The sequence below is a fragment of the Flavobacterium frigidum genome, from assembly GCF_048286795.2.
Window position 1 is genome coordinate 115343 of the sequence record NZ_JBLVPT020000002.1, and the last position, 115343, is coordinate 230685.

The 115343-nt window shown below is 32.8% G+C and carries 91 protein-coding genes and 1 pseudogene (2 of these 92 running past the window's edge); 60 read left to right on the forward strand and 32 right to left on the reverse strand.

Annotation, left to right across the window (positions count from 1 at the left end):
- The 6 genes from ACNQGB_RS04100 to ACNQGB_RS04125 form a co-directional block, all read right to left on the reverse strand.
- A protein-coding gene (locus ACNQGB_RS04100) for a DUF4134 domain-containing protein (RefSeq protein WP_417943624.1) crosses the window boundary here: on the reverse strand, nucleotides 1–133 show its 5' end (the start). It extends 206 nt beyond the left edge of the window; only the first 133 of its 339 coding nucleotides appear in the window; the start codon lies at nucleotides 131–133; the stop codon falls past the left edge of the window.
- 131 nt (nucleotides 134–264) lie between these two features.
- Nucleotides 265–753 (reverse strand): hypothetical protein, encoded by a 489-nt coding sequence (locus ACNQGB_RS04105; RefSeq protein WP_417943626.1) that lies wholly within the window; start codon nucleotides 751–753, stop codon nucleotides 265–267.
- A gap of 272 nt (nucleotides 754–1025) precedes the next feature.
- Nucleotides 1026–1574 carry a hypothetical protein gene (locus tag ACNQGB_RS04110; protein ID WP_417943627.1) on the reverse strand — a complete coding sequence of 183 codons (549 nt, stop codon included), beginning with the start codon at nucleotides 1572–1574 and terminating at the stop codon, nucleotides 1026–1028.
- A 28-nt stretch (nucleotides 1575–1602) separates the two neighbouring features.
- Entirely contained in the window at nucleotides 1603–2283 is a 681-nt protein-coding gene (locus ACNQGB_RS04115) for a hypothetical protein (RefSeq protein WP_417943628.1), read from the reverse strand.
- Nucleotides 2284–2393: 110 nt separating this feature from the next.
- Entirely contained in the window at nucleotides 2394–3254 is an 861-nt protein-coding gene (locus ACNQGB_RS04120; RefSeq protein ID WP_417943629.1) for a helix-turn-helix domain-containing protein, read from the reverse strand.
- Nucleotides 3255–3579: 325 nt separating this feature from the next.
- Nucleotides 3580–4185, reverse strand: a complete 606-nt coding sequence (locus ACNQGB_RS04125) for a P-loop NTPase family protein (RefSeq protein WP_472777074.1) — start codon at nucleotides 4183–4185, stop codon at nucleotides 3580–3582.
- Between the two features lie 485 nt (nucleotides 4186–4670).
- On the opposite strand from ACNQGB_RS04125, the gene ACNQGB_RS04130 reads away from it, so the two are divergent.
- Nucleotides 4671–6338: an AraC family transcriptional regulator gene (locus ACNQGB_RS04130; RefSeq protein ID WP_417943631.1), complete on the forward strand. Its 1668-nt coding sequence runs from the start codon at nucleotides 4671–4673 to the stop codon at nucleotides 6336–6338.
- A 54-nt stretch (nucleotides 6339–6392) separates the two neighbouring features.
- Here the strand turns inward: ACNQGB_RS04130 and ACNQGB_RS04135 are convergent, their stop codons facing one another.
- The 4 genes from ACNQGB_RS04135 to ACNQGB_RS04150 all read right to left on the reverse strand — a co-directional run bounded on the left by ACNQGB_RS04135 (nucleotide 6393) and on the right by ACNQGB_RS04150 (nucleotide 10803).
- On the reverse strand, nucleotides 6393–7259 hold the full coding sequence (locus ACNQGB_RS04135; RefSeq protein WP_417943632.1) for a hypothetical protein: 867 nt from the start codon (nucleotides 7257–7259) through the stop codon (nucleotides 6393–6395).
- Between the two features lie 82 nt (nucleotides 7260–7341).
- The gene (locus ACNQGB_RS04140) at nucleotides 7342–8154 is read right to left on the reverse strand and encodes a hypothetical protein (protein ID WP_417943633.1); all 813 of its coding nucleotides are present in this window, start codon (nucleotides 8152–8154) and stop codon (nucleotides 7342–7344) included.
- Between the two features lie 159 nt (nucleotides 8155–8313).
- Nucleotides 8314–9948: a GIY-YIG nuclease family protein gene (locus ACNQGB_RS04145; RefSeq protein ID WP_417943634.1), complete on the reverse strand. Its 1635-nt coding sequence runs from the start codon at nucleotides 9946–9948 to the stop codon at nucleotides 8314–8316.
- Nucleotides 9949–10068: 120 nt separating this feature from the next.
- Complete coding sequence (locus ACNQGB_RS04150; RefSeq protein WP_417943635.1) at nucleotides 10069–10803, reverse strand: hypothetical protein; 735 nt, start codon at nucleotides 10801–10803, stop codon at nucleotides 10069–10071.
- A gap of 218 nt (nucleotides 10804–11021) precedes the next feature.
- Here ACNQGB_RS04150 and ACNQGB_RS04155 point away from each other — a divergent pair, with 218 nt between their 5' ends.
- The gene (locus ACNQGB_RS04155; RefSeq protein ID WP_417943636.1) at nucleotides 11022–11366 is read left to right on the forward strand and encodes a transposase; all 345 of its coding nucleotides are present in this window, start codon (nucleotides 11022–11024) and stop codon (nucleotides 11364–11366) included.
- Between the two features lie 295 nt (nucleotides 11367–11661).
- Here ACNQGB_RS04155 and ACNQGB_RS04160 read toward each other — a convergent pair whose 3' ends face one another.
- Nucleotides 11662–12672 (reverse strand): hypothetical protein, encoded by a 1011-nt coding sequence (locus ACNQGB_RS04160; protein WP_417943637.1) that lies wholly within the window; start codon nucleotides 12670–12672, stop codon nucleotides 11662–11664.
- Between the two features lie 65 nt (nucleotides 12673–12737).
- Nucleotides 12738–14303 carry an IS1182 family transposase gene (locus tag ACNQGB_RS04165; RefSeq protein ID WP_417943638.1) on the reverse strand — a complete coding sequence of 522 codons (1566 nt, stop codon included), beginning with the start codon at nucleotides 14301–14303 and terminating at the stop codon, nucleotides 12738–12740.
- A gap of 295 nt (nucleotides 14304–14598) precedes the next feature.
- Here ACNQGB_RS04165 and ACNQGB_RS04170 point away from each other — a divergent pair, with 295 nt between their 5' ends.
- Nucleotides 14599–15114 carry a hypothetical protein gene (locus ACNQGB_RS04170; RefSeq protein WP_417943639.1) on the forward strand — a complete coding sequence of 172 codons (516 nt, stop codon included), beginning with the start codon at nucleotides 14599–14601 and terminating at the stop codon, nucleotides 15112–15114.
- Nucleotides 15115–15667: 553 nt separating this feature from the next.
- Here ACNQGB_RS04170 and ACNQGB_RS04175 read toward each other — a convergent pair.
- Nucleotides 15668–15910: a helix-turn-helix domain-containing protein gene (locus ACNQGB_RS04175; RefSeq protein WP_417943640.1), complete on the reverse strand. Its 243-nt coding sequence runs from the start codon at nucleotides 15908–15910 to the stop codon at nucleotides 15668–15670.
- A gap of 889 nt (nucleotides 15911–16799) precedes the next feature.
- Between ACNQGB_RS04175 and ACNQGB_RS04180 the strand changes: the two genes are divergently transcribed.
- The 3 genes from ACNQGB_RS04180 (at nucleotide 16800) to ACNQGB_RS04190 (ending at nucleotide 23906) form a co-directional block, all read left to right on the forward strand.
- The gene (locus ACNQGB_RS04180) at nucleotides 16800–19832 is read left to right on the forward strand and encodes a SusC/RagA family TonB-linked outer membrane protein (protein ID WP_417943641.1); all 3033 of its coding nucleotides are present in this window, start codon (nucleotides 16800–16802) and stop codon (nucleotides 19830–19832) included.
- A gap of 94 nt (nucleotides 19833–19926) precedes the next feature.
- A complete protein-coding gene (locus ACNQGB_RS04185; RefSeq protein WP_417943642.1) occupies nucleotides 19927–21279 on the forward strand; it encodes a RagB/SusD family nutrient uptake outer membrane protein in 1353 nt (450 codons plus the stop codon).
- Complete coding sequence (locus ACNQGB_RS04190; RefSeq protein ID WP_417943643.1) at nucleotides 21279–23906, forward strand: S9 family peptidase; 2628 nt, start codon at nucleotides 21279–21281, stop codon at nucleotides 23904–23906. The genes ACNQGB_RS04185 and ACNQGB_RS04190 overlap by 1 nt, the downstream gene beginning before the upstream one ends.
- Nucleotides 23907–23985: 79 nt before the next feature.
- On the opposite strand, the gene ACNQGB_RS04195 is transcribed toward ACNQGB_RS04190, so the two are convergent.
- The 4 genes from ACNQGB_RS04195 to ACNQGB_RS04210 all read right to left on the reverse strand — a co-directional run bounded on the left by ACNQGB_RS04195 (nucleotide 23986) and on the right by ACNQGB_RS04210 (nucleotide 26520).
- The gene (locus tag ACNQGB_RS04195; RefSeq protein WP_472777075.1) at nucleotides 23986–24234 is read right to left on the reverse strand and encodes a hypothetical protein; all 249 of its coding nucleotides are present in this window, start codon (nucleotides 24232–24234) and stop codon (nucleotides 23986–23988) included.
- A 109-nt stretch (nucleotides 24235–24343) separates the two neighbouring features.
- The gene (locus ACNQGB_RS04200; RefSeq protein WP_417943644.1) at nucleotides 24344–25426 is read right to left on the reverse strand and encodes a hypothetical protein; all 1083 of its coding nucleotides are present in this window, start codon (nucleotides 25424–25426) and stop codon (nucleotides 24344–24346) included.
- Entirely contained in the window at nucleotides 25423–25878 is a 456-nt protein-coding gene (locus tag ACNQGB_RS04205; protein WP_417943645.1) for a MauE/DoxX family redox-associated membrane protein, read from the reverse strand. The genes ACNQGB_RS04200 and ACNQGB_RS04205 overlap by 4 nt, the downstream gene beginning before the upstream one ends.
- A 351-nt stretch (nucleotides 25879–26229) precedes the next feature.
- Complete coding sequence (locus tag ACNQGB_RS04210; RefSeq protein WP_317039363.1) at nucleotides 26230–26520, reverse strand: hypothetical protein; 291 nt, start codon at nucleotides 26518–26520, stop codon at nucleotides 26230–26232.
- Nucleotides 26521–27435: 915 nt separating this feature from the next.
- On the opposite strand from ACNQGB_RS04210, the gene ACNQGB_RS04215 reads away from it, so the two are divergent.
- From ACNQGB_RS04215 to ACNQGB_RS04275, 13 genes and pseudogenes are all read left to right on the forward strand, one after another.
- On the forward strand, nucleotides 27436–27828 hold the full coding sequence (locus ACNQGB_RS04215; RefSeq protein WP_417943646.1) for a plasmid mobilization protein: 393 nt from the start codon (nucleotides 27436–27438) through the stop codon (nucleotides 27826–27828).
- Nucleotides 27813–29117, forward strand: coding sequence for a relaxase/mobilization nuclease domain-containing protein (locus ACNQGB_RS04220; RefSeq protein WP_417943647.1), 1305 nt, complete (start codon nucleotides 27813–27815; stop codon nucleotides 29115–29117). The genes ACNQGB_RS04215 and ACNQGB_RS04220 overlap by 16 nt, the downstream gene beginning before the upstream one ends.
- A 16-nt stretch (nucleotides 29118–29133) precedes the next feature.
- On the forward strand, nucleotides 29134–31116 hold the full coding sequence (gene mobC / locus ACNQGB_RS04225; protein WP_417943714.1) for a conjugal transfer protein MobC: 1983 nt from the start codon (nucleotides 29134–29136) through the stop codon (nucleotides 31114–31116).
- Nucleotides 31117–31196: 80 nt separating this feature from the next.
- Complete coding sequence (locus ACNQGB_RS04230) at nucleotides 31197–31355, forward strand: DUF1016 N-terminal domain-containing protein (RefSeq protein ID WP_417943648.1); 159 nt, start codon at nucleotides 31197–31199, stop codon at nucleotides 31353–31355.
- A 77-nt stretch (nucleotides 31356–31432) separates the two neighbouring features.
- Nucleotides 31433–31558: a DUF1016 N-terminal domain-containing protein gene (locus ACNQGB_RS04235; RefSeq protein WP_417943649.1), complete on the forward strand. Its 126-nt coding sequence runs from the start codon at nucleotides 31433–31435 to the stop codon at nucleotides 31556–31558.
- Nucleotides 31559–31781: 223 nt separating this feature from the next.
- Nucleotides 31782–32142 (forward strand): annotated as a pseudogene (locus ACNQGB_RS04240) (PDDEXK nuclease domain-containing protein).
- 566 nt (nucleotides 32143–32708) lie between these two features.
- Nucleotides 32709–33065: a hypothetical protein gene (locus ACNQGB_RS04245; RefSeq protein ID WP_472777076.1), complete on the forward strand. Its 357-nt coding sequence runs from the start codon at nucleotides 32709–32711 to the stop codon at nucleotides 33063–33065.
- A gap of 26 nt (nucleotides 33066–33091) precedes the next feature.
- On the forward strand, nucleotides 33092–33832 hold the full coding sequence (locus ACNQGB_RS04250) for an N-formylglutamate amidohydrolase (protein WP_417943651.1): 741 nt from the start codon (nucleotides 33092–33094) through the stop codon (nucleotides 33830–33832).
- Nucleotides 33833–34063: 231 nt separating this feature from the next.
- Nucleotides 34064–34477 carry a hypothetical protein gene (locus tag ACNQGB_RS04255; protein WP_417943652.1) on the forward strand — a complete coding sequence of 138 codons (414 nt, stop codon included), beginning with the start codon at nucleotides 34064–34066 and terminating at the stop codon, nucleotides 34475–34477.
- A gap of 53 nt (nucleotides 34478–34530) precedes the next feature.
- Nucleotides 34531–35943 (forward strand): phospholipase D-like domain-containing protein, encoded by a 1413-nt coding sequence (locus ACNQGB_RS04260; protein WP_417943653.1) that lies wholly within the window; start codon nucleotides 34531–34533, stop codon nucleotides 35941–35943.
- Between the two features lie 9 nt (nucleotides 35944–35952).
- The gene (locus ACNQGB_RS04265) at nucleotides 35953–37290 is read left to right on the forward strand and encodes a tetratricopeptide repeat protein (protein WP_417943654.1); all 1338 of its coding nucleotides are present in this window, start codon (nucleotides 35953–35955) and stop codon (nucleotides 37288–37290) included.
- Between the two features lie 13 nt (nucleotides 37291–37303).
- The gene (locus ACNQGB_RS04270) at nucleotides 37304–38077 is read left to right on the forward strand and encodes an abortive infection system antitoxin AbiGi family protein (protein ID WP_417943655.1); all 774 of its coding nucleotides are present in this window, start codon (nucleotides 37304–37306) and stop codon (nucleotides 38075–38077) included.
- A gap of 134 nt (nucleotides 38078–38211) precedes the next feature.
- Complete coding sequence (locus ACNQGB_RS04275) at nucleotides 38212–39006, forward strand: hypothetical protein (protein ID WP_417943656.1); 795 nt, start codon at nucleotides 38212–38214, stop codon at nucleotides 39004–39006.
- A gap of 445 nt (nucleotides 39007–39451) precedes the next feature.
- Here the strand turns inward: ACNQGB_RS04275 and ACNQGB_RS04280 are convergent, their stop codons facing one another.
- Complete coding sequence (locus ACNQGB_RS04280; protein ID WP_417943657.1) at nucleotides 39452–40405, reverse strand: CHAT domain-containing protein; 954 nt, start codon at nucleotides 40403–40405, stop codon at nucleotides 39452–39454.
- Nucleotides 40406–40466: 61 nt separating this feature from the next.
- On the opposite strand from ACNQGB_RS04280, the gene ACNQGB_RS04285 reads away from it, so the two are divergent.
- Both ACNQGB_RS04285 and ACNQGB_RS04290 read left to right on the forward strand, forming a co-directional pair.
- The gene (locus ACNQGB_RS04285; RefSeq protein ID WP_417943658.1) at nucleotides 40467–40745 is read left to right on the forward strand and encodes a transposase; all 279 of its coding nucleotides are present in this window, start codon (nucleotides 40467–40469) and stop codon (nucleotides 40743–40745) included.
- Nucleotides 40746–40768: 23 nt separating this feature from the next.
- Nucleotides 40769–41584 carry an IS3 family transposase gene (locus tag ACNQGB_RS04290; RefSeq protein ID WP_417943659.1) on the forward strand — a complete coding sequence of 272 codons (816 nt, stop codon included), beginning with the start codon at nucleotides 40769–40771 and terminating at the stop codon, nucleotides 41582–41584.
- A gap of 91 nt (nucleotides 41585–41675) precedes the next feature.
- On the opposite strand, the gene ACNQGB_RS04295 is transcribed toward ACNQGB_RS04290, so the two are convergent.
- From ACNQGB_RS04295 to ACNQGB_RS04325, 7 genes are all read right to left on the reverse strand, one after another.
- Entirely contained in the window at nucleotides 41676–43835 is a 2160-nt protein-coding gene (locus tag ACNQGB_RS04295) for a tetratricopeptide repeat protein (RefSeq protein WP_417943660.1), read from the reverse strand.
- A gap of 2 nt (nucleotides 43836–43837) precedes the next feature.
- Complete coding sequence (locus ACNQGB_RS04300) at nucleotides 43838–44983, reverse strand: tetratricopeptide repeat protein (protein WP_417943661.1); 1146 nt, start codon at nucleotides 44981–44983, stop codon at nucleotides 43838–43840.
- 2 nt (nucleotides 44984–44985) lie between these two features.
- Nucleotides 44986–45615 (reverse strand): sigma-70 family RNA polymerase sigma factor, encoded by a 630-nt coding sequence (locus ACNQGB_RS04305; RefSeq protein WP_417943662.1) that lies wholly within the window; start codon nucleotides 45613–45615, stop codon nucleotides 44986–44988.
- Between the two features lie 155 nt (nucleotides 45616–45770).
- The gene (locus ACNQGB_RS04310; RefSeq protein WP_417943663.1) at nucleotides 45771–46175 is read right to left on the reverse strand and encodes a hypothetical protein; all 405 of its coding nucleotides are present in this window, start codon (nucleotides 46173–46175) and stop codon (nucleotides 45771–45773) included.
- Between the two features lie 91 nt (nucleotides 46176–46266).
- On the reverse strand, nucleotides 46267–46701 hold the full coding sequence (locus ACNQGB_RS04315) for a hypothetical protein (protein ID WP_417943664.1): 435 nt from the start codon (nucleotides 46699–46701) through the stop codon (nucleotides 46267–46269).
- Between the two features lie 265 nt (nucleotides 46702–46966).
- On the reverse strand, nucleotides 46967–47821 hold the full coding sequence (locus tag ACNQGB_RS04320) for a hypothetical protein (RefSeq protein ID WP_417943665.1): 855 nt from the start codon (nucleotides 47819–47821) through the stop codon (nucleotides 46967–46969).
- Between the two features lie 28 nt (nucleotides 47822–47849).
- Nucleotides 47850–49103 (reverse strand): hypothetical protein, encoded by a 1254-nt coding sequence (locus ACNQGB_RS04325; protein WP_417943666.1) that lies wholly within the window; start codon nucleotides 49101–49103, stop codon nucleotides 47850–47852.
- A gap of 1061 nt (nucleotides 49104–50164) precedes the next feature.
- Between ACNQGB_RS04325 and ACNQGB_RS04330 the strand changes: the two genes are divergently transcribed.
- From ACNQGB_RS04330 to ACNQGB_RS04440, 23 genes are all read left to right on the forward strand, one after another.
- Nucleotides 50165–52867: a class I SAM-dependent DNA methyltransferase gene (locus tag ACNQGB_RS04330; protein ID WP_417943667.1), complete on the forward strand. Its 2703-nt coding sequence runs from the start codon at nucleotides 50165–50167 to the stop codon at nucleotides 52865–52867.
- The gene (locus tag ACNQGB_RS04335) at nucleotides 52864–53937 is read left to right on the forward strand and encodes a PDDEXK nuclease domain-containing protein (RefSeq protein WP_417943668.1); all 1074 of its coding nucleotides are present in this window, start codon (nucleotides 52864–52866) and stop codon (nucleotides 53935–53937) included. Before ACNQGB_RS04330 ends, ACNQGB_RS04335 begins: the two co-directional genes overlap by 4 nt.
- Before the next feature lie 154 nt (nucleotides 53938–54091).
- The gene (locus tag ACNQGB_RS04340; protein WP_417943669.1) at nucleotides 54092–55015 is read left to right on the forward strand and encodes a hypothetical protein; all 924 of its coding nucleotides are present in this window, start codon (nucleotides 54092–54094) and stop codon (nucleotides 55013–55015) included.
- A gap of 126 nt (nucleotides 55016–55141) precedes the next feature.
- The gene (locus ACNQGB_RS04345; protein WP_417943670.1) at nucleotides 55142–55993 is read left to right on the forward strand and encodes a hypothetical protein; all 852 of its coding nucleotides are present in this window, start codon (nucleotides 55142–55144) and stop codon (nucleotides 55991–55993) included.
- 27 nt (nucleotides 55994–56020) lie between these two features.
- The gene (locus ACNQGB_RS04350) at nucleotides 56021–57685 is read left to right on the forward strand and encodes an RNA-binding domain-containing protein (RefSeq protein WP_417943671.1); all 1665 of its coding nucleotides are present in this window, start codon (nucleotides 56021–56023) and stop codon (nucleotides 57683–57685) included.
- A gap of 68 nt (nucleotides 57686–57753) precedes the next feature.
- Nucleotides 57754–59694 (forward strand): DEAD/DEAH box helicase, encoded by a 1941-nt coding sequence (locus ACNQGB_RS04355; protein ID WP_417943672.1) that lies wholly within the window; start codon nucleotides 57754–57756, stop codon nucleotides 59692–59694.
- On the forward strand, nucleotides 59687–60880 hold the full coding sequence (locus tag ACNQGB_RS04360) for a GIY-YIG nuclease family protein (protein ID WP_417943673.1): 1194 nt from the start codon (nucleotides 59687–59689) through the stop codon (nucleotides 60878–60880). Before ACNQGB_RS04355 ends, ACNQGB_RS04360 begins: the two co-directional genes overlap by 8 nt.
- Nucleotides 60881–60968: 88 nt before the next feature.
- Nucleotides 60969–65126 (forward strand): NACHT domain-containing protein, encoded by a 4158-nt coding sequence (locus ACNQGB_RS04365; RefSeq protein WP_417943674.1) that lies wholly within the window; start codon nucleotides 60969–60971, stop codon nucleotides 65124–65126.
- A 706-nt stretch (nucleotides 65127–65832) separates the two neighbouring features.
- Nucleotides 65833–66228, forward strand: coding sequence for a single-stranded DNA-binding protein (locus ACNQGB_RS04370; RefSeq protein ID WP_417943675.1), 396 nt, complete (start codon nucleotides 65833–65835; stop codon nucleotides 66226–66228).
- Between the two features lie 37 nt (nucleotides 66229–66265).
- Complete coding sequence (locus ACNQGB_RS04375; RefSeq protein ID WP_417943676.1) at nucleotides 66266–67327, forward strand: DUF932 domain-containing protein; 1062 nt, start codon at nucleotides 66266–66268, stop codon at nucleotides 67325–67327.
- A gap of 409 nt (nucleotides 67328–67736) precedes the next feature.
- Nucleotides 67737–67964, forward strand: a complete 228-nt coding sequence (locus ACNQGB_RS04380; protein WP_417943677.1) for a ubiquitin-activating E1 family protein — start codon at nucleotides 67737–67739, stop codon at nucleotides 67962–67964.
- A gap of 383 nt (nucleotides 67965–68347) precedes the next feature.
- Nucleotides 68348–68638: a hypothetical protein gene (locus ACNQGB_RS04385; protein ID WP_417943678.1), complete on the forward strand. Its 291-nt coding sequence runs from the start codon at nucleotides 68348–68350 to the stop codon at nucleotides 68636–68638.
- A 270-nt stretch (nucleotides 68639–68908) separates the two neighbouring features.
- Nucleotides 68909–70144: an exonuclease SbcCD subunit D gene (locus ACNQGB_RS04390; RefSeq protein WP_417943679.1), complete on the forward strand. Its 1236-nt coding sequence runs from the start codon at nucleotides 68909–68911 to the stop codon at nucleotides 70142–70144.
- A gap of 1 nt (nucleotide 70145) precedes the next feature.
- Nucleotides 70146–73880: an AAA family ATPase gene (locus ACNQGB_RS04395; RefSeq protein WP_417943680.1), complete on the forward strand. Its 3735-nt coding sequence runs from the start codon at nucleotides 70146–70148 to the stop codon at nucleotides 73878–73880.
- Nucleotides 73881–73905: 25 nt separating this feature from the next.
- Nucleotides 73906–74985 (forward strand): ComEC/Rec2 family competence protein, encoded by a 1080-nt coding sequence (locus tag ACNQGB_RS04400; RefSeq protein ID WP_417943681.1) that lies wholly within the window; start codon nucleotides 73906–73908, stop codon nucleotides 74983–74985.
- The gene (locus tag ACNQGB_RS04405) at nucleotides 74967–76349 is read left to right on the forward strand and encodes an ABC-three component system protein (RefSeq protein ID WP_417943682.1); all 1383 of its coding nucleotides are present in this window, start codon (nucleotides 74967–74969) and stop codon (nucleotides 76347–76349) included. Before ACNQGB_RS04400 ends, ACNQGB_RS04405 begins: the two co-directional genes overlap by 19 nt.
- The gene (locus ACNQGB_RS04410) at nucleotides 76327–76872 is read left to right on the forward strand and encodes an ABC-three component system middle component 1 (protein WP_417943683.1); all 546 of its coding nucleotides are present in this window, start codon (nucleotides 76327–76329) and stop codon (nucleotides 76870–76872) included. The genes ACNQGB_RS04405 and ACNQGB_RS04410 overlap by 23 nt, the downstream gene beginning before the upstream one ends.
- On the forward strand, nucleotides 76869–80000 hold the full coding sequence (locus tag ACNQGB_RS04415; RefSeq protein ID WP_417943684.1) for a hypothetical protein: 3132 nt from the start codon (nucleotides 76869–76871) through the stop codon (nucleotides 79998–80000). The genes ACNQGB_RS04410 and ACNQGB_RS04415 overlap by 4 nt, the downstream gene beginning before the upstream one ends.
- 32 nt (nucleotides 80001–80032) lie before the next feature.
- Nucleotides 80033–80392, forward strand: coding sequence for a hypothetical protein (locus tag ACNQGB_RS04420; protein WP_417943685.1), 360 nt, complete (start codon nucleotides 80033–80035; stop codon nucleotides 80390–80392).
- Nucleotides 80393–80798: 406 nt separating this feature from the next.
- Nucleotides 80799–83060, forward strand: a complete 2262-nt coding sequence (locus ACNQGB_RS04425) for an nSTAND3 domain-containing NTPase (RefSeq protein ID WP_417943686.1) — start codon at nucleotides 80799–80801, stop codon at nucleotides 83058–83060.
- Between the two features lie 206 nt (nucleotides 83061–83266).
- Nucleotides 83267–83734, forward strand: a complete 468-nt coding sequence (locus ACNQGB_RS04430) for a hypothetical protein (RefSeq protein ID WP_417943687.1) — start codon at nucleotides 83267–83269, stop codon at nucleotides 83732–83734.
- A 289-nt stretch (nucleotides 83735–84023) separates the two neighbouring features.
- Nucleotides 84024–84731, forward strand: a complete 708-nt coding sequence (locus ACNQGB_RS04435; RefSeq protein ID WP_417943688.1) for a phage integrase SAM-like domain-containing protein — start codon at nucleotides 84024–84026, stop codon at nucleotides 84729–84731.
- 229 nt (nucleotides 84732–84960) lie between these two features.
- Nucleotides 84961–85149 carry a tyrosine-type recombinase/integrase gene (locus tag ACNQGB_RS04440; protein ID WP_417943715.1) on the forward strand — a complete coding sequence of 63 codons (189 nt, stop codon included), beginning with the start codon at nucleotides 84961–84963 and terminating at the stop codon, nucleotides 85147–85149.
- A gap of 105 nt (nucleotides 85150–85254) precedes the next feature.
- Here ACNQGB_RS04440 and ACNQGB_RS04445 read toward each other — a convergent pair whose 3' ends face one another.
- From ACNQGB_RS04445 to ACNQGB_RS04475, 7 genes are all read right to left on the reverse strand, one after another.
- Nucleotides 85255–85686 (reverse strand): hypothetical protein, encoded by a 432-nt coding sequence (locus ACNQGB_RS04445; protein WP_417943689.1) that lies wholly within the window; start codon nucleotides 85684–85686, stop codon nucleotides 85255–85257.
- Nucleotides 85687–85951: 265 nt separating this feature from the next.
- Entirely contained in the window at nucleotides 85952–86470 is a 519-nt protein-coding gene (locus ACNQGB_RS04450; protein ID WP_417943690.1) for a hypothetical protein, read from the reverse strand.
- A gap of 1 nt (nucleotide 86471) precedes the next feature.
- Nucleotides 86472–87671 carry a hypothetical protein gene (locus ACNQGB_RS04455; protein WP_417943691.1) on the reverse strand — a complete coding sequence of 400 codons (1200 nt, stop codon included), beginning with the start codon at nucleotides 87669–87671 and terminating at the stop codon, nucleotides 86472–86474.
- Nucleotides 87671–89806: a type II secretion system protein GspD gene (locus ACNQGB_RS04460; RefSeq protein ID WP_417943692.1), complete on the reverse strand. Its 2136-nt coding sequence runs from the start codon at nucleotides 89804–89806 to the stop codon at nucleotides 87671–87673. The genes ACNQGB_RS04455 and ACNQGB_RS04460 overlap by 1 nt, the downstream gene beginning before the upstream one ends.
- Before the next feature lie 37 nt (nucleotides 89807–89843).
- Nucleotides 89844–91247, reverse strand: coding sequence for a GspE/PulE family protein (locus ACNQGB_RS04465; RefSeq protein WP_417943693.1), 1404 nt, complete (start codon nucleotides 91245–91247; stop codon nucleotides 89844–89846).
- Nucleotides 91248–91249: 2 nt separating this feature from the next.
- Nucleotides 91250–91732, reverse strand: coding sequence for a hypothetical protein (locus ACNQGB_RS04470; RefSeq protein ID WP_417943694.1), 483 nt, complete (start codon nucleotides 91730–91732; stop codon nucleotides 91250–91252).
- Complete coding sequence (locus ACNQGB_RS04475; protein WP_417943695.1) at nucleotides 91732–92142, reverse strand: prepilin-type N-terminal cleavage/methylation domain-containing protein; 411 nt, start codon at nucleotides 92140–92142, stop codon at nucleotides 91732–91734. The genes ACNQGB_RS04470 and ACNQGB_RS04475 overlap by 1 nt, the downstream gene beginning before the upstream one ends.
- A gap of 123 nt (nucleotides 92143–92265) precedes the next feature.
- Here ACNQGB_RS04475 and ACNQGB_RS04480 point away from each other — a divergent pair, with 123 nt between their 5' ends.
- The 16 genes from ACNQGB_RS04480 to ACNQGB_RS04555 form a co-directional block, all read left to right on the forward strand.
- A complete protein-coding gene (locus tag ACNQGB_RS04480; protein ID WP_417943696.1) occupies nucleotides 92266–92799 on the forward strand; it encodes an OmpH/Skp family outer membrane protein in 534 nt (177 codons plus the stop codon).
- A complete protein-coding gene (locus ACNQGB_RS04485; RefSeq protein ID WP_417943697.1) occupies nucleotides 92786–93388 on the forward strand; it encodes a hypothetical protein in 603 nt (200 codons plus the stop codon). The genes ACNQGB_RS04480 and ACNQGB_RS04485 overlap by 14 nt, the downstream gene beginning before the upstream one ends.
- Nucleotides 93389–93412: 24 nt before the next feature.
- Complete coding sequence (locus ACNQGB_RS04490) at nucleotides 93413–98860, forward strand: RHS repeat domain-containing protein (RefSeq protein WP_417943698.1); 5448 nt, start codon at nucleotides 93413–93415, stop codon at nucleotides 98858–98860.
- An 11-nt stretch (nucleotides 98861–98871) separates the two neighbouring features.
- Nucleotides 98872–103014, forward strand: coding sequence for an RHS repeat-associated core domain-containing protein (locus tag ACNQGB_RS04495; RefSeq protein ID WP_417943699.1), 4143 nt, complete (start codon nucleotides 98872–98874; stop codon nucleotides 103012–103014).
- 10 nt (nucleotides 103015–103024) lie between these two features.
- Entirely contained in the window at nucleotides 103025–103621 is a 597-nt protein-coding gene (locus tag ACNQGB_RS04500) for an SMI1/KNR4 family protein (protein WP_417943700.1), read from the forward strand.
- Nucleotides 103622–103937: 316 nt separating this feature from the next.
- Nucleotides 103938–104075 carry a hypothetical protein gene (locus ACNQGB_RS04505; protein WP_417943701.1) on the forward strand — a complete coding sequence of 46 codons (138 nt, stop codon included), beginning with the start codon at nucleotides 103938–103940 and terminating at the stop codon, nucleotides 104073–104075.
- Between the two features lie 603 nt (nucleotides 104076–104678).
- Nucleotides 104679–105410, forward strand: a complete 732-nt coding sequence (locus ACNQGB_RS04510) for a hypothetical protein (RefSeq protein WP_417943702.1) — start codon at nucleotides 104679–104681, stop codon at nucleotides 105408–105410.
- Between the two features lie 38 nt (nucleotides 105411–105448).
- The gene (locus ACNQGB_RS04515) at nucleotides 105449–106378 is read left to right on the forward strand and encodes a hypothetical protein (RefSeq protein WP_417943703.1); all 930 of its coding nucleotides are present in this window, start codon (nucleotides 105449–105451) and stop codon (nucleotides 106376–106378) included.
- Nucleotides 106379–106385: 7 nt separating this feature from the next.
- Nucleotides 106386–106868: a hypothetical protein gene (locus ACNQGB_RS04520; protein WP_417943704.1), complete on the forward strand. Its 483-nt coding sequence runs from the start codon at nucleotides 106386–106388 to the stop codon at nucleotides 106866–106868.
- Nucleotides 106869–106870: 2 nt separating this feature from the next.
- Nucleotides 106871–108145, forward strand: a complete 1275-nt coding sequence (locus ACNQGB_RS04525; RefSeq protein ID WP_417943705.1) for a hypothetical protein — start codon at nucleotides 106871–106873, stop codon at nucleotides 108143–108145.
- Nucleotides 108133–108489, forward strand: coding sequence for a hypothetical protein (locus ACNQGB_RS04530; RefSeq protein WP_417943706.1), 357 nt, complete (start codon nucleotides 108133–108135; stop codon nucleotides 108487–108489). Before ACNQGB_RS04525 ends, ACNQGB_RS04530 begins: the two co-directional genes overlap by 13 nt.
- A 5-nt stretch (nucleotides 108490–108494) precedes the next feature.
- Nucleotides 108495–108965 carry a PulJ/GspJ family protein gene (locus tag ACNQGB_RS04535; protein WP_417943707.1) on the forward strand — a complete coding sequence of 157 codons (471 nt, stop codon included), beginning with the start codon at nucleotides 108495–108497 and terminating at the stop codon, nucleotides 108963–108965.
- A gap of 1 nt (nucleotide 108966) precedes the next feature.
- Nucleotides 108967–110100, forward strand: coding sequence for a type II secretion system F family protein (locus ACNQGB_RS04540; RefSeq protein ID WP_417943708.1), 1134 nt, complete (start codon nucleotides 108967–108969; stop codon nucleotides 110098–110100).
- Between the two features lie 324 nt (nucleotides 110101–110424).
- Nucleotides 110425–111342: a hypothetical protein gene (locus tag ACNQGB_RS04545; protein WP_417943709.1), complete on the forward strand. Its 918-nt coding sequence runs from the start codon at nucleotides 110425–110427 to the stop codon at nucleotides 111340–111342.
- 20 nt (nucleotides 111343–111362) lie between these two features.
- Nucleotides 111363–113450, forward strand: coding sequence for a hypothetical protein (locus ACNQGB_RS04550; RefSeq protein ID WP_417943710.1), 2088 nt, complete (start codon nucleotides 111363–111365; stop codon nucleotides 113448–113450).
- A gap of 6 nt (nucleotides 113451–113456) precedes the next feature.
- Nucleotides 113457–115343, forward strand: partial view of a DUF6443 domain-containing protein gene (locus ACNQGB_RS04555; RefSeq protein ID WP_417943711.1) — the beginning only. The gene runs 2007 nt beyond the window's last position; the window shows 1887 of its 3894 coding nt (coding positions 1–1887); it begins with the start codon at nucleotides 113457–113459; the stop codon falls past the right edge of the window.

A 115343-nucleotide genomic window follows, 5' to 3' on the forward strand; every position in this document is an offset into this window, starting at 1 on the left:
TGGCCTCATTAATTCCTGCTAGTCCGTCTTGGGCGTAGGTCTGATAATTAAATGCCAGTAATAGAAGGATGATAATAATGATAGCGATCTTATGTCGGGTAAATATTTTAAAATTCCAGTTGCACTTTTTCATGACACATTATTTTAAAGTTCAAATAATTAGATAAAAAAACGAAGGGGTTGCCACTGTCGCAATTCCACTTTTCTGTTACATAAGCCATACCGCGTAGGGACGGACAGGGGCATTTCCTTCGCTATATTGTTTTAGTCTTTTTCGTCCCACAATTCTTCCGCCTCTGTCTGAGTTAAAGTGATGGATTCGAGTTTGTCACATTCTGAGACAATCAGCTCGCTTACTGAGGAGCGAAATGGAGAATCTTTTACAGATGGATACTCCCAAAGAATTGATTTGATGTAGTCCAGAAATTCCTGTTTATGAAATTTTCTTTTGGCAGCATCTGCGACAACGTTTTTCAATCGTTCTACCAGACTATCTACGTCTTGAAAAGTTGTATCAAACTCTCCAAATGAAGATTGGGTTGAAGTCACTTCGGGTAAATTCTGATAGTTTAATTCGGATTGAGGTTCCTCGTAATTCGGGTGCCCTAATCTGCGGAATTGAAGTTTCCGATTTCCTGTCACGATTTCTTTGATGTCATCAAAATAAAATCGCAATCCAACAAATAAATACCAAATGGCCAATAGCAAAACAACTACAACTATGTAATTGCTCCATGAAATGTTTGTAAACATACTTTCTTCATTTTATCGTTCTACATTATTTTTTGCAATCCGTTTAATGGAAAGTTTTCCAAATCCGGATGTTTAACATTACAGGGCAAAGAAACGATAGACAACAAACTGCTACAAGTACAACTTTTTGTTGTTCCCTAGTTGTACCCCGTTGTACCCTCAGTAAAATCAGGGAGAAAAAAAATAAAAAAATGTAAAAAAAATCAAATAGCCTCCACAATGGGAGGCTATTTGATGATGAAATAAATTATTTTAGGATAGTTATTGCTATTTTAAAATGATAAAAATTCAATTTCCGACTTTTTATCCATTAGCTGCCAGCCATCATTGGTCCGTATAAAATACACTTCATGATTCAACGTGTCTTGTAAGCCATTTTTAACAGCAACAGCAAAAACATTCTTTCTTAGAACTGTATTGTAAGTCACAATGGCCTTATTATCAGAACTCATAATCCTGATTGCTGCAATCGCGCTAAACTCTTCATTTGCTATTTTTACACGTTGAATTTTATATCTTTTATCACCTTTGGATGTAGGCAGTAAGTAAGGTTTTGCAGCATCGGTAAAACTCACGAAAGAGGTTGTGTCACCAAATTTCTTGCTTTGAAGCACTTTTACAAGTCCTTTTTCTACCAATCCCGATTTAAAAATGGTGTAAGCGTGTACAGGATCATTACAGAAAATATCATGGTCTACAATAGTAGGATAATGGTTTTTTTCTATGATAAGAGCGGTAGCCAATTTCTCATCTAGTGTTTTAAGTTGGCAGCCTGTGATCAGCAGAATCACCACTGTTAAAATGTAGGATAGCTTTTTCATGTTTTTAAATTTTAAATTATTTATTTAGTTAATATTCTTTAATCTGTTTAATCATGCGTTCCAATGTTTCAATTGCTATTTCCTTATCTCTGTCTTCAGCAACGTATGCTTTGCTCCGCATGGCATTGTATGAAAGATCTACTTTATTTGGAGTGGATAAAAAAGGAACAATTGTTTTAAATAAATGATTCATTGATTTTGAAATAAGAATTTTTAATTCATCGGAAGCCCTAAGTATTAGGGCTGTTTGATCGGTCGAAAGTTTACATAAAACTTTACTGGAAGGGAAATCTATTAGAGAGAGATTATTGGTCTTGCTTTGAATAATTTGAGAGGGAGCACCTAAATAAGCTGCAAATCTTGACTCTACAAAGATTATTAATTCATCCAAACAAGAAATTAAAGTCGTTATAACTTCTTTTAGATTGTCTCTGTGTAAATCGTTTCTACTATTTATTTCTGTGATTTTATTTAAAAGAAAAAGCAATGACGAATAATAATTACCAACTAAAATTTTAATTTGTTTCTCCTTAGTAAGCGAAAAAACTTGTACGGTAAACTGTGACTGAATCAAAAATGTTTGCTCAGCTGCTTTCTCAATAATCGCTCTTGATTGAATTGGAGTAATCAAAGTTAGATCTGTTTTATTGGGGTTAAGGGTTGAAGTCACCGTTAAATCCAACCACTCTAAAAGATAGGTTTGAGTCATGTTTTTTACTTTTACTTAGTAAATCTTTCTCTCGATCGTAGATCGACAGTACTCTAAATCTATGCTTATAGAACATTTCTAACCTGATCAAAACATGTATTGCATAGTATTCAATGGAAATTCAATCTTAAACGATATTCAGAAGGGGACAGAGAGGTATGTCTTTTAAAAAAAGTACTAAAAAAAGAAGAATTGCTGAATTGCAATTCTTCTGTAATATATAAAATGGTTAAATGATTGTTTTGAAGCAAAATTTTTGCTTCCATAATAATGGCCTGCTCAATAAATTGCTTCGCAGTTTTTTCGGTAACTTGTTTGACAGTTTTGCTAAGATGGTCTGTCGTTACCAGTAAAGTATCCGCATAGAATTTTACACTATGTTGTTTTCTGCAATTGATTTCTAAAATGGTAATAAATTGCATGACTAGTTTTTCCTTTTTTGTATGTTTTATTGGTATATGCCAAGAGGATCTGTGATATATTCCTGCTAATTCATACAGTAACAGATTAAAACTAAAAAGGATTGTCTCATTTTTAAAAATATGAATACTAGAACGCAATACTTTACTATTAAGTAGTTTAAACAGATCAATAAGTAATACCACATCTTTGTTCTTGAGAAAGATTTTGGAAGATAATTTGGTAATAAAAAATTCAAAATATCCAATATGAGGTCTCCTAATACTATTCTCAAAAGCAAACTCTGGTGTGAATGATAGCAGGCAAATTTGCAATTGATCGCTCATAATCAAAATTTCACATGAACTTCGCATTGAAATCACTAACAGCTCATTTTCGAAGACAGTAATATCTCTATTATTTAGTCGTATAGATAAAGAACCCGAATTTACGACTAGTATAGAAAAACGATCTATCATAAGTAGCTCACTAAAAGCTATTTTAGATGTAAAGCTTTCAAAAATATAGACTTGCAAACCTAAATGATGATATTTTGAATTTTTACTTACCAAAACAATACTCTTTTATAGAATTATAATTGCAATTATTTAAATAAACTTTACTTTGGTTTAAGTGGCTTGAGAGGATACTTAGATAGTAATCTGGCCATCAATGAGACTGAAACAAAAAGTAAATTAAACATACCACTCACAAAAAATAAGTAGGCGAGATTCCGTGGGTTACTACTTTTTATCTCGCCATTTGTGAGATAGTCAATCATTTCATCGTAGGATAATAGATCTACGATGAAATAAAGACTAACGAGATTGAAGAGAATCAAAAACACACTAAACGTGTATATTATTTCCTTTTCAATGAGTAGGATACGGACCATTATCACTCCGTTACAAGATTATTTATCATAATTCCTGCTACAAGTGACCTGATTACCGCAGTAGATGAATTATCGATGGCGCCACTAAGTCCTCCGACACGATGACCAACAGAGGAGTCCCAATCTTCATCTTTACGAGGCGGACCATAATAGAGTGAATACCGGACTATGGAAGAAGTGGTGAGGATAATTCTCTTATCCTCGTTGTTAAATTCAGGATTAGTCATCACGGATGATTCATATGAAATTATGGATTGATAAATTTCCTCATAGGAGTTGCTTTCCCATAAAAGCACATCGTTCATAAAACTGAAAAGACTACCTTTTGCTGCGGTTGTCATTGTAGAATTTGCAATTGCTTCTTCTAGTTTTGCCTGAGGATTATTTACGATCTCTTGTATTACATCAAGATTAATGGGCAGATTTTTGCCTAAGTTTAAGAGCATTAAATCATTATTCTCAGCTGCAATGGCTTCGACTTGTTGGCTGATTTGTGCTATTGTATTGTACTGATAATTACCTGCCAAATAAATATCAAGGATGTCATTATGTAACTTACCCGCAAGGTCATATATGTTTGCTGGGTTTTCTGGGGTCAAGTTTTGCACTAAACGAGCTGATTTTTCTGATTTCTTGCTGCTAACCTTGCCATTAATACTTTCAGTATTATCAATAGAGTCAGTGGAACAAGAGACGATTAGTAATGATAAAATCACTAATCCTAATGAAATATTTTTCATGATTAAAATGTGTTAAATGTGTCCGACTACTTTTGTAGTCAGTTCATTTCACCCGGGTAAGCAGAACTTTAATTTAGCACGATGCTAAATGTTTTTGCTTTTGAATTCGAGGCAAATCTAGAAGTCGAATTTCAACCTCGCAACACATTGTGTATGGATTTTCATAATTTACGGTATGGATTTTCTGAAAATCCACACCCTGTTTTTTGACAAAAAAATCACACATTATCAATTGTTTATATTGTATTGGATGCAATTTCCAGCAAAATATCCCGTTATATTTTTATCAGCCTATCATTTGCTTTCAAAAATATTTTTGTAAATAAAATAGTACCCCATTTTTAATTTAACCTATGATTAAAAAGTATCTACTAATCTTATCTCTTTGTTTAGGAGATCAAGTTTACGCGCAGGAAATCCATTTTAAAATTCCTGACACGATTCGAAATAAGGATTATGATTATCTCTTTGGACGGATAAAGGAATCAGAAAATGATCCTGTTAAAGAGTCGCTTTACCTTCAATCCTTTTTATCGAAAGCTAAATCAGAAAAAAATTCGCAGGAGATCGTAAATGGCTATAAAAATTATTTACATCGCTCACCAGAAAGTTTAAAACTGGTGTATGCTGACAGTATGATCTATGCAGCGAAGAAATCGATGGACAATGCTTTGATAGGCTCAGCCTATCTGTCAAAGGGAATCGTATACTATGCCCAGAAAAAACATAATTATGCTTTAGATAATTATCTTATCGCAAATAATTTTATTTCTAAAACCAATGACAAGTATTTGATATATAAGACAAAATACAATATTGCACACATTAAATACTATCTTGGATTTTATGATGAGGCGATTTCTTTGTTTAGGGAATGCATCGGCTATTTTAAAAAAAGCGATTCCAGAGGCTATTTAAATTCTCTTCATTCACTTGGTTTGTGTTATAATCGTATTGGCAATTATGGGTTATGTACGGAAACAAACGAGAAGGGCATTGCAGAAGGGCGAAGACTCAATAATGATGAAATGGAGGGGTACTTCAATTACTCGGAAGGAGTTAATCAGTATTTTCGAGGCAATTATGCCGCAGCTATTAAAAAAATAACCTATTCGCTGCCAACCATACTTAAAAACAAGGATTTCGCAAATGAAGCTGTTGGGTATTTTTATATCGGAAAAAGTTATTGGGATCTTAAGAATCCCCAAATGGCGATAGCATATTTCAAAAAAGTAGATGCTATTTTTAATGATAAAGGATACATTCGTCCTGATCTTCGCAATAATTATGAATTATTAATCAGCTACTTTAAATCCAAAAGCAATCCGGATCGTCAACTTTATTATATTGAAAAACTACTTAAAGTGGACAGCATCTTAAACAGCAGATACAGATATGTATCTGGAAGAATCCACAAAGAATACGACACTAAAGAATTGCTGGCACAGAAGAAAAAAGCCGAAAACTTATTAGATAAAAGAAAGTATAACGATTTCATTTTTACAAGTGTAATAGTCTTTTTATTCTTATCTGTATTATTTCTTATCTATAGACATATTAGAAACAAGAGGGTCTATAGGCAAAGATTTGATGAATTGATGAAAAAAAGTGAAGTCGCCACTAAACTTGAATCCAAAAACATAGCCAATGGAATAGAAGACATAAATCAAGACACGGTAGCAGCAGTCTTAAAGCAATTGGAGAAATTTGAAAAGGATAAAAAATTTCTGGAAAAAGATTTGACTCTGACAAAGCTTGCAGTAGCCTTTGATTCAAACACAAGGTATATTTCCAAAATAATATCCCATTACCGAGATAAAAAATTTGTTGATTATCTCAATGACCTAAAAGTAGATTATTTGATTATTTTATTGAAAGAAGATAAGATGATGAGAAATTATACAAATAAAGCACTAGCAGAAGAAGTTGGGTTTAGTAGCACACAACGTTTTGCTACTGCTTTTTTTTCAAGGGCCAAGGTGCCAACATCATACTTTATTGAGGAACTTTTAAAAGAGTAATAAATTGTAATCATAGGGCTTACCCTGTAATTTTTTTCGATTTTATATTCGTCATTACGAAACGATTATTGTGATGATTGTTGCTATTATAGTAAGAATAGTCCCTGTTATTATTCCCCATTTTTGCCAATTAAATGATTTTTTTACCATTTCATCATTACCGTTGGTTTTAATCGTATTCTTTTTACCAATGGAAATTTGACCGCTAGTATTAGTGATGTTACCAGTTTTTATTTTATCTCCCATAAATATTTTGTTTTTTACTTTCGTAGTACTAGTTTGTATTTGTTTTTTTGGATTATCACTAAAAAAAGTTTTTGTAGGAATAGAAAACTTTACATTTCCCTTTCTGTTTTCTTTTAAACCGTTTACAGCCTCTTCCATACTATTAACTTTAATGGCTTTTGTTTCAAAGCTGTCAAATTCATTTTCATTAGTGTCTTTGAAAAAAGCAAAAAGTTCTTTAAAAGTCTCATCTAAACTTTGAAAAACAAATGATAAGCAAAGAAAATCAGTATTTGTTTCTGCTCTAAAGCTCAAATACTTTTGTTTATAATGTATTACTTGTAGAATATCTTCTGATGTGAAACTTCTTTTAAAATCAGAAATTGCAGAAATATTATTATTCCAAATACTTGAATAAGCTTCATCACCAGACCAAATTCCTAATTCTTTAAGTTTGATTGTGACAGGAGTGTATATATTAGATAAAATAGGTGAAAATTTTTCTTCTATTTCATTTTGAATTTTGTCGTATTGTTGTTTGCTAATATAGTTTTCATTAGGATTTAACTCGTTTCTCTGATTATCTAGATTTTTTAATTCATTGCAAAGTGGAATATACTCTTCAATATATACTCTTTTATTTTTTTCTAAATAATTTATGAAGTTAAATAACGCTTGTATTTTTTCCGGTATCATATCTTTAAAGTCATTTTTTGATTGAAAATTGCGTTAAATTCATGATTCTGCAATTGAATTGTATCAAGCGTTAGACACAGTACTATTGACCGAAAATTATGTTTTCAAAATAATTATCTATTATATTATTCGACGAATCGAATGTAAGAAGCAAAGTTTCATCTTTAAGAATCTTATTAAAACAAAATCGTATAATTATATCAATTTCATATGATATATCATCTAAAACTTCAATTTGTTTAATATCCAAAGTGTCGCCATGCGTTAATTTGCTTCTTATATTATATGCTTGTTTAATTAATTTAAATGTATCCAATTTCTTAAAATCATCTTTCCAAAAATATGCTATTCGTTCTGAAAGTTTGTGTGATAATTCTGCACTATCTGTTGAAAAGACAGTTTCTAAAGCGGAGCAATAATTTGAAACTTTGTAAGCAAGATTTCTAGCTTCTCTTGCTTGTTTTACAAATAGTAAGCCTCTACTTATTCGGCTAAAATTTTTACTAAGCATATATTTTAGTGACCCTGAATTTTTTTTGTGAAAATAGCATTCTACACTATCATGGTATTTAGCAAATTCTATAATTTTATTTTTATTTAATCTAATATTTTCAAGTTTTCCTCTTGAAGTATTAAATTGATATAGCAATCTTAAACTAGAAGCTTCATAAATTCCGTCAGATTCGTAAATTAAAAAAGCAGTATCACATGCAACTGCATTATCCTTTAGTAGCCATAGATTTTTCAATAAATCATCAATCCATTGAAGAATATTTTCTAGTATTTCTAAATTAGTTAGGTCATTAAAACTATCTTCAGAATCTTCAAATTCGTAATATAAGATAGCTTCACAATCTTTTATATATTGGGTTTCTATCACACCAATTATACGCATATTCTCTTCAGTTAGAATCTTTTCTGTTATATTTTTACTTTGGAAAATTCTAATTTCTGGTATTAATTCAATAAATTCCTAATCGAAGGGCTCCAATTCTAAAAACTTAATTGTAGTAAAAAATTGTCTCATTAATTATCAGTTTGTGAAGGTATTGTGTTAGGCGTCGTTATTCTGGTTAATTTTATCTATTACTGAATCAATAACGTCATTTGCGATTCTCATATCTAATTGAAAAAACTCTCTCCTTTTATCCAGTCTGTATTTATCCAGTAATTTATGTATTGTCTTTTCTGCACGGAAACAATCTTTAACATCCCATTCTCTCATTATAAAAAATCTATCAGGTACACTTGTTTTAGATAATTGCTGAGCTCTTTCATCAGTTGTTTTAGTCGTTAGACCAATCTTGAAAATATTTTCTCCAAAATTCCCATTTCTCATTATATATATTTTACCTGCATTTTCTGACGTAAAACCCGCATCCTTTTTTCTTTCGATAATTAATTCTTCTTCCTTTGCTATGTAATAACTTTCAGTTTTATTAACCCAAGTTTTTCCAGTAATGGGATTTCCTTTTTTATCAATACCAACTTCATCATCATTTAATTTTTTCCAAAAGCCTGATGTTTCAATTTTAAAATTTTCATCCTTTAGTATTATTCTATCTGATGAAAATTTTTCATTTCTATTTAATATCCAAAGTGTTTTGTTTCGAATTTTAAATTTATTCTCGACGTCTTTGAATTCTCTTTTTCTTGAAGGATTTTTTAAAAGTGATTTTACTTCGGTATCATAATCTTCTTCTTCAATTTCTGCATCGAAAAAGTTAAAGTAATTTGGTAAGAATAAGCACACTTTGGCTAATTCAAAAATTGAGTTATAGTTTTCAACTTTTTTGGCAAGATTTTTATATGTTTCCTCAGAAGAATATTCTCTCCATTCTCCATTGACAATAAATCCAGTCAAATCATCAGTTAATATTGAAAAGTTAGTTCCTTCATCCTTGGCAATATATCTTGCGTCAATTGTGTTAGAGTCTAAGTCAAAGCGACAAGAAATAAGTGTTTTCCATAAATTTGGGTCATCATTTAATTTGACTGCTTCCCGAACTCTATCTTCTGCCACTTCAAGGTTTTCTCTTCCGGGACTTCTATGCCCTTTTTCTAAAGGAATCAACTCTTTGGTTTTTTCGGTGGTGTTTATTATTTGGCCTGTAACAAATAACATTGTTACTTCATTACCTCGTCTCACAATTGAAACACCAGCAATAACAAACTCATTACCATCATCAGTTTTAAAAGTTATTTCCTTTAAATCATAACTGACATTGAAATTGTAAATTAAATCTTCCTTCAAATTTGCTTTTATTTCATTTATATTTTTTTTCAATTCGTTAGAAGTATAAAAATCTAGAAAATCAAAAAAGGATATTGAGTAATCTTCTTCGTCTAATAATCTCCAATAATTTAAGCGCTTATCTAAAATGAAGAAAGCTTCCATCACATTGAACATTAAAGGCATTTTTCGATGACCATAATTCCATGACCTATAATTGAATTCTCCAAGATAATGTCTTATTTCAGGATCCATAAATAATCCTATACCATTAGATTTTTGAAGTTCCCAAGTTTTAACAGCTTCTGTTTTTTTCTTTATTATATCCTGCTTTAAATTTGGATTTACTTTTTCATATTGCTGAAGTCGTTGAATTACATAGTCATATTCTGACGTCCCTTCTTCTGGAAGAGTGTCTTTTGAATATTCAATACGTCTTTTTAAATGTTCTTTCACGATGGTTTATTATAATGACGCATAACTTTGGCAGAGTATTTTTGGCTTAACGTAAAGGTTATTGATTATGGCAATTCCACTAAAACCACAGTAAACACAAACGTGTGATGGCAGTAGTACTTATCTCAAGTTTAAGTTTATTTTCGCAATATAGTTTTCAAGAGTATCTTTTTTTAGGGCGCTTAACGTAAAATATTTAGTGCTTTTTGTTTTTAAGACTATATTTTTAATTTCAGTTATCACAATATTAGGTTTTGTGATTAAACTGAATTTTATTTTCCCTCCATAAAAATCTGTAATAAATTTTGACTGTTTTAAAAACTCAACACTTAATTGAATATTATTAAATAGTAACTTAAAGCTGTCTGTGTTTTTACTGTATTCTCTAACTTCAATATAACTGTCTTCTGATCCATCATCATTTACAGATAGTATAGTTTTATTGCTGTTTTTTCTCAAATTAATTAAAACATTGTTATCTTTAGAGTTAGCCATTCCTATAATGTCAAAGCTTTTTATGTTTTCGTATATCTCTTTATCTAACTTATAGTTCTTTTTAGCTGGTTTACTTTCTTTATAAAGTTTTTCTGCAAAAAAAGTAGATAAAGGAATAGTTTGTAATTCTTTTACACTTCCGTTAGGGACACTGATTCTAGATTTACACTCCGTTAGAATTTTGTCTTTTAATTCCTTGTCAAATTCTGCTTCAACTTCAAAATCAACAAGCGTAAAGTCAGGTATTATATGCGACTGTTTTTGGGCATCACCTTTTGTCCATTCGTCGTTTAGTTTTAAAGAGCCAAAAACAGTTATAAGCGTACCTATCAGAATTATAAAAATCCATACTATAATCATTTTATTTATCTTGTGTTTTAGTAACATAATTATTTTCGTATGTTACAAATATAGATTTTTCTTTTTCAACGCTTCAGTTCTTTTAGTATTAGTGCCAACGTCAGTCTGTGAAAAAACTTCCGTTTTATTATGCTCAAATATACTAAAAAACTTGTATTAAAAGGAGATTTTTCGTATTTTTAAACATGTAACACACCATAGGTATTTCTCGTCAACAAGTGCGTTTTTCAAGTTTAGAAGATACAATAAGTCCCGATAATCAGGTGCGATTTATAGATGCCTTTGTCGAATCTATAGACCTCTCTAAGCTCGGTTTTGCAGTAAAAACGCTCAAGACCGAAGGTCGTCCGAGTTTTAATAGTAAAGTGTTTCTAAAGATCTATTTATATGGGTATCTCAACGGAGTTAGAAGTGGTCGAGATCTAGAAAAGGAATGTTCGAGAAACATGGAAATGCAATGGCTTTTAGAAGCTATTGTTCCAAATTACCATAACATTACAGATATCAGAAAAATAACCTATTCGAATCAAAGAACACTTTCAAACTATTTGTTTCTTTCTTGAAAGATGCTGATTTGATAGGTGACGAAACCAAAGCTATAGATGGTTTGTTGGCGGTAGCCAAAAAACAATTTCCTGTTAAAACTAATTATATGGGTTGGGTAACTTATGTTTAAAAGTGAAGAAAAATACGAAACTAAACCCAAAATACTTCTCTAAAAAAAAAACTAAATCCTCTTGAAATTCTTTCTCAAAACTTTACGATAGCTCCATAGTTCCTGCCAGTGACCGGTTCCGTTGAACCGGAGTTTCATTGTTCGTGCTGCGCACGCAACGAACTCTAGCTGTTGGCAGATGTTTATAATTTAATTTCAATATTTTTCGATATTCCATAAATCCTTGAGAATAAAATAAAGTTATTTAGAAAAGGGAAATCATTAAATATAGCCAGATAACAACCATTTATTTTCATTTTTTGTAATTTATCTAGAGGTAATTCTTTTTTCAGTTCTGTAATTGAAATATTAGGATTTTTTCGATAAATATCAAAAATATCCTTGAAAATAGGATATTTCCCAGTTGATGGACTTTTAATAACATTTTCATTTTGATCTAAATTAATTGCATTTATATCAAACTTATCATCAAATGCGAATCCTTCAATAATAATTATATTATTTGTTGAACCTATTATTTTAATATTTCTATTATTTAAAACAAAAGTTTTTCCATAATCTACTTTACCAATTTTTATTGTTGAATAATCCGTTAGAATTTTAAGATTATAAACTAAACTGCCACTTAAAATTTCTGTCTTATTGTCAATTCCAAATTTGATTTCAATAGTTTTATATGTGTTTTCTTTTTTAATTCCATCGATGTTTTCATAATGTTTTAAAGTTCCAAAATTACTTCTGTTATATTCATTGATATTTACGTTATTTTTACCATTATTTATAAAATTACTTTTTTGAACAGTTACTTGTATGCTTTTTGACGCGTCTTTTTCGTCAATATTTAGTGGAATTTTTGATTTTAAAACAATTAAATTTTGGGACAAATCTTTTTCAAGTGTCAATTTAGCATTTTGTTCAAATAATGTAATACTACTTTCATTAATTGAAGATATCAGTTTACTTTTATAATTTATTATATGTTCTTGTAATAATTCTGTTGAATATTTTTCCTTGTTAACTGAATTATATTGAGAGAACATTTTTAAAATAGCCGAGTAAACATCATTCAAATTTTCACTATTAATTTTTTCGCTTTCACCTTTAATAAATATTGCCATTGACTCGTCAAAGCTAATTTGAGCGCAAAGAAAATCACTATTTAGTAAAATTAAAATTAGTAGTATTTTTTTCATAGTTTTTTTGTTAAATATCTGCCAACGTCAGTTCGTCTAAAAACCTCCAAACAAACTGTATTTTGTTACTCATGGAGTAAATATATGTTATTTAAACTACATTCAAACTTCGTTCTATTAAAACTCGCTTTATGATTATTAAAATAAAACAGTCCGTAAAAAGGGTTAAATATTGCTCTTATAGTGCCAAAATATAACAGCAGTATTCTTAGATACTGTTTGAGTAGCTTGTGATCAATCAGGTTGAAGATTCGGCGCAGGTTGTAGGCGGTAAAAATCAATCCAACATCCGCTACGGCGCGTTTGATGGTTTTCTTGGTCATAATGTAATAAAAGTCCCATTGCCTTTTGATAACGCCATATGGATGCTCTACAATGGCTTGGCGTCTGCGGTAGATTTCATAATTATTTTGGATTCTTACTTTATTTTGATAAATCAAATCGGCGTATTGGGAGCGTTCAATTAGTCTGCCTTTGGCATTTTTAGTGCATTTTTTAAAGAGTGTACAACTCAAACACGCACTAGTTTTATAATGCTTCATCTGACTTATTGACTTGCCGTTTTTTTTGGCGTACCAATTTCCATTGGTCGTAAGGGTTTCATTAGCAGGACACGTATAAGTATCTGTTTCTTTATTGTATCTAAAATGTTCTACATCAAAAGCCAAATCAGGCGCGTGTGCAGAAACGCCAGGAATGGCAACCAATACATCAATTCCAAGACTATTAGCGCAATCAAATTCGCTCCCAGTGTGATAGCCTTTATCATAAATGGCGGTAAAATTATTGTGTCTTAAAATAGTTTTGGCTCGGCGTAACATGCCGCCCATAGCTTTAGAATCGTTTTCATTGGTCACCTTAAAATCAATGGGAATGTTGTGTAGTGCATCTACGGTAGTTTGTACTGTGTAGGCCACTTCCGAGATGTTGTTTCGAGTCATTATTTGACGGCTATCTGGATCCGATGTCGAGATTTGAGTAACGCCAGTAGTATCAATTGTATTTTGATACTCAATGTATTTTTGTTTTTGTATACTGTGTTTTTTTATCTTCTTTGCAATACTTTGTTTTTCGCGAACATCGCCGTCTTCTTTGGCTAAAGCTGCGTTATATTCTTCGAGTCTAGCATCAATGTAAGCAATGTGACGCTCTATTTTGTTTGGATTAAAATTGTTTTTCTTGGAGTTTTGGGCTCTAAGTTTGGTGCTGTCACCAGCGACCAAAGCACCACCAATGAGTTCAAAGTGCGTGGCTAGTTTTACAGTGGCTCGAAAAATACGAGCAATGGCTTTAGAATTGTCTTTTCGGAAATTAGCAATGGTGTTGTGGTCTGGAACCAAACCTTTCAAAAGCCACATAAGTTCAATGTTGCGATTGCATTCTTTCTCCAAAGTTCTGGAGGAACGCATGCGGTTGAGATAACCGTAAATAAAGAGTTTGAGTAAATCCGAAGGATGATAAGCGGGTCTTCCGTTCTCGACAAAATCGAAAATGAATCCAAAATCAGCGAGTTTAAGACTGTCTACAAAAAGGTCAATAAGTCTGATTTCGTTGTCTTGCGCAATGGCATCATCAATCGATGAGGCAAAAAGCGGGAGTTGGTTTCTGTTAGTTCCGTTGATGAATTTCATTCTTAAATATACATAAAACCAACGAGTTATGCAAATTATTTGAACGATTTTTTGTACAAATTATCTAACAGGGGAAAAGGAGGTTATTAGACAGTTTGACGTTCTGCGGCTCTCACGATGTTCAGGGAAAGCCTTCCTGATTTTTTGATTCAAAACTATTTTCGGCAAACACAAAACAGAAATTAAATTAATCACTATTTCCTGAATATCTTGAAGCCGCTGTTAGCAAATCGGCTTTCTTTTCTTCCACAATTTATCAATTATTTTCGTACTTTTGATTTTTAAGCTTCGTCTTATGTCTCAAAATAATTTAATTGCTGAAAACTTACAATTACTTGACAATGCTTTGGATTATTTAATGCAATCTGAAACTTTGAGTTTATACATTGATGATTTAAGAATTAAACTTATAAAAGAAACTGATAAAAAATTAGAACTTATAAATTCTGACAACAATTCCGTTGAAGACCTTTTCGCTGATATTTTTACAAAACAAAGTCAAAAAACTAAAAATTTAGTAATGATAAGTGAAGTTCTATTGCTTTTAGAGTCTGAAAAGCTAATAAGATTAATTGAGCAAAATCATATTCGTATTACTTATCAAGGTATTATTCAACATTCCAAAGGCTATCTTTCTACATATAATTCCGAACAGTATGACCAAAATCGTTTAGACGCTTTCGATATATTTCAGAGAGTTTCCTCGAATCGTATGATGCTAATAAATGGTGCGATTGCTCTTGGAACTCTTGTCGCAATGGTTTATTATTTTCTTGAAATGATTTCAACTCCTTATTGTTTCTGTAAGTAAATATTATTAGGTCAACTATTCCATATAAAATTGCTATACAAGTAAGACTGATAAATATAAAAGCTAATACTATTTTCATTATGTTACTTTATTTAGTAACGCTTTACAAACTGCTATTTTTCCGTTTTTATTTCTTCTGTACGGTTTTTTCAAGCTGTTTGCTAACTTGTATATATGTCTGACAAAATCAGACCTATCACCCCAATATTGGGTGGCTTTGTCTGACAAGAGTCAGTTTTATTTATTTTCAAATGTAGTATATTTTTTTACAAATCATCAAATGGATTTTTCATTTGCTGATATCTTTTCGTATTTACGTGGGTATAAATTTCAGTTGTTTTACTATTATTATGACCCGGTAATTCTTGAATACATGTGCGAACTGACCTTCGATATGAATCTTTTTTGGTTAAATTACTGAAAGTTCATTTTGATACTTTAGATGCAATAACTAACATACAATAACCTTTCTAAAATTCTTTACGGTTTTCCACATAGGCAATAAAAAAAGATGCCTAAGCATCTTTTTTCAGTGGTATTAAGATTAAATTTGTTATTCTTTGTTTAAATCAATTCGATAATCAAGTAATTTTTTTGGATCAATCCCTAAACCCTTTGCCAACTCTAAAAAAGTAGTAAAAGCTAAGTTTCTATTTCCATTCTCAATTTCACTAATATTACTCTTTGTCAAATTACTATTGGTTGCAACAAAATCTTGACTTAAGCCCAATTCTTTTCTAACACTCCTTAAGTGCGCTCCAAATTGAATCAATCTTTTATCTTTTTCTTTACCCATTATACAAAATGACTGAAAATAAATTTTAAAAAAGTTATAAGATCTTATAACAAAATCATTTTATTTGTTATATTTGTATCAGTTTAGTAATCAATTATAAATTGGTTACTTGATAAAATTTAATATTTTTGCGACACTTCAAAAACATTGAAGCATTCGCTTAGAATCTCGTACTAGAAAATTGGCCTTTTCAAATTACCACGAGATGATAAGTATGATGCTCACGTCTATAGGCGTGGGCTCACTTATTTGTGGTAAGGTATGGCCAATACCTCTAGTGCATTAAGCTGAGTTCCATGCCTTTTTTATGCGCAAAAGTTACTCGCTTTTATTCTTAGCAAATCTTCTTTTTTAGAGTATCGTAAATCAATCAATTAATTAAATTAGTTTGTTTGGAAACGCACTGCCTGAGTTGGGCTGCAACTGGCAACGGCAGTGTACTTTCCTAAATAAACAATATAAATTCAAAAGCCTTTGCATCCAAAAAAAGAGCGCTCTCAAGATCTGTGGTAACATCAATAGCGCAAATCGAAATAATAAATTGAAAAACAGTAAACAACAACGAAAACATGAAATACTATAAAACTATAAAAGCTACTTTAATTCTAGCTTTCATTACACTGATAATTTGTTGGCTTTATGGTTCCGATGCTTTTATATAAACAGCAATAACTAAGAAAAATAACTATTTATTTTCAGATCACACAGCTTGCTTCGATGTGACAACACTTAATAAAATACTGATAACGCTTATGACTTAAAAAATAAAAATCTCTGCTTTAGCACTTTCGTGGCTAATCACAAAAAAAAAGGCCCTCTAACTCTTCTTGGCGGATGAATAGAGGACCATCGCTAACAAAACTTACATTAAATTAACTAAATCAATATTATGAATAATTTTTCATTTTACAAGGGGTATTCGGCTTTTTGGTACCTGATTCTTTTCGGATTCTTATTAACCTACACCCCTGTTCCAGCAAAAGCAGTACTGAGGCCAATGTCTTCGTTACGGCAACAAACTCAAATAAGCGGTATCATTACTGATGGCTTAAGCCCTTTACCTGGCGTAACAATTTCCATAAAAGGAAAGGCTACAACTGGAACTATCTCTGACTTTAACGGGCATTATACACTCTCAGCGTCGCCTGATGATACTTTAGTCTTTAGTTTCATAGGATTTAAAAGCATTACAGAGCCCATAAACGGACGAAAAACAATCAACATACAATTGCAGGAAGACATAACTACACTACAAGAAGTACGTATAAATGCTGGTTATTATACCGTCAAGGAAAGCGAACGTACAGGTAGTATCGCAAAAATCACGGCAAAGGATATTGAAAAACAGCCTGTAACAAATGTGCTTGCTGCTATGCAGGGCAGGATGGCTGGTGTGAGTATTACGCAGACTACAGGCATACCCGGAGGGGGATTTGATATCCAGATACGAGGACTGAACAGCGTACGAAGCAATGGCAACAACCCGCTTTATATTATCGACGGAGTGCCATATTCTACCGATCCGATAGGAAGCGGGCAGGCATCACCAGTACTGCCCGGACAACCAAGCCCGCTGAACAGTATTAATCCCGAACAGATTGAGAGCATAGAAGTATTGAAAGATGCCGATGCTACGGCCATATATGGTTCTCGTGGTGCTAATGGTGTTGTATTGATTAGCACCAAGAAAGGCAAGGGGGGAAGGACACAATTTACTGCCAATGTTTCAAAAGGCGTTGGCAGCGTTACGCGATTTATGGATTTGCTGAATACCCCACAGTATCTTGCAATGCGTGAACAAGCCTTTGCAAATGACGGCATCAGTCCTTTACCTAATACTGCCTACGATGTTAACGGCACTTGGGACAGGAACCGCTACACAGACTGGCAGGAAACACTGTTGGGCAATACGAGTGAAATCACTACACTATCTTCTTCGGTGTCGGGAGGTTCAGCAGGCACACAGTATCTTGCTAGCGGAAGCTTTAATAAACAGACGACGGTATTTCCGGGTGATTTCAATTACAAGAAAGCCAATTTTAACCTAAATGTAAACCATGAGTCTGAAAACAAACGATTTCGTTCGATCTTCACAGTAGGCTATACGATACAACATAACCTTCAACCCCGGGACGATCTGATGACCTCGGCATTGTCACTAGCACCCAATGCGCCTGCACTCTACCAAGCAGACGGGAGCCTGAACTGGGAAAATAGTACTTGGGTCAATCCATTGAGCAGTCTTGAAGGGGAATATGAGGCAAAAACTTACGATCTGATTGCTAATTCAGTATTATCGTACCAGATCAGTAAAAATTTTGAAATTAAATCGAATTTTGGTTATACCTCTACGGATAACAATGAAACTGCAGCATTGCCCTCCACACAATATGATCCTGCTTATGGTGTGGGAGCTTCTTATTCGATCTTGAAAGTTGGAACTATGTCCCGTAAATCATGGATTATTGAACCACAGCTTAATTACAAAAAGCAGCTTGGGAAAATGAGTTTAGACATATTGGTTGGAAGCAGCTTTCAATCCCAAGAGGGAAGAATGAGGGATGACCTTGGGCAAGGCTTTTCAAGCAACAGCCTCATCTATAACCTTGCCTCAGCCTCAGTAAAAAGCATCTTGCTAAGCCAAGAGCAGGAGTACCGTTATGCGGCCCTTTTTGGAAGGATAAATCTCAAGTGGGACTCGAAGTATATAATGAACCTGACGGGAAGACGTGACGGTTCCAGCCGATTTGGACCAGGGAATCAGTTTGCCAGTTTTGGTGCTGTAGGCGGAGCTTGGCTTTTTTCGCGTGAAGATGTACTGAAGAATAGTAAAATAGTAAGCTTTGGCAAGATCAGGGCAAGCTATGGTGTGACAGGAAGTGACCAAATAGGGGATTATCAATACCTAGATACTTATGGTTCTACCGGTAGCAACTACGGAGGTGTCATAGGGCTCGAACCTACAAGACTCTTTAACCCATCGTTTGGATGGGAAACCAACCGAAAATTGGAGGCTGCGGTGGAAGCAGGGTTCTTAAACGATCGCATCTTTATAACGGCTGGTTATTACAAGAACCGCTCCTCGAACCAACTGGCAGGAATGCCACTGCCGGGAACAACGGGATTCTCCTCGATACAATCTAATCTGGCTGCTACAGTCGAGAATAAAGGATTTGAAGGAACTTTGAGAACTGTTATTGTACAGACCCAAGATTTCAGTTGGACAAGTAACCTGAATATAACTATTTCGCGTAACAAGCTGGTTGCATTTCTAGACCTTGAATCCTCGACTTACAAAAACATTTATTCTATTGGAGAACCCTTAAATATCAAAAAGGTGTATCAATTCACTGGAGTCGATCCCGTGACGGGACTCTACACCTTTGCGGACAGGGATGGAGATGGAAAAATCACCTTTAACGGCGACCGAACACTGGTGAAGGATTTTAACCCTAAATTTTTTGGAGGCTTTCAAAATAGTTTCCGCTATAAAAAACTGCAACTGGATTTTTTATTCCAGTTCGTGAAGCAGGAGAATTATAACGCTACTGCCTTTTTTGCTCCTACCGGCATGCTATCGCAACAACCGACAACAGTTCTTGACAGCTGGAAACAGCCTGGGGACATCGCATCTCACCAAATGTATACTACGGGAGCGAACGGTGAGGCAGCTAATGCGGCAAGCCGATACGCCAGCAGTGATGCGGCAATCAGTGATGCGTCGTATATACGGTTGAAAAACATTTCATTTTCCTATGATCTTCCTCTCCAATTCATAAAGGATATGCGTTGTAAAGTATTTGTTGAGGGACAAAATCTGTTGACTTTTACCAAGTATGCAGGTGCCGATCCAGAATTCAAATCAGCAGGCTATTTACCACCACTGCGTGTCCTTAGTGCAGGGCTTCAAATCACCTTTTAACTTAAATCTTATCAAAATGAAAAAATATAGTAAGAATATTTGTTCCAGACTTCCAATACATGTCTGCAGAAAAAATCTTTTTTTATCATTATATGTGCTTGTGTTTGGCTTGTTGCTACATGGTTGCGAGTCCTTTGTTGAAGTTGACCTTCCCAATGACCAGCTTATCGCCAATGGAGTCTTTGAGGAAAAGTCGACTGCCAACGCTGCCATGACAGACGTTTATGCCAAAATAAGAGGAACTGGATTATTGACTGGTTCTGCTGATGGTCTTTCGGTAGTATTGGGCAACTATAGTGATGAGCTTGATTTTTATGGTGAATCTTATCTTGGGACCTTATCGTATTACAATAATTCGCTAACCGCTGCAAATGTTGATATAAAAAACTTTTGGGACAGCAGCTACAATCAAATTTACTCTGCGAATGCAATTCTAGAAGGAGTAGAGCAGTCAAGGACACTTCTGCAGGAATCCAAGGATCAGCTAAAGGGAGAAGCGCTTTTTGTGCGAAGCCTGATTCATTTTTACCTTGCGAATGTTTTTGGAGCAGTGCCGTATGTAAGCACAACGGATTATAAAACCAACAGGAATGTTATAAGAACTGCTGTAGCCGACGTTTATGCCAAAGCGAAAGCTGATTTGGAAACAGCCATCCTGTTGTTGCCCGAAAACTATGTTGTTGCAGACCGGACACGTCCCAATAAGTACACTGCACAAGCCCTGCTCGCCCGATTAGCGCTTTATGAAGGATCGTGGGATGAAGCATCAAACGCTGCATCAGCGGTACTGAATAATATGCAACTGTATGCATTTGAAAGCGATCTTTCGAAAATATTTTTGAATGGCAGTAGCACTACAATATGGCAACTAAGTGCAGAAAATGCCGGGGGTAACACCTATGAAGGCGCCAGTTTTATTTTTACAGGCGGAACACCTACGCTTTCGGCTATCAGCATGGGATTGCTGTCGAGTTTTGAGCCGGGCGACCGTCGTAAAGCAGCATGGACCAAAGCAGTGACAAACGGAAGCCAGACTTGGTACCATCCCAATAAATACAAACAAAAGGAAAATACATCCACTTCGATGGAATTTTCTATCATTTTCAGAACCGGTGAACTTTACCTAATCAGAGCAGAAGCTAGGGCTAGGGCAGGCGACCTAATTGGAGCCAAGGAAGATTTGAATATCATCCGTCATATTGCAGGACTTGCTGATACAAATGCCATTTCGCAGGAGGAAATCCTACAAGCTATTTTGCGGGAAAGAAGGGTAGAACTGTTTACTGAATTTGGTCATCGCTTCTTTGACCTGAAACGATTTGGAGTCATTAATCCAATACTTTCGGCTGTAAAGCCTGGTTGGGATAGCAATGACGTCTTGTTTCCAATTCCTGAAACGGAAATAGGTTTAAACCCGAATTTGGAACCTCAAAATCCAGGATACTGATGGTGTCGATTAATAACATTAAAAAATTCATCTTTATTAGTTTAATTAGTTTTCTTTCTGCCTGCCCGCTTTTCGGGCAGGTCAAGAAAGTAAAGCTATTGACAGAGGATGACTATGGTAAGTGGAGCCAAATGATCCGTGAGGGTATCTCTGATAATGGCAATTGGGTGCAGTACCAACTTGTCTATGATTCAGGGAATGATACGTTGTTTGTCAGGAATACGAAAGGCAAAGCGGTTTTGGCTATTGCAAAAGGGTATGATGGCCAGTTTTTTAACCACAACTCGTTTGTTTATATGCTTCCTGATAAAAAAATAGGAATTTCGAATCTAATGAATGCGAAGAAAAAGGAGATTGAAGGTGTTGAAAATTATCAGATTGCCGGCAACGATAGTTTTCTGTTACTTACTTCCAATGAAGAAGGCGGTACAACAACCATAAAGGTATTAAATTCAGATTGCACGGTGATCGAAATGATAAAAAGTGTCAGTAGCTTTATGATTAGTCCAGATCGTAATTCATTGGTATATTGCCATACTGACGGTGGAAATAAGAAAGTAACATTACTGGCTTTTTTGGATCATAAAGTTCAAAAGAAAACAATAGCGTCAGGTAACTATGCCTATTTCAATTCAGTCTGGCAACCGAACAGCAGTGCTGTAGCTTTCTTAGGGACACCAATCCTAAAAACGGGTACATCGGAGCCTGACGTTTTTTTCTATAAGATACCTGAAGATAAAAGTTACAGTTTCAGTATGACAGATAATAGTTCTCTTAAAGGATTTGATTTCAATGGTAATAGGAGTTCTTCCCTTATTGTTTCGGATGATGGGATGCGGGTCTTTTTTACGCTCAAGGATCATGAGGAAAGCAGCAATAAAAAAAGTACATCAGATGTTGAGGTATGGAATGCATCAGATTCAAACGTGTATCCACATCTAAAGCAATCTGGTAGACAGGGTGTTAATAAAATGGGTGTTTGGGAACCTCTCAGCGGCAGGATAATGATTGCAGGTAAAGGGAAACAGGATATTTATATGCTTAATGGAGATCAGCAGTATGCTATCACAAAAGATGTATTTCCTTATTTGCCGAGTGACAAGGAAAGGCCCGAAGCAGACTATTATGTTATTAATCTGCTTAGTGGAGAAGTCTCCCATTTTTTACGTCTGGTACCTTTCGAAAATGCTACTTTGGTATTTTCGCCCAATGGAAAATCAGTTGCTTACTTTAGGGAAAACGAATGGAAAGTATATAATTTTGCCGAAAAAACTCATATCACGATGTCATCTGCAGTACCATTTGCATACGAAGCAGATTATAATGCACCAAGAAGTCCTTACGGTTTTGCAGGCTGGACTACCGATGGCCATAGGTTACTGTTGTATGACCAATTTGATCTCTGGTCGTTTTCAATAGATGGCACCGATAGTAAGCGACTTACAAGGGGAAGGGAAGAGGGAATCATTTTTCGTGTTGCTGACATTGACAATGTTAGGCCAATAGAGGAGCCTTGGTTTGTACAAACAGGAAATGAGATTGATATTGCCAGTGCTATGCTATTGGATGCCCACAGTGAGGACAACGACAAGAGTGGTTATGCCGTTTTATCTCCAAATGGAAAGTTAAACATAAAGACTTTTACGGATAAGAAACTAAGCAGACTTAAAAAGGCCCAAAATAAGGATATCATTATTTACAGACAGGAAGATTATGATTTGCCACCACAAATTGTGGCTGTGTCTGGGAATAAATGGAAAAATGATGTTGTTTTTAAAAGCAATCGGCAACACAGTCAATATCCGTGGGGGCATTCTGAGTTAATTTCCTATCGAAATAGTGCAGGTGAGTTTTTGCAAGGGGTTTTATTCTATCCTTTTGACTATCAGCCTGAAAAAAAATACCCAATGGTGGTGCGCATTTATGAAAAGCAAGTCACCACTGTGCATACCTATATTGCTCCTTCCATGTATAATACAACGGGGTACAATACTTCAAACCTAACAAGCCAAGGATACTTTGTACTGCATCCCGATATCAATTATACCATTGGTAATCCGGGTGTTTCAGCAGCAGATTGTGTGATTGCTGCTACCCATGCTGTTATTTCAAAAGGTTGCATTGATCCTGGAAGAATAGGCCTCATAGGTCAATCGTTTGGAGGTTATGAAACTTTTTTTATTGCGTCGCAAACGAAGTTATTTGCGACTGCTATAGCTGGTGCCGGCATTTCCGACATGAGCAGTTTTTATCTTTCAATGGGATGGAATTACAGCACACCTGATGCATGGCGTTTTGAACACCAGCAGTTTCGCATGGGGAAGACCCTCTTTGAAGATGCGGAAGGCTATAGGAGAAATTCGGCTATTACATTTGCCCGTGATTTTTCAACCCCGATTTTGTCGTGGACTGGAGATTCAGATACGCAAGTCAATCCACAGCAAAGCATGGCCTTTTATATGGCCATGAGAAGATTGAAAAAGAATCATGTTATGCTGAGGTATCCCAAAGAAGGCCATGTTATTTTGGATATGGTTCGTCAGGCTGACCTGAGTTCAAAAATTATGGATTGGTTTAATCATTATCTTAAAGATTGTCCTAAACCAGGCTGGAGTAGTCCGGAATAGAATTCAAGATTTATATTAAACAACGATGCGGTTAATCATTGATTAACCGCATCGTACTTTTTAAATATAACGAAGATCGTTATTGTTTTTTGTAAAGTGTTTGTGGACAAGAGGCATCACTTTCATTTATTTTGCCCTTTAATGTCTGCAACGATGGTGTCTTGCAGATGTCATTTACGATGGTACTACACATAATATCCTGAACACAAGGGTGCAGGGCATCCACAAATAAGTAACCACGCTTATCGCCAGGTGCATCTTTTACAGTACCCATTGACATTGTTGCAAATGCTCCAAGCGATCCCAAAATGATTACTGCCACAGGCATCATCAGTTTTTTAAAATTTGTTCTCATAATAAAAAGTATTAAAGTTTATGATCTACTCTGTTACAGGTTTTCGATCGTACTCCTGATACTGCGCAGTATATTTTCAATATTAATTGTCATTTTTTAGTGTTGCCCTAGTTGTTAAATGGTTCAGTAATTTGTAGCAAACAATTTTATCATCGATTATGGCATACAGTTTTCTATTCACTATAATAAAACTGTTCATACTAGATTTACCTATCTTGTAAATCGGAAAGCTTGATTTATAGGAATGGTCCCTTAAATCATATACATCAATGATACTCGCTTCCTTCCATAATTGATCTCTTTCGTATTGCCCGGATATAGTAGAATTAACATATAGTAAATTATCACTTACCGCACTCATTTTGTTGACTATTAATGGAGGGTTTGAAAAAGTGTTGATGTTCTTGCTTTTCACTTCAGCTACTTTAATTTGTACTTTGTTTATGGTATCGATGGTATTGCCCCTATAGTCCAATTTGAGGTTTTTATGAGCAACTATATACTGATTACGGTAACGGTACACATATACAATGCGATTATTATTGTTGTCGAAATGCAATGATCCATCTACATCAAAAATACCGTCAATTTGTGTTTGGAGAAGTTGTTCGGAATGATTCTCTAAACGATGGCTGAGGCTTGTTGTACCAAGGATACTTTTTCCTGTTTTCTGATCAATAAAGCGGACCGCAACGTTGTCCTTATCAATTGGCTCCAGATGTGAAAAATATTTTCCGGTACTTAAAACCAATTTTGCATTCCAGTCGTGAATATTTCCCTTAAATATATAAGGGACATTTCCCTCAAACATGTAAAAGTTATTCTCAAGTACTTTAATCATAGGAGTGTGAAAGGGCAGTTTTTTGTTGTTTGGAATTATCTTATAGTTTTTTCGGTTTGTTAAAGCTGTATCCAATTCCATTACTTGTAAAGGAGCAGTGCTGTTTCCTAAATAAATTTTTCCATTGCTACTCCCCGCAAAATAGTACGAGTTGTATCCCAAATCTGCCTTATATTTTTCCTGCGCCACATGTTGTGGAAATCTTCTGATAAATGTATTTGCATAATGGATGATATTTTCAGACCTATTAAAAAGTAATATCACTACAGCTGTGCCAACAATTGTGCAAAAAAACATCAATACTATCTTGCTTTTAATTTTCATGATTGTTTTTTATTTGTAATTGTTTTTGTGTTTTGTATCGGTACAAAAATTATCGCTATTCCTATAAGCACAACAAATATGAGGTTAAAAATAAGGTGCTGGTTCCATGTCAATTTTTCAAGTACACCCCCGCATGAACATGGAACGAAAGCACTGTAATTAAGGATTATGTAGATGTAGGCTGTAAACATTACCATTAGTGTAAAGGAACCTAATAATGAAACGAATCGTAGTCTTGGGATAAACAGTCCAAGAGCCAAAGCTATTTCAGCCAATGGAACTGTCACGGAGACCCAGCTTGCAAATGCACTAAGTAATGGTGATTGACCCAATTGAATGCTGAAATTTTCATAATCAAGTCCTTTACTTGTAGCAGCATAAATGAAAAGTAATGCCGTTAGATAGCAAATTGAAATCATCAACGTATTCCTTATGTTTTTAATCTGGTTCATTTTTCTGATTTTCAGTTTGGAAAAATTCTTTAATTATAATTTTATACCTTATTTTCCATTTTTATTACTGCATTTGAGGCAATAAATTTTAGTATCGTATTCAAATTCCATTGAATGAAAAAAAGCGTTTTATTTAAGATTTAATTATTTGGAATTGAATCTGAAACAAAGCTACAATAGTCTGTTTGATAACATGTTACCGAAATCCGGCATTAATTTGTCAAAATCCGCTAGTTTAGTTAAAGTTGTAAAAAAGCATCTCTGAAATACAATTGAGCAATAAAAAAGTGCCAAATAAACATACATTGTTTATTTGACACCCTTTTTATTTTCTACTTTTATAATTTGTTATTACTTCACAGTTTCGCTCAATGTTTTCAATTTTTCATTGAGTTCTATAAGTCCGGCTTTTTGTAAACACTCATCTCCAAACAGTTTTAATTCCTGGAGATTTTCTTCTGGAACACTTGTTATGAGAATTGATGGTTTATCATCGTCTTTAGGTGCTAGTCCACGTTCAATAACATGGTTTAACAACAGCACATTTTTTCGTGAAATTTTCAAATCAATCTTCACTACATCATTCATTCCAGGGATACTGAGTACAGTATCAAAAACCTTGGCTACATCATTTGTTGTCATAATCTTCACGTTTTTAATTAATAATTTATTCTGTAAAGGTATAAAGTCGTTTATGAATTTTGATAGGTAAAATTTACCTATGATAGGTAGAATCCATACCACTTACTTAATTTTGTATCTGATTTAAATGCCGAAAATTAAAATGTACGATAGGATTTTAGATACGCAGAGTTACAGAAATGTGCTTTGAATTTGATATAAAATGGGTCAATTAAAAATGGTTTAAAAAATGATTTTCAAGAGTATAAGATTTGATAGTCATATTTCAAAAGAAGCGGTTTATCAAATGAAGTTCAGGGTAGAAAAAAAGTTATGAAAGATGATTTTATTTAAGTATTTAATGACAATCATTACCCTTTAAAATGAACAGCCAAAACCTTCCTTAAACAAGTCAGGATTTGGTTGTTTTAAAATTGGTTTATTGCTTTGAAAGAGCACGTTCTTTTATGGGAAATTGAGGAGTAAATCCAATTTTATAATTATCCAGTTATAATGGTTTTTAAATTATAGACAGTGTGCACTTTCCTTGACTACCGAAAGTGATGATAAAATGCCCTTTATATAAGTCATCGAGAATTTAATGACTGAATTGATAGTTCCTATGAATGGCTGAAATACCACTACTAGCATATCATGTATTATAAAAAGAGGCTATGAATGAGAAATTTGACTTTTGAGCATTTTTGAAATACTGAAATGTCTGAGGAATATTTAAAGTAGCTGGAAGATTGCAACGTTTCTGCAATCGGCAAGATGTCCTGTTGTTTAACAACAGATTCTTGCTGCTCTATACTCGGGACTCGTTAGCAGTGACACTGAAAGGATAAAAAGAGTTTGATAACAATGAAATGAAGCGCAGCGAATTCACGAATACCAATAAAAAACAATTTGAATTAATGAGTAAAATGAGAGATGATGGAAAGAGAAAATTCAAACAGAACACGCATTGTCGGGTTACGATTTACACCCGAAGAGTATGTGAAAATTGAACGAAAATGGAAAGCAAGTACTTGCCGTAAGCTGAGTGACTACATTCGTAAACACCTATTTAATAAACCGATAAACACCACATACAGGAATCGCACTTTAGATGATATGACCTGTGAAATGATGCTGCTATATAAGCAATTAAATGCCATCGGAAACAACTTTAATCAGGCGGTAAAAAAACTACATACCCTTGACCAAATTCCTGAATTTAGAGTCTGGATTATCAGTTCTGAACAGGATAAAAAAATCCTTTTGAACAAGGTTGAAGAAATCAAGATATGCATCCAAAAAATCTCGGAAAAATGGTTGCAATCATAAAAACAGGACACTCTGTCCACAAGGTTTTCTATTATAATGAAAATAAAGTAAAAGAGGGCGTAGCAGAGTGTGTTGGTGCTGGAAATTATCCAATTGATGTGGATAAAATGAGCGATACTATAAAACTGAATCGTTTTCTAAAACAATTGGAATTAAATGAAAATGTAAAGCGAAACAGTGTGCACATCTCATTGAATTTTCATCGTTCGGAAAATCATTCCAAAGAAAAATTAATGGCTATTGCGGATACTTATATGGAGAAAATAGGTTTTGGAGAACAACCTTATCTGGTATACCAGCATCAAGATTCCGGGCATCCGCATCTCCATCTGGTCTCCATAAATGTAGAGAGGGATGGCAAGCGGATCGACATGCAAAATATCGGTCGAAACCGATCTGAACCAGCGCGAAAAGAAATCGAAGAACTTTTTGGACTTGTTAAAGCTCAAGGACGCATAAATAATCAAGATTTTGAACTCCAACCTATCATCTCAGGAAAAGTTCACTATGGGCGAAACGAATCCAAAAAAGCTATTGCAAATGTATTGGCCCAAGTGCTTTCATCGTATAAATATACCAGCCTTCCGGAGCTGAATGCAGTGTTACAACAATACAATGTTTTGGCAGACAGAGGCAATGAAAATTCAAGAATGTTTAAGACAAAAGGATTAATGTACCGGATACTGGATGAAAATGGTAAACTTATCGGTGTACCCATCAAGGCCAGTCTCTTTTATAACATGCCAACCCTGAAATTTTTAGAAGGAAAATTTGCATCCAATACCATTGGCCAAATTTCCGATATGAGAAGGGTAAAAAACGCCATTGATATGGCGTTTTTAAGAACGGAAATATCACTTACGCAAATGGTGCAACTACTGGAAAAAGATGGAATCATTACTGTTTTTAGAAAAAATGCAGAAGGATTACTTTATGGGATTACTTATGTAGACCATACCACAAAATGTGTTTTTAACGGTAGTAAGCTGGGCAAACAATATAGCGCTAAAGCAATTCAGGAACGTTGTAAATCAATTACCCCAGTAGAACAAAAAATGGGAAGCTCAGATAGTGAAAAATCACAGGGGATTACATTTCAAACGACTCATTCGAAAATCAATACAACTTCGTTTGGTGATGATTTTCAAAATAATAAATCAGTTGGATCCGATTTAGTAATGGGACAATTATTGAATATCCTTACGCAATCCGAACAGGCTGCTAATTACGTTCCGTATCAACTCAAAGGCAAAAAGAAAAAAAGAAGAGGAAAGTCAAATAATCAATAAAATTTAAATTATGGCTATGCAAACTGGAGAAAACGAACAGGCATTGAGGAAGATACTCGACATGACCAGACTAATCAGCATCATTATTTTAGTAATCCATTTTTATTATTACTGCTACGCTGCCTTTCTGGAGTGGCATCTTGTTAGCGGATTCAGTGATAAAATTATGGGCAATATTCACCATACAGGATTGTTCAGTAATTTTCATAAATCCAAACTCTTTGCATTGGGATTTTTACTGATTTCCTTAATAGGTGCTAAAGGACGTAAAGACGAAAAACTAAATTACAAAACAGCTTTTGCTTATATAATTACGGGTACTCTAATTTTCTTCATAAGCTATCTTTCATTATATCTGAAAATAGAAATAGTACAGGCAGCGATAGCTTATATAAGCATTACGGCAGTTGGATTTCTTCTGATACTTTCTGGAGGTACTTTGCTCTCGCGTATTATAAAAAACAGGCTCAGCGATAAAGATATTTTTAATACCGAAAATGAGACCTTTCCTCAAGAAGAAAGGCTTTTAGAGAATGAATATTCCATCAACCTTCCAGCTAGATATCACTTAAAAGATAAGGTGCGAAACAGCTGGATAAACATTATTAATCCCTTTCGTGCTTTGATGGTTCTGGGGACTCCAGGTTCTGGAAAGTCCTACTTTGTAATTCGACATGTTATTACTCAGCACATACGCAAAGGCTTTACGATGTTTATTTATGATTTCAAGTTCGATGATCTTTCCAAAATTACCTATAATACCTGGCTCAAATACAAACATCTTTATCCTAAACCACCACAATTTTATGTTATTAATTTTGATGACCTGACCCGAACACACCGATGCAATCCATTGGAGCCTTCAGCCATGAGTGATATTACCGATGCTTCTGAATCTGCACGCACCATTCTGTTAGGATTAAATCGGGAATGGATCAAACGTCAGGGAGATTTTTTTGTGGAATCACCAATTAATTTTCTCTCAGCCATAATATGGTATTTAAGAAAATACAAAGACGGCGAATTTTGTACGCTTCCCCATGTTATAGAACTCATGCAGGCAGACTATGATAGCTTGTTTACCTTGCTTAGAACTGAAAAAGAAATTGAGGTACTCATCAATCCTTTTGTAAACGCCTACCTCAATAATGTAATGGACCAATTGGAAGGTCAAATCGCTTCGGCAAAAATCGCAATGGCGAGGCTTTCTTCTCCGCAATTGTATTATGTTTTATCAGGCAATGATTTCACATTGGACATCAATAATCCGGAGGAACCAAAAATTGTATGTATGGGGAATAATCCACAGAAAATACAAATTTACGGTGCTGTATTATCACTTTATGTAAGCAGATTGGTTAAGTTGGTCAACCAAAAAGGCAAACAGAAAAGCAGCCTGATATTCGATGAATTTCCGACTATATATTTGAACAATATGGATAGTTTGATTGCTACTGCTAGAAGTAATAAAGTAGCTACTTGTTTGGGTATTCAGGACTTTAGCCAGTTGCGTAAAGATTATGGACGAGAGCAAGCCGATGTGATTATGAACATTACCGGAAATATCGTGAGCGGACAGGTCACAGGGGATACAGCCAAGCAATTATCAGAGCGTTTCGGAAAGATTATGCAGGACAGAGAAAGCCTGTCTATTAATAGTGGAGATACCTCAATTAGCCGCTCAAAACAGTTGGAATCCGCAGTTCCTCCGTCCAAAATTTCCGGACTTAGTTCCGGTGAATTCGTGGGTATGGTAGCCGATGATCCCGATTGTAAAATTGAACTCAAAACATTTCACTGCGAAATTGTAAATGACCATAAAGCATTGAAAAATGAACAGGATGATTATAAAGATATCCCCGTTATTCGGAAAGTCGATAACGCAATGGTACAACGCAACTATTTGCAGATAAAACAGGACATAAAGGACATTATTTATTCTGAAAAAGAAAGACTATTAAATGATTTTGGATTGGCGCATTTGGTCGTAAAGAAATAATTCCCATCGTTTTTACAACTTCGTCTGGGTTGGGAAAATTTACCTGTTCATTTATATAATCAATTAAAAAAAATAAAATTATGGAAATAATACAAAATCAGTTTTTAGACATTGTGCAATTTATAAAAGAGTCACGATTCAAAGCCATTAAAATTATCAATACTGAGCTAATTGAGCTTTATTGGAATATTGGTGAATATATGAGCAAGAAGGCTGAAAGTTCTGAATGGGGACAATAGGACGTTAAGGATTTGGCCGAATATATACAAAGGAACGAATCGGATTTAAAAGGATTTTAGATAAAAACCTTTGGAGAATGAAGCAATTTTATGAATCATACAGTCCTTATCCAAAACTCTCAACAGTGTTGAGAGAAATTAGCTGGTCACATAATCTTGTTATTTTTTCAAGATATAAAACGATAAAAGAAAAAGAGTTCTAACTGAAGTTATCAAAGCAGGAAAACTATAGTTTAGGGAATTGGATCGGCAGGTTTCATCCAGTCTTTATGAACGAACTATCTTGAGTTACGTAAAACTCTCAACAGAGTTGAGAGAAATTCATCCAGAGGCTTTAAATACATTTAAGGATAGCTATGTATTTGATTTTTAAAATCTTTCAGAGCCCCATAATAACGGAGTCTTGCACAAAGGACAGTTAAAGAAATGAAAAATTTTATATTGGAGTTGGGTAAAGATTTTTTATTTGTAAGAGAAGAAAACAAAGTCCAAGTGGGCAATAGTGATTTTTTTATCGACCTGTTGTTCTATCATAGAGGGTTACAATGTTTTGTAGTATTTGAGTTAAAATCTGATAAATTTAAACCTGAGCATTTAGGGCAACTTAATTTATCTGGAAGCACTTGATCGTGCTGTCCGAAAGGAAAATGAAAATCCAAGTATTGGAATATTAATATGTAAAAATCAGGATGATGCGGTCGTAGAACATGCATTAAGTCGAAGTCTTTACCCAACTATGGTTGCTGAATATAAAATTCAGCTCCCAGACAAACATTTACTAAAATAAAAGTTACATGATTTATATTAGTTAGATGCTTATTGACGATTAATTTAATAACTAAGTTTCTAATAAAATGCCTTTCAATCGAAAGCCTTTTTGTTTTCATCCCTTTTCTCAAATAAAAAACACTGAAATTCAAATATTTATAAGAATTAGCTATGGAAAAATAACTACGTTAAAATATCTATTTAGTAGACTTGGAACAATTGTTAAGCGATGAAGATGATTTGATTTATTCTTATGAATCACAATTTAACTTTGATGAAATAGAAAAATAATTAACAGTCACTAGGGTTACCTTTCTCCACATTTTCTATTAATAGGAAAATAAAGTCTCTGCCCAGAGCAAAACAAAGACTAATAACTTATTTTTATAAATCATATCAACAATCAATGTTCAATAATTATAAAATATCAAAATGCAAAACCAACAATATCACCAGCCTTTCTGGAAACATTCTTTCTAATAAATAAAAGCGGCTTCTTTCAAGAAGATATAAAAGTCCAAAACTAATTAATCAGAAACCCTAAATTTAGTATATATGTTATTTGGAGCCCATCGCAACCGCAAAATGAGTCAATCTTTTATGGATGAAATCTTTGGTATTGAAGAAGAAGATAAAGTAAAAGAAGAGTTAACTCCGCAGTCTTCGTACCAAGAAGTTATTAAAGAACTTGAAAAGTTATCAATAGATGTAAAACAATGCACAATAGTCGAAATTCTCCATATTCTCGATGTAAAATTACGAGAAGTATATGCAAAATGTAAATCAGCAGATTCCAATTATCCGTATCGTCGATACGAAATAACACCGCAAAATCAAAAACTGCATCTGATCAGAACTCATATAAGAGAGGTAGCGATATGGATGTATGATGGACAACGACACGATATGCCTGTTGAATTAAGAAAAAAAGTGTTTTTATAAATTAATAACCTTCTAAGCGAAAACCTATGAGACGACTTATTTTACATATTCCGCATGCTGCAACGAATATTCCTATTACCGAAGGCTACTCAGTGTCTGAAACAATTTTAGATCAGGAAATTCTCAAGCTCACCGACTGGTACACCGATGACTTGTTTGAAAACAATACAGATATCAGTATCAAAGCTCCTTTTTCAAGAATATTTTGCGATACTGAACGCTTTTCTGACGATAGTCAAGAAATAATGGCGCAATATGGCATGGGAGTTTTATATGAAAAAACAGATTCTGGAAAACCATTACGAAAAGTCACAACTGACTTGCGCACGGAAATTTTAGACAATTATTATTGGAAACACCACAATCAGTTTACGGATGAAGTGAGAAATCAATTGACAAAAAACAGTACTGTAACTATTGTAGATTGTCACTCCTATCCATCAAATCCAATTATGCGGGATTTAGACCAAAACAAGAATCGTCCAGATTTTAACATTGGCACAGATGGCTTTCATACCCCTCAAAAATTAATAGATGCCTCAATAGCTTTCTTTGAGAAAAAGGGATATTCTTTAGGAGTCGATTGGCCTTACAAGGGCGCCATAGTTCCGTTACAGTATTATAATATAGACAAAAACGTACAATCTATTATGTTAGAAATAAACAGAGGGCTATATTTAAACGAGCCATCCAATGAAAAATCCATTCAATACCTGGAAATAAAACATGTCGTTCAGGAATATCTGAATGTAATTCGAAATCTATAAAAAACAATTTGTAATTATTTCCCATTTAAACCAATTAGATAGAGTACGCAACAACCATGAGGCCGAGGGTTGAATAAATTATGAAATTTTAATCATGGACAGGGCTACCTTTATTTCTTTCTGGTATACATTGTACACTTGACAATTTTAAAAGCAAGTTAGCATTTTGCAAAATTTAAAAACTTTTAATACTCAATTTTTTTAACCATCTTTATAATTCAAATTATTACAATGATAAACCACGCTTTAATTGCTAAACCCAACACATCTTTACTGAATGTAGAATTAACAAAAGCTTTTGTGAATGAAATACTCTATGCCTGCAGGAAGGTAGATAGCAGTCCGGTTTTAAAAGTCATTCATAAATTTAACCTTCAAAATCACAAAGAAATAGAAGAGTTTAATAAAGGCGCATATCGTATTCTAGATTTCTGGAAAAACAAAGAACAAAAAATTATCATCACAAAAATCACAAGACACGACTCTAAATGCATTGCCTGTGCCTACGGCAAGACGGTAAAAGTTTTTAGCATAATTTATCATCAATATAGTCATGGCATCGATGGCCCTAGCATTATTTACAACAAAGAATTTGCTGTTAATCTTGATATTCAAAATGACATGCTGATGGACTTTGTGGTGTAACGCATTCCTGGATAAGGAAGAAGTGGAAAAGTTGAATAAATAAAACGTTGAAGATGAAATCACAAGCTTATTTCGAAAAAATTCATAAGCATATTGAGGAAAATTTACAAACAGCCGATTCAAGTATAAGACTTGCTGTTGCCTGGTTCACAGATACAAAACTATTTGATATTATTTGCGAAAAAGCAAAGTCAGGTATTATTGTGGAATTACTAATTGCCAATCATGAAATTAATTTAGATAGTAGAATTAATTATCAAAAGTTAAGAGATAACGGAGGTGAAATTTATTGGATTGGCAAAGGACGAACCTATGATCCTTTAATGCACAATAAGTTTTGCATTATTGACAATCATATTTTAATTACAGGCTCTTACAATTGGACTCAAAGAGCCAAATCCAACCATGAGAGTATAACATTAATTGAAGATGACCCTAATCTAATTTTAGATTTTAATCAGGAATTTGATAAGATAAAAGACAAATATTACGGCAACGATATTGAAAACATCGATTGGACAAAAGTAATAATCCGATTAGATACATTGCTAAATGTCATTCGTTTAGAGGATGAAGAGGATATAAAATATCAAATCGAAAAGACTAAAAGTTTAATTCCAAAAAACTTCACTGATGAGAGAATAGATAAACTAAAAGTCATTTTAAATTTTTGTAATAATAAAGAGTATAGCAAAACTGTTAATTTATTGCAGGCATTTACAAGTAAATTCAAAAAAATTACAATTTACAATGACCCAGAAATTCCGGCATTGCAATTGGAAATTAGAAGTTTAGAATATCAAATTTCAAGTCTTGAAGATGAGAAAATAGACATTACAAAAAACATTAGGAGTTTTGAGCTCAAATACAATGAAGAATTGGGGCAGATAATCAATGAGATTCTATACTTAAAAAAGATTATTGCAGAAAAATTGGCTGCAGAATTTGAAGACGATGAACAAAAGCAAGAAGAATATCAGGAAGCGAAAACGGATTATGAAGATTTCTCAAAATCATATCACGAAAAATTAAGTGAACCAAAGCCTTTTGAATTAGATTTTGACAAACAAAATGAACTCAAAAAAAATTATCGAAAAGCATCTAAACTATGCCATCCCGATAAAGTTACCGATGAACAAAAGGAACTAGCAACCAAAGTTTTTACGGAACTGAAGAATGCCTATGATCAAAATGATCTTGCTAAAGTAAATGAGATTTTAGCCAGTTTAGAAAAAGGTATTTTTAAATCGCAAGGAGAAACAATAAACGAGAAAGACAAGCTGACAATAATACGAGAAAGCCTGATTCGTAAAAGAAATGAATTGGAAGAAATGCTGCAGCTAATAAAAAACACGGATGCTTTTTCAAAAATAAAAATAATTGATAATTGGGACGAGTATTTTAATACAACAAAAGAAGAATTTGAAAAAATTCTTGAAGAACTTAAAACCGAAACTGCTGTTTAAACCTTTTATATGGAAGACAATAATAAATCACTGATTACCATAAATGCCTCACTGGCAAAAATCGAAAAACAAATTGTTATTGGAGAGAAAATACTTTTTAATGATGTCGCCCTTATTTTTGATGAAGCATTTTACTTAATCAACAGTAAATTTATTAAGCGCAACTCAGAAATGTTTTTTTTCTCAATAAAACATAATACACATTATTTAAATGATAGAGAATTTAAATATCAAGCAAAAGTAAAAGAGAATTATTTCAGTGCAATTGAGTTATTTGACAAAATAATTGTAAAACAACCTTATTTTGAATTTGCTTATTTCCTTAGAGGAATAGCACATAATAAAATATTTGAATACAAAAAAGCAATCTCAGACTTTAGTAGCGCAATATCAATTGATATAAATTTTACAGAAGCCTATGCAAGAAGGGCAAGTATTTATGATGAAATTGATGAAGATAATTTGGCAATTAGAGATTTTGGTATTGCAATTTTACTTGATTGTACCAACTCTGAATATTATCATCAAATAGCAAATGTAAAATTTAAAAGCGATCAGGAAAGTTCCATTAAAGATTATGATAAAGCAATACAACTTGCACCAAATAATATTCGAGCTTATAATAATAGGGGGAGGACTTTAAAATCCCTTGGAAAATCCAAACAAGCAAAAATGGATTTTGAATTAGCAATTGACTTATCAAATAAAGAATTGTTAATAGACCCGAACAATGAAAAATTATATTATTATAGAGGTTGGGCAAAAAACGAACTACATCTTTACAAATATGCCATAATAGATTTTGCTGAGGCTATTGAGATTGATCCAGAATACACAAGCGCTTATTTTTCAAGCGCTTGTGCAAAGGCAAGAATAAACGATTATAGAGGAGCGATAGATGATTTAACTAAGGCTATCGAAATAAATCCTTTAGGCAAAAGTTATTATTTTAACAGAGGTATGTACAATAAAAAAATTAATAAAATAGATGAAGCGATTAATGACTATTCAAAAGTAATTGAAATTTCTCCAACGTACTCAGATGCCTTTTATAATCGTGGAATAGTCAAATACGTGTTGAAAGATTATTTTGGAGCAATCTATGATTATTCTAAAGCAATAGAGTTTAATCCAAATTTTTACAACGCATTTTACAACAGAGCAAATACAAATATGAGCTTAAAGGAATATCAAAACGCAATAGTTGACTATAGTAGATCTATTGAAATTAATCCTACAAGTGGGGCTTATTATTATAGAAGCAAAGCAAGATATAAAATTGAAGATATAGAAGGAGGATTAACTGACTATAAGAAATATCAAGATTTAGTAAAAGAAAAAAAATAATTGTTATCTACCAATGAACAACGAGCAAAAACTAAAAAAAACAAATATTTTATTTCATTCAATCAAAAAACACGAGGATTTAAAAAGAATTATAAATGACAGAGGCTTTAAAGCGAGCTATGCAGATGAAATTGTAGATGGCTATAAAGTCAAAATTTTAATGGTTTCATTTAGCAATGTTGCTTTGCTTGAATCAAAAAGCCAAATAAACTATGGCGATTTCTCAATAGGATTAACTCGAGAATGGGGACAAATAAACAAATTAGAGCCTGTAATTTACACATATGAAAATAGCGAAATTGGAACTTCATTCTTGGAGATAATCACAATCGCAGGGCGGAAGCTGGCAAGTTCGGCTACCGATCTTGATTCTACCGATCCATTATCCACTGTTTTTGATAATTGTATAAATATGACAATGTATCTAAAACCAATTAAAGTCATAAATAATGAAGGCAAAGAATTTACGGCATTTAACGACCGTGAATGGAGATTTGTACATAAACATGGAAGAATAAATCCTTTAATATTCGAAAGGAATTTTATAACTAATGAATTAATAACTGCTTTTAAATCTAAAGATTTAAAAAAAAAGCCTTTTACAAATGAAGTTGTTTTGACTTTTGACTTGTCCGATTTAAAATATATTATTATTAAGGAAAAATCACAAAAAAAAGAAATATTTGAATTATTATCAACTACTTTTAGTTATGAAACAGTTTTAGATGCTATAATAAATGGAGATTTAGAAATTTTATCGAGTGATTCAATATGGCATGATTTGTAAAATAATGGTTTAAAGCTTTGAATTAAATATGAAAAAAAGATAGCTCCTAATATTCCTCTCCTGGCTCTGGCATTCCGATTGGTCGGATATGCTCGTTTTGGCGCATTTAACAAATTTGAACTAAACAAGATACTATGGGTCTACTAAAAAAATCATATAGGCTGATTTCAGCAATATTAATGGCAGTAATTATCATATATTTCAGTACTACAAATCTTGATTTGAAAAGCTTTTCACTAAACTTAGTAACTGAAATTCTGGGAATTTTTATAACAGTTTTTTTGATCGATTATGTAATTCAAGAACGAGAAAAAAAAGAAAAAACGAAAATTTTAAAAAGTGCATTTCACCAATTTAAAAGACCGGTTAATGACATTTTACATCTTTTCGTAGAGATATATAAAGCAACTTGTGAATTTAAACCGCAAAATTTAAATACCAATTATAAAGAAATACTCTCAACAGAAGAGTTTTATGAAACTATTAAGCTTTTTGATTATGTGAAAAACGCTCCAATTTTTCCAACAAGGACATGGGCAAGTTATATTTCATTCAATGTACAATCATTAAAAGACACTTTTGACAAAATAATTGACAAATACGCTTTTGTTCTAGATAGTACAATAATTACAGAAATGGAACTTATAAGTAGTTCCCCCTTTTTACAAATTTTTGCTTCTGGGGAAATTATTTTGCACGCAGATATTTCTATAAATACTAAAAGAACAAGTCTTAATATTCTCGCGACTGAAACCTTAATGGATGACTTGAAGCTGTTTTTGGAGAAAGTTTATTATATAAATGATTATTTCGGCAAACAAGTTCAGGAAGATTTTAGCTTGAAATACGATTTAGGAATTTGGCAAGATAACATGGTCCCAAAAATCGGTACGGCAAGAGTTAACCAAAAATACCAGAAACCTTCATGAGAGCAATAACATACAAAATAGAATTATTATAATCCATGGTGGCGTGGATATAACCTCTGTCCAGCCGTCACGGTCACTTGCATTAAATAATTTTTAAATATGCTTTTATTGTTCAATTATTTTGAAAACAGTTCAAATAAAAAAAAGATACCCCTAATATTCCTCTCCTGACTCTGGTTATCCTTAATCATAATAGCCAGCTTCATCCCCAAACCTCAGTTTTACATCAGACAATATCTCAAAAAACTGTTACGGCTCATGGGGCGTCAGGACATAGATAAAAATATTTATTTTATATTTTTTTTCTTCTCTTCTCGTATTCCTTTTCATATAGGTTATAAAAATATATACTTGTCCGTATTAGCATCTAATCATTTTAGTAGATTAATAAGCTATAACTATTAATACAAGAATGAACAAAAGGTAACCCTTCATTAAAATAACATTACTCTAACAACACAAACCCGGCCCAATTAAATGGTTCCGGATATTTTTTTATAACCTCCATTTGAGCTTTTTTCAAAGCTTCGGTTTTAGGGATTCCATTCAAATAAAAATGATAAAATTGGGCCATTAATTCGGAAGTTTGTTTGTCAGGAACTTGCCATAAGCTAACTATTAACGAATGGACACCAGCTAACTTAAAAGCTCTTTGCAATCCAAAAACACCTTCGCTTCCTAAAACATCCCCTAAACCTGTTTCGCACGCCGATAACACAACCAAATCAACTTTAGATAAATCCATACGAGATATTTCCACAGCAGTTAAAACACCGTCAATATCAGTTTCTCTTATAGAATTAGTTGCTCCGGCAAGCAGAATACCACTTCTGTACATGGAACTTTGATTTATGAACATTTCTCCATCTAAACCCGAAGCGGAAGCATTGTTTAAATTATTAATATTATAATAAAACCCATGTGTAGCTAAATGAATAATGTTGTAAATATTCTTATCCAGTCTTCTAAATTCTTGCTCTGACGCTTCTTTTTTGAGAAAAACCATTGGTTTTTTATTGGAATATTTTTCAAATATTTGCTTTATCGCCTTTACTTCATTTTCTGTATATTTCAAATTGGCAAATTTACCTCTTTTAAAAGTATTTTTTATTTCCTTATCAATGGAACTAAAACTTCTGTTTTTGTTATTAAAATTATAATCAACACCTCCAAACAAAGCAATGTTCAATTTTTTTTGAGAAGATGAATTTAAGTTTAAGACTTGTCTTGTACTGCCCAAAATTTGAATATCCCACTGTTTATCTATCAGTAAAGCAGGAAATGAAATTTTATGCAATAACCGGCTCAGTGATAAATATACTTTTGATGACGAAGCTAAATGTGGCTCTAATGGTTTCCATATAAGATCATATAAAACATCCTTTATGCTGACCCCCAAAATTCGGACAATATATTCCGACTAATTTAGATAGGAATAAAAACCTTAAATTAGCACTAATATGTCAAGAACAAGAAGAACCTTCGGAAAAGACTTCAAAGCCAAAGTTGTTTTGGAAGCCTTAAAAGAGAAAGATACCATCGAGGTATTAGCAAAAAAATACGAGTTGCTGCCCAACCAAATTTCAATGTGGAAGTCCGAAGCCATACGGAATCTTTCTGCGGTTTTTTCTGCAGAAAAAACGGTCGTTGCCAAAGATGAAATTCCAACAGAGAAACTCTATGCTCGAATAGGTCAGCTGACTTTGGAGAATGACTTTTTAAAAAAAAGTCTGGGTTAGTATCGATCCGTGAGCGAGTGAAAATGGTCGATACCCAAAATAAATTGAGCATTGTCAAACAATGTCGATTATTAGAAATTCATCGTGGCGGTCTTTATTATAAAGCAAAACAGGAAGGTTTAGAGAACTTGAAAATAATGCAATTATTAGACCAACAGTATTTTAATACTCCATTTTATGGCTGCAGGAAACTGACGTTTTGGCTCAAGGATTTAGGTTTTAAAGTGAATCGCAAACGGGTAAAACGATTGATGCAAATCATCAATTGGCAAACCATTTATAGAGAACCTAAAACAACAGTGAGTAATAAAGAACATAAGAAATACCCTTATTTACTCAAAGGTTTGAAGATTACCCATAAAAATCAGGTTTGGGCAACAGATATCACCTATATTCCTATGGCAAAAGGATTTATGTATTTGACTGCGATTATTGATTTGCATACAAGATTTGTTTTGAACTGGAGTGTAAGCAATACAATGAGTGCCGATTGGTGTGCCGATATTTTGCAAGAAACTATACAAAAGTATGGTGTGCCTGAAATTTTCAATACAGATCAAGGAAGTCAATACACCAGTGAGGTTCACACCAATGTACTATTAAACAATGAAATAAAAATTTCTATGGACGGTAAAGGAAGAGCTATTGACAACATTTTTATAGAAAGATTATGGAGGACAGTCAAATACGAGAATGTATATTTACAAGCATATACTGATGGAATCAGCCTTTATAGAGGACTCAAAGATTATTTTGAATTTTATAATAAACGGCGAATTCATCAGTCACTAGATTATGGAACGCCTTATAATAATTATTACAAAAAAGAAGTGGCATAAAATCAGAATAACTTTTTTTGGCTTCTTAAAATAGCCAAAAGTTATCTCCGATTTTAACCAAGATAATAGAATATAAAACTAAAAACCTATCTTAAATCGTTGAGATTTCTGTCTGAAAAATGGGTACAGCATACTTATTCTCATAATAAATAGCATTTACCCTTTGTTCTGTTTCTCCTTTTGCATTAAGAATTGTTGTCAAATTACTTTCTTTAAATAAAGGTATTATCTCCGGATATTTAGAATCAGGCTTGATAATCAAAGCATAATATTGAAAATCTTGTTTCTCTAAATAGCTAATTGGAACATTTATAATTTCAATGGCTGTCTCTTTCACTTTTAGTGCTTTCTTAATATCGTTCCATTGAACAAGTCTTGGATTGTAAATTTGAAATAAAGGATTCTTATAAACTTTTGCAATTATTTCTCTTTCTTTTAATTTTAAATTCCACTGTAATTCTTCAGAATTTTCTTTTTTTGATAGAAGGGATAATCTTTCTTTCTCATTTAACAATTTGATATAGTCAGATTTTAAAGAACCATCAGCTTTTGATATAAAATTGCGTAAATTCTGATTGGAATATAAAGCAATGTTTTTTGTTGCCAATATATTATTGTAAAGCCTCTCATTATCCCTGAAAGTATTCTGTTTCAGATAGAAAAGATTAATTGAAGTAATATCCCTTTCAATATTTGAAATGAATTTCTCTTTCTCATCTTCCGTTAAGAATAAATAGTTGGAAGTAATTTTATTGAAAAGTTGAACTTCAATAGTTTCAAAAATATTTTCATCTATTGATTTGCCAGAATCATTTATGACGAGTGAACTTATTAAAAGTTTATTATAATAGTCCTTATAATCATTTTTTAGAGGCTTTAAAATGGTTATCGCTTTTTTAAAGATATTTTGAGCATTAACAAATCGGCCTGTATTAGAATAAAAGACAGCTAATCGATTCAAACTTTCTACATACTGAATATTATAATCCCCTGTTCTTGATTTTGTTTCATCAACTGACTCAATAAAACATTTTTCTGCTTCTGTGATGAATTCCTCTTTTAAACTCTTTCCTTTAGTAAAAAACCCTACAAATTTATTCCACCAACTTTTATAAATTAGTTTTTTATTACCCTGTTGATTTAAGGCAACCTGATAACAATAATTACCCTTTACAAGCAAATATTGTAAATAAATTGATTCATCTGTTTTTTCATCAGCTAAAGATTGCGCTTTAATTAGTAATTCCCCGGCGGATTTATAATGTTGTAAATAAAGTTCACTTGTTGTGGCAAGTAGAAGTAAACTTAAATAATTTGCTGATGTTTTGCTTAACTCACTAATCTCATATAAATGCAAATTTTCAATATTAAGCTCCATTGTTTTTTTTATATCGCCTATTCTTAAAGCCTGATCCGCAAAAAGCATCTTTGAATTAATTAAATAAACCACATCTTCGGGTTGTGATTTTTTATTTAATTTACTTAATTTATTAAAATAATTTTCAGCAACCAGATAATTACCTTTAGATAAATTAATTTCTGCTAATGAAAGAACCGGAAAAATTTGAAGATTTTCTTTTTCTGATTTAAGTAAAAAATTATTAGATATCGAGATAGCATCATTAAATAACTTTTCTGCCTTTCTATCAGAATTCAAATTCTCTTTCAAACAAAACCCATAATTAATTATTGCTGCATATTCAGAAATTAATCTTTGTTTTTGGGCAAAATCGCTACCACTATATAGTTTTGTAATAAATAAAAATGGAGAGACCGCAGACTTGTTTAATTCTTTTTCATAACTCTTTTTAGCATAATCTAAAGCAGTATTGGATTCTCCTTTTCGGATATATTCTTCGGTTTTTTCGATATAACTATATTTATCGGAAAGGCTTTTCGTCAAGTATAAGGAGAAACCGTTGTAAAAAAAATAGTTAAACACTGATATAATAATAACAAACAACAGTACACCAAATAATTTCAAGAAATCATTCTTACCAGCTCCTTTTTTAAAAACAGAAAATAAAGAGGATAATAATAACCCAATAATTACGATTACAAATATAGAAAGACCAATAACTAAAACTGCAATTCTCAACAATTCGAAAAAATAGCTAACTCCCCAAAACCCTTCTATATCCGCTATATACCAAATAAGGTGAACTACATTGGCTATGAGATATACTATTAAAAATAATACTAAGTAAACCAAAGTGGCATTTAAAAAATTTTTCGCTTTAAATAGTATCAATTTTAGATCCATCGCATTTTTTTGATAATTTCACTTGATTGTTTAGAATACGAAGTTCCTTTTTTAATTAATGACTGCAATAAAGGTTTAGCTTCCCGACTCCTATCTTGCTTTATGTATCCTAACGCCAAATGAAATTGTATATCATTTGCATAAGTGAAATTTGGAATCTTGTTTAGGTATTCAAGATTAGAAATAGCTAAATCCACTTCATTTGTATTAAGTTGGGAGACTGCTAAAAAGAATAGTATTTCAGAATTCTTATCTTTCGGATTCAATTCATTCAAAAGAATTTTAGAATTTTCAAAATCTCTTTTTTGAAATAACCCTATGGCATTTAATGCTTTTTCTGTTTCGTCTTTTGAATAATTTTTTAATAAAAATTCTGCTCCTCTAACTCCTCCATTTTGAGAAGTATTTTCAATTTTACCATAATCTATCGATGATAAAGCATCTGAATTATAATTAGCGAATAATTCTTCATTTGAATTCTTTGTAGGCTGCCAAACCAAAAGCCCAATTACTAATATTGCAGCAATACTAACATACCTCATCCAAGACAAGGAAATAACTTTCGTTTCCTTCTTATTTTTGTTTTCATCTGTCAACATAGAATAAACAGGAACAGTCTCCCTTTCTTCTACCAATTCCGCATCCCATTGCTTCATCTTTTCTTTCAAATCCTCACGGCTTTTTTTTTTGATAACATTTGCCATATCAGTTTCAGAAAGTTCGAAAGTAAATCGGTCATATGAATTGGGCAAATCCGCTTTAATTCGCTTCCGCTCGACACTTTTAATGGCTTGTTGCATCGTTTGTAAAAAGCGAACTTCTTTTAAGAATGCATCATTATTAGTTTTTACTAAATATTCCGTTGCTTTTGAAGGTTCTCCCAAAACATAAGTTTCGGCTAACTCTTTTATGAACTTTGAATAAATGCTTGGCAATTTGGCAATCACTTTTTCAGCATCGGCTAATTCTAAACTATAAATACTGGCATAAATGGGCTTGGAATCTTCTTCAAAGTGCAACAAATCAGTGGCGAATTTTTCCCAAAAAGCGGAATCAACTTTCTTTTCAGAAAACTTTGAATCTTTCTCCAGTTTAGGAAGGAGTATATTTTGTACTATAGCAATAGCTGTTTTCATTTCTAGTGGTTCAATTCGTTAAAAGCCATTTTTCTTAATTTTTCTTGACAGCCAGACTTCTGTTTTTTTGAAGTTTTATCATTTGAATAATTCATTATTTGGGCAATTTCTACGTGTGATTTTTTATGATACCAAAACAAAGTCAGTAGTTCATAACAATGTCCTCCAGTTTCTTTCATCACTATCAAAGCACGTTCAATGGCCGTAAAATGGGACTCTTTCGGGTCTTCTATTTCATCCAAAGTATCCGTAATGGTCGAATTATAACTCATGGGGTTTTCTTCATTATCGTCGTTACCGATATGCTCATCATAATCAGAATACCCTTTTTCTTTTCCTAGTTTATTAAACAATTGAAAGCGACAAACAGAATTCAAATAGGTTTGTAAAGAAGCGGTTAACTCAAAATTTCCCGCTACAATTTTTTCATATAAAACCAAAATGGAGTCGTGAAAAACATCATCCAATTCATAATCACTTTTACAACCGTTGGTCATTTTTCGCATAAACGAAATGCTATATTGCTTGCATCTTTTGTAAACTTCTCCCAGATAATCTTGGTTTTGTTGAATAAGAATTACGAGTTCTTTATCCGTCAAATATCCAAACTTCGTTATAGTAATCTTTGACATTTCTTTTATATTTTGTAGGTCGTATTAAAAACGTTACAAAATAAGAATTAAATTTTAGATTTAGTATCAATTACAGAAAGAATAACCTCGATAAACAAGGAAAAACCAAATATCAATCCCTTCAATTATTTCAAGAGATTGATATTCTTTAAATCTTACTGCTTAATAAAATGGGAACCAGTGGCAGCAGTCCATTCAATTTTATTATTGGCTAATTTTCTAAAGGAATAAATAACCGACTGGCCTGCAAAATATTTTATTTCAGCGGTGTACACTATTGCTGTAATAGTTTCAGCAACTGTAACAGCATTCCCAGATTTTCTATATAGATTTACAAATTCTTGTTGGCATTGTTTAGTAACTCCCATATTAGTCATGCAAAAATCATTTGCCGAAAAACTAAATATAACTCCAGATGTACCAGCAGTTCCTTCCTGAATCCAGTTTCCTTGAATCCAAGCGGGCGGATGAAAATCGGAGTTGGAGGAATTGGTATTATCGTCTGAATTGGAACAAGATAGCATCAAGAATAAGCTGAACAATAAAAATACATTTTTCATAATTATTGGTTTTTATTTTTTTTAGTTAAATATCAATCTCCTGATTTCATTTGTCAAGAGATTGATACTATTTGAAAGGTCAATGATTTTATTAATTGTTCACGTATGTCTTGTTTCCGTTACTGTTGATATAATATTGTCCTCCTCTTGAACCTGTATAAATGGTTTGGGTCGAACTATAACGTGGAGTTGAATAAGAAGTAGGAGTTGAATACGTTGAAGGCGTGTAAGTACTTCTGTAAGTTGGAGCGGAATAACTGGAAGATGAATAACTAGTCGGCGTACTATAAGTAGAACTTGTTCTTGTTGAAGTGTAACCGTCTCTTGCAACGGTTCCAGCTTTTCCCGTATAAGGATTTGTATTTCCCACAGTACTATAATTGTCATTTCGGGTGTAATTTGGTGCTGTTCTTTGATGAGGTTGAACATAAGTGCCATTACTTCTGTAATACCCTCTAACAGAAACTTGGGCAAAAGATAAAGCTGTAATAAATAAAAACGCGATAAGGAAAAGTAAATTTTTCATAATAAGTAAATTTAAAATTGTTAATGATTATTTGTTTATACTCATTAATACAGGAATAGTAAAAAGGTAACCCTCGATTTTAATTATTTTTTTAATTTTATCTATAAATTTTAAAATTCCCGTTATTTATAAGGGATTAGCAGGTTTCATTTTTATTCCTTAAAAAATTAAACCATAATCGGGCTAGTTTGGATTATTGTTATCAAAAAAAGACTTTCATTGCTGATAGCCTTTTCAAAAAAAATATGGGTAATAAACAAACGTATTAGCGTAATTTTTCTAATAAGTTAGAACTCATTTCGGTTTGTGAACTATTCAAAATAAATTGTGATACTGCAACTCCGGATTGTGTCAGCCATTTTTTCCAGAAATAGGTAATTTTCTCTGTTTGCAAAATATCGTTAGCTTTCTTTCCTGACAATCCAGCCACAATCCATTTCGTATTTCTTTCTAATTTAATTGGTAACAAACCATATTCTTTTGATTCTGAAATTTGTTTCCAATTCGTTGCAGTCAATTCATTTAAAAAACGGGTGCTGGTATATTGGTTTTTGTCCTTGATGACGTGAGTTTGACTTTCAAAATCAAAATAACCATCCGTAAGAACCAAAATCGTATTATCGTAATCGGACTTACTCAATCCCATTCCATTGTCGTGCAAATAAGCCCATATATCAACCCCAAAATAAGCATTGGAAGTTTTTCCAAATAAAGCTTCTTTTTTAAGCGCCTTTAAAACTTTAGGCAAAGATTGCGTCAAAGCGGATAGCGATTTATTTTTGTCTTTCACATCGGTTTCATCCAGATACAATTGTAGTAAATCTTCATAATGATCCACATTCAACGGACTATTTTTCTGTGGAATGATTTTAACTGAAAATCGATTTTTTGAAGTGAGAACTAAATTGCGTCTTGAGTTTTCTTCGAAAATTTTAAAATATTTTTCTATCAAATAAAAGTCTTTATCGAGTTGTTCCGGCAAAAGAATACGATCACTTAAATCCAAAACAACAGTGTAGTTTGCTGGTTTTTTCTCTGTCTTGACTTCCTCTTTTCCGCAAGAAGTCAGTAAAAAAGATGTCGTAAAGAGGAGGCTGAGGGTATATAATATATTTTTCATAATTGTATTTTTAAAATGTTAGAAATATTTAATTAAGGATAGCGATCTCTGGATTAAATTGTGATTGCATGAAGTCATTGAAAGTCTCCTCACATCTTACTTTTTCTACACTCAAATCACTGGTTCCATTCAGGAATTGACGCCACCCCATATAAAAGCTGGTCAGGTTTTGTGACAACGCATCAGGTCTAAGTATACTGTTTTCTAAATCTTGTTTCAATTGCTCCAATTGCGAAAAGAGGTTTTTTATTTGCGTTTCCAGTTCAATAATTTTGGTTTCTAACACTTGCAACTCCACTCGCAAGGCTGTAATTTCTTCTTTCAATCCCTTAATGATTAAAGCAGCTCTTACATATCCCGTTTTCTTATTCTTTTCTTTGAGCATCATTTCAAACATATAACCCCAAACCAAATAAGCACAGAATCCAAAAAGCAACACCATATAAAAGTTGATACTAGAATAAAAATGCCAATCGACATCAGCAACACCCGCCATAACTTTTAAATCATGGATACCTAAATCAATTTTATAGGCCATCAAAGAATCAGCTATAAAAGCGCCAAAAACCGCAAGTCCAATATTTAACTTTTTATACTGCCCTTCTATATTATGAGGTATTAATCCAATGGCGAAAAACAAGAAAGCACCTAAATAAACTATGATTAGTGAAGGTGATGCGGTAAAAATACCATTCACATCAAAAATACTATCCAGATACAGGGCAATGTCGTCACCAGCTGTTTTGATTATGGTTCCTGCATTTCTAAAAAAGGAAGCATATATTGCTGAGGCATAGAAAAACAACAGGTAAAAAGACAATAGAACCGTTAAACTGGCATACATAAAATACTTTTCAGCTTGATAACCGGTTTGGACTTTATTATCTGCCAAGTCAATTCTAGTTTGTTGAATTTCATCATTCAACTCCTTAATTTTTTTCTCGACAGAAGGCTTGGTAACTTCAACAGCTGTTCTTTTTTCTCCAGCTAATTTTTCTTTTTCATCTTCTTTAGCAGTGATTTTATTTTTAACATGTTGTTTTAAAAGATGTTGTTCATTTTCATTATAGGTTTCATCAACAAGGTGACCATCTTTAATCCATTTTAGATAGGTCTTCAAGGAAAGATAATCTCCGCGATTCAAACCTGCTTTTTCAAAAGCATATTTTCTAAAGCTTTTTACACGTTCTACTTTTTGTGTGGCAACAGCATCTATTTGAGCCTGAAGATTGTCATTTGCAGTTTCAGCTGCTGGTTCTGATTGTTTGTTTGTAAGTTCCATACTATTTGCTTTTTCTTATTAATACGGAAAAGACAAAAAGGTAACCTTTGAGGAAAATATTTATTTTTTTAGGGAATAAACATTTTGTTCCTAGGTGGTTTAAACCTCAATTTATATAATGCATTTATCCTGTGATGGAAATGATGGAGACCAAAAAGTTGTTGAAGTGAGCTCAAGTAAATGGGTTCTCTGAATCAATTAGGAATTGTTTTCAAAATTAAACACAGAGATTTTTTGCGTATAACTACTTTGATTTTCATCAAACATTGATTTGACATCCACAAAGCGTTAAATTTTTTTGCTCAAAAATTTATGAGCTGAATCATTATCTACAAGCCTTACTTAAAATCAATCAACATCAATTGTTAAGATTTTCTAAATAATACACCACAATTGAAGAACCGGAAATTTACCGCTTTCATCCAGACAAGCGAAAGAATTGATAAAATTATCGATCAATTTGACTAGCCTTATATCTTCTATTGAATAACATTAAAAGCAAGCGAACTCAAATTTCTAACTTTAGATTATCATAGAAAACGTAAAAATTCGATATCGTAGTTTTTCTGAAAAACTACAATTCATATTTCGACACAAGAACTTTGCAATAAGCAATTTGCATCATCATGCCAGACATACTGGGAGAAAATTACCTTTTCCAAAACATCAATTTTGTACAACTGGCACAAATGTCTGATAATCAAGATTAAATAATTTATTTATACGATTTTCAAATGTTTGTAGACATTTTAAATAGAGATGATTGAAATATCTTTTTTTTCAAAATGTGGAAAACCGTAAAGTTATATAAAAACAGAAGTTTAGCTTTGATTTTTTTATAATAGGAACCGGTTTACAAATATTGAGCCTAATAAACAGGAAATACTAGGGAATCTGTAAGAGATAGGAGTAGGTTATATCTATTAAAATTTATAGATTTACGTTTTTACATTAATACCACACCAATGTAAATTAGCCATTGATTTTGGTAAAGAATATGCGATGTAATAATCATGGCAAAGTCCCACTAATAGAAGTAATTCTTAGAAAAAATAGTTTTTATGAATATCGCCCAAATTGAAGTAAACCTTCAAAAACTTATACTAGACTATACCCAAGAAACCTTCATCTATGAATTGCTTTTAGCCTATGGTTTACCAAAAGCTTCTATAACACGTTTACAAAAAGGGAATTTAAACCTTTCAAAAATAGAAGGAGAAATCTCTTGGAAGAAAAAATTGTTTTTTAAACCAGTTTTCAATCAGGATTTGCATCTTGCTATTTCTGAAATAAAAAACACACTCAAACAAGAGCAACGTTTTGTTATTGTTACCGATTTCAAGATTTTGTTAGCCATTGATACAAAAACTACCGATAGTTTAGATATAGATTTCACGGCATTGCCAAAACATTTCGATTTCTTTTTGCCATGGGCAGGAATGGAAAAAGCATCACACAGAAAAGAAACTGAAGCCGATGTAAAAGCAGCCGAAAAAATGGCAAAGCTTTTTGACGAGATAAAAAAAGACAATCCCGATAATTCACCAGAGTTTATTCACGGATTAAATGTGTTTCTTTCTCGCTTGTTGTTTTGCTACTTTGCCGAAGACACAGGTATTTTTGAAGAGAAATTGTTTTCCCATTCCATTGAGAATCATACCCAAACGGACGGAAGTGATTTGAATGAGTATCTAGACAAAATGTTTGCCGTAATGAATACTGCACCAACAAATCGAAAAAACTTACCAGTTTATCTGGATGCCTTTCCATATGTAAATGGTGGTTTATTCCAAAACAAACATACTGCACCCATTTTTACACGCCGAAGCCGACAAGCAGTTTTGGATAGTGGTGGCGAAAACTGGAGCAAGATAAATCCTGATATTTTTGGCTCAATGATTCAGGCAGTAATAACGCCCGAACATCGTGGCGGTTTAGGAATGCATTATACTAGTGTGCCTAATATTATGAAAGTAATAGAGCCTTTATTTTTGAATGATCTATATACAATCTTTGAAAATGCGAAAGGCAACAAAAATAAGCTTGAAGCATTACTAAAAAGAATTTGGAATATAAAACTATTTGACCCTGCTTGTGGTAGCGGTAACTTTTTGATTATTGCATACAAAGAATTACGAAAACTAGAAATGGGTATTTTCAAAGAAATAGACACAGTAAACAAAAACTATACTACCCAATATTCTGGCATAAGTTTAAATAATTTTTATGGTATAGAATTAGACGATTTTGCCCACGAAATCGCCATACTTTCGCTTTGGCTGGCAGAACACCAAATGAACCAGGAGTTTTTTAAAACTTTTGGGAGAACAAAACCAGCGTTGCCATTACAACAAACAGGATCTATTGTTCACGGAAACGCAACCAGAGTAGATTGGGAAATGGTTTGCCCGAAACTGCCAAATGATGAAATTTATATTTTAGGGAATCCACCGTATTTGGGAAGCAGTATGCAAAATGCAGAACAAAAAGAGGATATGGCTCTTGTTTTTAAAGGATTTAAAATTTATAAAAATTTAGATTATATAGCAGCTTGGTTTATAAAAGGAGCAAATTATATACAAAACTACAATGCACAATTTGCTTTTGTTTCGACCAATTCTATTTGTCAAGGTGAACAAGTAGCTTTATTATGGCCTCCAATTTTTGATGCAACTTTAGAAATTGGTTTTGCACACACATCATTTAAATGGAATAATAACGCTAAAGCAAATGCAGCGGTGTCGGTCATTATTGTTGGCGTTAGAAATATTGACAAATCTCAAAAATTTATATTTAATGGTAACACAAAATATGTAGTCAATAATATTAATGCGTATTTGGCTAATGCACATAACATTATTGTTGAAAAAAGAACAAATCATATTTCCTCATTACCACAGATGGTCTCTGGAAATAAGCCTGTTGATGGTGGAAATTTAATATTAAATGAAAACGAGAAAGATGGAATATTGAATAATTATCCTCAATCTGTATCTTTAATTAAAAAGTTTATGGGAGCCGATGAATTACTTAAAAGTAATTTAAGATATTGTTTATGGATTGAAGATAAAAACATTGTATTTGCAAATGAATTTCCACCTATTAAAAATAGAATTGAATTAACTCGAAAATTTAGATTAAATAGCAAAGATATAAGTGCTCAATTGTTGTCATCTAAATCTCATCAGTTTAGAGATTTTTATTGTATAAATACTATAGCTTTAATTATCCCTCAAACAGGTTCAGAGAGAAGAGAATATATACCAATTGGTTTTTTGAATTCAGATACTATAATTTCAAATGCAGCGAGAGCAATATATAATGCAGAATCATATTTATTTTCATTGATTTCATCAAGGATGCACATTCAATGGGTTAGAGCCGTTGCGGGTAGATTAAAAACGGATATGCAATATTCAAATACATTATGTTATAATACTTTCCCATTATTACCAATTTCGAAAGTGCAAAAAGAAGAGTTAGAGCAATGTGTATTTAGAATTCTGGAAGAACGGGAAAATCACTCTGAGAAAACCTTGGCGCAAATGTACGACCCGGACAAAATGCCCGAGGGATTGCGTGAGGCACACCGTTTAAATGATTTGGCAGTAGAGCGTTGTTATCGCTCTAAACCTTTTGAGAGCGATGAAGAACGATTGGAATATTTGTTTAAGTTGTATGAAAAGATGATAGCGGAAGAAAAAGAAAAAGGAACATTGTTTCAAGAAGTGAAGAAAGCTAAATCAAAAACAAGCAAAAAATGAGCGAAGTAAATTTGTTTGATACCGAGTATAAAAACTGGATTTCGGTATTAAAAAAGAAAATCCGTTCCACCCAGACAAAAGTGGCGATAGCGGTGAACTCAGCGCTTATTGGATTTTATTGGGAGTTGGGCAAAATGATTGCCGAGAAACAGACCGCTTATGGAACGGCATTTTTAGAACAAGTTTCTAAAGACCTAAAAGCAGAATTCCCTGAAATGAATGGTTTTTCGGTAACCAATCTCAGGTATTGTAAGTCGTTTTATAATTATTTGGCAATTCCTCCCCAACTTGGGGGGGAAAGTGATATTGTAAATCGCCCTCAACTTGGGGACGATTTAAAAGAGGATTTGATTTTTCAATTACCGTGGGGTCATATAAAACTGCTTATCGATAAAATAAAGAGCACGACCGAATCACATTTTTATATCCAAGAAACGATTGCCAACAATTGGAGTAGAGATACGCTGGCCTTGCAAATAAAAACGGATTTGTACAAACGACAAGGTAGTGCCATTACCAATTTTGCGCACACCTTGCCCGACCCCTTTTCTGATTTGGCACAACAAACCCTCAAAGACCCTTATGTTTTTGATTTTATGACGATGTCAAAACCATTTCAAGAAAAAGACATTGAGAAACAGTTGGTGGCCCACATCACTAAGTTTTTGTTGGAACTAGGTAAAGGATTTGCATTTGTAGGGCAACAATTTCATATAGAAATTGCCGATAATGATTATTATATCGATATGCTCTTTTATCATATAAAATTAAAATGCTATGTTGTAATCGAATTGAAAAACACCAAATTCATACCCGAATATGCGGGTAAGCTCAATTTTTATCTTTCTGCAGTAGATAGTTTGATAAAACAAGAAGAAGACAAACCCACAATAGGGATTTTGTTGTGTCGGGATAAAAACAATATCGAAGCCGAATTTGCTTTGCGAGACATCAATAAGCCAATGGGAATAAGCGAATTTCAATTCACCGAAATACTACCGGATAATTTAAAAAGCAGTTTGCCTACCATAGAAGAGATTGAAACCGAGTTGAAAAAACTGGAAGAGTAATAGATTTTTTAAGAGCGACGAAGAACGACTGGAATATCTTTTCAAATTATATGGAAAAATGATAGCAGAGGAAAAAGAAAAAGGAACATTGTTTGAGAGGGAGAAGAAAGTGGAAAAAGTTAGTGAATAGAAAAAATGTGGACAATCAAAAAAAATGATAGAAAATATATTCGAAGAAATAAGAGAAATATGTAACCATCCTTGGAAAAGAGAATTGCTGTTCCAAGATAAAATCATCTGGAATAGATTGTGGACTTCGTTGGATGTAATCGAAGATTCTCAAATTGCAATAGACGACTATACTAACTTATCGGAATTCAGCTCCAACGAAAAAGGGTATTTATATGTTTATGGGATTCTCCAGGCATTATATTTGCAACAAGACGCTCTTTGTAATCTTAATAAAGCTTTATTTGAACAGAGCATTGATTTCAAAATCAATTATCCTGAATTGTATAATATAAGAGAGATTCGCAATAATTCAATTGGTCATCCAACTGATAGAGGAAACGGTAAGTCATTTCACGGAATTAGTCGAATGACTATTCAAAAGAAAGGATTTCAAATAATGTCTTCTTTTCCAAAAACAGGTGAAGAAGATGAGTTTACGGATATTAATGTTTTATCCTGTATTGAAACCCAAGGAGGATTATTTAAAGTAATTTTAAATAATACAACGGAAAAACTTAAATCTGAATTTGATAGCCATATGAACAAGTTTAAAGAAAAAAAACTAATAGACATCGTACCTACAAAAATTGACTATCATTTTTCAAAACTTTATGAGGATTGTAGAGATTATTTTCCTCTTGTGAAGATTAATTTTGAAATGATTTTCAAAATATATAATTCTATAAAACAAGGTATTGTCGAAAGATATTCTAGTTTATCCGCATTACCTGGAATTGAACTAAACACAAAAATGCTTGATTATTTATTTGATAGATTAAACCGAGATTTGATAAAAGATAGAATTGAAGATGAAATCGAATTGCAAATATTTATTGATGCTTTGAAATCTCATTTTGATGAATTAAAATCAATGATAATAGAAATTGACGAAGAATTTAGTAGTTAGAAATAGCAATGAACGACAGGAATACCTTTTCAAATTGTATGAACAAATGATTGCAGCCGAAAAAAAAGGGAACTTTGTATCAAGAAGAGAAAAAAGCCTAGAAAAGTAAAGCATAATGGAAATAAAATGATAAAAAGAAACTATTATTCTGTTCGGACTAGAAATCTTGATTCTTCTGGAAAGCTTGATTTTGAAATGTTAAAGAAACTTTTTTTGAGTAATTATAACATTCTTGATAAAACAGGTTATTTTCAAAAATATTTTGGTTTTGATTGTTCTGAAGGTTTCCAAAGAGGAGAAATAAGTGAACAGTTTGATGACTATGTTTTTCTAAATATTAGGAAAGAAAATTTATTTCCAATTGAAACTAAACTTAAAGATTATTCAGAGGATGATTTTTTTGACGTTTTAGAGTTTTTATACGATCATTGTTCAAAAGGTCAAGAAGGTTATTATCACGATGATGATAGTTGGGGGAAAGGTTGCTATAGATTCCATTCTCTAACTTATGACGATTTGGAAGGACAGAAACATTTCAGAGAAATTATGAATAATATTTTAGTTGATTATAAAGATGGATTTGAAATTTCAGAAAACGGAGAGATCTTAATTTTATCCGATAATGGGCTAACTAATTTGTTTGAAGCTGATATTCCAACAAATGATGCCGATAATATTTCTAATAAAATGAATGCTGCAATACTAAAGTTTAGGAAAGCTAAATCTACATTAGATGATAGAAAGGAAGCTATTAGAGAATTGGCTAATGTACTAGAATTTGTAAGACCTGAAATAAAAAAACATTTGGATAAGAAAGATGAAAATGACCTTTTCAGTATTGCTAATAATTTTGGCATAAGACATCACAATGCTGCCCAAAAAACTAATTATAACAAAGCGATTTGGTACAGCTGGATATTTTATTATTATTTAGCAACATTACATACTGTATTAAGAATAAGCAAATTAAAATCTTAAAAGGCAGAAAAAAAATAAAAATACACAATGACAAATCCAGAATTAATAGAACTTATAGATGAGTTAAGCGCTTTGCCCAAAGAAAACGAATGGGTAGAATTCAAAACAGGCAATGTAACTACAAACGATAAATTGGGGCAATATATTTCGGGTTTGTCTAATGCGGCTTGTATTGCCAATCAATCTTTTGCGTATTTAGTCTTTGGTATTAATGATGCTACGCATAATGTGGAAGGCACCAATTATAAATTTAAAAATCGTAAAGAAGGAAACGAAGAATTAGAGTTATGGATAAGAAGGTTTTTAAGCCCTTCTATAAAATTTGACCATTTTGTATGTGATTATGGTACAAATCATCTGGAAATATTTAGAATTCCGGCTGCAACAGGTGAGCCTACTAATTTCAAAAACTTTCCTTACATTCGTTTTGATAGTAGCTTAACTGATTTAAAAAAATACCCCCATTTTTTAAGAGCCATTTATAACTCACAAGCAGATTGGTCCGCACAAATTGTTGAGAAAGCAACGATTGATAATTTAGACCAAAATGCAGTTAAACTTGCTAGAGAAAAATACAAGGAAAAAAACACCAATGCTTCTTTCTACAATGAAATTGATAATTGGAGTGATAAAATATTTCTTGATAAACTAAAAATTACCATTGATGGTAAAATTACCAATACAGCTATTATATTATTAGGAAAGCCTGAAACGGCTCATTTCATTTCGCCAGCGGTGGCTCAAATAACTTGGAAACTAGACACCGAAGAAAAAGCTTATGAACACTTTGATATGCCTTTCTTTTCTGAAGTTAATGCCATTTTATCCAAAATAAGAAATGTAAAATATAAATTTTTTCCTGACAATCAATTAGTAGCTACAGAGGTAATGAAATATGATACCGAAGTAATATTAGAGGCATTAAATAACTGTATTGCACACCAAGATTACAGCAGACACGCTCGTATTTTATTAACCGAACAAATTAATAAATTAATTTTCAGCAGCGAAGGTAGTTTTTTTGAAGGCACAGCAGAAGAGTATTCCGCCGGAGATAAAACACCTAAAAAATACCGTAACAAATGGTTGGCTGAAGCGATGGTAAATCTTAATATGATAGACAGTTTAGGGTATGGTATTCATAAAATGTATAAAAGCCAACGCAAAAGATATTTCCCTTTACCTGATTATACAAAATCGACAAGGGATGCTGTCGTTCTGGAAATTTATGGACATACAATAGATGAAAATTATTCTAAACTTTTAATCGAGAAAAAAGATGATTTAAGTCTAACCGAAGTAATCCTCTTAGACAAAGTTCAGAAAAAACAGGAGATTACAGACGATGGAGCTAAATTATTAAAGAAGAAAAAATTGATAGAGGGACGAAAGCCGAATTATCATATATCTGCTGAATTAGCCGAAATTACAGGAGAAAAAGCCGAATATATTCGTAATCGAGGATTTAAAGACGAACATTATAAAAAAATGGTTTTAGACTATTTAGATAAATATGAATATGCGTCTAAAGAAGATATAGATAAACTTATTTTAGACATACTTCCTGATGTTTTAGACAAACAACAGAAAGAAAATAAAGTAAAAAATTTGATTTACGCAATGCATAAAAAAGATAAAACCCTTGTAAATAAAGGAACTAACAGAAAACCTATTTGGAAAAAGTTTGTCTAAAATCGGTATAGATAAAAAACACTTTAGACAAACTTTGACGAACTTAGACAAACTTCAAGAAACAAACCATGCCAGATATAGTAAATGTAAACTACCACAAAACAGGAAATAGTACCAAAATCAATACGATGGGAATGCGAGAAATGCAAACCCGTGCTTTTGAATCACGTGATGCACAGTATTTGTTACTAAAAGCACCTCCAGCTTCGGGAAAATCCCGTGCCTTGATGTTTTTGGCTTTGGATAAAATAATCAATCAAGGGATCAAAAAAGTAATTGTAGCCGTTCCCGAGCGTTCTATTGGTAGTTCATTTTCTAAAACGGATTTGAAAAAAGATGGTTTTTTTGCCAATTGGGAACCAAACGACAATTACAATCTTTGTACGCCCGGCGACGATGGAAGCAGCAGTAAAGTCAAGGCATTTCATAAATTCATGGATAGTGAGGAGCAATTATTAATCTGTACACACGCTACCTTACGCTTTGCCTGCGAGGAATTAGATGAAGCAAAATTCAACAACACGCTTTTGGCGATAGATGAATTTCATCACGTTTCTGCCGATGCTAATAACAGATTGGGAGAATTATTAAAATCGATAATGAACAAATCTACGGCTCATATTGTAGCCATGACAGGGTCTTATTTTAGAGGGGATTCGGTGCCTATTCTTACGCCAGAAAACGAAGCAAAGTTCACTAAAGTAACGTATAATTATTACGAACAATTAAATGGCTATAACTTCCTGAAATCATTAGGAATTGGTTATCATTTCTACACAGGAAAATACACATCGGCAATACTCGATATTCTGGATACCGATAAAAAAACAATCCTCCATATTCCAAACGTAAATTCAGGCGAATCCACGAAAGACAAACACAATGAAGTCAATTTTATTTTAGATGCTATTGGAGATGTTATCAAGCAGGATTCTGATACCGGTGTAATTCATATCAAACGTCATAGCGACGGCAAAATAATAAAAGTGGCCGATTTGGTTGAAGACAGTTCAAGAGAAAGAGACAAAATCGTAAACTACTTGCGAAATGTTAATTCTATTGATGATATGGATTTAATCATCGCCTTAGGAATGGCAAAAGAGGGTTTTGACTGGCCTTTTTGCGAGCATGCTTTAACGGTGGGATATCGTGGTTCGTTAACCGAGATTATCCAGATTATAGGTCGTTGCACTCGCGATAGTAATAATAAAACCCACGCGCAATTTACCAATCTTATTGCTAGCCCGGAAGCCATTCAGGACGATGTAAAAGTGGCTACCAATAATATGCTGAAAGCTATTACAGCCTCCTTATTGATGGAGCAGGTACTGGCGCCAAACTTCAAGTTCAAAACAAGATTGGATAATGATGATGAAGAGGCTAAACCAGGCGAAATAAAAATAAGAGGATTCAAAGCGCCGAGTTCCAAAAGAGTAAAAGATATTGTAGAATCAGATTTGAATGATTTGAAAGCGTCCATTTTACAAGACGATTCCATGCTTAAAGCGATGCCGGGAAACATGGATCCCGAAGTAATTAACAAAGTTTTAATTCCGAAAATCATCAGAATTAAATACCCGGAATTAACAGATGAAGAAATTGAAGAAATCCGTCAATATGTGGTGGTTGATTCAGTTATAAAATCGGGTGAAATAAAAGAAGTCGGAGACCAACGATTTATCAGGATGGCGGATAAATTTGTAAACATAGAAGATTTACATATCGACCTGATTGACACGATTAATCCATTCCAAAAAGCTTTTGAAATCCTTTCGAAATCAGTTACTACAAAAGTGTTGAAAGTGATTCAAGACACCATTGAAGCCACAAGAATAAAAATGGACTTTGAAGAAGCTAAAATTTTATGGCCCAAAATTGTGGAGTTCAAAAAAATGTATAACAAAGAACCAAGTCTAAATGCAAATAATCCATTAGAACGAAGAATGGCAGAATGTATTATTTATTTGAAAGAAGAAAAAAGAAAACGAATGGCCAATACAAATGGATAAATTTCAAACCCTAGACGATATTTTCGCCAACGATCCTTTTGACATTCTAAATGTCAAACCAAAAGTTTCAGCTGCACGAAATGCGGACGAACGGCTGTTGGCTTCTTTCAGTGAAGTAAATGATTTCGTTGAAAAACACCAGAAAGAACCTCAACCCAATCCGGCTAATATTTCAGAATTTCAACTCTATTCCCGACTAAAAAGTATTAGATCGGATATAGAAAAAATGCAATCTTTAGCGGAGCAGGATATCCATGGTTTGTTGAAACTGGAAGCAAAAGAGCTGAACTCACTCGATGATATTTTTAGCGATGATACTTTTGATTTGTTGGGGGATGATACCGATCTGTTTGATTTCAAACACACACCAAAAACGGACGAAAGAATGGCAACAGACTTTGTTGCGAAAAGAAAGGCATTGAAAGATTTCCATAAATACGAACCCCTATTCAAAGAAATCCAATCTGATTTAGCAACCGGAAAGAGAAAATTAGTGGATTTCAAAATGGATAATTTGCGTATAGGCACCTATTATGTTCACAATGGAGTTCTGTTTTTATTAGAGGAAATTAATATAACCAAAAAAGAACATTACCGGGATGACGGTACCAGAGTTCGTGAAGATGGACGAACCAAATGTATTTTTGAAAATGGTACCCAATCAAATATGTTGAAACGGTCTGTAGAAAAGATACTTTATGCCAATGGTAAAGTAATTTCAGAAAACATCGAAAAAGTAAACGAAAGTTTCATTGAAAAATTTACTGATATTACTGATGAAGATAAAGCTGCAGGATATATTTATGTGCTGCGTTCCAAAAGCAAAGACGAACGAATTACAGCAATTGATAACCTATACAAAATTGGATATTCTAAAGATGCCGTTGAAGAAAGAATCAAAAATGCAGAAAAAGACCCAACCTATTTAATGGCTCCGGTAAAAATTATAACTTCCTGGAAATGCTACAATATGAATCCGCAAAAACTGGAACAATTACTTCATAATTTTTTTGGGAAATCGTGTCTTAATCTTGATGTTTTTGATGATAAAAAAAGAAGACACACCCCAAGAGAATGGTTTATAGCGCCGATTGATGTTATTGAACAAGCTATTGAGTTAATTATTAGTGGAGAGGTTGTAAAGTATAGTTATGATGAAATAAACAGTCTGATTGTGATGCGATAATATGCTTTTTATTAGCCAAATAAAGCAACCATACAACATCAAAAAAAATATTTAGACCGAAGCTAAATTAAATTCATATTATTAAATCATGACAAATCAAGAAAAAGGTAGCGCATTCGAAATTATTACAAAAGATTTTTTTGTTTGGCTATTCGAGAAAATAGGTTTTGTAGTTACTAAAGCAAGGGTGCAAAAAGCTGGTTCTCAAAATGGTTTTGATATATTAATTATAGTTTCTAAAGATTATTCTGAAAGAAAAATTTTTATTGAATGTAAAAATTATGAATCCGATTTATCAATTGGAAATATTTTAAAAAAAGGATTAAACTTGGAGTCTAATTATGAACTTGATAAAAACGACCTGTTTATAGCAATTAATCCAAAATCAAATTTCAGCAATGAAGATAATTCTGAAAAATCATCTCCAACGATAGAATCTAAGTTCCCGTTTAATTATTATGCGCTAGAAAAATCAAATGGAGTAAAAGAACTGTTTGGTTTAAACAGGGGATTTTATAAACAAATATACAATGAAGAAGTTGATTTCGAAGTTAATGAAGAAAAGGAAATCGAACGATTTAAAACAATATTGTTTTCAAGGAAGCCCTTTCAAAAAGTAATAATTTCGGACAAGCATAAAAACGATTTTATAGGAACTATTGAAAAAGAACCGGATTATATAGCGCGATTTATATTGAATGATTCCGAAAGAGAAAATTCATTTGATTGGAATTTTAGAGAAACCTCTTTATACCTTTCGGAAATTGTAAATACTGAGGATAAAATTTTTATTTTGGGAAATCCCGGTTTAGGAAAATCGACCGAACTAGAAAAGTTAGCTCTCGATTTTTGGAAAGAAGGAGAAGTTGAAGGTTTTGTACCCATTTTTAGAAACCTGAAAAACTTTACAAACACAGACAGTTTATACAATTTTCTGCCTTCAAACTGGACGGAATTAAATAAGATTCTCTTAATTCTGGATGGGATTGATGAGATTTCCGATATTGAGTATTTTAAATCTAAGCTGGAGAACTTCATAAGCAAAGAAAACACCGAAAAACAAATTAAATACGTAATTAGCTGTAGAACTAATATTTACGAAAGCGTAGTTTTAAATATTTTAGGATTCAAAATTTTTTATCTAAAAAACCTAACTCTTGACGAAAGTTTAAAATTACTGGAACAAAGATGTGTTCATCCAATAGCCAAAGAAGAAATAGCAACTAAGTTTTTAGATTATTTAAAAACGCCTTTTCATGTTCAAATATTCGCAAGTTATATAAATCAGAACAATAGTTTACCAAGTAATATTGCGGAACTTTGGAGTAAGTATATAAAAAACAGACTAAGTACTGACAAAAAGGACAAACTCAAAAAGGCAGTAATTAACATCCCTTTAATAAAGAAATATTCAAGAACAACTTCGTTGATAAACGAATTAATGAAAAATAATTCTTTTACTGAAGAGAATCTTTTTTCAATCGTCAAAGAGGATTTTTCAAAATATGATGAGTTCTTAAAAAACCCACTATTAGACAAAGAATCGTCTAAAGAATCGTGGTTTTTTGAGCACAGAAATATTCAAGAATATTTTGCTGCTCTGGTTATCTCTGAATTGACTTTTGATGAAATAATTGATTTTATTCGCATTGAGGACACTGATAGAACTCACCCTTCACTTTTTAATACGATCACATTTCTTATCAATTTATTAGATAAAGATTCGAATAAGTTCCAGCAGTTAATAGATTGGCTTATAGAGAATCAAATCGAAATTCTTTTCAAAGCCGATTCTGATAGAACAGACTTGTTTAAAGCAAAAGTCTTTAAAGATTATTTCAAATCACAATGCCTTGAAAAAAAACTGTGGATTAGTACAAACAGAACTTTTTCCGTAAAAGAAATTGCTGAGTTCGGAGATTGTGATGATAATTTTGAGTATATGCTTGAGTTTGTAAAAAAACAAACATTTCATTTTAGAGTTGTTATTTCTGCATTGAATTTGATTGGGTTTTTCAAGCCAAATCTTAAAAGGGAAGCAAAGCTAAAACCATTATTTATAGAATTGCTTGGATCTGCTAATACTGGTTCCGATGTAAAATCTGAAATTATTCGTTGTATTCAGTCGCTAAAATTCTGTGAAACAGACCAAAAGTATTTAGATAAGGTATTTGGTGTTTTTGAAGCGGAAACTAACAAAGAAATAAACGCTTCTTTATTGTTTCTTATTTCTGACATAAACGACATAGATAGGCTTTTTTGCTATATAAAAGCTGAATTTTTGAGGGATGCTGCAATAGAAAAAAGAAATGATCCTGATGAAGTACATAGAGGAAACGATTGGCAGCTACAAGAGCTTATATTAAAATTTGAAAATTCAGCCCATTTCATAGGGATTATTTCAATTTATTTTTTTGAAAATCATTCGATAGAGTTACACAATGATTTTGCCGTTAGATTACTTGAAAGATTTTTGTTTTTTTCCGACAAGGAAGATGATTTTATCGTTCGTTTCCTAAAAAATATAAATACAAAAACAAAATATTATCATCAAGAAAGGTTATTGATAAGTTTAATTACTCAAAGCAATAAACAGTTGGATGCAGCTGTATACCTTATTGATAATAATAATTTTTCAGACGTAAGAGATTTTTTATCCAATTTTGCAAATACAGAAATTCTTGGTTTGGTTTTAAATCGTTTCATTTCAAAACGTATTTGCTCTGATCAGATTAATTTTTTCAGAAATAATTTGTGGCATTACGACAAAAAGGTTGGTTTTGAATTTCAAAAACTTATGACAGATAGTGGATTTATCTTTGATTCCAATTTACCGATTGAGGTAGAATTGGCCACACAACAAAAAATAACTTTAGAAAAAATACAGGATAATTTTGACATTCTTTTTAACAAAGAACTATTGTTAAAAAAAATTAATAATATTTATGTTGAAAATACAATTGAAAAGCTACAAAATGAAAAAATTCATGAAATAAGTTTAAAATGGCGTAAAAATAATAATTATCCTTTTCATAATGAAAATTCAATAGTTATGCTGCTTTCATTAATGCGCAGATTTGGAAGTTTGACTTTCGACCAAGTTTCAGAATTTCTAGAGGATAAAGTGTTTATATTTAAACTGGTATTGGATAACATAAAAGGGAATACTAGAGAAAATTTCAAGTTTATTATTTCAATAGAACAAGAAAAAGAAATTATTGATTGGTGTACTGAATCTGCACAAAGAGTAGATTTCGATAACATCATTGAAATTCATGACGATAATTCATTTAGTTATAAAAAAGACTTTACAACTTTGAAAACAATTCTTTCATTTCAAAAACATTTTGAATTTTCGTTGCCAAAGGAGTTTTTATTGAATTGTTTAGAGTTGTATGAAATTGAGAATCTCAGCGAAAAAGAAGAATTTTTCAAATACCTTTTCGATGAAATTAATGACAAAGATTTGTTTGACAAAAAAGTGGTTGAAAACATATTGAACAAACAACTCTTTCGATTTGTATTAGATAGACATATTGATTACGCGCTGAAAAACAATCTTAAAGAAGTATTCTTTAAAATAAGAGAGTACTTTTTAAACCAAAAGCCTGGTTATAATTTGGATGACAAATTAGAACTTTACCTTAATTTGACAGATGATATTGATTTGTTAAAAGACTGTTGCTCTGATATAAATAATCCAATTTGTTGGTCTGCAATCAAATTATTAACTCTAAGAAAAGAAGAGAAATTTTGCATTACAAAATCCCTTGAGTATCTAAATCAAGAAGAGAATTTAAGAAAAGATTACTATGTTTCAAATGCAATGTGGGTTTTATTTCATTTTAAAAGTATGAAAGCTTTAGAATGTTATTTAGACTTGCTTAATTTTGATTTTCATAGCATCAATTTTTCTGATTATTCGGCAATCGAGGACTACTCAATATTAGAGACTTTATTTTTTAAAATTTACAAGGAGGTATATGATAAGCCTGATTTTAGTCATGGTACTTCGTTTTTCGATGCTTATGTATCTAATTTGTCCAAAAAAGATGAAGAATCTTATACTGAAACTCAAAATACACTACTTAGTATAAAAGAAAAATTAATTAAAGAGAATTCAGATACTCGGTTGTTTAATATTAATTTACTGATTGATAATTCTAAAAACAGTTATATTAACTCTAAATCAGTCCCCTTAACTTTTAAAGAAGCTTTAAGTAAAGTAGAAAGTATTTTGCAATAGTTTTTCAGCAGAACATTTCCTTTAAAAACAACACGGGAAATTTAGAGGTCTCTCTTCGGTCGTTCTCTTTGTTCCGTTCGGCAGCTCCAGTTAGTCGTCGGCAGAAAAAGCCTTCTTCTATTCCGCAGACACTACGCGGCACAATAAAAATAGCAGCTTGAAAATAAGCAGCTATTTTTATTGTGCCGCTTTGTTCCTCATTTTCACAGGTTTTCTACCCTACGTTCGGCGGGGCTACTACATCCACAATACCGCTTCATTCCGTTTCACTCCGCAGGCTACGCTCCACTGCATTCCAGCCGTATTATGTCTGTCGCCCTTTATTTTTTCAGCGGTTGCGCCTTCGCACAGCCATCGGGGTTGGCTCCGTTAGCTCTTTGCCCTAAATCAAGGAAAACCAAAGGCTGCCTTATATTTTTTTTGCCGGTTCACGCTCGCAGTAGAATTCTATTCCAATTAAATTCTATTAAGATGTTTTAATCAGATTTCCACTCGAAACGGACTAAAAGGGCAGCTAAGATAGTGTCCGTCGTATGCTGCACGCGCATAATGGCTGCGCCACCCTTCGGGACTTATAGCGCTCCGCATTCTTAGTCCACTTATTTCTTGCTTTCTTTTTTCCCGTTTTTTCGTTTTGAAAAGATTTTTTGCGGAGCGAAGGGTAAAAGACAAAGTAAATAATAGGAATCATTAAAAATTAAAAATTATGGAAATTACAGGCAGAATTACAGCAAATTCAGTTGTTCACAAAGTAAGCAACGACAAACAGGTGGTCAATTTTAGTATTGCCATCAATGACAATTACAAACCCAAAGGAAGTACCGAGGTAAAGGAAGTAGTAACCTATATTAATTGTTCCTATTGGTTAAATGCAAAGACAGCCGAGTGGCTTAAAAAAGGAGCACTCGTACAATTATTTGGGCGTATCGGGTTGAATGTATATAGCAACCACGAAGGTAAACCAATAGGTAGCTTGACGTTTCATACCAATAACATCAAAATTTTGGCTTTTGCAAAAAAAACGGAGCAAACAGAAAATGGTGTAATGTCTTATATAGCACAGGGGATGAAATCTGAAACAGCAGACGATTTGCCTTTTTAATCCAAACAACATACTAATCACTTAAATTTTTAACATCATGGCACATAATATAAATTACAACGAGCAAACAGAGAAACACAGTTTTTTCAGCGTAAAAGAAAAAGCTTGGCACAATCTAGGGCAAATAATTTCGGACTATCCCACAAGTGCAGAAGCAATTAAATTCGCAGGATTGGATTATGAAGTAGAAAAACGCAAGTTATTTACGTCTTGTTCAAAGGAAATCAATTTGATTAGTGAAACCATTAACAACAAAATTGAAGTACCAAATTATTTCAGCTCCGTACGCACTGATGACGATGCCGTGTTGGGTGTGGTCGGTAAAGACTACCAAATTGTACAAAACAGGGATGCCTTTTCTTTTTTCGATAGCATCGTGGGTGGTGACGGGATTTTATACGAAACCGCAGGGGCTTTGGGCAAAGGAGAACGCATATTTATAACCGCTAAATTGCCTAATTACATTCGGGTTGGTAATGACGATTTGATTGAAAAATATCTTTTCCTTTCTACCTCACATGATGGAAGTGGAAGCATAACCGCCGCATTTACGCCAATTCGCATCGTATGCGCCAATACCCTTAATGCAGCAATGAATAACAAAACCAATACGGTGCGCATTCGTCATACCGCCAATGCCAAACAGCGTTTGGAACAGGCTCATAAAGTTATGGGTATCTCAGATATGCTTTCCGTACAAATGGAAACCATTTTCAATGATTGGACAAAAGTACGTATCACGGACAGCGAAGTAAAAAAACTGATACAGTCTGCTCTAGTTCCGAATAAGGAAGTATTGAAATCCATACAGGAGGGTAGGGAAGAGGAACTCTCAACTTGTTTTACCAACATGGTAGATAGTGCCTATGAATATGCTATGAGCGACCCGACACAATTGATGGATACCACAAAAGGAACGGTATTCGGAGCGTACAATGCCGTAACTGGGTATTTTCAAAATGTTAGAAATTATAAAGATGATGAAGCTAAACTAACCTCTCTTTTGATGGGTGGTACAGGTCAGATACGTACACAGTCGGCTTTTAATCTTTGTTTGGAATTTGCCAATAAAGGTTCGGACGCTTTAATTCTTAATTAACCAATCAGGACAGGCACATATCCTGCCTGTCCTTTTAAATCTTTGCACCATGGTACAAGTAGAAGATAAAGACGGAAAAAAGATTACCGTTACCAATTTACCCGCAGCGGTATAACAGGCAGACTACCGTAAAGCTGTCACGGAACAGTTAAGTACTCTCAATCTCAAATCCCTTCCCAATCGTGGCAGTTCAAATATTTATATCAGTTGTGTCGATACTGTATCGACACGCTTCGATATTGCAACTGTCCTGCAGGATTGTAATAAGCAAAGCAATTTTGAACGCACAAAATCGTTGTTTTGGCTAGACATCGGTAATGCCTAAAAAACAGGACAAGTAGTACTATCCACTTTAGGAGAAATCAAACAGCATAATTCAAAACTATACAGGACTGTATCAAATCTTCCTATGGTTACAGACGAATTTAGGGAACTATTGGAAGCGAAGTATGATAATAATGAGGCGAGTTGCTTGTTTGCTGAACCACTCGAAAAACAAGATTTGTTTATTAATTCCATGCTTACCAATATGGGAGCATCGCTATTATGGAAACTTTTTCGTGACGGCATGACAACAAGAAGAGGCTTCTTTCTCAACCTTGCCAATTTTAGATCAGAACCAATAGCGGTGAGTTAATGCCCGCCGCCCCGCAATTCCTCTTCCTTTCGTCAGGGAATTGCGGGGCGTTCTAAGCGGTTGCGCCCACTTGCGCAGAACAGGCCTTAGTCGGCTGTTCACGCATGCGGGCGCGGGTTGGTTTTATTATTGTTAATCTTTTCTTAGACAAAAATATAGTTTTAAGAGGTTAATTATTAGTATTTTTGTTGATAAAGAAAATCTTACCTATTGTTATTATTTTTTAGAATCCTTAGTTGTGCTTACTTTAGATCTTGCACATTGTGAAGAAAACTTAATAAAACAATAAGTATAGCATCCTTTTTAAAAAATCAAAAAACTTTTTTTTATATACTAGTTTCAAAAACTAGATATTATAGGAATTGTAGTTCAATAGAATAGCTATGAATTTAAAACGTACAGTAGAGCAAAGAAAAATATTCTCTAAATTACTTAATGAGGGTAAGACTCAAAAAGAAGCTTCGCAAATAATTGGGATAACCGAAAAAACAGCAGGAGCTTGGAAAAAACAGCTACCTTCGATTATTTATAGTCAGCAAAGAAATGATATCCAAAAAAAGATTTCAGTTGCTTTAAATGACCCAAATGCAACTGCTTCTGATATTGCCAAATTAACAGATGCCGCAGTTAAATTAGAGAAGTGTATCCAATATGCAATAAATAATTCCTTTTAAGAATAACCTCTTCATGAAAATTCCACCATCAAATTAATTACCAAAATATAGCTTAACTTAGTGAACAGTTTTATTTGCATATACAAGCTAGATATTAGTGATATTAATTATAAATATACAGGTATAAATACGTAGTGATTGATTTTTGTGAATCGATATATTTGTAAGGACAATGTGGTTTCCCATAAAAAAGATTCCTATTAATGAATGATATTTGAATTACCTTACATAATATAATTCAGAAGTATACCTATTAAAGCAAAGTAAAACATGAAGATTCTCCATACAGCAGACTGGCATATTGGCCAATTGTTTCACGAATATGACCGTACTTATGAACACCAACAGTTTCTAAATTGGCTAGTTGATACTTTGCAAACAGAACAAATAGATGTTTTGCTCATTAGTGGAGATGTTTTTGATATTTCCAACCCATCGGCATCATCCATAAAAATGTTTTATTCTTTTCTAAACAAAGCCACTAGAGTAAATCCTGATCTACAGGTTGTTATTACAGCAGGCAATCACGATTCAGCATCTCGTTTAGAAGCTCCAAAACCCTTATTGGAATCTTCTAATGTACATATTATAGGATTGGTTGAAAAAGATGCAGAAGGCAATATAGACTACCAAAAGCTACTTGTTCCTATATACGATGCCTCGAAAAATGTAAAAATATGGTGTCTTGCGATTCCCTTTTTGCGCATGGGCGACTATCCTACAATTTTAAATTGTGCAAATCCTTATACTGAGGGAGTGACAACATTATATAAAGAAGCATTTGAATATGCTAGTTTGAAAAAACAAGATGGGCAAGCCATCATTGCTATGGGGCATTTGCATACCCACCACGCCGAAGTAAGCGATTTGGATAAGACTGAAAGACTTATTATGGGAGGTGTGGAATGTATTCCGGCTACAGCATTTCATCAAGATATCAAATATGTAGCACTGGGGCATATTCATAAAGCACAGAGAATAGGTGGAAAAGAACACATTCGGTATTCGGGAAGTCCATTACCAATGTCTTTTTCTGAATTAAATTATAAGCATCAGGTTATCGTTTTTGAACTAGACGAAGAAATCAGCGAGCTAAAATCGATAGAAATTCCATTATCTGTTCCACTTCAAAGAATTCCACAAACTCCTCTGCCATTGCATGAAGTAATTGGATTATTGGATAATCTGCCAATTATGGATAATAATCTACAAACAGTTCCTTTTCTGGAAGTAAGAATACTACTCGACGGACCTGAACCAGCTTTGCGACATAAAGTAGAGACGGCAGTAGCAGGAAAGAGAGTTAGGCTTGCTAAAACTGATGTAAAATATCCAGCATCAACCCTGCAAGCACCAGAATTTATTACACCAGATGAACTTAGCGAACTACTGCCTATTGATGTATTTGGTAAAGTATATCACTCTAGGTACAATATTGATGTCCCTAACGATATTCTGCAACTTTTTAAACAAGTAGCAGAAGAAGTAAACCAAACAGCCGAATAAAATGAAGATATTAGCTATACGCATAAAAAACTTGGCCTCATTAGAAGGAAATACTGAGATTGACTTTACTGCTGAGCCACTTTGTTCGGCAGGAATTTTTGCCATTACCGGAGCTACAGGAGCGGGAAAGTCTACAATTTTAGACGCACTATGCCTTGCACTGTATGGTAAAACTCCCAGATATCTACAAGCAAAAGAAACAGGGATAGATATTTTTGACGTGCAGGGAAGCACACTTAGTCAGGGAGACGTTCGAAGTATCTTAAGAGACGGAACCGCAGAAGGATTTGCCGAAGTAGATTTTATGGGCATTGATGGACAGCATTATCGTGCAACTTGGAGCGTAAGACGTGCAAGAAATAAAGCAGAAGGCAGTATGCAGGCTGATTTGATTACGCTAAAAAATATTACTTCCAATGTAGATATTCCTGGCAAAAAGCTAGAAACTTTAAATGAAATTGTGCGACTCGTTGGTTTAAATTTTGACCAGTTTACAAGATCGGTATTGTTAGCACAAGGTGATTTTACCGCTTTCATGAAAGCCAGCAAAGACGAAAAATCCTCATTGCTCGAAAAACTAACAGGAACACATATTTACTCCGAAATTTCGAAAAAGATATACGAAAAGTACAAATTTGAAGAACAGCAACTTCGCGAGCTTAATTATAGAAAAGAAGGAATTGCTGCACTAAACGAAGAAGAACTAAAAACTTTACTCGAAGAACAGGGTGTTTTAGAAACCCAAATCAAAGGTTTCGAAAAAGAAATAGAAAATTTAACAATGGAAATAAATTGGCACGAACAGCTAGCCAAGCTGCAAGTTAGTCATTTTGAAGCCAATACTGTATTACAACTATCAACTGAAGTTAAAGTAAATGTCCACCAACGCAGGCTAAAGCTACTAGTGACCGAACAGGCACAACAAACTAGAAGTTGGGTAGATGCACAAAGACATGCCCAACAACAACATACTGAGAAAACAACAATACTGAATACCTTACAAGGAACAATTACTTCGCTTCAGGAGCAAAAAGAAAAACTTGAGATACATCTTTTAGCATTAGAAACTGATCTTAAAGCAAAAAACATAGCTCTTAATGATACTTTGCCTCTGCTGGAGCAGGCAAGAAAACTGGACACTCTGCTTGCTGAAAGAAAGGAACAAGCAGAGAATGCCCAAAAAGAAGCAGAAAGTGCTTCATTAAATGTCAACCAACAACAAAAAGTTCTGACGGAGAAGCAAATTGAATTGACCAACCTTTCTGATAAAATTAAGATTATAGCAGATTGGAAGACAGAAAATGCAGATCGTAGCCCCATTGTTGACAATAGAAATGTTATCCTTTCTAAATTACAGGATGCTCAAAAGCTTTTAGGGATATTACAGTCTTCCAGTGAGGAGCTGGATGTATTGAAGCATAAAATTAGCAAAAGTGAAACTGATAAAATAATAATTGAGGTAAACTTGGACCAATACACAAAAGAATGGGAAAGTTTAAAAAAAACCTATGATTTACAGTCCAAAGAGCTATTATTAATACCTATTGAAACCTTAAATCTGGATAAGGTAGAAGCAGATCGTTATGTTGAAAATACAATAAAAGCTCAATCTAATTGGCAGCTGTTCTACAATGCAATTACAGACCTTGAAACCTTAAATCAGAAACAACAAAAAGATCAGTCGGATTACAAAACAAAAGAGAAAACTTTAGGAGAACTTGCCCAGAAATTAGTTGTAGAACTTGCTCAAAAAGATACAGCTGCACAACTTCTGAAACATGCCCGACTGGCATCTGCCGAAAATGTAGAAACGCTTAGAGAGACTTTAATCGATAATCAGCCATGTCCGGTATGTGGTAGCACAAGCCATCCCTATGCACTGCACAATCCGCAATTAGAGAACGTATTGGCTAAGTTGGAAGAAATTTACGACGAAAAAGAACATCTTCACCTCGTTAGTTATCGTGAGCATGTTGCTTTGGAACAAGTGTTTAAAACACGAGAGGAAACCATTCAAAGTCAGAGCGAGGCTCTAAAAATAAATGAAGCTGCCCTTGAAAACAAAAAGCAAGCATGGGAGAAATTTGATATTGCAAAAGAAAATCCTTCCATTACCAATGAAAAAAGAGCTGAGTGGATCGAGGAAAAGTTACAGACCCTAAAAACCAAACAAGCAGACTTGCTTTTGCAGATACAAGGTCATGCCGGCCAAAAACAACAACTTGAAGCAAGTAAAATCAAAATTGACCAACTAAAAGAAACCATTGACAGCCTTGCTAACCAAGTTAAGGACATGAGAAATTCTATCGCCTTATACACAGAACAGCATAGTGGAAAAATTAATGAAAGGAACAAAGCTACATTGGATCTTAGTGAAGTAGAAAAAACACTTTCACCTTATTTCACGACTTCAGACTGGATGGAAAACTGGAAATCAGCTCCATCTGCATTTGTAGAAGGTATTAACAGCTTTGCTAAAATATGGAAAGAAAACGGTGAAAAGTTTACGCAATATACCCTTCAAAAAGGAGCATTTGAAGCATCATTAAAAGAACTGGAAAACCAAACCAAAAGCCTTTTAGCAGAGTTTACAACGAAGACAGTAGCGTATACAACGCAGCACCAAAATTATCTTGATCTTAAGCAACAGAGAGAAACCATTTTTGAAGGAAAATCGGCAGAAGAAGTTGAGGGGCATATTAAACAAGCAGTAACCGAAGCCCAAAAACAACTGGATCAGCTTAAAGAAATACAGCAACAATTGAGTACTAATAATACAAAAGCCAACACTCAAAAAGAGGAATTGCTTGTAACATTAACCTCATTAGAAACAGAAGCCAAAAAAGCTTCGCAAAAAACAGAAGCTTGGCTTGTCAATTACAACCAAAAAAACAACCAATTCTTAAGCATTAACGAACTGCATGAACTTCTTACATTAAACAACGATTGGATTGATGCCGAGCGTATGGCATTACAAGCAATTGATGATGAAGTAACAAAAGCAACCTCCATCCTCGTTGAAAGAAAACAACTGCTGGATGTTCATCAGCATAAATCGTTATCCGAACGCCCACTCGAGGAGCTCAGCGCATTATTTACGGTTGCAAAATCAGATGCAGAACTACAGAAACATAAAAAAGGTGAAATTGGTTTCCAATTACAACAGGACGAGGTCAATAAGTATAAAATTGGTGACTTGCTGAAAAGCATCGCAACACAAGCGGGTATTACAGAAAACTGGAGCAAACTGAATGAAATTATTGGCTCTGCAGATGGTAAAAAATTCCGCCAAATTGCTCAGGAATACACACTTGATGTGTTGCTTGGCTATGCCAACATTCACCTACAGGCACTCACCAGCAGATACAAGATTGAACGTATTTCCGCTACACTTGGATTACAGGTAGTGGATCAGGACATGGGCGATGAAGTACGAACTGTCTATTCACTTTCAGGCGGAGAATCGTTTCTGGTATCGCTTGCATTAGCCCTAGGACTAGCTTCTCTGTCATCCAGCCGAATGAAAGTAGAATCTTTGTTTATTGATGAAGGTTTTGGTTCCTTAGATCCCACCACGCTCAATATCGCCATGGATGCTTTGGAAAGACTCCACAACCAAGGCCGTAAAGTCGGTGTCATCTCCCATGTGCAAGAAATGACTGAGAGGATACTGGTACAGATTAAAGTGAGTAAGCAGCAAAGTGGGAAAAGTAAAGTGGATGTTTTGGGAATGTAAATAAAAACTAATCAAACTTAAAACTATGAAAATAAAAATTTTAAAAGCAGGTAATGGAGATTCTATAATTTTATCATTTAATGATGGAAAAGAAAACCGAAATATATTAATTGATGGTGGTATTGGTGATACTTATAAAAGTTCCTCAAATGTAAATGGTGATTTATTTAAAGTAATTAAACAGATTCAAGAAAATGAACAATGCATAGACCTTCTCATTTTAACCCATTTTGATGATGACCATATTGGAGGGATTTTAAGATGGCTGAATAAAGATAAAGAGGCTCCTAAACTTATTAAAAAAGTTTGGTTTAACTCAGGAAAGGAAATAGCTAAGAAGTTCGAAAGTGATGAAAACAAAGATTTAGATATTGAAATCACTGACGGAGCAGACGATTTTCATACCAGCCTTAAACAAGGAATTAAATTTGAAAAGTATCTTAGGGATAATAATTTATGGGAAGGGCAGATTATTGAACAAGGATTAGAATTTAATTTATTTGGCGTAAAATTTAAAATTTTGTCTCCTAATAACGAGAAGTTAGATATACTTTTAAAGTTGTATGAAAAACAAAAGGACTATTTTACAAGTGGTAATGGTGAATATGATTTTAAAATTACTTTAAAAGATTTTATTGATGAAGAAAACAAGCTTAATTTTAAATTTAAAGAAGACTCAAGTGTTGCCAATGGTAGTTCTATAGCCTTTATTATGGAGTACGAGAATAAACGTTTTTTATTTTTAGGTGATTCACACCCATCTGTTGTGATAGAAGGTTTAAAAATGTTTGGATACGATAAATATAATCCTTTGAATACTGAGCTAATGAAGGTCTCTCACCACGGCAGTGCGTACAATACAAATAAAGAACTTTTAGAAATTGTAAAAACAGATAATTACCTAATAAGTTCAAATGCAACTAAGCACGGATTACCTAATAAAAGAACAATAGCAAGAATTATTGATAATAATCCAACTGCTATTATACGCTTTAATTATGGTTTAAAAGATAAAATTTTTTTAGAAGAAGATTGGAGTAGCTTTGCATGTTTTAAGGCTAAAGAAACTAATGAATTTACTTATAAATGGATGAAAACGATTTAAAAAAATATACGGTCATTTTAGGTGGTGGTAGTGGAGTTTTATTTCAACCTTTGTATGAAACAATAACTTATGTACTTTCTGCTAAACACGTGTTTTATAACGAAGTGAAAAATGATGATGGTTTAAACACAAAAGAACTTAAAGATATAATTAGTATATCTTACTCTGATACACAGAATGCTCCAAATGATATCGATATAAAAAAAGATGAAAACTATTTTGAACATCCTGATGTAAATGTAGATGCTTCTATTCTAATTATAAAGGAGATCTTAGGTTGTAATAAAATTTTTGTAGATGAAAATTGTATCGCATTTAATGATTGTTTACTATGTGGTTATCCTAGTAAAATAGATGATAATAAAAATGACAGATATAGTAATCATCAAATTAATCGTAAAATCAATATAACTAATAACGGGTATTTTAGATTAGAAACAAACTTTGGAAATCTAAATCATGAAGATATTAAAGGGTTTTCCGGCGGAGGTATTTTGAGATTAAGTAATGGAATAATAAACATTATCGGAATTCAATCATCTACAACTACGGATTATGCAAATGGACAAATAGATGTTGTTCCGATTAATAAATTTATAGAAATAGTTGAGGAGAACAGTTTATCAGAAATGATACCTTCATTTCTTACAAGTTTTAAATTCTTAAAGGACAAGGCTTTTGATATTTCTGCGGGGATATTAGATGAGAATATTTCTTATACAAGAAAGTTTCTGAAAGATAAAACACTTGCAGTTATTAATAGTGACATTACTCCAATATTTATCAAAGATCTTTTTAAAGAGAGATTATTAATTAATGAAAATAATGGTGCGAAACTTAATGATGAACTAATTTATGTTACTTGGTTAGAGTTCTTAACATTAATAAATATTGCAAAAGAATTTGCTTGCACTCAAAATGATCTTGAAAGTATTTTTTCAATGACAAGATTATTGTATAAGAACACAAATGTTGATTGGCAAAGCGATAATTTTCTAGAAGATTGTTTGTCATCAAACTACTTAGGATTAAATGAAAATGGTACTGTCTTTATAAAGACAAATAGCATTCCAGTCGCTGGAAATATAGCTTATTATAAGTTAGAAAAAGGCAGTTTAGTGCCGAGAATTGATGCTTTCAGAAAAAGTTATGAAAATGGAACCTTAACAGTTAATAATATTGGGAGTGCAGTATCTGATGTAGATGAGTTTGCATTTGATAAATATAATTTTATTCATTTTGAATATTTAAAAAAATACATGCTCATTGAAAATAGTGACGATTTCAAAACTTATAAAAGACCTAATGAAAATGAACTATTAATTAAACTAAAAGAAGAATATGGAAAAGTATTTGGAATATAGCGCGGATGTAATAAATCAATTAAAAGAAAAATATAAGACTTGTGATTTTCAGTTTCAGTTAGCACACGCAAATGTAAACATATCTGTATTTTTTGTATTAGCTAAGAGTTCTATTCTTTCTGAAGAAAGTTTATGGGAAAATATTTCAAAAGAAATTGCATTAAAATACCAATCTAAATTAGAAACAGTATATGAAAAATGGAATCTCTACATCATATATATCACGAGCGATATAACTCCTAAAGAACTAAAAAATAAAGTTGAAAATGATAAATTTTCAAGTAGAAAAATTGTTGAAGATTCTTATAGTAAAGAATTTGATAATGATGAAGCAAATCGATTAATTGTAAAGCATATTACAAATTCAGATTTAAAAGAAATTGTAGATAAAACTCAAGAAGTTACAATCTCTGAATTTGTTCCAAAAAATAAAAATATTTGGGAGCTTTTAGAAAAAGAGGAAAAAGTTATTGGAGATAGAGAAGCTCAAGGAAAATTAATTAAGGAAATTACCAAGTTATGAAAATTAAAAGTGTAAAAATTACTGGATTCAGAGCATTTGAGAAAGAGGCAGATTCTACTTTTGATTTCACTTCTAACGGTGAAATAATGAATTTTGCCTCAATTTATGCTCCAAATGGTTTTGGTAAAACGTCTTTCTATGATGCTGTTGAATGGGCAGTTACTCATAAAATTCAACGTTTCGATCGAATGGTTGATTTTGAAAAAGTAAGAAAAGACAATGATGCTCCATTATTATTAAATAAGGCTTCGTTTTCAGGAAAGGTAATAGTAGAAACGAGTTTAAATAGTTTTGAGAATGTTATTAATAAGAAAAAAGTTTATAAGTATAATGAGAAACCCGTAAACGAATATTTTCAAAATCAAATATTGACTCAAGATTTAATAGATGCATTTCTAAAAGAAGAGAAAGCTGATAAGCGCTATGAAAATTTCATAGAAATTGATGATAGTTTAAAAAAGTATGATACAATATATAAGAAAATAAATCGGTTATTAGAATATATCAAGGAGGAAAGAAAATCTTTAGAAAGTAAAAAATCGGAAGAAGAAAAATCATTACAAACTGAGATAGACTTTGAACAAGAGTTCAAAAAGTTTGATGAAATTAACGAAGTAATTAGCTATCTAAAAAAAGAAGATGAAAATATTGATTTTATTAATCAACATTCATTTAACCCGACATCTTACGACAATTTATCCCGAAATATTGATGTTCGACTGTTATCACTGGAAGAGGAGCTAATTAAAGCTAAATTGCGTATTGATACAATTACTTTAGCAAGAGATGGTGAAGAAATTGAAGGTAATGAATTGAATGGAGGCGTTTTGTCTTATCTAGGTAATAGAAATAAGATTCTAAAATTAGATGAACAATCTAAAGAATTAGATCAAATAATATTGTGGTTTGAACAGCAAGAAAGGCTAAATAACGAATTAAGTTTAAATAATGAAAATGTAAAGATTGAGCAAAACAGATTGCAGATAACTATTAATATTGAGAAGCAATTTGAATCTTTTCTTGCTACACAAACTGAAATTGCTGCTTTAGAAAAAAACATAGATGAATTAAAAAGCAAATCACTAGTTGCTAAAGGTGAAAAGCTCGACTCCGAAAAAGAGAAAAATGATGCAACAATAAAACTCAATGAGCTTAAAAATTCTTTGGTTAGGAATCAATCAATCCTAAACAATATTCCGACCCAAAAAGAACATTTAGAAGCAACTTCTCCGATTATTTTGGAGTTAGAAAAAAAAATTGGTGATTTATCAAAATTAATAGTATCAGAAGAAAAAAAGTTGAATGATTCAAAAGAAATTTTAGATCAATTTGGATATTATGAGAATAGGATTAATGATGATATAGAGCTTTTATTAGAGTTTAATTTATTTAAAGAGCATCAAGAATTGATTACTAGTTATATAGAAGGATCGAAAAAACTAAAGGATTTAAAAAGTAATATTGATGATGTCCAAAGTAAAATTGATAGTCAGAACCATTTTAATCAAGAATTAAAAGAATTTATAAATGCAGGTTTAGAGTTAGTCAATAAATCAGAAAGTTCAGATTGCCCTTTATGTAATCATCATTATGACTCATTTGAAAATGTATCAGAGAGTATTTTATCTAACAAATTAATTGACAGTAAATTAAAAACATTTTTAGAAGCAAAAAATGATAATGAAAAAGAATTAAATAACTTAGTAATAAAACTATCTAGCAACAAAGAACAAATTGGAAAAACTTTTTCTGCATTAAAACAACCTTATTTATCAGAGCAGAAAGTTACACAAAATACAATAAATAAACTAGTTTTAGAGAGAAAGGATAAGTTAAATGATTTAAATAAAAATCAATTAACCTTACAAGAATTACTTTTATTTTTTGGAGATCAGCAGACCCCTGATCAATTGTCAGTGAAGATACAGGAAGATGTATTTGAGATAGAGAAACAATTACTCGATAGGAATAAATTACTTGATACAATTGCCAGTAAAGTTTTTAACATAGATTCATTACTAAAAACATACGAAGAAAATTTAAAAATTTCTGAAAATAATCTTGTAAAACTTCAATCTTCAATAGACTATGAGGAAGTAAGGAATTTCTTTATTGAAGTGCTAAATTCTAACAATTTTGAAAAATCTATATTATTAGAACGTATCACTAGTATTCAGTTAATTATCAGTTATATAGTAGTTAAAATTGAAGGTCTAAATTTATCTTTAAGTGAGATAAATACTAAATTGTCAAATTATCCTATTACCAACGAGGAATACATTAAGAAAAAAGAACTGGTAAAGAACACTAAAAATTTAGCTTTAAGGATATATGATAATTATGAAAATTATATTCTATCAGAGTTTGGTATAGAACTAAGTGATAAAGATAAAGCTGAAATTGAGAAAGAATTTTCTGGTCTAATTGAGAAGCAAAAGGAAGTTGAAAAGTTAATTGAAAATAAAAAAGAAAAATTTAAAATAACTAGAATTTTAAACGATGCTTGTATAAAAGCTACTGAATCAAAAAAAGTACAAGACCGCATTGAAGAAATCAACAACAGCTTAAAAGAATTAGAAGATGCTGAGGGCAAATTAAATATTGAAAGAGGAAGTCTTAAATCTTTTCTTAAGAATACAATTGAAGCTTATTTTTATACACCTTTAATTAATGCTATTTACGAGAAAATAGATCCACATCCTGATTATAAGTCAATTGAATTTGAATGTGATTTTGCTGAAAATAAACCCCGTTTACAAATTTATACCTGGTCGTCTAATGAAAAAGGACAAAAAGTTAGATCTGTACCTTCTCTTTATTTTAGCACTGCTCAAGTAAATATTTTAAGTTTAAGTATTTTCTTAGCACGAGCATTAAAAACAAAGGATCATAATGGGGAACCTGTTGACTGTATTTTTATTGATGACCCAATTCAATCAATGGATAGCATTAATATTCTGTCTTTTATAGATTTATTTAGAGGTATTACCTTGTCTTTAGGAAAACAATTGATTGTTTCAACCCACGAAGAGAACTTTCATTTATTACTAAAAAAGAAAATCCCATCAGATTTGTTTAAATCTAAATTTTTAGAGTTTGAGACTTTTGGAAAGTTGAAAACAAATTAATTAAATTTTAACAGTTTTGCTAACTCCCTGCAATGAAAGAAATCGATCTCTATTCCGAAGCCAAGCCACGCTATTATCAGCTCATACCCAACAAGGAAGATGGGCTGATCATTCTTGCTCTATATCAAAAATACGAAAAGCAGGAATTTACGGAAGACCAGATCATACAAATAATCAATAAAGTTCTTACAGATCTGGGTGGTTCAGGACAAAGGGAAGAGAATAACCGAAACAACACTATCATCCTGCGCCTGCAGGAATTTTTTCTGTGGCGCGACAGGAAAAGAAAAGTATATGGAGTTAAAAACTACGGAGAAGAGCTTAACCAGAAAGGAAAATTAAACAGGAATTATTACATGCAATCCTCCATGGGATGGCTTGCCTATAAATAAACGGATAGGTGTTCTAAGAAATGAATATCAAAAAAATGAAAAAATTGAGAGAACGGAAACTGAAGAAATTTACAGGGCACGTGTCAAACCATTGTACGGTATGCTTGGTGAAACCTGAGAAAGGTTTGTATAAGAAGTTTTTTTAAATGGCACTGTACAAAGATTCGGACGTGAAATTCAAACTCAGCGTTTGACCAAAATGGTCGATTTAACAACGGAAGATTACGATAAAATGAACGAAAATAAGGGTAAATGCTCCACTTATTTTTTTAGGACATGATAGTGCTGGAAGATTAATAGAAGAGCTTCCAGATTCCTCGGAGTTTTTAGCAGATATTACTATATCAGCAGATTTTGAAATCAGAAATCGTCGTAAGTAATTATAATTAAAGAATAAACACAAATTATGTATGATTTACAGCACTTAGGTTGGTATGGTTTCCAAGAATTGTGTAATTCAATCGCTAGAGAGATTTTAGGTCAGACAGCAATGTCGTATTTACCGTCAAATGACGGTGGTCGGGATGGAAGTTATTATGGTAAATGGAATAAATCAGAAAACGATTCTGTTCAGGGCAATTTTGTCATACAATGCAAATTTACATCCAAACAAAATTACAACCTGAAATTATCTGATCTAAGCGAAGAATTGCCTAAAGCAGAATTACTGGTAAATAAAGGAATTTGTGATATTTATATCATTATGACAAATGCAGGAATTTCGGGACGAGTTGCAGAAAAAATTCAAACAGAATTTAAAGCTTTTGGTTCAAAACATGTTTATGTATTTGGCGGTGATTGGATATCAAGTCAAATTAAAGAAAATCCGAGACTAAGGAGAATGGTTCCAAGGGTTTATGGCTTAGGTGACCTATCGCAGATTTTAGATGCACGGGTTTATTCACAAGGAGCTGCTTTGCTTGAATATCTAAAAGAAGACTTGGCAAAAGTTGTAATTACTACTGCATATGATAGAGCGGCAAAATCAATTGAAGAACATAATTTTGTTTTATTAGTTGGAGAACCAGCTGCTGGTAAAACAACAATTGCATCGTTGCTTGCGATGGGGGCACTTGATCAATGGAAAGCTATGACATTTAAATTGGATACTGCAGAACAAGTGATAAAACATTGGAACCCTGAGGAACCCGGGCAATTCTTTTGGATTGATGATGCTTTTGGAGTAACACAATATGAGTCAACACTTAGTGGCAGATGGAATCATGCTATGCCTTCAATAAAAACTATGTTGAATAAGGGCGCTAAAATTGTGATGACTTCTAGAGATTATATTTACAATGCTGCGAGAAAGGATTTAAAGGTAGGAGCTTTTCCATTATTAAATGAGAGCCAAGTTGTTATTGATGTCCATAACCTTACGCTAAATGAGAAAAGACAAATGCTCTACAATCATATTAAGATGGGGAGACAACCGATAAAATTTCGTAGTGAAATAAAAAATTATCTTGAACAGATAGCAACTCATGAAAGATTCATACCTGAGATTGCACGAAGAATAGCCGACCCTTTTTTTACCAAAAATTTAGAAATCAAAAAATATTCTTTAGATGAATTTGTTCATAAACAGGAAAGCTTTCTGTTAGATATTTTAAATGATTTGGACAAAGATAGTCAAGCAGCTTTGGCTTTGATTTACATGAATAGTGAAAAATTAAAATTACCACTCGACTTAAATGAAATTGAACATAATGCGATTTCACGACTAGGAAGCTCACTTTCTGGTTGTATTGATGCACTTGAAGCGATGAAAGGAAATATGGTTCAGTCCGTCATTATAGAAGATGAAATGTTTTGGAAATATAAACACCCTACAATTGGTGATGCATACGCTAAATTCATTGTTAGTTCTTCAGATATGCTTATCATTTACCTTTATGGGAGTTCTGTGGACATGTTGCTTGGTCAAATTACTTGCGGAAATGTTAATTTAGAAAATGCTGTTATAGTACCTAAAAATTTATTTCCAACAGTATTAAAAAAATTAAAAGCTTATCGAACTACAAAACAATATAAAACTGACTTTCTTTCTGAATGGGGAGCTAAAAGAAACTTATATACTTTTTTATCACGCAGATGTTCTGTGAAATTTTTAAAAATATATATTGAAGAGAATCCAGACATATTGGAGCTTATATCACATCCCAATGTGAATTTGGATTATTCCCCAGAAGTTGAGCTTGTTTACACTTTATTCTCTTCAGGTTTATTCCCCGAAAATTTTAGGAAAAAATTTATTGATATAGTATCAATTTATGCAATTGAAGGTCATACCCTCTATGCTTTAAGGTCAGACGATATAAAAGAAATGATTAATGTTGATGAATTTGAAGAACTTTTAGAGAGAATTAAAGCTGAACTAATACCAAAAATTTCAAATTTAAAGGAAACATACAAGTCCAATTATAGACAAGATGAAGATGCGGAATATCACATGTCTTCTCTAAAAGATGATTTAGAAATTATTGAACTAGAATTTTCTGATGAGCCACAAATAGTATTTACTGTTAATAGAGAGATTACTGAAATTGAAGAGTGGGTTATTGAAAATACATCAGTAGAAAAAATCATTAAAAGGGAAAAACTAAGCACTAAAAGTGATGAAAACCAAGACAAAGAAAGAAGTATATTTGATGATATTGATAAATAAATTTTATCGTTTTTAATTGAGAACGCCTCGCAAGATGACATAAAGTATCCGTCTTGTAGATTGAAAGGGATTTATTTGTAGCTGTAATTCTAAAAAAAACTTCAACTTGTTAAAAGTGTCAATTTTGTGTCAAGGGGGGGGCTTTAGTATGACTATGTTTAAAGGCAGATTTTTTTATATAAATATATAATGTAAATCAAAGAAAGATGAAGCTAATAAAATTTAATTCTAACACAAGAGATGAAGTTCTTTTAATGTTTTATCAAAGTAAAATATTAAAAGAACTACAGACTATTAAACCTAAATGGGCATATGGCCCAAATATTAAAGAGGCTTTGCAAGATTTCAATGACGATTATGAGATATTTCTAGTAAAATCTGTGGATCTTATTTTCAACGCCGAAATGTATGAAGTTAGTACAGAAATAGTTTTTACTGGAGCTGATATTAATGATCGAAGAATTACGAGAATTTTACATCGTTGGGATAATGGTAAATTTATCGATCCTCCAACAATTAGTTTATCTAATGTAGATTCAAATAGAATTTCATTTTCAGACGGAAGTCATAGAGCAAAGTTGGCATATTTTTTAGAATACTTTCAAATTCCAGTTTTAGTTTACAAACCTGATATTGATGCTATAAGTAAAATACTAAAGCTTACTTTACCATAAATTTTATTTGTCGTCTTAAGATGAATAAATCTATAACTAATATTTAGTTACCTTTGTCCTTCAAAAGAGTCGGCTAAAAGCTTCAAATCTTCTAGTAAAAGGTTCGAATTCTGTCCAATTAAGTTCACAAATGGCTATAATTAGCTAAAAAGCAAAGTGCACATACAGGTCGTAAGACCAAGTATAGTGCGCTTTTTTTGTTTTTTAACCAATTTTTAATAGCCAGATGAATCATACTTCAGATAGGATTTTTGACATACTCGTTGACACAAACAAAATCTATGTGTCAATGAAAGATAAATTTAGCATCCGAGCATATAAAAATGCAGACGGAAAATCACCAATCAGTTTACATCTTTCAGGTGATTATAAGCGAGAACGAATCTCACTTAATATATATGTGAATGCGAAAGAGTGGGATTTGAAAAAGGAACGACCGATTCCTGTATCCAAAGAAAATCAAGATATCAATTTGATTCTTGACAACATTAAATCTAAACTTACCACAATTAAGACCTCGTATCGTCTCGCAGATAGAGTTCTTACACCCGAAAACTTAAAGAAAGAATTTCTCATCGGAATGCCACGCATCCGATTTACAGCTTTTTACGACATGATGCTGGAGGAGGAGAAGGTATTGATGGAAATAGGTTCTTATAATAGATATAAATCAGTACTTCGGAAATTGATTATCTATGATAATGATGTTACGTTTATGAATATCGACCAAAGTTGGTTGGATAAATTCCGTAAATATTTACGTGGATTAGGTAATGAAAGTACCACGGTAGCAGGAAATATTGATGCGGTAAGAAAGTTTCTTGGCATTGCCAAAAAAGCGGGGATTAAATTAAGCCTTAATCTGGATGACATTGAAGCAGGAAGCACCAAAGGTAATAGAACCAGTTTATCAGTTCATGAACTGAAAAGATGTGCGGGGTATTATTTCAGTGATTATATCAGTGATTCTTATCGATTGATTTTAGGATATTTTTAATTTAGCTGCATGACTGGTTTACGTATTTCAGATGTTCAAAAATTGAAGCGCAGTAATTTTATGGACAACTACGTTTCTTTTGTTGCCAAAAAATCGAAAAAGGATCAGTCGATTGCTATGAATTTGAAAACCCGTGAAATAGTTAATCACGAGCCTTTATTATTCGAAAAGAAATTTGCAGACCAACACATCAATGATGAGTTGAGGAAGATAATGAAAATTTTTAAAAATTCAAAAAAAAGTTACCTTTCACGTTCCACGCCACACTTTTGCAACCAGTTTTTTAAGAGCAGGAGGTCAAGTTGAAAAACTTCAACTTTTATTGGGACATAGCGACATAAAACAAACGATGATTTATGTACACATTGTTCAAGCTGATGCCAATGCTGAGATTTTCTTGCTAGATAACTTATTCTAATCCCTCCGTTTCAATTTTCACTTCATACTGATTGGGTTTGATTTCGGTTATATTGATTGTTTTAATAATATGAAATCTTTTGTAGGCAAAGATTTTAGTCTTTGCCTACATGTTTAACAATTGCTCGTTCCATGCTTTGAATGACCACGAAAAACAATGTGAATTAATGCGAAAATTGAACCATTCCTTCCAATATTGCAAATGCACTGCTGGTAATAAATAGTTGTCTATTGGTTGTGCCAAATTATTTCCATTATAAAGGCCTGAATAAGGCACTAGAAAAACCTTTGAATCATTCGATTCTAGAGCATAAGCGGTTTGAGCATTTTTCCGAGTGAGTAAAGGCAATGGCAAGGCGTTTATTTCGATTGGCGTTGTCTTTTCGTTCGTGATATAATTAGAATTTAAAACCGATTCCTTAGAGTGAAATACGGGAAGAAACTTGTAATCCTTATTGTCTATATCTGCAAATTTTAAAAGAAAAGAAGTGCCCTGACTAAATTTTATAAGTGGATTTTTGACCTCAGTAAATTGCAAATCAATTGTGTTTTGATAATTTATCTCGGCGTCGATAGGCTTAAATGATCTTTATTAGGAACTCATATAGGAAGAAGAACATTTGTTTTGCATTATCAGTAGCCATTCCTGTGCAATTAATTATGAAATGCACAGGACGACATTCTGACTATAAAGCTATGAAGCCATAAACTGATGTTCAGGTTAGTATTAAGGTAAGCGCAATGAGTAAATTAAATGAAACATAATATTATTTATTTCTTATTCAGCGTTTTTAAATTTGTCTTTAGCTATTTTTTTGAAGAATTACTTCAACATAAAGTTCATCTTTATCAATCTTATAATTTTTTTTCTTGACAAAGAATAAATGCTTGATAACCCCCAATTCGGGTTTGTTTTCTAAATAATTAATTGTTTTTAAACAATTAATAAACGTTCCTTCTAACGAGAAAATATAACTCGTAGTAGTGTCATTTTTATCATTTAGATTTTGGTGTGGGGCTTTAAAATCAGTTATTTTTACATGAGTCTGATTGGTGTAAAAGGTTAACTGTTTTAATAGTTCATTTTGAAAAGAAGCTTTTGTTTTGATCTCGTGTGACATTAAATACTTATCCAATTGTTTTTCTTTGTATTTTAACTGAGGAATAAGTACAGGGAGTTCAATGGAATTTTCAATGAGAGCTTCTTTGGATTTAAGAGCTTGGTAATAGTTTATTGTATTGCTGATAGCGAATGAATAGCAAAGGTATAGCATTACACCAAAACTCAATAAGAGTATTTTATTTTTTCGATTGAATGTCATGTTACTTTAGATTGATTTTTACACTAAATTCAGTTTCGTTATTGTCGTTTTTTCCAAAGTGTATAATGACTACTTTTGAAGTCCAATACTTTTTTTCGATAGCTTCAATCCAATTGGTAAAAGCGGTATTGTCTTTAGAAATACCACTAATTAAAATAGTTCTATCGATGTAACGAACCGACTCTTCATTCTTTACCTTTTTTTCAAGTGGATTAAATTCTAATTCAGATAAGAGTATTGAAGGTGGGACCATTTGAGCAATATCATTGCAATAAAAACTACTTTGGGATCCTTTTTTCTCGAAAACATTTTGAACGATACTTTCTTTGTTTTTTACTCTTTGTTTAATAGAAGCTAAGTTTTGAAGATCTACTTGATGAATGGCAATCTTTTCAGAAGCTTCTTGATCGGCTTTAAAGTAATGGGAGAAGCTAAGGAAATTGATAAGCAGAAGTGCAAGTAATACTCCAAGAATTATTTTTGAACCTTTGGAAAAAAAGCGTTGTTGAAGATACTCTTCTTTTTTTAAGCTACTTAGTGTAATGATAGACCCGGAGTTAGATGTAAAATTAGATACTAATCTAATAGTCCCAGAAAAAGCAAGCAGTTGCGCATTAGGAATTGCAAGATTGTTAATGTCGAAGCTTACTGAAGGTAATTCTTCTGCGGAAGCACTCATTATAGTCTCTTGCTCATTATTAGTAATAATTTGATGATTTGTGCGTAATTCATCATAAGTGCTATATTTTCTTAAATCAGCAATAGCGCAAGTACCAATACTAATACCTGTTATACCAATCTGCTGATTTTTGAATTTTTGAATTAGCTCATCCAAATAATTTTTACGGGTTATAGCAACAATAGTTTTTGATTTTAATCGCCATATTTCGTAATAAAAAGTTTCCCAATTGGTGTTTGGGAAAGCTTTGTTTACTAATTTTTCATCAGAAGGGTCCATATAAAGTACTTCTTTTTGGAGGACTTGATTGGTGTTTAATACTAAAAAATAGGGTAGAGATTTGTCCCATTTTTCGGCAATCTCTCCTTTGTAGTGAACTTTATCTTTTTTTTCTATTAGTAATCCTTCTTTCTTTTTCGTTACCTCGACAAGTGCAATTTTGTTTATATTATTACAAGAATAAAGTTCAATACTGATGTATCGATTCCCCATTAATAGCGTATCTATTTGCGGTATTTTCATTAGTAGATTACTATTGGCTTTATTAAAACGGATAGTTTTTTCTTTGATTCTTCTTTTTTTCTGGAGCTAAATAACCATTTTAGTATTGGGATTCTGGAAAGCAGAGGAACACCACTACCAGAGTCATTTTTAACTGATTCTTCTAGACCTCCTAAAACTATTATATCTTGATCTTTGACTCTAATTATAGAGGTAAATTCTCTGGAATTTATTCCTGGAGGAGCATCTTTGTCTACTTTTTGACCGTTGAAACTAGATTGAATAACTTTAATATCCATAGTAATTTGACCATCACCAGATACTAAAGGCATTATGGTCACCGATAATTCAGCGTCTATAGGTTGGTAGTTTTTTATTTCAGAAGCTTGCGGTATTTGTGATCCATAAAAACTTTGATTGGTTACCACATAATAAGTGGTTTCTCCAATTGATAAAAACGCTTTGTGTCCATTTAAGGTCGATAACCTAGGTGAGGAGCGTATTTTTAAATTCCCGTTACTTTCCATAGCTTTTAAACTCAAATAAAAGTTAGGAACTACTTTTCCAATATTCAAAGAACCGAAACCGTTAAAGCCGTCAATAATTTTATTTATTGTTTGTGCCCCTAATTTTATATCTGCTGTCGGATAAATAGTACCTGCTGTTGTACTGGGCTTATCGCCAATTCCGGCATTAATACCTGTCTCTATAGTTGTGTTTTTATTGATCTCTAATAGCATCACTTCAATTAGTATAACTGGAACTGGTTTATCAATGTACTTAATAAAATTTTCAAATCTTTCAATATTTATCGCAGGTCCTGAAACAACAAAGCTATTTAGTTCTTTATCAACTTTTATATCGAGTTCTTTAGTAATTTCTTCAGGTACTATCGATAAAATAGATTCTGACTTTTTATAACTTGAATTTGTGTTAGAATCATCTGGTGAATTAAAATTGTTATTTTGTTGCTGCAAATCATTATTGATTCTATTATTAGAATTAAAATTTGAAAAGTTATTCGTGCTTGCTATTCTACCGGCACTTCTTCCTTCTTTTGAGGGGTCCCCTAATATGTCTATTGAACGATGCATTAAGGGTATCGTTTTGATATTTCTTACTACTAATTGGTTTTTGGTACCAAAAAAGTACATGTTTCCATTTCTTTTATAGGTGTATCCTTCAGTTGGTGTTGAAATATTGTTTTCTGTTGGATTAAATTGGTTTGGTTGATTGTTTGGTGTTGATTTAGTTTCTTGTTTAATTTCGAAAAGTTTATTTAGTAATTGATCAAAAGTGATGCTTTTTGATTTTACTGTGGCAATACCAATATTATTCATAGGGCTGGAAACGAATAGGTCGATGTCTAGTGCATTACCGATATCAAAAATCACATTAGCAATAGGCATATTTTCAAAATCAACTTCTAATAGTTTTTTATCAGCATCGAGGATGTTAAAAAAGAAATTGCCTTTTCTATTTTTATTTGTTTTGGTTTTACCCATCCCATTATCAGTAGTACTTCCTAAATCATAGCTTTCAAAAATATAAAAATTATCTTTTGACTTTGTAACATTGAGATTACTGGCCAAAGCTAATTTATCTAGTGCAGCATCAAAGGGCATATTGATAATAAATGAAGTGAGTAACTTGTTTTCAAGACCTGGGGTAAAAACAAGATTTTTATTACTGACCTCGGTTATTTTTTTAAAAACATCATATAGTTTATCTTCTTTTACATTTAAGGAAAGCAAATCGTTGTTGTAACTAACGTCAATTGTTTTCGGGATTTCTCTTTCTATTGGTTTTTCATAACTTTTTATAGCTAGTATAGTACCTGAGAATTCTATAGACAGATTGTATTCTTTGGCTAAGAATACCAACAAATCACCTACAATTACATCAGTAAAATTATTGACAATAGTAATTTGGGCTAGATTTGGTGCTACGCTTATATTGAGTTTGTGGACTTCGGCTATGGCGATTAAAAAACTAGCTAACGACGCTTCTTTAATATTGATATTTATTTTTTCTGAAAGTCCCGGTTCAGAGGTGCTTATAGCTTCAATATTATTTTTAATTTGTTGAATTCTATTCTCTTGTCCTAAGAATAATTGTGTAGTTAAAAGTAAAAATAAAGATAATATTGTTTTCATGTGTATATGTTGGTTCTATTGGCGAATATAAATTAAATTATAATAGTAAAGAAAAAACTTCTTCTACAGAAGTAGTTCCCTCTTGTATTAATTGGATAGCATTACTTTTAAGGGTATTGATTTTGTTTTCTTCCAGGTAGCTATCAATAGAAAGTTGATTGTTTTTTATTTTCTCTGATAAAATGGCGTCGATAGGAAGTAGTTCATAGATAGCTTTTCTACCTGCATACCCAGTATGGTGACATCTATCACATCCTACGGCTTTATGATGTTTGCTTAGAGTAGTAGGTACTTTAAATCCTATAGGGAATACACTATTTTGAATTATATCTTCGGTCTTGCAATAGGCACATAGTTTACGGATCAGTCGCTGGGCGACGCTTATGTTTAGGGTACTCGCAATTAAAAAGGGAGGAATCCCCATATCAATTAGTCTGGATACAGTAGCCCAAGCAGAATTAGTATGTATAGTAGAAAGCACAAGGTGTCCTGTAAGAGCTGCTCGAATAGCCATATTGGCGGTGTTCACGTCCCTGATTTCACCCACCATAATAATATCTGGATCTTGTCTTAAAAAAGTTTTCAATGTCGTTGCAAAGTCAAGCCCGATGTTTTCTCTAAGCTGTACTTGGTTGATACCTTCGAGTGTATATTCTATGGGATCTTCAACGGTAAGTATATTGGTATTAGGGACATTTAATTTTTTTAAAGTAGCGTATAAAGTGGTAGTCTTACCAGAACCTGTAGGCCCTGAAATTAAAATAATTCCATTTGGTTTTCGAATGTTTTCTTGGTACAGAGTTAATTCATTTTCAGTAAAACCTAAGGCATTGATGTCTATATGACTGGTGTCCTTGCTAAGGATACGAAGCACCGCTTTCTCTCCATGGAGGGTGGGAAGGATGGATACACGAATATCAAAATCTTCTGAGTTGGTTTGCACAGTGATACGGCCATCTTGTGGTAATCTTTTTTCAGAGATATCCAATTGTGCTCGAATCTTGATTTTATTAATTAGAATTGGGTACTCATCAATAGCAATATTGAACTGTTCTTTTAGCTTTCCATCGAGTCTATAGCGAACTCTTGCATTCTTTTCATAAGGTTCAAAATGAATATCACTACTCCCAATTTCCTTGGCATTAAGCACGATTTTTTCCAAAAAATCAGCAGTATAATGGATTTCGCTGATACTATCAGATTGGGTTTGTCTGTAATTCGTACTCAAATAACGATTGATGTTTTCAGTAGAATCAGATACTAGTTCGATAGCAGTGTTCCATAAAATCGTCAATTCCATTTGCATTTGTTGCAATTCCAGGTGATCCGTTTTTAGCACTGTCACTCCTTGTTGTTGCGCGATAGGAATAATACGGTAATGGAAGGCTTGTTCTGGAGTGACCAGTTGTTGTATAGAAAAGGGGAGGTTGAAATCATTCATAATTAATAAGCATACAAGGAATAATCCTTAGTAATAAAGAGGACCGCATACACTATTCCAAAAAACAACGCCATGTGACCTGCCAAAGGTACTGTCGCAACATTTTTTTTAGGATTTAGGAATAAATGAATAGCTAAGGAAAAAAGTAAAGAAAATACAAAAAGTATAAAAAATGAAATAGGAGCAAAAGCAAAAGACATTGCAATAAAGAAAAGAACGTCTCCAAGACCTATGGACTCATTAATTAATGGTTTTTGGAATCGAATTTTCGAATATAGAGCGGCAAAAAGCAATAAGACACATATGAAAATTAGATTGCTCAAGCTGTTTAAAAGCACAGTGTAAATAGGATTTTGTATCATGTGAATACTCAATACTAACAAGCCTACCAACGCATATAAAAACCAGTAGACACTTCTATCTTTATAATCCTGAATAGTAATCAATGCGAGGGTAATCCAATTTAATATGAGTAAAATAACCATTAGTCGCTAGTAGTTTGTTTTGGGCTACCATTTTGATCTATTTCCCAAACATTAAAAACTCCGTTTCCATTAAAGTCTGTCAAAGCAGTGGCTCTTACCTTAAAGTCACTTGTATTGGCTTGAATGATTTCGTAAGTATAATTTGCACTACCATTTTCTTTGACTGTTTTGGGGATTTCAAAGTCAATTTCAGTCAAGTTAGAACTGTACTTAGAATACATAAAAAAATATTGTTTCTCAGCGTTGTATATGGCTTTGAGTTGTACTTGTGCTTCTACACTTTTTGCTTTGGTAATGAGCGGCATTAAGTTAGGTAGGGCAATAAGCAATAATATACCTATGATAGCCAAAACGATTAGCATTTCTTGAAGATTGAAGGAGTCGATTTTTGATTTAAAAAGTTTATTCATAGAAATAAATTGAAATATAAAACAAATATAAGAATTAATATGTAAGTATTATTTTAGTTTTTATATTGTTAAATTAATATTTTATTTGTACCATTGTCACGAAAATCTGTAAGAATATTAAATATGAAAAAAATCCCGTTGTATCTGGCATCGTTTGCTGTTTTGTTAAGCATTGTAAGTTTTTATTTTATGAAAACTAGTTCAAATTTAGTTTACGTAGATGTAAATAAATTAATTGAAGGGTATAGTAGAACAAAAATAGCCAAAGCAGAATTTGATAAAAAAGCTACTTTGATGAAATCTAATGTTGATTCCTTAATAGGAAATTGGCAAAAAGAATTAAAAGCGTACGAAAAAGAAAGAAGTACTCTGTCTTCAAAAGAACTACAACTAAAACAGGAGCTGCTAGGTAATAAGCAACAACAAATAAACGGCTACCAGGAGGCAATACAAAAAAAAATTCAAGAAGAAGATAAAAAAGTAACCCAAACAGTCATTAATGATATTAATGATTACATAAAAGATTACGGTAAGAAGAAAGGCTATAAAATAATATTTGGCGCTAGTGGTGGAGGAAATATTATGTATGCCGACGAATCATCTGATTTAACCCAAGAAGTATTAAACGGTTTAAATGCTGAATATGACAAAAAATAGTCTTTCTTTAATAATACTGTTTGTACTAATTTCATCTTGTAATAAAAGCTTCGATACTAAGGATAAGATGAATACTTACATCCAAGATGAAGAAAATGGCTATACCAAAAGTAAAAAAATTAACGGTATTGACGTAAGTTTAACCTTTAAGCCTTCAAATCTTGTTTCTTGGCAAGAATTCTCAAATTATAAGTATTCTAAAACGAAAAAGGATTCATTAAATAAGGTGTACAGCAAATACCTCTATTTTGTTTTGAGTTTAAGCAAAAATAGCAATGAAATCTTTTCTACATTTCCAAAAAGTAGAGAAGAATTAAACGCTATACAAAATACGTTAACTTTTGAAATGAATAAAAAAGTATCCTTAACAAATAGTAACAAAGATACTATTCCATTAATTGATTTTAATTCGCCTCGTACATATGGTATGGCTAAATCAACTAATGTCTTGTTAATTTTTAAAAAAAATGAATTAATAGAAAATAGTGACGAATTTTACTTTAATATGTCCGATATCGGCTTAGGTATTGGCGATGTGAAATTTAAATATGATGAAACTATTAAAAAACAGATATGTATTAATTTTTAATTATTATTTAAATCATTATCCCTCATGAATAAAATTTTACGCTCTAAAATAATTGCTGTTTTTTTCTTAGTAATAATAGTGCCTAGTATTTTTCCGATAAGTCCTATTTATGCTTCAAATAACGGCCCTAATGCACCAGAATCTTCTGGTTTTGAATCCATTAATGCAACAGATATGGTTAATCTTAGCAGTGGTGATATGTCTTATGTATTACCATTGATGGACGTAGGAGGAATGCCTGTTTCTTTGTCTTACCATGGTGGAATTCCTTTAGATCTCGAATCTACTTGGACAGGTTTAGGATGGAATCTCAATACAGGAGCTATCAACAGAGGGTTAAATGCAACTCCTGATGACTTGAACGGAGGGAATTCATTAGATTTTATTAGATATCAAGATGCAGAGACAGTATATACGGTTAACGTAGGTGTAGGTATAGCTACTGCAGCAGAAGTTGGAGTTGGTGCTTCTTGGGGTTCTAACAAAAGTTTATCGGGATCAGTATTTGCAAGTGTATCTATAGGTGCAGTTGGAGCCTCAGCTAGTATTGATACAAACGGAAACTATTCTCTTGGTGTAGGAGGAGGTTTCGGATTTGGAGCGAAAGATGGTAGTGGAGGTAGTAGCTTTGGCGGTGGTGTAAGTATGTCTGGAAATGTAAGTGGAGGTAAAACTAATTTTGGAGCAGGTGTAGGTGTGCGAACTGCTGGGGGAATGACAGCAGGTCTAGGGGCTAGTTTAGATGGAGGCGTATCTGCGTCATTAGGATATTCAAATCAATCAGGTAGCGGAATTAAGCAGGCTGGAGAGTCTGCTGGAGGATCAATTTCAGTAAATAGTTTTTCATCGGGTGATTGGGATATTAGTAGTAAAGGATGGTATGTACCTATTAGCATAGGAATTTTTTCTTTTGGTTTTGGGAAACAAAAAATAACCTCTAGCCTTGCAAAAGCATACAAGAAAAAAGGCTTTGGAGTGCTATACTCAAATTTGGATAATACAAGCTATGATGCAGTAGAAAATGATAATGGCATAGATACTCAATTTGCTGATTATCAAAATAGATATCGTTATATGGATGCGTATGAACAAACTTTACCTCAAACAGAAATAGATTTTGTAGCAGATAGTGATGCAGATAGAGAAAAAATAAATTTTTCATTTGCAGCATATGATTCCTTTGATGTAAATGCAACAGGAATTTCAGGTGTAATGAAACCAAGAATTTTACAAAATGCAACTATTTTCGGATTAGGATATAAAGGAAACAATCCTGCCAGTTCAGATGGTGGAAAAATGAGAATATATAATCACAACACACTAGCTACAGATAAAACATTTGGAAAAAACACATTAAACGATATTGAATTTTATTTTAATGGTCAATTTACTCAAAATAAAGCAATTCCTAGCTTAACAGCTTTGTCAAATAGCAATACTACTTTACAAGGAATTTTAAGTACCAGACAAGCCCTAGATAATCAAAGATTAAGACAAGGTAATTATGTAGAAGTTTTTACTAACGCTCAAATAAAAAATAATCAAGCGCAAGGACTATTGTCTCCAATGAGCCCAACAGCTGACGGACTGAGTATAGTTGCATTAAATAGAAACGCTTCTGAATATAAAAATGAGGGGATTGGAGGGTATAAAATTACTGCGCCAGATGGAAAAGTATATCATTTTTCTCAACCCGTTTACCATTTTGAACAAGTAGAAAGGACAATACTAAAAGATGTTTCAGAGGATAATGTTAGCGAAAAGCGTCAATATACTTCCTATGCTACTCACTGGTTATTAACTGCAATAACTGGACCTGATTTTATTGATACAAATAATAATAATATTGCTGATGCAACTGATTATGGATACTGGGTTAGAATGGATTATGGTAAATGGTCTGATGGATTTGTATGGCGCAATCCTACTGATAAAAATCTTAAAGACTACAATTCTAATTTAGAAGGTGATATCGGAAAAAATGAATATGGTACCTACCAATTTGGAAGAAAACAGTTGTATTACTTAGATCGAATTGTATCTTCTACTCACACTGCTTATTTTGTCAAAGATCTTAGATATGATTCTGTTGGTAGTGATTTAACTTATAAATTTAACCCGTCAGTTACTATGACAAACGATGGTACGTCAACAACTCCATCTATTAGTGGAGAAAATATAAATCCTAATGAACCGAATATTACCTATAAAAGGCAAATGCAATTAATGCTAAAAAAAATTATTTTAGTAAAAAACGAAAATGCTTCAATTTCAAAAGGAAACATAGCAGACAATCTCAAATTAAATTATCCAAGTTCTAATGATCTGCTTACAATTTACCAACCTGGATTTAACTCAAACGGAGGGTTTTACCAAGAAAACGGAGCTAATCCATCAATAACTATCAATAACGAAAGTGGAGTTTATGACTCTAAAGATTTCATCAACTTCAATTACAACAATGCGATTAAAGTTGTCAATTTAGATTACAATTACAATCTAGCAGTAAAAGATCATACAAATACTGCTCCAAGTCCAACTTCAGGAAAATCAAACGGTAGTCCCGGAACAATCTTTTGTTCTGAAAATCCTAATGCAGGTAAATTATGTCTTAAAAGTGTAACTTTTTTAGGGAAAAACAATTTCAATTATATGCCTCCCTATCAATTTCAATACAAAGGTGAATATCTTGGGCCTCAATCCAGCTATATTATGTATCCTGCAAATGCCCTTGTTCAAAAAACTAATAATGGTATGTCAGCATTCAATTACAGTGGGAAATATATTAGTTATGGCAGTGGTACTGGAATCCCAATTGCCAATATTAGAGCAAAAGACGAATGGGGATTTCTTAAAAATATTCCTGGTCAGGAATATGAAGTTAGAGCTGCAGCCTGGACAATGAATAAGATTATTACTCCCACAGGTTCTTCGATAGACTTTGAACACGAAGAAGATGATTTTGATCAAGAGGCTTTTTCTAGAAGGTATTGGAATAATAATTTAAAATTTAAAACCTCAAACTTAACTAATGATATACTGATTGAAATACAAAATCAGAATGGACTCTTAGCTGGTTTGAACGTTGATTTTAGAGACTATTTCAGGACTGGACAAAGAGTTTTTCTTGATTTATGGTTAGCTAGGGCTAGAGGAGGTAGTTCATCATCCTCAGGAGCTGTTGATGTTCGTTCTGATACCTACTGTTCTGTTTCAGAAGTAAACTCAAACTATGTTAAAATTTTAGCTAAGAAAACTAGTGTTACTTCAGATTTTTATGAAACTGGTCAATATTCTCAATCAGGCGCACCTTTATACGAATTTAAGTCTACCTATCCAGCAACTTATTCAGGAAACCGTCCAGATTATGTCCAAAATTGTTTTTTTAGTATTGGCGCTAATGAATGCGGCTCCAATGTTTATTATTCTCTACCAAGAGGAGAGACACCTCATGTAAGTAATTGTCCCTTTAATAGAAATTGTCCTGATCATTGGACAATTAAATATAAATTGCTCGCTAATAAAGTACCTACAGCTAGAAGCGGTGGTGGACTGCGTGTAAAATCAATTACTTTAAATGACGAGAACAACCATAGATACAAAACAAATTATTATTATAATAAACTAGGTTCTGCTAAAGACAAAAGATCAACTGGCTATATCTCGTCTGGAATTACTTCCTATAGCCCCGTAAGAGGAACTAAGTTTGTTCCTTATCAGTCTGAATTACCAAGTCCAGGAGTCATGTATGAAAATGTCACAATGGAACCACAAAGTGAAACTGGTGAAACATTAGGAGAAACTAGATATGAATTTTATGTACTCAAACCAATACTAAATATTTTTGCCGAAAATTTAGAAATGAAAGATGTAGATGGAACAACAATTTTTAAAGCAACTGTTAGCCAAACAAATACGAGTGACGGTTATTTAAATACAGCTAAAAAAATAAAAGCAAAAACAATTAAACTAGATATAAATACATCCTTGATTGGACAATTTAAATCAATATCAGAATTTAATAACAAAGGTCAATTACTATCTAAGGTTGAAAAAAAATATAAAAGTGGTTTCGCACTAAAACAAGCAAATATTAACAGAGGTAGTATTTTGGAATCTTTTCAATCAATGAAATCAGTGTTTACAACTGATGCTAATGATGCAAATCCTGTCTTAAAAAATAGATTCCTTTCTATTTCAAGCAAAGAAGAATATTCAAGTGTTCTAGAAAGTATTATCAGCACAGGCCCACATGGTAAAAATATCGAACAATACAGCAATACTGATAAAGAAACAGGGGCTTTCCTAACGGTTGATAAAATAATGTCTAATGGTATAAAAACACGTGTAGAAAGAGTTCCTGCCTATAATAAGTATCCTGACATGGGGAGCAAAGTAGATAATGTTAATAATAAAAATATGTTGTCTCAAACTGCCGTTGATTATTCACTTATTCTTGATAACGGGGAATGGAAGAAAACTGGGGTAGGAATTACAACCTGGAATAATGAATGGAAGTATCAAGATGTATCAGGAAATACTTCTTCTCCATCCATAACCAACCAAAAAATATGGCGAAAACATAAGACCTTTGTCTGGAATGGATTAAGAGATTCTAACGGAATTTTCTTGAACTATGGTGCTAATGACGATAATTTTAACTGGAACCTGCCAAATGGTATAGGAATAGACGTGACGCAACTCCTACAGTGGAAGCAAACTTCTGAAATAAGACTTTATAATTATTTTTCAAATCCATTGGAGATAAAAGATATTAATAACAATTATGCTTCTACTAAAATGGGAGATAATGATAATAAGGTAATCGCTACAGGAAATGCAGGTTACAACGAAATATTCTTTACTGGTGCTGAAAACACGCCTATTTCTGGTTTTCTTGAACCTGAGATAAATATGATAAATGCCGCGAGAAATACAACTTATTTTCATACCGGTAAACAATCAGTTGCCGCTACTTCAAGTTCACAATTTGGTGTAGCTATGAAAAGCAATCAACATAGAGCCGGTAAGTACAAAGTATCGGTATGGGTAGAAAGAACAAATGAAGCAAAAGCCAGAATCAACTTCAATGGAGCTATTATCAATTTCACAGAAACATACGGTGCAGGACTTTGGAGACTTAAGTCTGGATATGTTAATGTACCTGAAGGTGCATGTTCAATCTATGTAACTTCTGCAGATGCTTCAACTGTTTATTTTGACGACTTAATGATTAGACCTATATCAAGCGCTATTAATGGGTATGTATACAATGAATATGATGAATTAACATATATGATTGCCAATAATGGATTAGCAACTAAATATGAATATGATGCCGCTGGTAGATTGACTAAAACTCACATGGAAGTACTTAATGATGATTTTTATGAATTTGGAGAATTTTCCCCTCATTTTGGAGGATTTACATTAATAAAGACAAATACGTATAACAATAGATTTGTTAAATAAAATATAGTACTATGAAAAATAAGTATGTAAAAATCTTTCTTTTATTGTTTTTTATCTTCGTTAATATAAGCGTTAATGCACAAGAAGAACCTTATTTAGATCCCGCTATTGATGATCCAAATTGCCCACCTGAATATCAACAATTATATTATTACGATAATGATTCAGACGGATATGGTAGTGAAACTAATTATATACTTTCATGTTATGATCCTGGTGCTTATTACGTAAGTAATGGTTTAGATTGTGATGATTCTAATCCAAACATTAACATTATCAATTGGTACTACGATGCTGATGGTGATGGGTTCGGAAATCCAGAATATTACACCTATGCATGTACAAAACCTGCTGGTTTTGTAAGTAACGGAAATGATTGCAACGATAGTGATGCTAATATCAATCCAGATGCAAAATGGTATCTTGACACTAATAATGATGGCGTAATATCAGAGCTTGATTCAAGTATGCCCATCACACAATGTAATCCTCCTACTGGAAACTACATAAATAAAACCGATTTAAATTACCACTGGATTCATAATGTTACTTTCGATTTAATTGGTAACATAACAAGCGCTTCACGGACTTTTTTTAATGATCTGGGAAAACCAAATGTGACTTTGTCCAAAGATTACCTAAAGAATATAGTTTGGGGTACGGAACAACTCTATGATAACTTTAACAGAGTAAATAGAGCAACCTTTATAGCACCATCACCCAACACTAATTTCACTAAAGTAAACTTCTTTAATTCAGCTAATCTCACTAATTATTACAGTGATAGTAATGTTTTAGAGCCCTATCAGGATATCGCAGCACAGCCTTATATTCAAACTAATTACGACCTTCTTAATCCTGGGAATATAATTAATACTGTAGGAGGAAATAAAATAAATGATGAGTGGAAAACAGGATATTCGTACAAGGTGCCTGCGGCACAGGAGATGTACTATGTATACGGTTCTGATTATTATGACGGTGCAATTACGTCTGGCAAAGAAGAGGTAATTACTAAATTCTTTAAATCGGTAGCTGTTGATGCTAACGGCATAGAAAATGTAGCTTTCACAGATGGTGAAGGAAAGACACTAGCCATAGCAAAATCTGGTGGACCTAATTCCTACCCTGTGGTCTCTCTTATAGGAACACAAGGATTTGTTGATGTTCATATTCCTAGTGGAATTGCAACTTCTCAAATTTCTTTAATAGGAAGTTCTTTTCAGTACAAAATATATAATCTTAAAACTGGACTATTGGTAAGTACTGCTTTAGAAGGTGGAAATGCCTATCGAATTGAAGCAATTACTCCTCCTACCATTGACCCATTAACTTATATCGTTGGTGGAGTGCCTACTTATGATTCCGGATCTTTAGGAATCAACTATTATGTAAATTACTATGACTATGCGGTAAACGTATATAACAAAACGGGGCAATTGATAAAATCAGTTCAACCCAATGGTTTTATACTAAATAATCCTATCGTAGCTCAGCCAATATATATGTCTGCATCAGCTTCCAATTTTATTTCAACTTATACCTACAATGATCAAGGACAACTTAAACAAGTGGTAAGTCCCGATGAAGGAACTAGCAAATTCCTATACAGACAAGATGGACAAATTCGATATTCCCAAAGCGCCTTGCAAGCTGATACTAAAGTATCTTATACTAATTATGACAGTTATGCGAGACCAATTGAAAGTGGGGTAATTACAAATAACTGGGCAGCAGCTTCTACTAATCCTGATGGAGTACTAATCTCAGGTACTGCAAGCGAACAAACAATAACAATTTATGATCATGAAGACAACAACCAAAGTACTGTAACAATTCCGGCTAATCTTTCCTTAGCTAACTTACTTACTACTGCAGGAATGAACTCTTATGCAGTTTACACCCAAAATAATCTTTCTGGTAATGTTGCTATTACGTTTACAAAACCTGGAGCAAATATTACTGCAATTTCTTGGTATAGCTATGATCTTTATGGAAGAACCCAATGGGTGGCGCAGTACAATGAAGGTATTGGCCTCAAAACTGTTCATTACTACTATGATTACAAAGGAAATGTAAACAATGTGATTTTTCAAAAAGATAAAGCTTTAGAGCGTTTTGAACACCGCTATTCCTATGATAGTAATGGTGTTTTAACTAAGGTAGAAACAGGAACTAACGGAATCAATTACCAAACTGACGCAGATTATTCCTATTACTTGACTGGCGAACTAAAAAGAGTAAATATCGCACAAGGTGCACAAGGATTGGATTATGTGTATACTTTAGGAGGACAACTCAAAAGTATTAATCACCCGAGTCTGGAAGCAACTAAAGACCCGGGAGGTGACGCCAATGATGTTTTTGGGATTACATTAGATTATTACAGTGGCGATTACCTTCGTACAGGAAGAAACATTACTAGCTCTCCTACTGCGGGAGCGGATTATAACGGAAACATTAAAGCGGCTCGATGGACAAATAAAGGAATAGCTGCTGATTATACAGGCGGTATTGCGAACCAAAAAGGATATTTGTATAACTACGACCGAAACAATTGGTTGACTGGAGCCACTTTTGGAAATACCAATGCTAGTACTGCTGCTATTACCCCAACAGCCAATTATAACGAATCGGGACTTAGTTTTGATGCAAATGGAAACATAAAATCATTGAAACGTTCTGATCATGCGGGTACAATAGTAGATGACTTGACCTATAACTATACCAATACAGGAAAAAATCAGTTAAATAATCTTACTGAGTCAGCAGCTGTAACAAGCGATCCAACGGATATTGAGACACAGTCCGCAGGCAATTATGTATATGATGCAATTGGGCAGATTACCCGTAATGTTAAAGAAGATCTATATTACTTCTATAACACGCAAGGCTTAGTAACCCAGGTGAATAGGGGAGCTAATGCAGTAGTAAGATTTTTTTACAACGAGCGTGGGCAGCGCACCAAGAAAGAAAGTTATAACACCGCTTCACCTTACTCCTTATCCAGTACTGATTACTATATAGTAGATTTATCGGGTAACGTTATGTCTATTTACAACCAACCCAACAACGGTGCCATTGTTCAAAAAGATTTACCTATATTTGGCCTTAGCAGGTTGGGGGTATACAATAGAGCAAGTGCCACGAGTGCATACGAAATTGCGGATCATTTAGGTAATGTAAGAGCGGTTGTAAGCAAGCCAAGTGGCAGCCTGATGATTAATTCATTTGCAGATTATTACCCTTTTGGGGAGCTGTTGCCTAATAGAAATTCTAATAGTGGTAATTATCGTTATGCCTTTCAGGGGCAGGAGCTTGACCCAGAAACAGGAATGGAAGCTTTTCAGTTAAGACTCTGGGATGGTAGGATTGGGAGGTGGCTTTCGCCTGACCCTTATGGAGAATTTCATAGTCCATACTTGGGGATGGGGAATAATCCTGTTAGTACTATTGACCCTGATGGTGGTTGTACAAAATGTCCAAATGGTGCTAAAGCAGGAGATTCTTTTAATGACGTAGGAGGACACGGGAATGTCACCTTTGATGGTAGTAATTGGATAACCAGTAGTGGTTCAATTGCAATGAATGATGTAGTAATTGTGGGTTCTCCTAAAAGTAGTAGTGGTTTAAGTACTGCTGGAGATATTGCACTAGGTTTTGTGCCAGGTTCTGATATGATAGGAATGTATCAAGGTGCTAGAGATGGCAACTGGGGACAATTTGCAATGTCAACTGCCTTTTTTGCTTTTGATGTGGCAACTTTGGGTACTGGCTCACTTGTTAAAGGAGGATTAAAAGCCGCTATAAAAGTTGGAGCTAAAGAATTAGCTGAAGAAAGTGCAGAACAGATATTAAAATCTAGTATCAAATCTGCAAGACGAAGAGCTGTAAGACAAGCTTGGAAACAAGAGAAGAATTTAGTTAAAAGAATAGGTCAGGGTACCAGGGATTGGACAGAATCTGAAACAAAAGAATTATTAACAAATGGTAAAGTTAAAGATTTTGTTGGGCATCATATTAATAATGTGAAACACCATCCTGAACTTGCTGGAAATCCTGCAAATATTGAATTTGTTACAAAAGCACAACATTTAGCTAAGCATGGTGGTAATTTTAAAAACAAAACAATAGGAGAATTAATTAACAGATAATATTTATTAAATGAATTATTTTGAACAAATAAAGAAAGAATTATATAAGTTTGAAAATTTAGGAATAGAGACCTCTTTAAATGGAGCCATATTAATCGGTAAAGCCCCTCACGTAGCAGAATTTGCTTGGCTTAATAGTATTTATCCTGTTCTTGATGAACAAAATATACTTCAATTAGAAACAGAATTAAAAACAAGTATTCCAGCTGATTATAAATCATTCTTACTGAATTACTGTAATGGTTTAGGGATTTTTGTTTCTAAGTTTTCTTTATATGGTTTACGAAAAGAATTGGGAAGAACTATTGAAGCCAGTAGACAACCCTTTTCAATAATCACGCCTAACACTATTGAAAAACCAAAAAATTCTAAGGAAAGTTATTTTTTTATAGGTAGTTATAAATGGGATGGTTCAAAATTGTATCTAGATAAAGAGACAAATAAAGTTCATTATTGTGACAGATGGGATGCTACTTCGTTATATGAATGGAATTCATTTGAAGAAATGATAGTTTCAGAAGTAAGAAGAATAACGAATTTGTTTGATGACAGAGGCATTATTTTAAATGAAAACATGCACACAACTCCAGTTGAAATATTAAAGTAACAATATAGTCACGATAGTTTAGATATATTTCCGTGACCGAAAGTTTTGTAAATCATTGTCACAACGAGGAGCCATATAACTAATTATAAAAGCAAAAAACTGCAACTGGAATTCATTTTCTAGTTGCAGTTTTTTTGTTTAAATGCTCTTGATAAAGCTTTCGGACACATAACAGGCTTCTGGATTCTGCTTATCATGTATTTTCAAAACCTTATCCCGCTCTCCGAAGAGTCCCTTAAAAGTTAAACGTTATTAAAACTAGAGCCGTGCTGTGGCGAATGTCTCCGACTTCGCACTAGTTCCAATAACCTACTATATGACTTGTCATATTCATTTAATTGATACTGCTTTTGATGGGAAGTTGCAAAATGTGAAACGGGATTTTAAAAAGTATTCCTCTAAAAAATTAATTGAAGCAATCGAGGAATATTCCGATGGCTCAGCGATCACATGAATTTCTTCAGTTGGATAGGGCGGGTTTTTAATTCGTGCTCACAAAGTAAGGTCATACGATAAATAAAAAAACTACAATTAGAATTCATTTTCTAGTTGTAGTTTTTTATTGCGTATTAAAAATAAGCACTCTCAGTGTCAGCAAAATTAAATACAACTGCAAACTAGATTTTTGTTGATCTTGTTACAAAGTTATCTTGAGCAAATTTGCACAAGAAATAAGTGAATTGACGAAGCAATTCGTTTCAACAATGTTTAATACGTAAAACGTTTGCTTTGTAAAAGTATCAATACTGAAGTTAAAATTTTACATAATTTTATTAAGAAAAGGAATTCTTTTATTTATTTTTACCCGAAATCAATTACTGAATGAAATGAATTTTAGGAATGCTTTTTTTGGTGCTCTCGTTTAACGACTTGGTAAAAAAATCAGCGAATATTTTGTATTTTGGTGTAATTATTTAAAACAACAGCTTCCATCAGATGATTATTGGTATATCATTCAGCTTGAAGTTGGCAGGGTTTTGAAAGGACATTTTGCATTAAAACGATAATATAAAATAAAATGAAGGAAATTAATTATATTTGTGTAAATCAAAAATAAATGAGGAATTTTATATCTGTACTTATTATAGCGACTTGTATTTCGTGTACGTCTACGCGAATTAAGAATGAGTCCTACGCTGTTTCGAATACAGCACCAGAGCTTGGAAGTGTTGGTTTTTCTGAGCTTGGGGGAATAAGAAGTACTAAATTTGAGGTAAGAAGCATACCAAAATTAGAGTCGCCAATTAGATTGTCAATTGAAGTGGTACCTTTCAATAAGAGACTTCACAATATTTACAAGTCTAAATCAAAATACAATCAAGATCAATCCCAAGTTACTTATGTAGACAGTTTGCCTAGAAAACCAGAGTTAGTAACTATTCGTGTTTTGGATGTAATGAAACTGGTTAGCGAGATAAATGGAGAACACAATCAAGAACTAGTTCGTTTTCTCAGGGATACTGAAGAGTCAAAAATGGTAACCAGTTTAGCATGTTATTTTTCTCAGGATGATCTTGAAAAAATTAAACAATCAGATGCGTATTATATTACTCAATTTCAAGATAGTAAATACGCTGTTTCGTTATATAAAATTGGAAAAAAAACTGACATTCTCTTTGTTAATTCAGTGAATATTTTGGCCTACAAGTTAAGTAAGTTTTGCTGGGGTGTTACTGAAAGAAATAAATGGTATGTTTCAGATATCATCAATTTGAATACAAGTTGCAAAGGGAAAACAGAAAGGCAAATAGTAGAAAAAAAACACGAAAACAACTTATTTGACTTGTAAATAGTTGTTTTTTTATGTCATAACTTGAATAAATCCAAATGAACAAATCCTTATACGCTCTATTTTTTTTATGCTGTTTTATACTATGCACATCTTGTGATGCTATACTTTTTGAGGAAGACATATCAACAGCAAAGATAGTTTTGGTTGCGCCAAGCGATCAAGCAGAATTTTTTACAACAGGTATAACTTTTTCTTGGGAGAAAGTTTCAGAAGCTACAACGTATCAACTACAAATTGCTAAACCTGATTTTTCTAATCCGACACAATTAGTATTGGATACAATTATCAAAACGAGTTCATTTATTAAGCAGCTTCCGTTAGCAAGTTATGAGTGGCGTGTGAAAGCGTTAAATACATCTTATAGTACGGCATATGTTTCCAGAAAGTTTACTGTTTGGAGCGATAAAGATTTTGCAAGTAATACCGTGGTTCTAGATAATCCTGCTAATAACATTGTATCAAAAACAGCACTACAAAGATTGACTTGGCAGCCTATTATTGGAGCAAAAAAGTATCAAATTCAAATATATGATTCTAATTCGGTTCTTGTAAAAGAGGAGACAGTTACTACAACTTCTTTTGAGTTTTCATTTGCAGAAGGTGCTTTTTCGTGGCGTGTTAAGGCAATTAATGGCGATATGAATACGCTTTATACCTCTCGAGCTATTTCTGTAGACACAAAGGCTCCGGCTGTAGCGCAACAATTGGCACCTTTAGACAAAAGTGAGACCGCAGTAAAAGAAATAAGTTTTCAATGGAGTAGAGTAGCTGTTGCAGGTACGGTAGAGGTAGACAGTATTTATGTTTATACCGACTTAGCTTTGAAAAATGTAAAACTAAAAAATGGAGCGACTAGCCCTTTTACAACTACTTTAGAAGCTGGGGTTTATTATTGGTACATAAAATCTTTTGACAAGGCGGGAAATACTAGTAAGAGTGCCATTTTTAGTCTTAAAATTTTATAGTTTACTAATGAAAAATAAACGAGCTATTTATATTTTACTTCCGGTGGTATTTGGCATATGGGGTTTGGTGCTTTATGAATTTGTTTCTTTTGGTACAGCAGAAGAAATAGTTCCAGAATTTCCTAGCAATTCGGTAATACAACCGCTCACTTATAAAGAACCGCAAAAAATAATTATAGAAACTAACTATAGAGATCCTTTTTTAGGCACACCATATGTTCCTGTTACACCAGTGACCCAACCAAAAAATTACAAGAAACCTGTAAAAGTTAAAACAATCCCAGAACTGGTTTGGCCTCCAATTCAGTATAAAGGAGTTCTATCAGATGTAAAGGAAAAGAAAAAAACATTCCTACTAATCATCAATGGTAAGAATTATTTTATGAGTATTGGGGATACGGCTAATGGAATATTTTTAAAGGCAGGAGATAAAGAATCGGTTTATGTTATATACCAAGGCGAATTGAATCTAATCATGTTAGCCGAATAAGTATGCTTAAAAAATTGCGCTCAGGTGCGCTTCAATTTACCGTGTTTATAGGACTACTGATTGCTTTACTGCTGGGAGCTTTAGTCTTGTATGCTTATACTTTTTATTATATGAAAGAGCAAGCCAAAGGCACTGTAGCGATGATACAACTCTCTAATTTTGGGATTGATTATGTAACGACTTCACCTATAGTTTCTTCTGATACGGTTTTTGTTCCACTACAAGAAGAAGCAAATAAAAGTATACAAGTGCAGCTCGCTCCATGGGGTGTTTTTGAAAAGGCGTACAGCAAAGCACATTTTAGAAACAAGCATTTTGTAAAAACGGCTATTATTAGCGGACAATTTTCTACTGAAACTACTCCGGTACTTTATTTACAAGAGACACAAAATGCCCTTTCTTTGGTTGGAAATACTGTGATAAAAGGAGCGGTTTTTTTGCCATTACAAGGAGTAAAAACTGGCTACATTGCAGGAAATAGTTTTTATGGGGCAAGGCTGATAGATGGCGTAATAGAAAAAAGTAAAACAAGTTTACCGCCTTTGTCTAAAATCGTTTTAGCATCTTTAGATGAACTTTTAAAATTAGATTTATCAGAACAGCGAGAGGCTGAAGTTGTGAATCCAGCAAAATCTTCGGTACATTCTTTTGAAGCAACCACAAAGTATTGGGTCTCAAAAAAACCAATAGTGTTAGAAAACGTTTCAATTACAGGGAATATGATTATCAAATCAGCACAACAAATAATAGTAAAATCATCAGCTCATCTGAAGGATGTTATTCTTGTAGCTCCAATCGTTATTATTGAAGAAGGAACCAAAGGGGTATTTCAAGTACTGGCTTCGAAACAAATCACAGTGCAAAAAAATTGTGAGTTAAATTACCCCTCATCTTTGGTGTTGTATCAAGAAGAATGGGATACTAGTCAAAGAAATACGTCAGATAGTGTCATCAATCAAATTTTTATTGATACTGGTACCCTAATTAAAGGTGTGGTGTTGTATTACAACAAAAAAGAAGTGAATAATTTTGAAACGGCAATCAAAATAGAGAGCGGAGTTACCGTAAAAGGACAAGTGTACTGCAACGGAAACATCGACTTGCAAGGAACCGTTTCTGGATCAGTATTAACCAAACAGTTTGTAGCCAATCAAGCGGGGTCTATTTATGTAAATCATATTTACAATGGAAAAATTTACAATGATGATTTACCAACTACTTATGGTGGATTACTTTTTGAACAACAACCCAAAACAATTATGAAATGGCTTTATTAAAAAAAGTAAGCTCAGCTACCTTAATAGAAGTATTGGTCGCTACCGTTTTAGTAGTTATACTATTCATGATTGCGAGTTTGATATTAAATAACCTTATTTTAAATACTTACAAGCAAAATACACATGCTATTGAAACAAGATTGAATCGATTAGAATATTCAATCCATCATCACACGATTGAATTGCCTTATGAAGAAAAGTTTGGAGACTGGCTAATCAATATTGAGCTAACAGATATCAAGGCTAAGAATTTGGTGATTTTGAAAGCAACTAATGAGAATGGTAAAAAGGAAATGTATAGGGAAGTAATAAAAGAAACCGATGTTGATACCAGTTTTAAATAAAAACAATGGAGCAAAATAAAAATAAACTGCCTTCCTTTACCTTGTCGGAGCTGTTAGTGGTGCTAATTATCACAGCCATCGTTATTGGTATGGCATTTAGTGTCTTGCGATTAGTACAGCGAGAAATTCATGCTATTCAAACCAATTATGATAAAACTAGCAGTTTAGTTCTTTTTGAGCAACGTCTTTGGAAAGAGGTCAATCAATTGCATGATATCACCTATACCGCTGCTAATGAAACGGTAACAATGGTTTCAGAGACAGATACGGTGTTTTATTCCTTTAAAGGGAATTATGTTTTGCGTAATGCGGATACTATAGCGTTAAAATTGAAGCCTATTCAATTTTTATTTGAAGGCAAAACGATAACCGAAGGAAAAGTTGATGGAATTTATATCTCAGCAGATGCAGAAGTAAAAGGCTATGAGCTTTTTATTTCAAAAAAGAATGATCTAACCTATAGCATGAATCAATAATATGGCTTTCCAACTCGATACACCATCTAATACACCTATTCATTCAAAGAAAGATGCTACTTTAGAATCCCTACTGAAGCAAGAAATTGTCTTGTTTGGTGAACGCTTTGGTTCAAAGAAAAAGCAACAATTGTATCATGAACTGGCAGTATTATTACGAGCTGGAATTACACTTAAAGAGGCCTTGGGATTGATTATAGACTCGCAAAAAAAGAACGCTGATAAAGCCTTGTTCGAATCCATACTCCAGCAAGTGATTAATGGGAAGTCCTTTTCTCAAGCTTTGATAGAGGCAAAAGTATTTTCGGAATATGAGTTTTATTCGTTGCAAATAGGGGAGGAAACAGGAACTACCGCACAGGTTTGTCATGAATTGGGAGAATTTTATAAACGTAAAAACGAACAGAAACGAATAATTATAGGAGCCTTGACGTATCCTGCAATCGTTATGTTTACAGCTATTTTGGTAGTAGTTTTTATGTTGACTTATGTTGTTCCTATGTTTCAAGATATTTTCAGACAAAATCAAGTGGAATTGCCCTTATTAACCAAGATAATTGTAAGATTATCAGATTTTACCCGAGCTTATTCGCTCTATGGAATTTTTGTTATACTTATCATTGCTGTTTTTTTTAGAATTTTTAAAGACAATGCCAAACTCCAGCGTGTGATGGATTATAGCCTCTTGAAGATTCCGGTTTTAGGTTCTTTTTTGGTGAAAATCTATTTGGCGCAATTCACACAAGCTATAGCTTTACTAACCACCGCCAAAGTTCCCTTGTTGAACAGCATACAAATGGTAAAGAAAATGATTCAATTTGCTCCGTTGCAAGAATCGTTGACTGCAGTAGAACATAATATCTTAAAGGGACATAGTTTAAGCGAAAGTCTAAAAGCGAATTCCTTGTTTGATAATCGCATCATTTCTATGGTAAAAGTAGCAGAAGAAACCAACCAAACGGAATACGTTTTTAAGCAATTAAGCGAGCAATACAGTCAAGAAGTAGTGCAACAGTCCAAAGTTTTAACTACTGTTTTGGAACCGTTTATTATTTTGTTTGTTGGTGTTTTAGTAGCGGTATTGCTTGTGGCGATGTATTTACCAATGTTTCAGTTGAGTAGTGTGATAAATTAGAAAAAAAAGTTGTTTTGCGTTTTTTCTGTTTATTTTAATTATTTGTAATATTATTTTGTAATTTTTCATAATTATTTGTAATATTGTTCCTTAATAATTGTTTTAACTTTTAATTAAATTGATTCAAAAAATACGTTATAAATAATTAAGCTAACTACTTATGTGATACAAAGTGTAAAGCTGATTATTTTGAATAATTTATAAATATGGTACTGTAGACCTTGACCCATATGAAAACGGAGTTTTTAAAAGTAAATATCCTTGATTTAGTCTAGTTCGTTATAATGATCGTGCAATAAGGAAAAACAAACTAAAAATTAAAAAATGAAAAAAAACACGCTTTTTTATCTATTATTAATGCTTGCATTTTTAAATGCAAATTCACAAAATTATAATTCAACACCACCAGTTCAATATCCTATGCCTTCATCTGTTTGGGACTTCGTTAAATATGGTACCGTTCCTGTTAATGAATATAGAGGGTTAGTTAATCTAAGTATTCCACTGTACAATATAGAAGTTGATAATGTAAAAATTCCATTACAGTTAACTTATTACAGCGGTGGTATTAAGGTTACTGAAGAAGCTGGTATCGTTGGGTTAGGTTGGAATTTTAATTTGCCAACAATTATACAGCAAGTAAAAGATAAACCAGACTTTTATAAAAATGTGGTACATCACAGATTACCTCCATTTCAAGGAAATCCTGCATATGCTCAATCGGGTTATTTTCTTATGCCTAATCCTTATTCAGGTTATGGAGAAAATTTGTTTGATGTAGTTTATTCATTACCTGAAATCAACGAAATTCCCTTTCTTACAAACGTTGTTAATAATAGAATACTTGATCATCATGGTAGTTATGATTTGAGGAGTAGTATTGGTCTATATGCTCAAATTTTCGAACCAAGTTATAAAACCGTCGATACTGAACCAGATATTTTTAGTGTCACAATAAATGGGGAAGAATTAAAGTTTTGTACCGAACCAAGTACAAGAGAACAAACCCGATATAACGATGTTACCACATTTGAAATTTTACCTGTTGCGATAATCAATGGAAGAACAGATTATAAAGTTGAAACTATTGTTTCTGATGTGCAATTTAATACATATGAAGTATCTGCTGTAAGTGGTTTTAAGATTACAGATCCGAACGGAGCTCAGTATTTTTTTGAAAAAATTGAAATGGCAAGAACTTCTAATATTCATCAACTTTTATATATAAATTATCAAAAATAGTTTCGAATCAAAATAAAGAATTGACTTTTAATTATTTACCTTCTGTTAATGTTATTGAACCAGGTTTAATAGAGTCCCGGTATGCAAGGTTTACCTCAAATGTTTCAGTAGCTGACAATCATTCATTGGGTGGCGCATTTTATACGTCGATGGGCCAAAGGAGTGTAATTGCTTGTGGAACTGGTTCTTCAGTAGATTCTTATTGTGAAATTTCTGGATTTAACAATTTATATCAAAATATTTATTATTTAAATTCAATAACTACACCTAATGAAACAATATACTTATCTAATGAGAGTAGATTGGATAACATTTCTAAAATGAAATTAAAAGAGTTGGAAGTTAAAAACATTTTTAATCAAAGAGTTAAACATTTTTCTTTTGACTATGATTACTTCTTAAGTGGATCGGGCAATACAAAACGATTAAAGTTAACTTCAATTACAGAGGAAGGAAACAACCCTTATCTTTTTGATTATAATGCTGGTCAATTGCCAGATAAAAATTCATATTCTATTGACTATTGGGGTTTTTATAATGGACATCCTAATACTAGCTTTAAACCCGATTTGACCGACTTGGGATATCCCGAATATAAAGAAAATGTAAATAATGATTTTAATAGTAAAATAAATTTTACCAAAGCAGGAAGTTTAGAAAGAGTTATTTATCCTACTAAGGGATATACTCTTTTTGAGTATGAAACACATCAGTTTGATAATTTATTGTATAGTGCAGGTGGTAATCCTACAATTATTAATACCGGAGGTGGGCTGAGAATAAAAAATGTAACCAATTTTAACTTTGACAATACTATTTCCGAAAAGACAAATTATGAATATTTTGGAGGAAAAAGTATATCGAAAAAATTGTTAGCAAAGGGCGTTTCAGAAAGTGTTTTTACTGGCTCTGGACCGACAAATACTTATTATTCATCGGCAATAATATCTAATTTAAATAATTATATAAGTTACACTTCTAGTTCAGAACCAGACTACATAGGATATGATAAAGTAGTGGTAAAAAAAATAGGAGCAACTAATAATGGGAAAGTAGAAAAACAGTATAGTAACTATGAAAATAGTGTAATTAATCCTGAAAATGGCTTTAATTATAATGCTTTCAGTTATTCCAAAACCAGTAATATTGAAAATGGAAAAGTTTTAGAAGAAAAAATAGTAAATAGTGATGATGTTTTACAAAACAAAACGGTTTTTACCTATTTTAATAAAATTTTTAATGAGGGTTTTTATGGCATGGCTAAACAAAGCAATGGTGTTGGGATTACAGATTATGTTGGTCATGGTACTGGTCAATACGTATACAACTATTATCCTAGAACTTTAGCAATATTTTATGCTATTAGGGGTAGAACCACATTTTTAGAATCGGAGGTAAAAACAGAGTATTTTAATAGTAATACCAAAACTATTACCACAAATTACAAGTATAATAACAATATGCTTACATCAGTTGCTAACCAAGAATTTAATGCCAATTTCCAAGAAATTAATGTTTCAGAGAATCATACTTCTTACTCTTTTTACAATAGGCCGGTTTATAAAAGTAGTGCAATTAATAATACCTTGACAAATGTTCAAAGGTTCAGCTACGATAAAATAACGGACTATAATTTTCAATTAAAAAAGCTAGAATCTTTTCCAAATGGAAATTTTAGTATAAATAAAGATATAATGTATTATGATTTGTACGATGATAAAAACAACCTAAAACAGTTTCATCAGGAAAACGGATATAATACTTGTGTAGTTTGGGGTTACAATAAGACCTTACCCATAGCTAAAATAGAAAATGTTACATATTCGCAAATACAGCCTTATGTAGATGCTATACAAGCAGCTTCAAATACTAACAACGAAAATGGCTTACTTGCGGCTCTATCTACATTTAGGAATACATTGGGATCGTTGTTTCAAGATGTAATGGTAACTACTTATACGCATATTCCGCTGGTTGGAACAAGTACCATTACTGACCCCAAGGGAGAAACTACTAGTTATTCCTATGATAGCTTTAGAAGACTACAATTTGTAAAAGACAAAAAAGGAAATATTTTATCTGAAAACGAATACCATTATAAAAACTAAAAGCTCATGAATAAACTAATTCCATTTTTTGTAGTTGTATTTTTTTATGCTACCACAACAATCAAGGCACAAGTTCCTTCAACCAATAATATAATAACATACCCATCACCAGATCAAAACTATGTTAAAATAACTACTTATAAAGAACCCTCTATAACTAGTATTAAAAATCCAACCATCGCTCAAGCCCAACAAAATATGACTTATTTTGATGGATTAGGTCGTCCAATTCAGCAAATTGCCCACCAGCAATCAGGAACAGGAAAGGACATTGTAACTCCTATTGAATATGACAGTATTGGCCGTAAGGTAATTGATTACTTACCCTATGTGCCCGATGCTTTATCTTCACTCGAATACAAACCCAATGCATTGAACGATGTTTTGAGTTTTGGGCAATACTCTGGACAAAATCCGTTTAGCAAAAAACAATTAGAGAATTCACCACTAAATCGAGTACTCAAACAGGCTGCCCCTGGTTTAGACTGGGCCTTAGGGAGTAATCACGAAGTTAAATTTGAATACAATTTAAATACAAGTTCTGATGAGGTAATCAATTTTAGTGTTTTACCTAGTGGGGAATTAATTCATTATGGTTATTATAAACCAAATTTGCTGTATAAATTTGTAACAAAAAATGAAAATTGGCAAACATTAGATGGTAACGACAACACAACACAAGAGTTTAAAGATAATTTTGGTAGAATAATTTTAAAAAGGACATTCAATAATAATCAGGCTTACAATACTTATTATGCTTATGATAGAAAAGGTAATTTGTGTTATGTATTGCCTCCTAGTTTTTTTGATTCTTTCCTTCTATCCATTAATAATAGCTCGAGCATTTGTAATTATACTAAAACCATTCCTTTTCAAAGTATTTTTACGTCTTGTTATTACGATGGTTACAACATTCAAGGTGGTGGATCTGCTGAGGTAAAAATCATTAATGATAATATTACAGTTTCTATATCGGCTGGTTTTGAAAAGAGTAGGATTAATGAAAGTGCAGCTATAGTGATAGTTGACAATTCCTCTCAGTGCAGTTTACCAGATATGATTATTGGATATATTACGCTAGGGACTAACAAAAAACAGTTTTTAGTATATATCGAAAATAACAGATTGAGAATTGTTAAAAAAGTAAGTACGGATGAGAATACTTGTTTAGAATCTGTTAATGCAACAGTTTCTGCTACAATTAATAGAACAACCACCCCTACCATTGTTGCTAATAATAATCTTATTGACGATTTAGGGTATCAGTATAAATATGACGAATACAACCGTTTAATAGAAAAGAAACTACCTGGTAAACAATGGGAGTATATAGTATACGACAAATTAGATAGAGTAGTTGCAACAGGTCCTGCTTTAGCACCATTCAATAATCTTGGACAAGTAAATGGTTGGATGATCACCAAGTACGATTCATTTAATCGTCCCGTGCTTACCGCCTGGATGCAAGCAGCTGTCTCCTCAGCTGATAGAGCAGCCTTGCTAAACAGTCAAAATGCCATCACTACTACTTTTAGCGAAACCAAAAATGCGACCGCAGATACTATGATCAATGGTGTAGCTTTTAGATATAGCAATGTTGCTTGGCCAACAGCAGGGTATCATGTGCTTACGGTTAATTATTTTGATGATTACAATTACCCTAATGCCCCAGCTATACCGGCAACTATTGAGACGCAAGCCGTTTATTATAACAATGCAGTAAAACCCAAAGGCCTGCCAACGGGTTCTTGGACACGTGTACTACAACAGAGTACACAATATGCCAATGAGTTGGCGTATTCTTTGTATGATTTAAAAGGCAGACCTATCCGAAGCTATACGAGCAACTTTTTAGGAGGCTATACCTATATCGATAGTAAGCTTGATTTTATA

What these genes read in the sequence shown, in the direction of transcription:
- ACNQGB_RS04105 (WP_417943626.1), bottom strand. Translation starts at nt 753, where the DNA reads ATGTTTACAAACATTTCATGGAGCAATTACATAGTTGTAGTTGTTTTG.
- ACNQGB_RS04110 (WP_417943627.1), bottom strand. Translation starts at nt 1,574, where the DNA reads ATGAAAAAGCTATCCTACATTTTAACAGTGGTGATTCTGCTGATCACA.
- ACNQGB_RS04115 (WP_417943628.1), bottom strand. Translation starts at nt 2,283, where the DNA reads ATGACTCAAACCTATCTTTTAGAGTGGTTGGATTTAACGGTGACTTCA.
- ACNQGB_RS04130 (WP_417943631.1), top strand. Translation starts at nt 4,671, where the DNA reads ATGATTAAAAAGTATCTACTAATCTTATCTCTTTGTTTAGGAGATCAA.
- ACNQGB_RS04135 (WP_417943632.1), bottom strand. Translation starts at nt 7,259, where the DNA reads ATGATACCGGAAAAAATACAAGCGTTATTTAACTTCATAAATTATTTA.
- ACNQGB_RS04140 (WP_417943633.1), bottom strand. Translation starts at nt 8,154, where the DNA reads ATGCGTATAATTGGTGTGATAGAAACCCAATATATAAAAGATTGTGAA.
- ACNQGB_RS04150 (WP_417943635.1), bottom strand. Translation starts at nt 10,803, where the DNA reads ATGATTATAGTATGGATTTTTATAATTCTGATAGGTACGCTTATAACT.
- ACNQGB_RS04160 (WP_417943637.1), bottom strand. Translation starts at nt 12,672, where the DNA reads ATGAAAAAAATACTACTAATTTTAATTTTACTAAATAGTGATTTTCTT.
- ACNQGB_RS04165 (WP_417943638.1), bottom strand. Translation starts at nt 14,303, where the DNA reads ATGAAATTCATCAACGGAACTAACAGAAACCAACTCCCGCTTTTTGCC.
- ACNQGB_RS04170 (WP_417943639.1), top strand. Translation starts at nt 14,599, where the DNA reads ATGTCTCAAAATAATTTAATTGCTGAAAACTTACAATTACTTGACAAT.
- ACNQGB_RS04175 (WP_417943640.1), bottom strand. Translation starts at nt 15,910, where the DNA reads ATGGGTAAAGAAAAAGATAAAAGATTGATTCAATTTGGAGCGCACTTA.
- ACNQGB_RS04180 (WP_417943641.1), top strand. Translation starts at nt 16,800, where the DNA reads ATGAATAATTTTTCATTTTACAAGGGGTATTCGGCTTTTTGGTACCTG.
- ACNQGB_RS04190 (WP_417943643.1), top strand. Translation starts at nt 21,279, where the DNA reads ATGGTGTCGATTAATAACATTAAAAAATTCATCTTTATTAGTTTAATT.
- ACNQGB_RS04195 (WP_472777075.1), bottom strand. Translation starts at nt 24,234, where the DNA reads ATGCCTGTGGCAGTAATCATTTTGGGATCGCTTGGAGCATTTGCAACA.
- ACNQGB_RS04200 (WP_417943644.1), bottom strand. Translation starts at nt 25,426, where the DNA reads ATGAAAATTAAAAGCAAGATAGTATTGATGTTTTTTTGCACAATTGTT.
- ACNQGB_RS04205 (WP_417943645.1), bottom strand. Translation starts at nt 25,878, where the DNA reads ATGAACCAGATTAAAAACATAAGGAATACGTTGATGATTTCAATTTGC.
- ACNQGB_RS04210 (WP_317039363.1), bottom strand. Translation starts at nt 26,520, where the DNA reads ATGACAACAAATGATGTAGCCAAGGTTTTTGATACTGTACTCAGTATC.
- ACNQGB_RS04215 (WP_417943646.1), top strand. Translation starts at nt 27,436, where the DNA reads ATGGAAAGAGAAAATTCAAACAGAACACGCATTGTCGGGTTACGATTT.
- ACNQGB_RS04220 (WP_417943647.1), top strand. Translation starts at nt 27,813, where the DNA reads ATGGTTGCAATCATAAAAACAGGACACTCTGTCCACAAGGTTTTCTAT.
- mobC (WP_417943714.1), top strand. Translation starts at nt 29,134, where the DNA reads ATGCAAACTGGAGAAAACGAACAGGCATTGAGGAAGATACTCGACATG.
- ACNQGB_RS04230 (WP_417943648.1), top strand. Translation starts at nt 31,197, where the DNA reads ATGGAAATAATACAAAATCAGTTTTTAGACATTGTGCAATTTATAAAA.
- ACNQGB_RS04235 (WP_417943649.1), top strand. Translation starts at nt 31,433, where the DNA reads ATGAAGCAATTTTATGAATCATACAGTCCTTATCCAAAACTCTCAACA.
- ACNQGB_RS04245 (WP_472777076.1), top strand. Translation starts at nt 32,709, where the DNA reads ATGAGTCAATCTTTTATGGATGAAATCTTTGGTATTGAAGAAGAAGAT.
- ACNQGB_RS04250 (WP_417943651.1), top strand. Translation starts at nt 33,092, where the DNA reads ATGAGACGACTTATTTTACATATTCCGCATGCTGCAACGAATATTCCT.
- ACNQGB_RS04255 (WP_417943652.1), top strand. Translation starts at nt 34,064, where the DNA reads ATGATAAACCACGCTTTAATTGCTAAACCCAACACATCTTTACTGAAT.
- ACNQGB_RS04260 (WP_417943653.1), top strand. Translation starts at nt 34,531, where the DNA reads ATGAAATCACAAGCTTATTTCGAAAAAATTCATAAGCATATTGAGGAA.
- ACNQGB_RS04265 (WP_417943654.1), top strand. Translation starts at nt 35,953, where the DNA reads ATGGAAGACAATAATAAATCACTGATTACCATAAATGCCTCACTGGCA.
- ACNQGB_RS04270 (WP_417943655.1), top strand. Translation starts at nt 37,304, where the DNA reads ATGAACAACGAGCAAAAACTAAAAAAAACAAATATTTTATTTCATTCA.
- ACNQGB_RS04275 (WP_417943656.1), top strand. Translation starts at nt 38,212, where the DNA reads ATGGGTCTACTAAAAAAATCATATAGGCTGATTTCAGCAATATTAATG.
- ACNQGB_RS04285 (WP_417943658.1), top strand. Translation starts at nt 40,467, where the DNA reads ATGTCAAGAACAAGAAGAACCTTCGGAAAAGACTTCAAAGCCAAAGTT.
- ACNQGB_RS04290 (WP_417943659.1), top strand. Translation starts at nt 40,769, where the DNA reads ATGGTCGATACCCAAAATAAATTGAGCATTGTCAAACAATGTCGATTA.
- ACNQGB_RS04300 (WP_417943661.1), bottom strand. Translation starts at nt 44,983, where the DNA reads ATGAAAACAGCTATTGCTATAGTACAAAATATACTCCTTCCTAAACTG.
- ACNQGB_RS04305 (WP_417943662.1), bottom strand. Translation starts at nt 45,615, where the DNA reads ATGTCAAAGATTACTATAACGAAGTTTGGATATTTGACGGATAAAGAA.
- ACNQGB_RS04310 (WP_417943663.1), bottom strand. Translation starts at nt 46,175, where the DNA reads ATGAAAAATGTATTTTTATTGTTCAGCTTATTCTTGATGCTATCTTGT.
- ACNQGB_RS04315 (WP_417943664.1), bottom strand. Translation starts at nt 46,701, where the DNA reads ATGAAAAATTTACTTTTCCTTATCGCGTTTTTATTTATTACAGCTTTA.
- ACNQGB_RS04320 (WP_417943665.1), bottom strand. Translation starts at nt 47,821, where the DNA reads ATGAAAAATATATTATATACCCTCAGCCTCCTCTTTACGACATCTTTT.
- ACNQGB_RS04325 (WP_417943666.1), bottom strand. Translation starts at nt 49,103, where the DNA reads ATGGAACTTACAAACAAACAATCAGAACCAGCAGCTGAAACTGCAAAT.
- ACNQGB_RS04330 (WP_417943667.1), top strand. Translation starts at nt 50,165, where the DNA reads ATGAATATCGCCCAAATTGAAGTAAACCTTCAAAAACTTATACTAGAC.
- ACNQGB_RS04335 (WP_417943668.1), top strand. Translation starts at nt 52,864, where the DNA reads ATGAGCGAAGTAAATTTGTTTGATACCGAGTATAAAAACTGGATTTCG.
- ACNQGB_RS04340 (WP_417943669.1), top strand. Translation starts at nt 54,092, where the DNA reads ATGATAGAAAATATATTCGAAGAAATAAGAGAAATATGTAACCATCCT.
- ACNQGB_RS04345 (WP_417943670.1), top strand. Translation starts at nt 55,142, where the DNA reads ATGATAAAAAGAAACTATTATTCTGTTCGGACTAGAAATCTTGATTCT.
- ACNQGB_RS04350 (WP_417943671.1), top strand. Translation starts at nt 56,021, where the DNA reads ATGACAAATCCAGAATTAATAGAACTTATAGATGAGTTAAGCGCTTTG.
- ACNQGB_RS04355 (WP_417943672.1), top strand. Translation starts at nt 57,754, where the DNA reads ATGCCAGATATAGTAAATGTAAACTACCACAAAACAGGAAATAGTACC.
- ACNQGB_RS04360 (WP_417943673.1), top strand. Translation starts at nt 59,687, where the DNA reads ATGGATAAATTTCAAACCCTAGACGATATTTTCGCCAACGATCCTTTT.
- ACNQGB_RS04365 (WP_417943674.1), top strand. Translation starts at nt 60,969, where the DNA reads ATGACAAATCAAGAAAAAGGTAGCGCATTCGAAATTATTACAAAAGAT.
- ACNQGB_RS04370 (WP_417943675.1), top strand. Translation starts at nt 65,833, where the DNA reads ATGGAAATTACAGGCAGAATTACAGCAAATTCAGTTGTTCACAAAGTA.
- ACNQGB_RS04375 (WP_417943676.1), top strand. Translation starts at nt 66,266, where the DNA reads ATGGCACATAATATAAATTACAACGAGCAAACAGAGAAACACAGTTTT.
- ACNQGB_RS04380 (WP_417943677.1), top strand. Translation starts at nt 67,737, where the DNA reads ATGGTTACAGACGAATTTAGGGAACTATTGGAAGCGAAGTATGATAAT.
- ACNQGB_RS04385 (WP_417943678.1), top strand. Translation starts at nt 68,348, where the DNA reads ATGAATTTAAAACGTACAGTAGAGCAAAGAAAAATATTCTCTAAATTA.
- ACNQGB_RS04390 (WP_417943679.1), top strand. Translation starts at nt 68,909, where the DNA reads ATGAAGATTCTCCATACAGCAGACTGGCATATTGGCCAATTGTTTCAC.
- ACNQGB_RS04395 (WP_417943680.1), top strand. Translation starts at nt 70,146, where the DNA reads ATGAAGATATTAGCTATACGCATAAAAAACTTGGCCTCATTAGAAGGA.
- ACNQGB_RS04400 (WP_417943681.1), top strand. Translation starts at nt 73,906, where the DNA reads ATGAAAATAAAAATTTTAAAAGCAGGTAATGGAGATTCTATAATTTTA.
- ACNQGB_RS04405 (WP_417943682.1), top strand. Translation starts at nt 74,967, where the DNA reads ATGGATGAAAACGATTTAAAAAAATATACGGTCATTTTAGGTGGTGGT.
- ACNQGB_RS04410 (WP_417943683.1), top strand. Translation starts at nt 76,327, where the DNA reads ATGGAAAAGTATTTGGAATATAGCGCGGATGTAATAAATCAATTAAAA.
- ACNQGB_RS04415 (WP_417943684.1), top strand. Translation starts at nt 76,869, where the DNA reads ATGAAAATTAAAAGTGTAAAAATTACTGGATTCAGAGCATTTGAGAAA.
- ACNQGB_RS04420 (WP_417943685.1), top strand. Translation starts at nt 80,033, where the DNA reads ATGAAAGAAATCGATCTCTATTCCGAAGCCAAGCCACGCTATTATCAG.
- ACNQGB_RS04425 (WP_417943686.1), top strand. Translation starts at nt 80,799, where the DNA reads ATGTATGATTTACAGCACTTAGGTTGGTATGGTTTCCAAGAATTGTGT.
- ACNQGB_RS04430 (WP_417943687.1), top strand. Translation starts at nt 83,267, where the DNA reads ATGAAGCTAATAAAATTTAATTCTAACACAAGAGATGAAGTTCTTTTA.
- ACNQGB_RS04435 (WP_417943688.1), top strand. Translation starts at nt 84,024, where the DNA reads ATGAAAGATAAATTTAGCATCCGAGCATATAAAAATGCAGACGGAAAA.
- ACNQGB_RS04450 (WP_417943690.1), bottom strand. Translation starts at nt 86,470, where the DNA reads ATGACATTCAATCGAAAAAATAAAATACTCTTATTGAGTTTTGGTGTA.
- ACNQGB_RS04455 (WP_417943691.1), bottom strand. Translation starts at nt 87,671, where the DNA reads ATGAAAATACCGCAAATAGATACGCTATTAATGGGGAATCGATACATC.
- ACNQGB_RS04460 (WP_417943692.1), bottom strand. Translation starts at nt 89,806, where the DNA reads ATGAAAACAATATTATCTTTATTTTTACTTTTAACTACACAATTATTC.
- ACNQGB_RS04465 (WP_417943693.1), bottom strand. Translation starts at nt 91,247, where the DNA reads ATGAATGATTTCAACCTCCCCTTTTCTATACAACAACTGGTCACTCCA.
- ACNQGB_RS04470 (WP_417943694.1), bottom strand. Translation starts at nt 91,732, where the DNA reads ATGGTTATTTTACTCATATTAAATTGGATTACCCTCGCATTGATTACT.
- ACNQGB_RS04475 (WP_417943695.1), bottom strand. Translation starts at nt 92,142, where the DNA reads ATGAATAAACTTTTTAAATCAAAAATCGACTCCTTCAATCTTCAAGAA.
- ACNQGB_RS04480 (WP_417943696.1), top strand. Translation starts at nt 92,266, where the DNA reads ATGAAAAAAATCCCGTTGTATCTGGCATCGTTTGCTGTTTTGTTAAGC.
- ACNQGB_RS04485 (WP_417943697.1), top strand. Translation starts at nt 92,786, where the DNA reads ATGACAAAAAATAGTCTTTCTTTAATAATACTGTTTGTACTAATTTCA.
- ACNQGB_RS04490 (WP_417943698.1), top strand. Translation starts at nt 93,413, where the DNA reads ATGAATAAAATTTTACGCTCTAAAATAATTGCTGTTTTTTTCTTAGTA.
- ACNQGB_RS04495 (WP_417943699.1), top strand. Translation starts at nt 98,872, where the DNA reads ATGAAAAATAAGTATGTAAAAATCTTTCTTTTATTGTTTTTTATCTTC.
- ACNQGB_RS04500 (WP_417943700.1), top strand. Translation starts at nt 103,025, where the DNA reads ATGAATTATTTTGAACAAATAAAGAAAGAATTATATAAGTTTGAAAAT.
- ACNQGB_RS04505 (WP_417943701.1), top strand. Translation starts at nt 103,938, where the DNA reads ATGACTTGTCATATTCATTTAATTGATACTGCTTTTGATGGGAAGTTG.
- ACNQGB_RS04510 (WP_417943702.1), top strand. Translation starts at nt 104,679, where the DNA reads ATGAGGAATTTTATATCTGTACTTATTATAGCGACTTGTATTTCGTGT.
- ACNQGB_RS04515 (WP_417943703.1), top strand. Translation starts at nt 105,449, where the DNA reads ATGAACAAATCCTTATACGCTCTATTTTTTTTATGCTGTTTTATACTA.
- ACNQGB_RS04520 (WP_417943704.1), top strand. Translation starts at nt 106,386, where the DNA reads ATGAAAAATAAACGAGCTATTTATATTTTACTTCCGGTGGTATTTGGC.
- ACNQGB_RS04525 (WP_417943705.1), top strand. Translation starts at nt 106,871, where the DNA reads ATGCTTAAAAAATTGCGCTCAGGTGCGCTTCAATTTACCGTGTTTATA.
- ACNQGB_RS04530 (WP_417943706.1), top strand. Translation starts at nt 108,133, where the DNA reads ATGGCTTTATTAAAAAAAGTAAGCTCAGCTACCTTAATAGAAGTATTG.
- ACNQGB_RS04535 (WP_417943707.1), top strand. Translation starts at nt 108,495, where the DNA reads ATGGAGCAAAATAAAAATAAACTGCCTTCCTTTACCTTGTCGGAGCTG.
- ACNQGB_RS04540 (WP_417943708.1), top strand. Translation starts at nt 108,967, where the DNA reads ATGGCTTTCCAACTCGATACACCATCTAATACACCTATTCATTCAAAG.
- ACNQGB_RS04545 (WP_417943709.1), top strand. Translation starts at nt 110,425, where the DNA reads ATGAAAAAAAACACGCTTTTTTATCTATTATTAATGCTTGCATTTTTA.